This is a genomic window from uncultured Streptococcus sp., assembly GCF_963536705.1.
Lineage (GTDB): Bacteria > Bacillota > Bacilli > Lactobacillales > Streptococcaceae > Streptococcus.
The window spans coordinates 1-97,371 of sequence record NZ_CAUTAP010000010.1; the positions used below are offsets into that span (position 1 = coordinate 1).

Annotated in this window: 100 protein-coding genes and 1 tRNA gene; 75 read left to right on the forward strand and 26 right to left on the reverse strand. The window is 41.7% G+C overall.

Translation table 11 applies throughout. The annotated features are described in order from the left end of the window. Window positions 1–62 precede the first annotated feature (62 nt). Window positions 63–146: transfer RNA gene (locus RWX26_RS06735), tRNA-Leu, on the forward strand. A 61-nt stretch (window positions 147–207) separates the two neighbouring features. Here the strand turns inward: RWX26_RS06735 and RWX26_RS06740 are convergent. The 21 genes from RWX26_RS06740 to RWX26_RS06840 all read right to left on the reverse strand — a co-directional run bounded on the left by RWX26_RS06740 (window position 208) and on the right by RWX26_RS06840 (window position 17,334). Next, on the reverse strand, window positions 208–1,359 hold the full coding sequence (locus tag RWX26_RS06740; protein ID WP_002927227.1) for a site-specific integrase: 1,152 nt from the start codon (window positions 1,357–1,359) through the stop codon (window positions 208–210). Window positions 1,360–1,411: 52 nt separating this feature from the next. Continuing rightward, window positions 1,412–1,750, reverse strand: a complete 339-nt coding sequence (locus RWX26_RS06745; RefSeq protein WP_002927224.1) for a DUF771 domain-containing protein — start codon at window positions 1,748–1,750, stop codon at window positions 1,412–1,414. 55 nt (window positions 1,751–1,805) lie between these two features. Then, on the reverse strand, window positions 1,806–2,876 hold the full coding sequence (locus tag RWX26_RS06750) for a phage tail tip lysozyme (RefSeq protein WP_002927219.1): 1,071 nt from the start codon (window positions 2,874–2,876) through the stop codon (window positions 1,806–1,808). Then, window positions 2,873–5,224 carry a hypothetical protein gene (locus RWX26_RS06755; RefSeq protein WP_314580256.1) on the reverse strand — a complete coding sequence of 784 codons (2,352 nt, stop codon included), beginning with the start codon at window positions 5,222–5,224 and terminating at the stop codon, window positions 2,873–2,875. Before RWX26_RS06755 ends, RWX26_RS06750 begins: the two co-directional genes overlap by 4 nt. Then, a complete protein-coding gene (locus RWX26_RS06760) occupies window positions 5,224–7,737 on the reverse strand; it encodes an ATP-binding protein (protein ID WP_314580258.1) in 2,514 nt (837 codons plus the stop codon). Before RWX26_RS06760 ends, RWX26_RS06755 begins: the two co-directional genes overlap by 1 nt. Continuing rightward, window positions 7,721–8,149 carry a TcpE family conjugal transfer membrane protein gene (locus RWX26_RS06765; RefSeq protein ID WP_032908047.1) on the reverse strand — a complete coding sequence of 143 codons (429 nt, stop codon included), beginning with the start codon at window positions 8,147–8,149 and terminating at the stop codon, window positions 7,721–7,723. The genes RWX26_RS06760 and RWX26_RS06765 overlap by 17 nt, the downstream gene beginning before the upstream one ends. 4 nt (window positions 8,150–8,153) lie before the next feature. Continuing rightward, entirely contained in the window at window positions 8,154–8,387 is a 234-nt protein-coding gene (locus tag RWX26_RS06770; RefSeq protein WP_061595049.1) for a TcpD family membrane protein, read from the reverse strand. 17 nt (window positions 8,388–8,404) lie between these two features. Further along, complete coding sequence (locus RWX26_RS06775; protein ID WP_314580261.1) at window positions 8,405–9,361, reverse strand: conjugal transfer protein; 957 nt, start codon at window positions 9,359–9,361, stop codon at window positions 8,405–8,407. A 79-nt stretch (window positions 9,362–9,440) separates the two neighbouring features. After that, window positions 9,441–9,677, reverse strand: a complete 237-nt coding sequence (locus tag RWX26_RS06780) for a hypothetical protein (protein WP_061592362.1) — start codon at window positions 9,675–9,677, stop codon at window positions 9,441–9,443. Between the two features lie 15 nt (window positions 9,678–9,692). After that, window positions 9,693–10,163 (reverse strand): hypothetical protein, encoded by a 471-nt coding sequence (locus RWX26_RS06785; protein WP_314580265.1) that lies wholly within the window; start codon window positions 10,161–10,163, stop codon window positions 9,693–9,695. Further along, on the reverse strand, window positions 10,160–10,609 hold the full coding sequence (locus RWX26_RS06790) for an LPD11 domain-containing protein (RefSeq protein ID WP_223320658.1): 450 nt from the start codon (window positions 10,607–10,609) through the stop codon (window positions 10,160–10,162). The genes RWX26_RS06785 and RWX26_RS06790 overlap by 4 nt, the downstream gene beginning before the upstream one ends. 11 nt (window positions 10,610–10,620) lie before the next feature. Beyond that, window positions 10,621–10,887 carry a hypothetical protein gene (locus RWX26_RS06795; protein ID WP_061592359.1) on the reverse strand — a complete coding sequence of 89 codons (267 nt, stop codon included), beginning with the start codon at window positions 10,885–10,887 and terminating at the stop codon, window positions 10,621–10,623. 84 nt (window positions 10,888–10,971) lie between these two features. Then, the gene (locus tag RWX26_RS06800; protein ID WP_125445709.1) at window positions 10,972–11,760 is read right to left on the reverse strand and encodes a DNA methyltransferase; all 789 of its coding nucleotides are present in this window, start codon (window positions 11,758–11,760) and stop codon (window positions 10,972–10,974) included. Window positions 11,761–11,765: 5 nt separating this feature from the next. Beyond that, a complete protein-coding gene (locus RWX26_RS06805) occupies window positions 11,766–12,206 on the reverse strand; it encodes a hypothetical protein (protein WP_061592357.1) in 441 nt (146 codons plus the stop codon). Further along, on the reverse strand, window positions 12,203–13,456 hold the full coding sequence (locus RWX26_RS06810) for a replication initiation factor domain-containing protein (RefSeq protein ID WP_061592356.1): 1,254 nt from the start codon (window positions 13,454–13,456) through the stop codon (window positions 12,203–12,205). Before RWX26_RS06810 ends, RWX26_RS06805 begins: the two co-directional genes overlap by 4 nt. 204 nt (window positions 13,457–13,660) lie before the next feature. Then, window positions 13,661–15,184, reverse strand: a complete 1,524-nt coding sequence (locus tag RWX26_RS06815) for an FtsK/SpoIIIE domain-containing protein (protein WP_314580269.1) — start codon at window positions 15,182–15,184, stop codon at window positions 13,661–13,663. Window positions 15,185–15,365: 181 nt separating this feature from the next. Further along, complete coding sequence (locus RWX26_RS06820; protein ID WP_314580273.1) at window positions 15,366–15,764, reverse strand: hypothetical protein; 399 nt, start codon at window positions 15,762–15,764, stop codon at window positions 15,366–15,368. 18 nt (window positions 15,765–15,782) lie between these two features. Beyond that, the gene (locus tag RWX26_RS06825) at window positions 15,783–16,097 is read right to left on the reverse strand and encodes a hypothetical protein (RefSeq protein WP_061592353.1); all 315 of its coding nucleotides are present in this window, start codon (window positions 16,095–16,097) and stop codon (window positions 15,783–15,785) included. Between the two features lie 96 nt (window positions 16,098–16,193). Next, window positions 16,194–16,409: a hypothetical protein gene (locus RWX26_RS06830; RefSeq protein ID WP_061592352.1), complete on the reverse strand. Its 216-nt coding sequence runs from the start codon at window positions 16,407–16,409 to the stop codon at window positions 16,194–16,196. Window positions 16,410–16,411: 2 nt separating this feature from the next. Beyond that, on the reverse strand, window positions 16,412–16,639 hold the full coding sequence (locus RWX26_RS06835; protein ID WP_270619056.1) for a TetR family transcriptional regulator: 228 nt from the start codon (window positions 16,637–16,639) through the stop codon (window positions 16,412–16,414). 392 nt (window positions 16,640–17,031) lie between these two features. After that, window positions 17,032–17,334, reverse strand: a complete 303-nt coding sequence (locus tag RWX26_RS06840; RefSeq protein WP_270619057.1) for a hypothetical protein — start codon at window positions 17,332–17,334, stop codon at window positions 17,032–17,034. A gap of 520 nt (window positions 17,335–17,854) precedes the next feature. Between RWX26_RS06840 and RWX26_RS06845 the strand changes: the two genes are divergently transcribed. The 45 genes from RWX26_RS06845 to RWX26_RS07065 all read left to right on the forward strand — a co-directional run bounded on the left by RWX26_RS06845 (window position 17,855) and on the right by RWX26_RS07065 (window position 58,219). Then, window positions 17,855–18,004, forward strand: a complete 150-nt coding sequence (locus RWX26_RS06845; RefSeq protein ID WP_314580277.1) for a hypothetical protein — start codon at window positions 17,855–17,857, stop codon at window positions 18,002–18,004. A 37-nt stretch (window positions 18,005–18,041) separates the two neighbouring features. Then, window positions 18,042–18,542, forward strand: a complete 501-nt coding sequence (locus tag RWX26_RS06850; protein ID WP_042763686.1) for a hypothetical protein — start codon at window positions 18,042–18,044, stop codon at window positions 18,540–18,542. A gap of 11 nt (window positions 18,543–18,553) precedes the next feature. Next, entirely contained in the window at window positions 18,554–18,703 is a 150-nt protein-coding gene (locus tag RWX26_RS06855) for a hypothetical protein (protein ID WP_268715203.1), read from the forward strand. A gap of 3 nt (window positions 18,704–18,706) precedes the next feature. Next, window positions 18,707–19,021, forward strand: a complete 315-nt coding sequence (locus RWX26_RS06860) for a hypothetical protein (RefSeq protein ID WP_314580282.1) — start codon at window positions 18,707–18,709, stop codon at window positions 19,019–19,021. A gap of 1 nt (window position 19,022) precedes the next feature. Continuing rightward, on the forward strand, window positions 19,023–19,694 hold the full coding sequence (locus tag RWX26_RS06865) for a DUF2786 domain-containing protein (protein ID WP_314580284.1): 672 nt from the start codon (window positions 19,023–19,025) through the stop codon (window positions 19,692–19,694). A gap of 33 nt (window positions 19,695–19,727) precedes the next feature. Further along, entirely contained in the window at window positions 19,728–21,218 is a 1,491-nt protein-coding gene (locus RWX26_RS06870; RefSeq protein WP_105025994.1) for a primase C-terminal domain-containing protein, read from the forward strand. A 194-nt stretch (window positions 21,219–21,412) separates the two neighbouring features. Continuing rightward, window positions 21,413–21,613, forward strand: coding sequence for a hypothetical protein (locus RWX26_RS06875; protein WP_008809739.1), 201 nt, complete (start codon window positions 21,413–21,415; stop codon window positions 21,611–21,613). 13 nt (window positions 21,614–21,626) lie between these two features. Then, window positions 21,627–21,815: a hypothetical protein gene (locus tag RWX26_RS06880; protein WP_008809738.1), complete on the forward strand. Its 189-nt coding sequence runs from the start codon at window positions 21,627–21,629 to the stop codon at window positions 21,813–21,815. Continuing rightward, entirely contained in the window at window positions 21,799–22,215 is a 417-nt protein-coding gene (locus RWX26_RS06885; protein ID WP_020992730.1) for a hypothetical protein, read from the forward strand. The genes RWX26_RS06880 and RWX26_RS06885 overlap by 17 nt, the downstream gene beginning before the upstream one ends. Next, window positions 22,212–22,652 (forward strand): thioredoxin, encoded by a 441-nt coding sequence (locus RWX26_RS06890; RefSeq protein WP_314580290.1) that lies wholly within the window; start codon window positions 22,212–22,214, stop codon window positions 22,650–22,652. The genes RWX26_RS06885 and RWX26_RS06890 overlap by 4 nt, the downstream gene beginning before the upstream one ends. Further along, complete coding sequence (locus tag RWX26_RS06895; RefSeq protein ID WP_023916842.1) at window positions 22,649–22,876, forward strand: hypothetical protein; 228 nt, start codon at window positions 22,649–22,651, stop codon at window positions 22,874–22,876. The genes RWX26_RS06890 and RWX26_RS06895 overlap by 4 nt, the downstream gene beginning before the upstream one ends. A gap of 10 nt (window positions 22,877–22,886) precedes the next feature. Continuing rightward, entirely contained in the window at window positions 22,887–23,087 is a 201-nt protein-coding gene (locus tag RWX26_RS06900; protein ID WP_314580293.1) for a hypothetical protein, read from the forward strand. Between the two features lie 16 nt (window positions 23,088–23,103). Then, window positions 23,104–24,117, forward strand: coding sequence for a hypothetical protein (locus RWX26_RS06905; protein WP_314580295.1), 1,014 nt, complete (start codon window positions 23,104–23,106; stop codon window positions 24,115–24,117). A gap of 16 nt (window positions 24,118–24,133) precedes the next feature. Beyond that, window positions 24,134–24,967: a hypothetical protein gene (locus RWX26_RS06910; protein ID WP_314580297.1), complete on the forward strand. Its 834-nt coding sequence runs from the start codon at window positions 24,134–24,136 to the stop codon at window positions 24,965–24,967. 118 nt (window positions 24,968–25,085) lie between these two features. Beyond that, the gene (locus RWX26_RS06915; protein ID WP_168955504.1) at window positions 25,086–25,361 is read left to right on the forward strand and encodes a hypothetical protein; all 276 of its coding nucleotides are present in this window, start codon (window positions 25,086–25,088) and stop codon (window positions 25,359–25,361) included. Between the two features lie 407 nt (window positions 25,362–25,768). Then, window positions 25,769–26,107, forward strand: a complete 339-nt coding sequence (locus tag RWX26_RS06920; protein ID WP_053794432.1) for a hypothetical protein — start codon at window positions 25,769–25,771, stop codon at window positions 26,105–26,107. Continuing rightward, window positions 26,100–26,447 carry a hypothetical protein gene (locus tag RWX26_RS06925; RefSeq protein WP_053794433.1) on the forward strand — a complete coding sequence of 116 codons (348 nt, stop codon included), beginning with the start codon at window positions 26,100–26,102 and terminating at the stop codon, window positions 26,445–26,447. Before RWX26_RS06920 ends, RWX26_RS06925 begins: the two co-directional genes overlap by 8 nt. Continuing rightward, window positions 26,447–27,241: a DNA/RNA non-specific endonuclease gene (locus RWX26_RS06930; RefSeq protein WP_060971017.1), complete on the forward strand. Its 795-nt coding sequence runs from the start codon at window positions 26,447–26,449 to the stop codon at window positions 27,239–27,241. The genes RWX26_RS06925 and RWX26_RS06930 overlap by 1 nt, the downstream gene beginning before the upstream one ends. 21 nt (window positions 27,242–27,262) lie before the next feature. After that, entirely contained in the window at window positions 27,263–27,736 is a 474-nt protein-coding gene (locus tag RWX26_RS06935) for a hypothetical protein (RefSeq protein WP_060971018.1), read from the forward strand. Between the two features lie 16 nt (window positions 27,737–27,752). Continuing rightward, the gene (mobP2, locus tag RWX26_RS06940) at window positions 27,753–30,119 is read left to right on the forward strand and encodes a MobP2 family relaxase (RefSeq protein WP_399558391.1); all 2,367 of its coding nucleotides are present in this window, start codon (window positions 27,753–27,755) and stop codon (window positions 30,117–30,119) included. A gap of 109 nt (window positions 30,120–30,228) precedes the next feature. Continuing rightward, complete coding sequence (locus RWX26_RS06945; RefSeq protein ID WP_314580307.1) at window positions 30,229–30,489, forward strand: hypothetical protein; 261 nt, start codon at window positions 30,229–30,231, stop codon at window positions 30,487–30,489. Window positions 30,490–30,507: 18 nt separating this feature from the next. Next, the gene (locus tag RWX26_RS06950; protein WP_176799719.1) at window positions 30,508–34,488 is read left to right on the forward strand and encodes a PBECR4 domain-containing protein; all 3,981 of its coding nucleotides are present in this window, start codon (window positions 30,508–30,510) and stop codon (window positions 34,486–34,488) included. Between the two features lie 194 nt (window positions 34,489–34,682). After that, the gene (locus RWX26_RS06955; RefSeq protein ID WP_314580310.1) at window positions 34,683–36,440 is read left to right on the forward strand and encodes a DNA topoisomerase; all 1,758 of its coding nucleotides are present in this window, start codon (window positions 34,683–34,685) and stop codon (window positions 36,438–36,440) included. Then, window positions 36,434–38,257 carry an AAA family ATPase gene (locus tag RWX26_RS06960; protein WP_105025991.1) on the forward strand — a complete coding sequence of 608 codons (1,824 nt, stop codon included), beginning with the start codon at window positions 36,434–36,436 and terminating at the stop codon, window positions 38,255–38,257. Before RWX26_RS06955 ends, RWX26_RS06960 begins: the two co-directional genes overlap by 7 nt. 96 nt (window positions 38,258–38,353) lie before the next feature. Beyond that, window positions 38,354–38,701, forward strand: a complete 348-nt coding sequence (locus RWX26_RS06965) for a TrbC/VirB2 family protein (RefSeq protein WP_053794437.1) — start codon at window positions 38,354–38,356, stop codon at window positions 38,699–38,701. 17 nt (window positions 38,702–38,718) lie between these two features. Further along, window positions 38,719–39,801 carry a hypothetical protein gene (locus RWX26_RS06970; protein ID WP_314580313.1) on the forward strand — a complete coding sequence of 361 codons (1,083 nt, stop codon included), beginning with the start codon at window positions 38,719–38,721 and terminating at the stop codon, window positions 39,799–39,801. A 20-nt stretch (window positions 39,802–39,821) separates the two neighbouring features. Beyond that, on the forward strand, window positions 39,822–40,715 hold the full coding sequence (locus RWX26_RS06975) for an LPXTG cell wall anchor domain-containing protein (RefSeq protein ID WP_314580314.1): 894 nt from the start codon (window positions 39,822–39,824) through the stop codon (window positions 40,713–40,715). Window positions 40,716–40,730: 15 nt separating this feature from the next. Beyond that, on the forward strand, window positions 40,731–41,195 hold the full coding sequence (locus RWX26_RS06980) for a single-stranded DNA-binding protein (RefSeq protein WP_314580316.1): 465 nt from the start codon (window positions 40,731–40,733) through the stop codon (window positions 41,193–41,195). 314 nt (window positions 41,196–41,509) lie between these two features. Next, window positions 41,510–41,761 carry a hypothetical protein gene (locus RWX26_RS06985; protein ID WP_020992736.1) on the forward strand — a complete coding sequence of 84 codons (252 nt, stop codon included), beginning with the start codon at window positions 41,510–41,512 and terminating at the stop codon, window positions 41,759–41,761. Continuing rightward, on the forward strand, window positions 41,754–44,876 hold the full coding sequence (locus RWX26_RS06990) for a VirD4-like conjugal transfer protein, CD1115 family (protein ID WP_314580321.1): 3,123 nt from the start codon (window positions 41,754–41,756) through the stop codon (window positions 44,874–44,876). The genes RWX26_RS06985 and RWX26_RS06990 overlap by 8 nt, the downstream gene beginning before the upstream one ends. Before the next feature lie 97 nt (window positions 44,877–44,973). After that, the gene (locus RWX26_RS06995) at window positions 44,974–45,456 is read left to right on the forward strand and encodes a hypothetical protein (RefSeq protein ID WP_008809716.1); all 483 of its coding nucleotides are present in this window, start codon (window positions 44,974–44,976) and stop codon (window positions 45,454–45,456) included. A gap of 126 nt (window positions 45,457–45,582) precedes the next feature. Beyond that, window positions 45,583–47,652 carry a pLS20_p028 family conjugation system transmembrane protein gene (locus RWX26_RS07000; protein ID WP_371277672.1) on the forward strand — a complete coding sequence of 690 codons (2,070 nt, stop codon included), beginning with the start codon at window positions 45,583–45,585 and terminating at the stop codon, window positions 47,650–47,652. 6 nt (window positions 47,653–47,658) lie between these two features. Then, entirely contained in the window at window positions 47,659–47,943 is a 285-nt protein-coding gene (locus RWX26_RS07005; protein ID WP_023917005.1) for a BRCT domain-containing protein, read from the forward strand. Between the two features lie 192 nt (window positions 47,944–48,135). Then, window positions 48,136–48,450, forward strand: a complete 315-nt coding sequence (locus RWX26_RS07010) for a DUF5592 family protein (protein WP_053794444.1) — start codon at window positions 48,136–48,138, stop codon at window positions 48,448–48,450. Beyond that, a complete protein-coding gene (locus RWX26_RS07015) occupies window positions 48,450–49,100 on the forward strand; it encodes a hypothetical protein (RefSeq protein ID WP_008809712.1) in 651 nt (216 codons plus the stop codon). Before RWX26_RS07010 ends, RWX26_RS07015 begins: the two co-directional genes overlap by 1 nt. A gap of 9 nt (window positions 49,101–49,109) precedes the next feature. Continuing rightward, on the forward strand, window positions 49,110–51,059 hold the full coding sequence (locus RWX26_RS07020) for a virulence factor (RefSeq protein WP_314580325.1): 1,950 nt from the start codon (window positions 49,110–49,112) through the stop codon (window positions 51,057–51,059). A 17-nt stretch (window positions 51,060–51,076) separates the two neighbouring features. Beyond that, window positions 51,077–51,334 (forward strand): hypothetical protein, encoded by a 258-nt coding sequence (locus RWX26_RS07025; protein WP_195995710.1) that lies wholly within the window; start codon window positions 51,077–51,079, stop codon window positions 51,332–51,334. Window positions 51,335–51,409: 75 nt separating this feature from the next. Beyond that, window positions 51,410–52,711 carry a CHAP domain-containing protein gene (locus tag RWX26_RS07030; RefSeq protein WP_371278079.1) on the forward strand — a complete coding sequence of 434 codons (1,302 nt, stop codon included), beginning with the start codon at window positions 51,410–51,412 and terminating at the stop codon, window positions 52,709–52,711. Between the two features lie 12 nt (window positions 52,712–52,723). Next, window positions 52,724–53,314, forward strand: a complete 591-nt coding sequence (locus RWX26_RS07035; protein ID WP_314580331.1) for a hypothetical protein — start codon at window positions 52,724–52,726, stop codon at window positions 53,312–53,314. 167 nt (window positions 53,315–53,481) lie between these two features. Further along, window positions 53,482–54,300, forward strand: coding sequence for a ParA family protein (locus tag RWX26_RS07040; RefSeq protein WP_053794445.1), 819 nt, complete (start codon window positions 53,482–53,484; stop codon window positions 54,298–54,300). After that, window positions 54,297–54,569 carry a hypothetical protein gene (locus RWX26_RS07045; protein ID WP_023916998.1) on the forward strand — a complete coding sequence of 91 codons (273 nt, stop codon included), beginning with the start codon at window positions 54,297–54,299 and terminating at the stop codon, window positions 54,567–54,569. Before RWX26_RS07040 ends, RWX26_RS07045 begins: the two co-directional genes overlap by 4 nt. A 12-nt stretch (window positions 54,570–54,581) precedes the next feature. Next, window positions 54,582–54,890: a hypothetical protein gene (locus RWX26_RS07050; RefSeq protein ID WP_176799711.1), complete on the forward strand. Its 309-nt coding sequence runs from the start codon at window positions 54,582–54,584 to the stop codon at window positions 54,888–54,890. 114 nt (window positions 54,891–55,004) lie between these two features. Beyond that, the gene (locus RWX26_RS07055) at window positions 55,005–56,333 is read left to right on the forward strand and encodes an ISLre2 family transposase (protein WP_060971036.1); all 1,329 of its coding nucleotides are present in this window, start codon (window positions 55,005–55,007) and stop codon (window positions 56,331–56,333) included. Window positions 56,334–56,984: 651 nt separating this feature from the next. Beyond that, entirely contained in the window at window positions 56,985–57,347 is a 363-nt protein-coding gene (locus RWX26_RS07060; protein WP_002934542.1) for a helix-turn-helix domain-containing protein, read from the forward strand. Next, complete coding sequence (locus tag RWX26_RS07065) at window positions 57,347–58,219, forward strand: ImmA/IrrE family metallo-endopeptidase (RefSeq protein WP_270619058.1); 873 nt, start codon at window positions 57,347–57,349, stop codon at window positions 58,217–58,219. The genes RWX26_RS07060 and RWX26_RS07065 overlap by 1 nt, the downstream gene beginning before the upstream one ends. Before the next feature lie 6 nt (window positions 58,220–58,225). Here the strand turns inward: RWX26_RS07065 and RWX26_RS07070 are convergent, their stop codons facing one another. After that, on the reverse strand, window positions 58,226–58,759 hold the full coding sequence (locus RWX26_RS07070; protein WP_002927175.1) for a hypothetical protein: 534 nt from the start codon (window positions 58,757–58,759) through the stop codon (window positions 58,226–58,228). A gap of 488 nt (window positions 58,760–59,247) precedes the next feature. Between RWX26_RS07070 and RWX26_RS07075 the strand changes: the two genes are divergently transcribed. The 8 genes from RWX26_RS07075 to RWX26_RS07110 all read left to right on the forward strand — a co-directional run bounded on the left by RWX26_RS07075 (window position 59,248) and on the right by RWX26_RS07110 (window position 66,474). Continuing rightward, on the forward strand, window positions 59,248–59,691 hold the full coding sequence (locus RWX26_RS07075) for a zinc-dependent MarR family transcriptional regulator (RefSeq protein WP_314580345.1): 444 nt from the start codon (window positions 59,248–59,250) through the stop codon (window positions 59,689–59,691). Beyond that, the gene (locus tag RWX26_RS07080; protein ID WP_314580347.1) at window positions 59,688–60,398 is read left to right on the forward strand and encodes a metal ABC transporter ATP-binding protein; all 711 of its coding nucleotides are present in this window, start codon (window positions 59,688–59,690) and stop codon (window positions 60,396–60,398) included. Before RWX26_RS07075 ends, RWX26_RS07080 begins: the two co-directional genes overlap by 4 nt. Beyond that, window positions 60,391–61,197 carry a metal ABC transporter permease gene (locus tag RWX26_RS07085; RefSeq protein ID WP_002910879.1) on the forward strand — a complete coding sequence of 269 codons (807 nt, stop codon included), beginning with the start codon at window positions 60,391–60,393 and terminating at the stop codon, window positions 61,195–61,197. Before RWX26_RS07080 ends, RWX26_RS07085 begins: the two co-directional genes overlap by 8 nt. Window positions 61,198–61,206: 9 nt before the next feature. Next, window positions 61,207–62,709, forward strand: coding sequence for a zinc ABC transporter substrate-binding protein AdcA (locus RWX26_RS07090; protein ID WP_314580349.1), 1,503 nt, complete (start codon window positions 61,207–61,209; stop codon window positions 62,707–62,709). Between the two features lie 148 nt (window positions 62,710–62,857). Further along, window positions 62,858–63,301 (forward strand): CopY/TcrY family copper transport repressor, encoded by a 444-nt coding sequence (locus RWX26_RS07095; RefSeq protein ID WP_314580351.1) that lies wholly within the window; start codon window positions 62,858–62,860, stop codon window positions 63,299–63,301. Continuing rightward, the gene (locus RWX26_RS07100; protein WP_314580353.1) at window positions 63,301–65,547 is read left to right on the forward strand and encodes a heavy metal translocating P-type ATPase; all 2,247 of its coding nucleotides are present in this window, start codon (window positions 63,301–63,303) and stop codon (window positions 65,545–65,547) included. The genes RWX26_RS07095 and RWX26_RS07100 overlap by 1 nt, the downstream gene beginning before the upstream one ends. A 20-nt stretch (window positions 65,548–65,567) precedes the next feature. Next, window positions 65,568–65,786, forward strand: a complete 219-nt coding sequence (locus tag RWX26_RS07105) for a heavy-metal-associated domain-containing protein (RefSeq protein WP_124766017.1) — start codon at window positions 65,568–65,570, stop codon at window positions 65,784–65,786. Window positions 65,787–65,871: 85 nt separating this feature from the next. Further along, window positions 65,872–66,474: a DUF6287 domain-containing protein gene (locus RWX26_RS07110; RefSeq protein ID WP_314580354.1), complete on the forward strand. Its 603-nt coding sequence runs from the start codon at window positions 65,872–65,874 to the stop codon at window positions 66,472–66,474. Between the two features lie 142 nt (window positions 66,475–66,616). On the opposite strand, the gene RWX26_RS07115 is transcribed toward RWX26_RS07110, so the two are convergent. Beyond that, window positions 66,617–67,189 (reverse strand): TetR/AcrR family transcriptional regulator, encoded by a 573-nt coding sequence (locus RWX26_RS07115; protein ID WP_314580356.1) that lies wholly within the window; start codon window positions 67,187–67,189, stop codon window positions 66,617–66,619. 205 nt (window positions 67,190–67,394) lie between these two features. Continuing rightward, entirely contained in the window at window positions 67,395–67,997 is a 603-nt protein-coding gene (locus RWX26_RS07120) for a TetR/AcrR family transcriptional regulator (protein ID WP_314580358.1), read from the reverse strand. A 359-nt stretch (window positions 67,998–68,356) separates the two neighbouring features. On the opposite strand from RWX26_RS07120, the gene RWX26_RS07125 reads away from it, so the two are divergent. Both RWX26_RS07125 and RWX26_RS07130 read left to right on the forward strand, forming a co-directional pair. Then, window positions 68,357–70,579: an SIALI-17 repeat-containing surface protein gene (locus tag RWX26_RS07125; RefSeq protein ID WP_314580361.1), complete on the forward strand. Its 2,223-nt coding sequence runs from the start codon at window positions 68,357–68,359 to the stop codon at window positions 70,577–70,579. Window positions 70,580–70,756: 177 nt separating this feature from the next. After that, window positions 70,757–71,887 (forward strand): sn-glycerol-3-phosphate ABC transporter ATP-binding protein UgpC, encoded by a 1,131-nt coding sequence (locus RWX26_RS07130; RefSeq protein ID WP_314580363.1) that lies wholly within the window; start codon window positions 70,757–70,759, stop codon window positions 71,885–71,887. Window positions 71,888–71,970: 83 nt separating this feature from the next. On the opposite strand, the gene RWX26_RS07135 is transcribed toward RWX26_RS07130, so the two are convergent. Beyond that, window positions 71,971–72,819 (reverse strand): methyltransferase domain-containing protein, encoded by an 849-nt coding sequence (locus tag RWX26_RS07135; RefSeq protein ID WP_268685694.1) that lies wholly within the window; start codon window positions 72,817–72,819, stop codon window positions 71,971–71,973. Window positions 72,820–72,912: 93 nt separating this feature from the next. Then, complete coding sequence (gene tyrS, locus RWX26_RS07140; RefSeq protein ID WP_314580398.1) at window positions 72,913–74,169, reverse strand: tyrosine--tRNA ligase; 1,257 nt, start codon at window positions 74,167–74,169, stop codon at window positions 72,913–72,915. A gap of 154 nt (window positions 74,170–74,323) precedes the next feature. On the opposite strand from tyrS, the gene pbp1b reads away from it, so the two are divergent. From pbp1b to RWX26_RS07235, 19 genes are all read left to right on the forward strand, one after another. Then, window positions 74,324–76,738 (forward strand): penicillin-binding protein PBP1B, encoded by a 2,415-nt coding sequence (gene pbp1b, locus RWX26_RS07145; protein WP_314580368.1) that lies wholly within the window; start codon window positions 74,324–74,326, stop codon window positions 76,736–76,738. Window positions 76,739–77,131: 393 nt separating this feature from the next. Then, window positions 77,132–80,698 carry a DNA-directed RNA polymerase subunit beta gene (gene rpoB / locus RWX26_RS07150; protein WP_314580370.1) on the forward strand — a complete coding sequence of 1,189 codons (3,567 nt, stop codon included), beginning with the start codon at window positions 77,132–77,134 and terminating at the stop codon, window positions 80,696–80,698. A gap of 40 nt (window positions 80,699–80,738) precedes the next feature. Next, complete coding sequence (gene rpoC / locus RWX26_RS07155; RefSeq protein ID WP_268681576.1) at window positions 80,739–84,386, forward strand: DNA-directed RNA polymerase subunit beta'; 3,648 nt, start codon at window positions 80,739–80,741, stop codon at window positions 84,384–84,386. 762 nt (window positions 84,387–85,148) lie between these two features. Beyond that, window positions 85,149–86,306 (forward strand): non-hydrolyzing UDP-N-acetylglucosamine 2-epimerase, encoded by a 1,158-nt coding sequence (gene wecB / locus RWX26_RS07160; RefSeq protein WP_124765839.1) that lies wholly within the window; start codon window positions 85,149–85,151, stop codon window positions 86,304–86,306. Continuing rightward, the gene (locus RWX26_RS07165) at window positions 86,299–87,087 is read left to right on the forward strand and encodes a hypothetical protein (RefSeq protein WP_002903501.1); all 789 of its coding nucleotides are present in this window, start codon (window positions 86,299–86,301) and stop codon (window positions 87,085–87,087) included. The genes wecB and RWX26_RS07165 overlap by 8 nt, the downstream gene beginning before the upstream one ends. A gap of 11 nt (window positions 87,088–87,098) precedes the next feature. Beyond that, window positions 87,099–87,242 (forward strand): hypothetical protein, encoded by a 144-nt coding sequence (locus RWX26_RS07170; protein WP_002896778.1) that lies wholly within the window; start codon window positions 87,099–87,101, stop codon window positions 87,240–87,242. Beyond that, window positions 87,235–88,545, forward strand: a complete 1,311-nt coding sequence (locus tag RWX26_RS07175; RefSeq protein ID WP_002896777.1) for a glycosyltransferase — start codon at window positions 87,235–87,237, stop codon at window positions 88,543–88,545. The genes RWX26_RS07170 and RWX26_RS07175 overlap by 8 nt, the downstream gene beginning before the upstream one ends. Window positions 88,546–88,553: 8 nt before the next feature. Continuing rightward, entirely contained in the window at window positions 88,554–89,660 is a 1,107-nt protein-coding gene (locus RWX26_RS07180; protein ID WP_314580378.1) for a glycosyl hydrolase family 8, read from the forward strand. A gap of 376 nt (window positions 89,661–90,036) precedes the next feature. Further along, entirely contained in the window at window positions 90,037–90,417 is a 381-nt protein-coding gene (locus RWX26_RS07185; protein ID WP_002911060.1) for a DUF1033 family protein, read from the forward strand. 130 nt (window positions 90,418–90,547) lie between these two features. Beyond that, complete coding sequence (gene comGA / locus RWX26_RS07190; RefSeq protein ID WP_314580380.1) at window positions 90,548–91,489, forward strand: competence type IV pilus ATPase ComGA; 942 nt, start codon at window positions 90,548–90,550, stop codon at window positions 91,487–91,489. After that, window positions 91,419–92,453 (forward strand): competence type IV pilus assembly protein ComGB, encoded by a 1,035-nt coding sequence (gene comGB / locus RWX26_RS07195; protein ID WP_314580399.1) that lies wholly within the window; start codon window positions 91,419–91,421, stop codon window positions 92,451–92,453. Before comGA ends, comGB begins: the two co-directional genes overlap by 71 nt. Then, complete coding sequence (gene comGC, locus RWX26_RS07200; protein ID WP_002896769.1) at window positions 92,453–92,770, forward strand: competence type IV pilus major pilin ComGC; 318 nt, start codon at window positions 92,453–92,455, stop codon at window positions 92,768–92,770. Before comGB ends, comGC begins: the two co-directional genes overlap by 1 nt. Then, entirely contained in the window at window positions 92,730–93,164 is a 435-nt protein-coding gene (gene comGD, locus RWX26_RS07205; RefSeq protein WP_314580382.1) for a competence type IV pilus minor pilin ComGD, read from the forward strand. The genes comGC and comGD overlap by 41 nt, the downstream gene beginning before the upstream one ends. Next, window positions 93,130–93,423: a competence type IV pilus minor pilin ComGE gene (gene comGE / locus RWX26_RS07210; RefSeq protein ID WP_268687068.1), complete on the forward strand. Its 294-nt coding sequence runs from the start codon at window positions 93,130–93,132 to the stop codon at window positions 93,421–93,423. Before comGD ends, comGE begins: the two co-directional genes overlap by 35 nt. Beyond that, a complete protein-coding gene (gene comGF / locus RWX26_RS07215) occupies window positions 93,407–93,844 on the forward strand; it encodes a competence type IV pilus minor pilin ComGF (RefSeq protein WP_268687067.1) in 438 nt (145 codons plus the stop codon). Before comGE ends, comGF begins: the two co-directional genes overlap by 17 nt. Beyond that, window positions 93,825–94,217 carry a competence type IV pilus minor pilin ComGG gene (gene comGG, locus RWX26_RS07220; protein ID WP_314580387.1) on the forward strand — a complete coding sequence of 131 codons (393 nt, stop codon included), beginning with the start codon at window positions 93,825–93,827 and terminating at the stop codon, window positions 94,215–94,217. The genes comGF and comGG overlap by 20 nt, the downstream gene beginning before the upstream one ends. An 81-nt stretch (window positions 94,218–94,298) precedes the next feature. Continuing rightward, the gene (locus RWX26_RS07225) at window positions 94,299–95,264 is read left to right on the forward strand and encodes a class I SAM-dependent methyltransferase (protein ID WP_314580388.1); all 966 of its coding nucleotides are present in this window, start codon (window positions 94,299–94,301) and stop codon (window positions 95,262–95,264) included. Between the two features lie 36 nt (window positions 95,265–95,300). After that, on the forward strand, window positions 95,301–96,494 hold the full coding sequence (locus RWX26_RS07230) for an acetate kinase (RefSeq protein WP_314580390.1): 1,194 nt from the start codon (window positions 95,301–95,303) through the stop codon (window positions 96,492–96,494). A gap of 142 nt (window positions 96,495–96,636) precedes the next feature. Then, window positions 96,637–97,371: type II CAAX endopeptidase family protein (locus tag RWX26_RS07235; protein ID WP_314580392.1), on the forward strand; the 735-nt coding region annotated here is incomplete at its 3' end.

Below are 97,371 nucleotides of genomic sequence, written 5' to 3' on the forward strand. Positions count from 1 at the left end.
GCAAGGGACTTTGACTCCCTCATGCGTTGGTTCGAATCCAGCTACCCCAGTTAAAAACTTGAGCCGGCGTGGCGGAATTGGCAGACGCGCTGGACTCAAAATCCAGTGTCCTCACGGACGTGCCGGTTCGACCCCGGCCGCCGGTATAGCTTAAGTTTTAGAAACGTTGGTTTATCAGCGTTTCTTTTATTTTTGGTCAACTTTTGGTCAACTTTGCACTTTTTCATTTAGCCGAGACAATAGATTTCTTACTTTATTATTCTCTTCATCTGCTTTTTCTTTGATTAAATGTCCATAAGTTTCTGTTATTTCAGTTATATCCTTATGACCCATAAGCTTTGAAACAGCCCAAATATCAATCCCCATTGCTAGAAGAGAACTGCAATAACTATGCCTTAACCCTGTACTTGTCATATTTAATGGTTTAATATTCAACTCCTGGAGTATATTTTTAAGCCATTTATTCACCGTATTATTGCTACTTATACCATTGAATAAATCAAAAAAAACTACATTGTCTGGATTTTCTAGTCCATAGAATGGCAATAATTCTTCCTGAATATTTTTCAAATTTCTAAGGATCTCTATAACTTTAAAGTCAACTGGAATAAATCGGATAGAGTCCTCAGTTTTAGGCTTTGTCCATCGTCTTCTTACTGTATCATAACGACGATAGGTACGGATACCTTGACGCTCCCAGAGAACACAATCCCAACTCAATCCCGAAACTTCACCAGCCCGCAGCCCTGTTTTTAGTTGCACATATAGCTGGAAAGGAACTACAGATTTTCTATAATCCAATTGTTCTTCAAGATAAACTGCTAAGCGTGCATAATCTTTTAGACTATGAATATACCTATCTTTCTTCCCTTTAGGAGAAGGTCGCCCAGACAATATAACTCCTTCAGCAAAATCATGAATATTAATCTTATCCCTTTTTGCAAAAATAATGACTTTCTTAATTTCAGAGTTTAAACGGCTAACATTATCCCGACTATTTGTTCTAGCATAAACATTTATAATTTCCTGGTATTCACTTGATCGAATATCACATACCGGCTTATCCTGGAAATACTTCTGTATAATCTTCCCACGGAATCTATGTTTGTTTAAAGCAGATTCTGATTTTCCTAAAGGTAGAATCTGTAATTCAAACCAACGCTCCCATAACTGATACAGAGTAACTTCTCTATCAACGACTACTCCATTTTTTACTTTCATCTCAAAAGCAAGAGCTTCAATCTGAGCTTCTTTCTTTGTTCGAAAACCAGAATTAGATGCAATCACTTTCTTTTTACTGTCAAAGACCCTATAGTCCCATAATTTCTTCTTACCTCGCTGTCTATATGATATAGCCATATTTACCCCTTCCTAAAAAAGCGATAATCAAGACTTTGTCTCGACTATTATATCATGCTCCAATAAGAATTTCCCGAAAATTCTTTTCAAAGTATTCCTTTGTTTTTGAAGCTAAAAACAAATATTTCCCACCCTGAGCGCTTGGATACTTAACAAAACCTTTGGGATTTTGTTCAATATCAATTTCCTGTTTAATCGATGGCCGATAAAGGATATGTTCAATTAACCAAGGACGACTAACTGAAAGCAGCTCCAAAAGCTCACTCATGGTCATATATTTCCCTTTGTTAGCATTCTTTTTCAGCTCCTCATACTCTCCCTTTTCAATAATGACTTTATCTTCTGGAAGAGCAATAGTAATATTTTCTAAATTAACAATCAATTTATTCATAGTTTGTCTCACCTTTCACAAAATAATAAGCAAGCCTATTTCTTAGACTTGCTTATTAATGTCCCTCTACATACCAAAACTGCTTAGCCGTATTGGCATCGAAAACCCTGTAGCCCACTGTCATAGCTGGCACCCCAACAACATTCATTTCAGAAATCAAGACTGAACCGTCAGACCTAACCTCCTCACAAAATGCCACGTGGCCATAAGTAGGATCAGAGCCAGCCTGCCCCTGGACAAACGAGACAGCAGTATGCTTCTTGGGCGTATGACTAGATTTATAACCAGCTTTTTGCCACCACTGACCGCCATTTCCCATGTAAGAATCAAACTGGATATCGAGCTGTTTTGCCCTGTTAAACACGTACCATGTACACTGGCCTGCTGGATAAGAGCCACTACCATCATAAGCATGACCGTCATACTGGCTGATATTCCCCCAGCCCTCTGGTACAGCTACCGAGCTAGAACCTGTATTATTATCCTGATTAAAGGTTGCTTGGCCATCCTTTAAAATATCATAGATAACCTCCGCCCATTGTTCAATATCACTGACTTTGGTCTGAGAATCACTGATTGCTACTCCCTCATAATATTGCGACCAATCTCGGGCTGCTTGCTTAGGATCTGTGCTAGGTCCAACCTTTTCGACCACTTGGGCATAATGCCCCTCTAATTCAGCACTCATCAGGTCTATTTGGATTTGCTTATCTAGCTTTTTTTCTTTGGCTTGGGCCCAGCGATCACCATTAATGGTACTGGACCACCCAGACCACTGATAGAAACCGGCAACACCACCACTAGGATTAACGGCTGTATGATCAAAGCCGCATTCCCGATAAGCTACAGCCAGACTGCCACTTGTCCCCTGTAAGGTGAAGTGGTGCTGGTTCATTAGCCGGGCTCCAAAATCTAAAGCAGTCTGTGCATTTTCTTCACTCAACTGACGGCCCGTCTTCTCTGTAAATTTCTGGGCAAACTCTTGGGCAGAAACAGAAATCCCTCCAGAAGTAGCCGAATAAGTTTGAGAATCAACTGAACCACTGCCAATCACCAGAAAAACAAGAGTAAAGAAAAGGACTGAAACAGTCCCTAACCCGATTAGTCCTCGCTTAATTGCTTTCATTTTACCCCTTTCTCAAATAATTCATCCGCTGGATTATTTTGGTATTGCTGCTTTTGCCATTCTCGTTTCAACTTCGGTGCTGACAAACGCTCTTTCCAATCATTCTTAAATCCTGGTTCCATATTTCTACGCCTTTCATCTCGGAAACGGTCAAAGTTGATAGAATCTTGTCGCCGCTTCTCTGTACGCTCCAAGCGCTCTTGTCTACGGTATTGTCGCTCTTGATGAGCTAATTGAACTGGTGTATCAGAATCGCCAGCCAAGTCATGAACCTTAGCCCAGAAAGACTCACCTTTTGCACCAGCAAACAAGTCCTGTAAGCCTTCTGCTCGATCTTGCAACTGACGCTTGAAATCTGCCCTCCGTTGTTGAGACAGTTGCTTATCCAATGTGTCTTCCTTGCCATATCTTAAGCGGTCATAGACTTGCACTGTCCCATTTTTACCGGCCCTAAACAAGGTAGCTAGGGACTTTTTAAAACTTGCCTGAGGGGATGCCACAGGAATAGTATCAGAGGAAAAGTTAGACGGTCGAACAGTTTGACTAGGTCCATAGCTTTCTGTAGCTGTAGAAAGCTTTGGCATAGAAAAACGATCAAAATTAAACTGAGCTTTCTGAGCCAACTCCTGAGCAGAAATGGTTCCCTTGACAAAGAGACCGCCCAACAGGTGACGGCAACGATAGAGAGCAATCCAAATCAGCCCTTGAATAATAGCAGACCAAAAATAAATATCGTTCATACCGCCAGCGGCACCTTCGACCAAGCCATTGACATACAGAAAAGCTCGCACAAAGAAGAGACCAAGACCGCCTAATAAGGCAAACTGCATCAGTTTCTTACCTGCGTTGCCAAGAACTTGTTCAAAACCTGGAATCATAGCAATAAAGAGCAAAATAACCGAACAAACAATCATCAGTAAAGCAAGATATTTAAAGACAATTGAGATTAACCCAATGACAATTAAAGCAAAGCCAATAACCAGCGCTTTTATAAAGGCCGCAAAGGCTGTGAAAATCTTGACACCAACCGAACCAAAAGAAACTTGTTCAATTTTTTCATTTTTTTTAGCAAATGTTTCAACATCCTTTGGATCACCTTTTGTTACAAATAACTCTTTAATTTTATCTTCTGTTACAACATTTTTATCCGTTGTATTAAAATTAAGGGCTAAAAACGGCTCATAAACCAATTTGTCGAAAATTGCATTTTTAACAGAATCAATATTATTCTTGCCATTTTGACTAGACAAGGTTGCATTATCTGCATCAATAGTATCAAATCCTTTTATAGCAGTAGAAGTCATATCTTGTCCCAGTCCGTCTGCCATCTTAACTAGGACTGAAAGATTATAACTTGCAGGTACTTGGGAATCACCATAATTAGGCTGAAAGTATGCTGGCTGATAAAGTAAGGCCGCCACAAACCAGACCAAAAGAAAGCGGAAAGACCAAATAGGAAACCGACGAGTTTTGAAAAATTCTGTCAGGCCACCAAAAAGAGCCAATCCATAAACCAGATATTTGTAATCCGTCATGAAAGTATTGAAAAAGTTAGCCGAGAAACCAACAACCTTATCTAGCTCTTTATAAGTGTTCGCTGTAAAAACCTGTTCCAAAATGATGATAACTAAGCAATAGATTGCTTTGACCAAGAAAAAGATTCCTTGAGCAATTGCATTGACGGCTTTAGGAAAAAGATCATCAGAATTAAAGAAGCCACCTTCTACATAAATGTAAGAAGTCAGCTTAGACATATCTGCTGGATTGACTGTTTCTCTGGCATTGTCCAGGTATTCCTGAGCTTCCTCCCGTGCTTTGGCATCATCTAGCTTACTTCCCACTTGTTCATTGTAGTTATTTTGAGTTGTTTTCAGCCCCTGAATTTGAGAAGCATCTTCCTTGTCCTTGTTCTGTTCAATATACTTATTAATATCTTCTATATCTTCCCCAGCTTTTTTAATATCCTTGGTAGAAGCATTTTTGTTCTTAAGGGTTTTGTCAACATTTTCAGCTTTCTTTTGAATAGATTGATAATCGTCATCTTTTTCGATTTTTTTTTCGTCTTTTTTCTTTTTTTCCTCCTTTTTCTTTTTATTCTGAGCCTCTCTAGACTGCGCTTCCTGTATATTAGGAGGAGCATATCCAGTATTGGAATTATTCTGTGAAGTGTTCGTATTAAATCCGTTGGCTCCTGGTTGAGGAGCTCCAGTTCCAGTATTAGAAGCAGGAGTATTTGTATTAAAATTATTTGCACCTGGCATCGGAGCACCGTTGGCATATACAAGAACTACGGGAAAACATGTTAAGGTGAGGATGAAGAAAATCCATTTCATCCGTTTCTTGTTCATTAAGCCACCTCCTCTTTTTGATTTTCTTGATTGCGAACGGTTCTGAAAAGTTCACTAACTTCTGGGAAAAATAGACCATCAACGGTAATCCGTTCTACCCGACCATGCGTATCTTTCATGAGACATTGGGCCTTGGTCAAATTATCAAACCAGGCCTTACTATCTTCTGTCACCTCCACTTTGAGACGAGAGAGGACCTTTTCAGCAGATCCAGGAGTATCATTATGGAAACAAAGATAAGTTCCAAATGATGTTGCTTCTCCGTCTGCTCGGTTGGAATCCTCCGGCAGTTGAGAAGTAAAAACATAGAAATTATTTTGAGAGCGGCCAACCCGTTTGATCCGGTCCTGGAGGCCTCGGCCATAAGCTGTGATACTCAATACCCAGGCTTCATCTTGACCAATTACAGTTTTTTGTCCGTAATCTCGTTCACCAAATTTAATACAAAAATCACCCAAAGCATAGAGCACCGCCATAGCTTTTCTATTTTGTAAGGTCAATTCTGAGTGTTCATCTGCTGGTAAATCCAAATGCGCAATTTCCAGAATCGTATTACGAGCAGTCAGGTCAACGGCTGAATTGGTACCGTCTGAAAAGACCAAACTCAATACAGAAGCAGTCACTTTTTCCAATAGATTCTCAGCTGTCTCTCGGACTTTCTCAACATCAGATTTCATCAATTCTTGAATGACGGACAAGGTTCCTACTTTTTCACCATTGGCCCGTTTGGCCGCAAAGACCCGAATCATCTTAGAAAGTTCAGTCTCAAATTTATCCTTACCATCCAGAGGCATGAATTCGTTGACCATTGAAAGAATCAGGTCCTTTGCCTGCTCCCCGCTTAAAAAGACCAATGGATCCAGCACTCCATGATTTTCAGGTTTTGTATAATCCAAAGTCACAAAGTGGATGCTCCGGATATAATCCTGAATTTCTGGATAGATATCCTTTTCTTCCAGCTCCTTCAAAAGTTTGTTATACCAGTAGCGCTTTTCCATTTTCGGATCAATGTAGAGCGTTTGGCAGTTCAGCAAACTAGCATAATAGAAAATGTAAGAAATGGCAAAAGTTTTCCCCTGACCAGTATCACCTGTAACAGAGATATGCGGATTATCGGTACTTTTTCCCTCTACCTTTTCATTCGCCTCCAGAATATTGACAAAGACCGGTTTGTCAGAAACGGCTATAGCCTCTTCATAACGACCGTGCCAAGAGCTCAGCTGACTGTCAATCATCCCAAAGTAAAAGCCAGTATCTTGACCAACTTTTTGAGTGACAAAAAACAAGTCTTCTGCTAAAGCTCCGACTTCATCAATTTGGATAAAGTTTTTATCCTCGGATTGAAGCAGTTCTCCAAAGCGATTTTTGGCAAACAGATATAATTGGTAAGGAGTGGCCCGAGAGATTTTGATTTTACGACTTTTCATTTCTTCCATCAGCAAGTTAATTTTCTGCTTTAAAACCCTCAAATCACTATCAAAAATGACCAAAGTCTGCAGGTAATTGAGAATAGGAATACCATCTTCAATTTTGGATTCAATATCCTCTACTAGATATTTACTCTGACCAACAGAATTTTTCTGTACACTATCTGCTTCTGCAGACTCTGTCTGAGCCCCTTTCAATTTCAAGCGAACATTACGGGCCTTGGTCCGGATATTGTTAAAGGGCAGCCCCTTGACCTTGGCAAACTTAGCCTTGGTCCAAACTTCTAACGGAAACCCTAATGACTGCACTTTTTCGATAAAATGCAGGTAGGAGGCATTTTCTGGCTTATAAGCCACTGGAAGAAAGGCTACATATTGAGAGCCTTCTTCATTTTGGAACTCCAGAACATTAATACGCTTGTAATCAATATTCTTGTCTCCCAAGTTATCAATCCAGTTTTCAACCAAATTCACTTCATATTCTTTATCAACATTCAAAGAATGTAAATATGAATAGCGATTAACAAAAATCGTCTCTCGAGTTGACAGCCGGCGATAATCGAGCAGGGATAAATCTTTTTCCAGTTCTGCCCGTTGTTTTTCGTACTTTAATTCCCACCCTTCCATTATGCTTTTTTGAAGCCCCAAGCTCTCTACCAGAAAATCAGAAGCTATATTGATAGAATCCTGGATTACTTCTTTTAGGTCCACGGAAATAGTAAAAGATTTCAGAGGAATACTGATAAAGTAATGATAGTCGCATAATTCTTTAGATGCTAACAGATAATCATAGGACTTTTCAAGGACAGAATAAGCCATTTCTTCTGTATCAGTCGCAAAGTTTTGAGAAAGCTTCTGAAATTTTTTCAGTAGGTCTTTTTGAAAAGGAAGCATGACAATATCCACATCGCCATAGTTTTTAATATTAGTTAGCCAGGCTTCAACAGATGCCTTAAATTTTTCCTTTTTGGTAAAGTCTACGGGATTAATGTCTTGGGGATTGACCTCATACAAGGCAAAGACACTGCCATCTTTTTTTAACATCAGGTTATCAACAATATCTACAATTTCATTCGTTAGTTTCACTCAATTTCCCCTCTTTCTTTAAGATATAATCTGGTTTGTAATACAAAATACCATCATTCAGATATTTCAGCTTACGTTTTCGGCCATAAACCCGATAAAATTTTAGATAGTCACGGATAAAACGACTGATTTTCTGCTGCTCAATCGTAAAATCAGATAGGACAATCCCTGAACTCCAAATGATAGGTGTCCCAACCCCAATCCAAAACGGCATAGGAATTGGAATAACTTTCGTTACAAAATTTGAAAATAGCCAATAATAAGCCAAAAACAAAAAAGCCGTCCAGCCAAGTGTAGACAGCTTGATTGCGTTAGGCAGAGAAAAACGATCGGAAAATTTTTGAATCCAAGTTGGCTGCTCAAAAGCAGAGCGATAGTGATATAATCGCTTATCTTTTTTCTCAAATGCCATTGCCTCACCCACCAATCTTGAAAAGATTGACCAGTATAGACAAGATTTCAGAGACTTTGTTCAACACCAATTCTGGTTGGTAGCAGAAAAAAGCGACGGCCAAACCAATTCCAATAGACTTCAAAATCTTTCCGCCGGACCGATCTGTTAAAAATGTAACAATACCAGCTCCTGCACCAATTCCAAGGGCACCCCAAGCCCCTACGTCTTTCAACAATAAAAGGATAACTTCTTTCATTCGTTACCTACTCTCCTTTACTTCATTTGTTTTCGGTATTTTTCAGCAATCCCATGCTCAAAACTTTGAACACGGAACGTATCATTTTCTTTGTCTACTTTCAAAATGACCACAAAGTTTTCTTGATGGGACAGTCCCAGACCGTCCGTAAAGGTAACTTGCAGTACATCTACCAGCTTATCTTTATGATCCTTATCCGTAATAAAATAAGAATAATCAATAGAGGTCAGTTTGTACCCTTCCAAGGGCTGAATATCCTTTGAAAAAGGGGTTAGCTGTGTTTTATCACCGCTGGCATAAGCTGTAAACAAAGCTTGAACATACTCTTTGGCTTTACCAAACTCTTGTTTGCTATCCTGCTGGTCCTGCAAGTGGATACCAGCTTTTACATTTTTGGCCGCATAAGAATTTTCCTTAGTGAAATAAGGCAAGTCTGAAACATAGAATTTATTATCCTTAACGGCATAAGGGATATGAAGCAAGCCATAGTTTGGTTGCCATTCCTCCCCTGCCTTAACAGAATAAGTGACCCGATAAGTCGCTAAATTATCTGCTACCTCTACTAAGGTAGCGCCTGTTAGCTGACTATCCATTCGGTTGTTTTCTGTGTTTTTAATGTCAATGCCTGATCCGTAGTATTCCTTGAGTTTGGCTTGATTTTCAGCATTATTTTCTGAGAAGTAAACATTTAAAAATTCCATCATAAAAAGACTGACCTGATTAGAATAGGTCCGAGAATTTTTGTTTGTTACCTGGATCTCGTTTTTATCATTCCTCAAACTACGAAAGGTGTTGGAAACAATGGTTAGGGTTGATAAGAGTACGACCCCAGCCACAAAGCCCAGAAGCAAACGATTAGCCGCCTTCTGGCTGATTTTCCGGGGCTTCAGCTCTACCTTGCTTTTGTTTGGTTTGGGAAACTTTACTTTCCCAACCTCCTTTTTTAGTTGAGAAAACCATTTTTTTACATTCAAATTTATTCTCCTTTACATATATTTTCCACTAAAACGGACATTTTTAAAATTGTCTGCTAAAACGGAAAGTTAGTTAACGCTAGGCCGGAACCAGATTAAGAACAAGCTCATCGTAAGCCTCAATGTCGCCCATCACGGCATCCATCTGTTGCTTCGTAATCCTAGCTTGGTCTACATATTCCTGTAGTTCCCGGAAGCACCAATAAACCGCTTCGCCGTACGATAAGTCATCCTCAATCAATTCCCCGTCATCACGCCAAACTGAGTAAGGATTTTCTTCTTTCGAAAAATCCTTATGAATAGTGTAAACAGGCATGCTTACCTCCTTTCTTCATTCACATGATACATAGAACCCTTTGCTGGTATTAAGTACCACTCCCTGATCTATATAAGCCTGGATGGCCCTAACCCAGCTGGAAGCCTGGAAGAAAAATTCCACTACGCTATCCATATCAGCCCCCTCCAGGAGCTGCTTCATCAAAGCAGTCTCATCTCTAGAAACAAAGCGGTAGTAGTGGCTCATGATAAAGCTGGGAGATTGATGATGTTTTAACATGTGTTGTACCAAGAAATCATCCCCGTCGTACAACTCCAGGATCACTTTTTTTAAAAGATAGGCTTCCTGCAGGGACATGATTGAATCAACTTCCCAATCAGAAAAGCCACAAATGAAAAAGGAATCTTCCTTAATTCCTCTTTCTTCCATTCTGGCCAATACCGCCTCTTTACTGAATTTCATCAAATCCAACTGGCATAAAGACCGGCTATTGCCATCCGTCAGCACCCGAATATTTGCAATCATTTGTCCTCCTCAGTCATTCTCCTTTCATACTGTAAAATTTCTTCCCAAGTCAACCATTCAGGCTTTTCACCCTCTGGAAATTTCTTCCACAATTTTTTCATTTCCGCAATCTGATCCGGGACATTACCAGCCCAAAGATGCCCCTCATACCGACCGCCATAACCTAAAAAATAGTCACAGTCTGTCTGTAATCTACTTAACATCATATAATCAAAATGATAAGGATTTTGGCGGTTTTTGTAATCTTCCAAGTAGGCTTTTAGCTCAGATAATTCCAAAAAACCGTCCAGACCGTAACCAAAAGTATCATCTTCCTCTGGCAAGACATAGAGTTGGCCTTTGAAAGATTCTGTCACTCCGATTTTTTCCAAAGCGCTAATCTGAAAAGGCAAGGGGAAACGCCCCCTTTGTCCCGTCTCCGTATTTGTCACAATCGCAAATTCCATGTCACCGACTCCTAAACAAGGGCCGCTAGTCGCTTGCCAGTACCGTACATGCTTTGAGAAATGGTGTTTAATTTCTCATTTTGCCTGTAGTAGATCCGCAGTTGAGTCTGGATTTCCCGGATCTGATCAATCGGAAGGGCAATCACCATGTCCCCTTTTAACTTACTGTTAAGCGTTCCTGCAATCGTATAGGCTTCCCGGTAATTGTGAGCAATCAATAGTTCTGAAAGCTGGGCTGTCAATGATAAAATTTCTTTTTCCAAAGTTCCTTGTGCCATTCTTGTACCTCATTTCTAGTATTTTATCCATAAATAACTATCTTATGGATGGGCTTCTAATAATGAATTCTTTTCCCATTTCCTTTATGCTCCTTTTTTCTTTAATTCAAAAATATAAGCCTTATATATGACATTAAAAATATCCGCCACCAACTTTTGCGGAATATTTGAACGCTCATTATAAGACTTGGAGAAATTTTTCAAAGTCATTTCTGGCTTAATAATTTCTTTTTTTAGATTAAGATAGACATTACTTGCAAATGTCGTCCTCTTTTGCAAAGGATAGTCATAATTGTTGTACCTAGTTAAATTTTTATATGGAATTTTGAAACCAATAATATCTTCAATATACGGCCATAAACGATCACCTGCAGGGTTTTCAATGACCCAAAACAGAGGATTGTAACGCTTAATAATTTCAATCGTATTAAAAGCGGTCAATTCTCCATTGATTCGTTTCAAGAACTGGTGCTCATATCGGTAATTGATAGGAGCTTTTTCATAGTCATCATTGGAACGAATAGTAAAAGGAGACGGCTGCACCTGAGGAGCAAATAGACTGTCTGATACATCATTTCGTTTCCAACAGGCATTACCCTGATCCATAGCGGAAGCATTAGACCAGCTCTCACAGGGTGGACTGGCAATAATCAAATCAGGCCTAGGTAACTGATCCAGCGTTTCAAACATCTTATTATCTCCGAAAAGCCGTCCATAATCCGCAAGATCCAGACTAATAAAATGCTCATTCTTGCCTTCAATGTCTATCCCAACAGGATAAATATCAATGTTTGTCTCCTTGGAATCATTTAGAGCCTGAACACCTTTTGTATAACTGCCATTGCCACTGTCAAAAAGCGCCCAAACTGTCATTTGTTTCATACACTCCCCCCTCTGTCTAACTGCAATCGACCCAAACCAGAAACTTTTAGAAACTCTCTCAGTTCTGAGAGCAACCGACGAATCATTCTATGCCTATCAATCGTTATTCGCAAAAAATACTCTTGAACAGATTCCTCATAGGAGAAAAGAGAGAGAAGCAGCTCCTGCTTTTTTTCCAAAGCTAGATCATCCAGCGCCTGCAGGTAAGCCCGTGTTTGGTTCTTGAATTTGAGAGCAACCGCACGATCATTCAGATAGGCAGAAGAATAACGCTTCTGACGTAGAAGATTTAGCTCCTGGCGCATTTCCTGATACTGAAAACTAGAAACTTCCGGCTCATAGTATTCCCGATTAGGAATCGCCAGGACCACATTAACCAACAAGCCTGTATAATTGCCATAAGCTTCATAGTATGCTTTTAAATAAGCCTCAATCATAGGACCGCCTTTCTTACTAAGTTTTCATAGGAATCCGCATAACCTTCCTCCTCGATTAGAGAAAGAAACTGTTTCTCATCATCATCTGAAAGCACCGCCTCCCGGATAATCTGAGATAATTTTTTGACCCCTCGGATTTCCTCCAACATCAAGACCCTTTTTAAGGTACGGGCCACACTCCGCTCAATCCAACGATATTCCTTGACTCCTATTTCACAAAGCTCAGGACACATGACGAACTTAAAAGCCTCATAGGATCCCATCAAGGCATACCAATCCGAATCCAACTGCCGGCCGCCTCTGGTCTGCTTATAGACATGGATTTTATCATTGATTAGACCAACTGCTCTGCCGGCCACATCAAATTGATAACTTTCCGCCCACTCTTTCACAAACTGGTTAGCCGCTTCATCATTGAGACGGACCTCATACCGATTTTTAAATTGGTAATACTCACGGACAAACTCCACAGGCACATCCAACTTACCCGCTTGCTCCAGGTCTTTCTCATAAAAGTTGAAAAAGACAGGAGAATTTCTTGACCCAAAATAAAAAGACTTGCCTTGAGACTGGCTTCCAGATGACTTATCTACCAACTGGAATGATTTTGCTTTTGTCTCAATCAAGCCTTTATCGTAACGGTCTTTTAAATCAGGCAGAGGATAGTTGCCCTCTGGATTGTATAGCTCATCTAAAGCGATATCCAAGCGAGTAAACTTCAAAAAATCCGCTGCAGCTTCTGGAGAAGCCGTAGATTTTTGGGCAAAGCTGACGCAAGAACAAACAAAATCCTTCCAGTCTCGCTTTTGTTCTGTCTGCAGGTAGTATTCAAACTGACGGCAGCCAGCCCCCGAAAACTCTACCAAGGTTCCCATGTGATGATCATTCTCTGACCAGTAAATATTGATATTTTGGAACTCAATCTTATAATGATAAGAATAAAGGCCCTTTTTTTGTTCGGAAAATTGTTTTTCCCCCAGGCGCAATACCTTATCAATAATGGTCTTATAATCTAAGGTTTTAAATCGAACCCGCAGATAGTCAATCTTTCCTTCTAACCGGGTTCCCTTGAGTTTCTGCTGGTTGAAAAATAGCCGCTGAAACTTTTTCTGGGAAACCTTGGGAAGTTCCCGCTCCCCAATCTCGATTTTCTTATAAGTGTTATAGTTTACATCTAGGAGCGCTGAAAATTCTTTCAGCGAAAAGCCCAGGTGTCGGCGGATTCGCTTCAATTCTTTGTAATCAAACATAGTCCTCACTTTCTTACTAATTTTATCAGCTATTTAGGGCGAAATTCCTTGAGCTGACACTATTTTTCACACTTTCTTGTACCTACCCCTACCCCCGTATTACCAAACGGGGGTAGGAAGGTTTCAGCCTGCCCTGGGCAGGCCTCACCACTCCGGCTTGTGCAGCCGTGCGGCCGTGCTTTCCCGCCCAGGCGGGCACTGCACTCACTGCACAGCACCGGATGCTAATTCCTCCTGACGGTCCACTATCCGCTTGACAACGACCTTATAGGTGTCATTAGTCAACTCTTTATCCGCCATAATCTGGACTAACAAGTTCTGGACCTGGTCAGACAGGGCAGCACCTGCAGAAGATTCCACCTCATAGCCGTTTTCTACCAGTAGTTCCATGATTTTTCTGGCCGTAGACAAAGGCAAATCATTCTCTTTAGCAAAATCAGCTAGGCTTGTTTGTTGAGCCATAGCCTCAACTGGCAAACTTGGGAGTCCTTCTTTGTTTTTTTCTAAAGGATTGAAAGGATTGGCAATTCTAGGATAGGCTTCATAGACATCATAGAAATTAAAATCCTTAGTGACCAATGGGCTGTAGTACTCCTGGGCCAACTCACCGACAACGGCCGCATAACCACGGTAAACCCGCTTACCGGCTAGGCGAGTATAATTTTTAAACCGTTTGTTTTTATTCTCATCCCCGAACATCATCGGATACCCAGTATCACTGAGTTTTCCGATTGAGATATGGAACATCATATTGTCCCGAATGATAGTCGGGAGATCCTGGGCGCTAGGTTTTTGCATGAGCTTAATCAGAAAGACCCCGGCTTGCCGGCCCTGTAAAATCAACTGCTTGTCTGCAGCCATAAAGCGCTCCCTTAATACATAGTTTCCGCTCTCCATGGAAGCAACCAAGGAATTAAATTCATCACAGAGAATAAAATAAGGCTCTAACCCATACTTATCAAAAGAACCCAATTCTTTTTCTCCCCGTTCAGCGGCCAGCTTCCGCATGGTAGCCATCCGATTATGCATAATCTCTACACCATTTTCAAAACACGATACAATCTTTTCTGTATCGTAATGGATTCTGCCTTTCAAAACCTCCAGGTTTTCCAAGGGAACAAAATCAGCCCGCTTGGGATCGCAGGCATCCACTACACCAATTTTGAGCAGGGCAATGAGGACGGCACGGATAAAAGTTGTTTTCCCGCCACCAGTTCCTCCAGCAACAAGCAAATGGGGGGATTCAACAAAATTCCACCATAGATTTTTAGCCAGTTTGATTCCTTTTTTGGGATCATAAGTGACCTCGCTAGCATGGATCCGATTGAGAAAGGCAGCATAGGCTAATTGATAGACAACAAACTTTTCCCCGTCTACCTTATCCATAAAATCCATAAAGAAGGCTGTTTCAAACTCTGAACCCAAATTCAGAAACTGCTCTTGAAATTTATTTCCCTGGAGTTCCAGGGAAATAAACAACTCATAAGACTTCTGTTTTACATAGACTTTCGGAAAGGCAATTTTTCTTTTTGCCCCCTTTTCTGTCTTTTTTTCCTTCTCTATATAAAAACTATGATCCTTGAGAAAGCGGGCCATGATATACAAGCGGATACACTTCTTGTAAAAGAGAAAACGCTCCTCAAAATAACGGTGTAAGAATCTTGTTAAGAACGGAACCAGCAGTAGTAAACTACCAAGAAAGACCAGGAGCACCTTATCCATATCCATCAACCGCTCCAGGTTACAATAAGCCAAAAAAGCTATCCCTAACAAAAAGATAAGACTAATAAATCCTTGCAAAATCGCATTAATCTTCAACATCCAGGGACGAATCTTCACCCCTCGATAGGTCAACACTTCACGAATAACCGATATTTCAGACACCCCCTTTCAGCAAGAAAAGCCAGTTTTAACCAGCTTTTTCTTCCTTAGGTGGCTGCTTCATGCCACCCAGGCGCTCATATCCATCAACCCGCAAAGAGAAACCAAAATCAGTGATCTCTTGACGGTTGTCCCCAAAGCCAACCGCATTAGGAAAGTTATAAATGAAAGGAGAAGCAGTGCCAATAATCTGGATCTCTGTCATAAACGGCAGTTCTTCATAGGTTTTTCCTGGAGCTAATTTCAGCTGTAGATTATCCCCGATTTTGTCAGAATACACGATTGCATGGGTAACTTCCATTTCATCCGTCCGTTGACCGTCATTAAAGACCGGTCGCTTTTCCAGGGAAAGAAATTTCAAGTTTCCGAGATTGGCCCGGACATCATAAACAGTACCTTGGTTAAATTTATCCACATTAAAAGTCATTTAATATCACTCCTTTTCTTATTTTGCAGGTTTAATCCGATCAGCAGTAAAGATAATTTCCCGCTTGGTCTTGCCCCGAGATTGAACGCTGCCAACCGTCATTGTCAGATTTTCCAAAATAACCTTAGTCAGCTTGTTAGGGACGAAACTATTATCCAAACCGTTTACACGTACCTGCACATCCTGTTGTTTTTCGCCGCTTACAGTGAAAATCCGGTAGGGATCAAACATTGTTCTCCCACTTGGGACCCGTTCGGTTACAGTTGGAACAGCATAGACATCTGCTCCAATAACTTCCTTTGCCTGAATTGGCAATTTTTGTAAATCAGCCATTTAATTTTTCCTCATTTCTGTTTTTGTTTTTTTATTTGATTCTGAATAAAAAATAACTGCAGGAGCACGAGGCAATTTCATAGTCTTACTCCATTTCTAATCTAAAATACAAATTTCTTTTCTTTTTGAATTATAGTAAGCTCTCCCGCCAAATAAATTCAAAAAGTCATTTAGTTCTTCCAAAGACTGGAAATTCATCATAATATCAATTTCATCAATTTCGTAGTGATATTTTTTGAAAATTTCAGCATGTCTTGCAATACTTTTATGAGCATTAAACATACTTTTATTAAAAATTACCGCGTATTTCATTTTCAAACCCCTAAATATTCTTTCTTCAAGAGGCGCTGATAGTCATTCTTGCAGTCCATCAGACGCTTAGAAAAGCTATCATGGCTATCATGACGACTAAAAATAGTTTCCATTTCGCCCAAGCTTGCACGATAACATGCTTCACAGCGTGTCCAATCATCCCGATACATCCTCATAGAAAACTTGAAATTTTCTATGATTCCTTTAAATCGTTCTTCAAAATAGTCCATCTACTAACTCCTTTCGATTTTCCAATGTTCCTTTTCAATAATTCGCTGATAGGGTCGCATTAAATGAGTTGTGACAATCTTATCTTGTTTCAAAGATTTCTCATTCAATCGATTTAATTCGTTCAAGCTAGACTTGCACAACCTTAAGAGCATCAAACGATCCGCAGCATATATCTCGAAGGAAAATAAAAAGTTATCGAAAATTCTTCGATAACCCTTTCTATAATATTCAACTACTTCATCACTATAATTCATTTCACTTTCATCTATACCCCTTTCATAAAATTAAAAATTATCATAATCATCAGCATAAAGACAAAAACAGAAAGAGAAGTAGCTAGTAATAACGTTCCAAACATAAACCATAATCCTTTCTTTAGCATGTTATCACCTCAATCTTTCCACATTACAATATTGGTCCATTTAGATTTTGTTTTCAACAAAAATCGCATCATTCCTGTTTGTACTTGGCCACTATAGATAATAAATTGACCATCCTCAATATACATTTTCAAATATTCTTGGTCAAATTCGGGTAAGTCAGCAGCAAAACAAATATTTGATTTCTTTTCCATTTTCACAATGATAAAGCCACGATCAGAAAAATATAACCCCACATCATTGTTTTTACTACGATTTTTCAATACACTTAATAACAATTGCTTTCGATACCAATTTAAAAACCACTTACTCATGGATAAGCCTCCTTTCTATTAAGATAATCAGCAATCATCTGCTTAAGAAAACAGAAAAAGCAAATTACTACGAAAGCAATTTGCCTATAATTTTATTTTTAAATTTTCCATTTTCCTAAACAGATGACTAATCTATTTAGTATATGCTCATATCTTCGCATATTCATTCTTCACCAGAAGTCATACTCTGGCTACCGCCCACGCAGCATAAAGGTTGTTGTCTCACTCCAACAGAGCCTCTGCCTGCGTCTCCGACCCAACTAGGGCCAGCAGTTCCTGATGATTCATCCAAGCCAGCTCATCAGGCTAAAAGCTGGTGCGTGTGCTCTTAGATTTTCAGAATCTAGAACAACTCCAGCCTCCCTCGCTTTTAACCCCCAATAGTAAGTGGTAAGAGTTTTTAGAAAAGTATAAATTGAATATCTTGTATAGGAAGGAAAACGGAGAAATCTGTTCTCCTTTTTTGTTCGTTTTAAATTTAAAGAGAAAGGAGATCATCATGCGAGGATTGGAGATTGTCATGAATATTGACACATTGGAAGTTTATGAAGTGATTGATCACGATAAAGAAAATCAGTCAGAGAAATTACCGCTAGAAGATTCTGAAGCTTCTCCAGGTGCCTTTCAACTTGATTTATTTGAAAGCATGAGCTGTCAGAACACATCCTAGGGGAGATTGTAAAGAACTGTATCAGAGGAGACAAACGATGATGACAAACAGTTTAAATTTATATGAAAAGTTACTCAATAGTGAGCCGTTAGGATTTATTGATCCGCTGACAGATCTAGGAGAGTTTGACAAGGTTCAGATGAAATTCAGAAAACCTGTCCGCAGCTTAACGAACAAGTATTCAGGTCAGCCTTATAATCCTTACTGGCAAGAGAAAATTGAGGAAATGCGATTACTCTATATTCAATATCAGCTAAGCCTACGTGAAGAAGACAAGAAAGAGAATATCCAAACCAGGGTCAAGGTTCCAGAAACGCAAGAACATATTGAAGAAATCGTGACCACGTATTTGAAGCTAGGTTTTCGCTTTAGAGAAATTGAAAAAAGAGTATCACTGTCCTACAAAAAGCTACGGAGTGACTGGAGTCGGTGCGATTATGTAACGACCGCAGAGACTGAGTTTTACAGTAAAGAGGACTTAAAGGACGGCTACTTCTTTTCGGTTGCTGCTCCTCCTAAGAGTATGAAAGAGAACTAAGAGAGGTTGACATGAGTTCAAAAGAACAGGGAAAATGTTGTATCTGTGGCTGCACTTGGAACAATGCTTGCTACACTCCAGACAAGGGGGCTTGTTGGTGGATAGATGAAGAAGAAACAATTTGCAGCCATTGTTTCTGGAAATTGGATATGGAGGGGTAGAGGATGAAAGTTTATTATAGACCAGGTCATGACTGGTTAGAACGTGATGAAGAGTTCGCCAAAAAGGTGTTAAACAACCCTAAAAGTCATTGGGTTATGGATACAAAGCATGATGTTCTTTGTGTTGTTAAATTAGGAAACCATATCAGTGCAGTGAGATTTCTTGCTAAACATTTTTATGGATTAGATCGTATTTATCGAGAAGATATTCCAAAATGGCAAGAGATTATTTCTAAAAATATGATTTTCTACAATGCTATGGTAAATGAAGCTGACCATTATGCCCGTCATCTACCTAGAAAGTACAGAGGAATTTAAAATGAGTGATAAAATCATTCTAAAAGTTCAAAATTTGCTTGAATTAGCCTATGACGCTCCGAACGATGAAGAAGGGCAGTCAGCGCTTCTCATGGCCCAGAAGTTGATGGTAAAACACAATTTAGCCATGAGTGATATTCAAAAGATCCACAAGAATAATATTGGAGAGACTGTTGCAGCCTCAGAATATAGAATGGTTTGGTGGAAAGAGAAATTGGCTGGTATTCTTGGTGCAAACTTCAGGTGTAAAGTCATTAGACAAAGGAAAGTTGATGAAGGAATTACGAAAATGATTTTCTTTGGCTATGATAGTGATGCTGAATTTTGCACCAAAGTTTATGAAGGTGCTGTTTTATATCTGGAATATCGATTAAAACGTCTCTTCCCTACAATTACAAAAGCTCGCTGGAAAGACTACAAGAAGTCTTACTTGTTTGGATTTCTTACAGGGTTGAATGAGCGTTTTGAGAAACAAACTCAATCATCAGAAAAATTTGCTTTGATGGTTCAGGTTCCTGCTGAAGTATTGGAAGAACAGTATAGACGAATGGGAAAACTCAATGAGAGATCTGCCAAAATTCCAATTCAAAAAGTAGACCTGGAAGCTTATTCTGTAGGACTTGAACATGCAAAAGAAACAAAGCTAATGACTGATGAATTGTTAAACAGCTAGCTCAGTGATGAAAAAAATTAGGAATATTTCAATTTGAATTTGAATACAATCTATCCTTTAATTCTCAAAGATGGATTAAGGAATTATAAATTTAGAAACAGTCATTTGAAACCTGTTTCTTCAGTTGAGGAAGGTAAGCGAGGAGCTATATTCACTTACCGTTCCAAAGCTCACATGATCAAGGCCCGTGGACTTGTTCTAACCTCAATGGAAGCTATTAAAGAAAATCAAGATGGCTTCACTCACTGGACGCCGAACGTTTATCGCTTCGGATCATACAGTGACAGCCGACGACAAATTACACGTGGCCATGCTGAAGAGAACTTGCGTCAGATCAATACCTTTGTGATTGATTTTGACCTGTCCTCAGACGATGTAATGACATCAGGAGACATCCTGACGGCTGCTCTTGATTTAGGCTTCATGCCAACGTTAATTCTAAAGTCAGATAAAGGATACCAGGCTTACTTTGTTCTGTCTGAGCCAGCCTATGTGACCGCCCATTCACAGTTCAAGGTGGTAAAGGTGGCCAAGGCGATCTCTCAAAACTTGAGAAGTTACTTTGGTCAGACTTTACCTGTTGATATGACCTGTAATCACTTTGGTATTTGCAGAATACCCCGTACAGATAATATCGAATTCTTTGACGAAGAGTACACCTATTCTTTCCAGGAGTGGCTGAATTGGTCGATGAAACAATCAGACTTGCCTTTCCCAAGTAAGAAACCGAACCTAACGGTTATTTCAGGAACAGAAGGGGCAAAACAGACCGATGAGCCCTGGTATAAGATGTTGATGAATGAGTCAAACATCAAAGGTACTAAGGACTTAATGGGTCGAAATTCTGTATTGTTCACTTTAGCCTTGGCTAATTTCTCCAGCGGTGTCTCACAAGGCGATTGTGAGGTCGTGTTAAACGAATTTAGCCTACGACTGGACGAACCAGTCACTACAAGCGAACTCTTAAAGATTATTGCCAGTGCTTATTCAGGCAAATATGAGGCAGCCAGCAGAGATTATATCATGCTGCTGTGTCGGGCCTGGGTCAATAAGGATTTGAAGGCTGCGGATCTCTTTACCAAGCAGCGGTGGTACAAATTCAAGAAGAAGCGGGCTGATCGCAAGAACAGTCATCTGTATGAATGGAAAGCCGATGTGATGGCCTATTTAGAGGACTTTTACCAGTCAGAAGATCCATTTATTCAGACAACGAAAAAGGCGCTGAGAGAAGCTCTCAGTATTCCTGAACGCTCTTTAGACAGAGTACTGAAAGCACTAAAGGCAGATCAGAAGATCTTCTTCACGATTAAATCTGGCCGTGGCGGCGGGATCCGTATTGCTTCCGTCAAGGCTATCTTCCTGTCCCTTCTCCAGGTGAAAAAGGAACGCCAGGAAGCGTATGTTGGTTATATTGCTGCTTTCTTTGAAGAAAGCTTGAGTCTCACTCGGCGAGTGATAGAAGGAGTTAAAAATGACCTTAAACAAGTATCACAACTCTCTTTATTTGAGCTCGACATTGGATAAAAAATAAAACCCGTCAAGTGCCTTTACATTATATCTAGGATAATGTGAGGCAATTCGGAGGCGGGGAAAAACTAGCTAGTAACTATTCATTAGGTAGGAGAACAATTAACACGTAAAAAAGTATAAGAGTTGGGTGTACTCAATGTTCTGGAGCTAGTCAAGAACTTGGAAGATCAAGAAAGTGAGGAAGTCAAATGATTGCTATTTTTAGTTTTGAGATTGGAGATTATCTGCGTGATGAGAAGAAGAACCTTCTAGTTTTTGAGACTCAGGGGATGGCTTCTCAATATCTTCAAAAATGGTATCACAAACCCGTACCAGTAACGAGGACAAAGAGAATTATTCAGTATCCGAATTACTATCAGGCTCCATTTAGATTTCATAAGGTTTGTTAGAAGGGAGGTTTTAATGGTGAAAAATGAAGATGATGTTCTTTATACTGGAAGACTTTATCTGTTTGATATTATTCCATTATGGAAAACGACAAAGACCAAGCGAGAATGGAAACAAATTGAAATGGAGATGTCATCAAGAAATAAAATGGTGATGTTTAAGTTTGATGACGAGGAGGAGAGGGAAGATGACAAAAACGTTTAAGATTGTACGAGGGACTTATCTGACAGGACTAGGACAAGAGCCCTCAGCTTATTACTTCAAGGTGTCTGAAAGCGATGCAGACTTTGAAACGATTGCTCCTGGAGATGTAGCCCTGACCTTTTATCAAAATGGAGAAACCATCACAAGTTTACCAGCTTTGGTACGAGTTGATGGGGTCATTGTAGCTGAAAGACAGGTCAATGAATTTCTCCATAGTGAGAAGAAAGATCATCTGCCTATGTTGCCGATTGTGGCGATTTATGATGATTTTGATCCGCTTGTTTTTAATAAGATTATGACCAGTTTTCAAGAGCTAAAGCAAGACATGAAACGGCTGGCTAAACTTCAAGTGATTCAGGGCAATCTCTTTGATTTTCTGGATAAGGAGGACTCTCTATGAAAGATTTGAAAGCAATCAAATTGGGTTTTGGCATTGTTCTTTTTATCATGCTTTTGAGTTTTGCTGCTATTGGAGTAAAGACGGTTTGGCAAGAGGTTGTTTTCAAAGATTACGACAGCCATCTGACCCAAAACGAATATACAGCTGCGGTAGTTGATCAGAATGTGAACCTGGTCTTTTACAAGTCAGGCTGCCCCTATTGCCAGGCAGGAAAACAGGCGGTTATTTTTGCTGCTGAAAAGAGTGCTTATCCGACTTTTTATATCAATGTTGAGTCGGAAAAAGGCCAGGTCTTGGTAAAGAAATATCAGGTAAAAAAAGCGGCGACGATTGTTACACTGAGAGATGGAAAACAGCAGCTTTCTCTCTATGCGACTAAGGACAGTAAAGGCAAAATCAAGGCTGATGAGTCTGCTATTAAGGAGGCAATGAAATGACTAAAAAGGTAAGCAAAAAGACGGAAGCTTTGTTTCGTTTTGACAATGAATTGTGGCGTGCTAAGACGCCTGAAGGTATGGTTGCTTTAGGTAGACATATTGGAGAAAAGCCTTACTATCTTCACTGTTTCCATGACGATGGCGGGCGTCTTACTTATGTCTCAGAGAGTGAAGCCCTATGGCTGACTCTCGAACTTGCACCGGAAAAAATGTCTTGTATCTAGGAGGTTTTCCATGAATAGCTTATTGAACTTTATCAGTCATTTTATTATCTTGGCTGGCTTGCTATGCGCTTGGTTTCTTCCTATTTGTTCTGTGACAATCAGAGATAAATATGAAAATGAGAAAAAGCAAATGAAAGCGTCTATCGTCTTGATGATGATGTTGAAAATCTTCTGGCCTAATAGCCAGGTGAAGTGGGGAAAAGCAAAATAGAAAGGATTTGTTAGACATGATAGAAATACTAAAACGTTGGATGGAAAATGTAAAATCCAGCCCCGTTGTAAAACCATTTCTGGCCATTAAAAAATGGTTTCAGGAGAATGTGATCAAGCGAAAATTAGTTATTTTTTCCATTTTATTTGCGGCCTGGATCAGTCTTTTGGCTGGGGCACTTTATTCTCCAGAACGTCAAACCTACACAGATGATCAGCTAAAAACCAAGCAAACATTTGTCAATGGAACTGGAGAAATTAAGCTGACCAGTCAGACCTATTCTCCCAAAACAGGTATCATTGTTCTTCAGTTTGAGACTAGGGATGCGACTTCATCTGTTGACCGTGGAATTGATGCCAAGCGCTTAAAATGGAAGCTTTACTCACAAAATAAATCAGCTAAAACGAGCATGGAAGTTGTCCCAATCGTGGATAATAAAATTTCAGTTATTATCCGTGGAGTACCTGAAGATTTTGGTGCTTTTGCGATTGATGTTATCAACACAACTGTCTCAACTAGTTCAGTTGATATTGACATTACATCACCATCAAGTGACGATAGTTCCACTTCAAAATCCTTATCTCCTAAAGAGGAAGAAGCAGAAAGAACCGTTCAATTCTTTGTAACAACTCAAAATAAAAATCTCAAACAAAAGACAATCGATGCGGTGTCTCGTGAAGAGTTTACACTGACTGAAATCGAGGCTGAAATCAGCTATCAGGAAGGACAAATCAAAAAATTGAATGAGTCTATTTCTAAGCTGAAAACCTCTATTGAAGATGATGAGTCTCGCAAAGACGGATTGAATACTGAAGCAAAATATCTTACAGGTGATGACCTGGAAGCCAACCAAAAAGATATTTCTGTCATTGATAGTAACATCGAAACCAAGAACCGTTCGATTGAAACAGCGACAGAAAATATTGAAAAACTAAAAGGTAAGATTGAGGCCTTAAACAAGAAAAAAGCAGCCGTGAAAGATGGTACATTTGAATTTTCTAATCCGATTGAAACGGTGGAAATGAAATAGTGAAAGGAAAGATATCATGAAAAAACACACTCAAAAATGGAAAGAACTAAATAAAAATGGTCTCAAATTATCACTGTTTTGTGGTTTGAATTGGCTTGTAAAATTCTTGATTAAGGTTCAATTTTATATTTTCTCAGCTGTTTTATTCGGCTTGCTGACGTATTATATGCCACGGGATATACAACTATTTACTGTGATAGTTTTGATTTCCTTAGTCATGCTCAAGTGCTTAATAGATGTCATTTATACTCTCTCCTCAAGAGAGTTGAGACGTATGAAGACGACTTTCAATTTTGTTTTAATCTTTCTATTTTTCCTAGAAGGAAATGATTATATTAAGCAACATGTTTTAACAGAATCTATGGTTAATCGTCTTCTTACATTTTGGCTAATTAGTCTTTCTCTTGCAACTCTTGTAATTTTTATTCAGCCGATATTATTTAAGCGCTATCTCTTCAAAAATGTTATCAATAAAGAGTACTTAGGTATTCGAAAGCTAACAGATCATCTGCCGCCTGAATGTAATCTTTATACGGATGCTGATGAAAAAGAAGCTGACAAACGGATGAAAATGATTAACCAAAATGTGATTAAACAACCTTATCAAGAGTTTGTCGAATTAAGCTATTTAAACAGAGAAGTGCTTACAGCTATTCGCTATAGTGTAGTTCAATTTGAAAAAGAAAAAGAGCGTACTTTCGGTGATTATGATACCATTTATTATCCTGTTTTTAGAATTTATCCTTTTGGAATAAAAGAAGATTTTGGTCATACACTGATTAAATTTAAACTTAGTCGAAGAGCTGCTTTTACAATAGAAGTTGAAGGATTTCAGAAGCAATTGTCCTAAAATTGTTTCTCCCTAATTTTATATTAGGGAGTTTTCTTTTTGCGGTGACTTGTCCCTTTACAGCACAAAAAAAAATTATCCCTTATACTGATTTTAATTTTAAAAAGGAGGCTATAAGATGGCAAAAAAAGATCTTAAAAAAATTGATTTAGAATTGGAAGAAGCAAAGAAAAAAGTTGCTGCTTTGGAGTCGGTTCGTAAGGAAGCAGAAGAAAAGCTTCAAAAAAATATTGGTAAATTGTACGTCCAGGTGCAGCTCAAAAAAGATAAAAATTTGTCGTATGAACAAATTCATGATGACCTAAAAACAGAACTCGCTCTTCTCAAAGAAGAAGAAAAAGAACGTCGTCAAGCTGCTCAAAAAGCTACTGAAGAAAGTGAACAGGTTTCTTAAAAACAGACCGATTTTCTCCAGCTGAAGGAGCACGAAATAACCTGATTTTGCTCTTAAAACATCAGTGGCTGAAAGTATGCTGATTAGAAAAAAGAGTAAGTATAGGTGTGTTATAGTGGTGTGCTTAGGTAGGCGTAGCCGAGAAAATTGGGGACAAGGGAAACGTTGATACTATCAACTCCCCACGGGATGTGGGGACAGTTTCTCTTATGCTCTTTTCAAGCACTAAGACCCTAAAAGGCCTTAAGCCTTGCAGGTGGGCGCTGGTGTGCTGAAAAACCGCAAAAGTAGAACCGTTTCGGTTCGTGACGTTGCGAGGTTCAGGTTTTCTTTTTTGCTTCTTTTTGCTTTTTCCTCGTAAAAAGAAAAAAGAAGGGCGCTCATTTTTTGAAGAAAGGAGAGATGAAATGCCGACCAAAAATCAAACTGTTGAAATCAAAATCCGAGGACTTTCACACCAAGAGGTGAATTATCTAAAAGCTCTTGCGAAAGATACCAAGGCAAAATCATTTAATGAATTTTTGCTGGGAATGTGCCGTGAAAAAATTGAAAAAGGAAAATTCAATCGGGCAGAAGATTTGTACGTCTCCCATCTTGAAAATATCAAACTGACATCTGACCACGTTTTGTTTTTGACAGAAAAACAGTCCGACATTTTACAAGATTTTGAAACGAAAATGGCCCGATACGCTAATCACATTTCCCGCTGGTTGGAATACGAGGGAGAGGTGGAAAGAGATGACTAAGGAAATCAAAATCAGAAATATTCCAGATCATACGTTTGAGCAGCTGCACACCATAGCGAACAAATATCAGTATTCATCATTCAATGAATTTATGCTCTCACAATGTGAGTCTGTCGTGATGAACGATGGACTAGATTTATATGAAAATCGTTTTGCGGAGACTTTGGCTGAAATTAAAAAGCAACAGAGCCAGATTTTAGAGTTGCTGTTGAAGAATGAAATCAAATTATCAGGATATGGTGCAAAACAAGAACTGGTAGAACAGCTGACGATTGATTGGCTTGGATTTATGAATGACGAAAAAGCAGTGACTTCTGAACGACAGGCAGGTGATTACTGATGAAGAAAAATAAATTTGTTTTTGTCGCTATAATCTTTTTAGCCATCCTTCTGGTACAGCCTCAAAATTTTCAAGCGGTCGTCTCATTTTTTACACAAAATGATTTGAAAAGTCAGCTCAATATTACTGGTTCACCTGGAGAAAAAAATTCTGATATTTCATCCACCTATCATTCTAAAAATAGTGAACTGAAATCACAAATCTATGATGGAAAAAATCAAGTCATTGAAGTTCATTCTAAAGCTCAATTTACGAGTGAAGAATTGAATTTGGAAAAAGGCACCTGGAAAAAATTTTCCAGTCTTGATCTGCTCAATCGTGTAGGAGTGGCTGAAGCCATGTTAGGTCAAGACCTACTGCCTAAAAAAGAGCGAGAAGATATTTCAACCGTCACACCGACTGGTTGGAAAAACAAGAAGATTGATTTTAACGGTCAGTCGGATTACCTCTACAATCGTTCCCACTTAATTGCTTTTCAGTTGAGTGGTGAAAATGATAATCCGCAAAATCTATTCACAGGGACACGGGCCCTGAATGCAAATTTTGAAGATGAAAAATCTTCTATGCTTTACTATGAAAATTTTATCTCAAACTATATCAAAGAAACAAATCATCATGTCCGCTACAGGGTCACACCAATTTTCAAAAATGTGGAATTGGTGTGTCGGGGCATCCGTCTGGAGGCCCAAAGTGTAGAAGATGATACCATCTCTTTTGACGTGTATATTTTCAATATCCAGCCAGGATATGAACTCAATTATTTAACCGGGGACTCTCAAAAAGTTGCCCCTTGATGAACCAAAAAAGGAGAACTCATGCCAAGAAAAAAATCAAATATCCGTCGGTTTAGCCTATACCTAGGAGATGAAGGTGCTGAAAAATTTACAGCGATTATTGATTATTTACAAGATCAGGGATCCCCACACGGGCCAGAATTGAATAAGTCAGAAACAATTCAATTAGCCCTGGATGCTTTCTATAAATTGTTCCTTGATATTGATCGCCCTCGGCCTTATATCCAACGTTTAGCTGAGCTTCAAGGGGCCAAAAATAACCAGCTGGAAAATATAGAGCAGGATCTGAAAGTGATGAAAAATCAGCTCAATAGATTGCAGTATTTGGAGCTGACTAATTTTCATGCTATTACCAAAGGGCAAGAATTTGATGTGCAGGATTTAGAGTCTATTCACTCACGGATGGATCCTAACCAGCACGAACTAATGGCCAGAATTGATGATGTCATTCAAGAAGATGTGGCCAGGGGTCAAACCATCAAACATTCTCATTAAGGAGCTGTAAATGCCTATGGAAATGAACAGTCCAGCCGTGACATTTATGTTGCAGTACACGGAGGCAAATAGTGGATTTGTAGATTACACAAACCGTTCTGAAGCAGTCAAACAGGATCAAGAATTAGCTCTTGAAACTCATCGTCAAGAAATCGAAGGATTGACTGAAGAACAAGTTTTGGCCATGCAGGCAGCGGTTCCTGAACTCAATCTCAATTTTAGAGACTACCTGAGTTATATGAACCGTTCTTATGCGACAGAAAATCAATCAGAGGAGCTAACGGCTATCTTTACAGCAGATGCGAATTATCTTCAAAGAAGCAAGGTCAATGAGCTAAAGGAAAATCTTGAAACAGCTTGTCAAAACGGCTCCCTTCTTTGGCAGGGAGTAATCTCTTTTGATAATGCCTTTTTGGCCCAACAGGGGCTATATGATATTGCGACGGGTCAGGTTGACCAGCAGGCTATCAAATCGGTGATAAGAGACGCCTTGCCGAAAGTGATTGCTAAAGAAGGACTGTCAGACTCTTCTTTTTGGTGGGCCAACATTCACTTGAATACGGAGAATATTCACGTCCATTTTGGGCTGTCTGAGCTTCAAAGTGCCCGTGAAAAAATCTTTTATCAACCGAGAGGGCGGATGGAGTATAAAGGCAACTTTTCGCAGAAGACCATTTCAAAACTGAAAAGTGATGTGTTTCACGGGTTGCTTAATGATCAGACTCGCAAGCGCCTCATCAGAAAAGAGCAGATTTTGGCGAACCTAAAATCCAATCTTGTTGATCAAGTTTTTCATAATCAACAGGTGACCTCTTCAGCTGAGAAAAATTTTCTGGAGCAGGCATATAATCATTTGCCGCTCCAAACAAATTGGCGCTATGGCTCGAATGCTAAAGATTTTGCGGTTAGTAAATTTTTCCTGGATAAATATATTGACTCTTACTTACAGAATGAAGGGAAAGAGCTTTACCAGAAGTTTGTAGAAGAGACCAGAAACTTCTTGGGACTTTATGATAGGGCTTATTCAGCTGGAAAAAATCAAACGTATGAACGTGTCCGAAAAGTGAATGGCCAAACGGTACGATCAGAAAAACAGGCCAAAGGCTATGACTTAGAAGGTGTGATCCATCGGCGTGAACTGGAATTGAGAGAACGGCTAGGAAATCGTATTCTACGCTCTTTTAAAGAAGCGGCCCCGCAGATTGAAGACGTTCAGCTGGAAAAAAATTTGCCAGATTTTTCTAAAGGCAATCAAAAGCGTATTCTCCAGCAGTTTCCAGAAGCCAGCTACTTAAAGTCCTTAGCTGCCTGGGAGAAAAAAGGCTACAGTCCCAAGGAAGGGATGCAGCCGATTGAAATTATAAAGCCAGTCTATAAAGAGTATGATAAACATGAAAATGGGCTTGGAGAAATGAGCTTTGAGACCAGCTATGTTTACGACATCAAACAGATGGAAGAAAATATCCTGACTAAAAGGCTGTCTTTGAAAGAATTGTCTCTCTTTTCTTCAGCTGAACTACAGGAGCTTGTTGATGCGGCCAAAAAGAAAGAAAATCAGACGGAGAAAGAAAGGCAGGAGCTGGGGACCTTTCGCTATGCTCTAAAGTTAAGTAAGCTAGAAGAGCGTCAAAAGGCTTTACTAGTCAGTCAAAAGCTTCTTCACCAGGTGCAGCCTTTACGGTCTGATCAGCCTTTTCTCCAGTTAAAACAAGAAAGACTGGTCACAGAACTAAAACTAGTTGAACTACAGCTGACACCAAACTATCGCTTGTCTAAGTCTGAATTGGAACTAAAACAATCACTGAGCCGTCAGTTTGTAGAGAGCGTCAATCTCCCTATTTCTAAAGCAGATAGGGGCACTATCCAACTTCCTATCCGACACCTACAATCAGAGCTGGAAGCGTTGAAACCACTCCAGGATGAGGGGATCCTAATGTTGCTGAAAGGTTATCCTATTTCCAAGCAGGATTACAAGGAAGAGTTGGAGACACAAATCTCCATTTTCCAGGTGAAACATGGGATTTATAAAACCAATCAGAAGATAGCCCAAACCACGGATGAGGCCCAAATCAAAGCCTATAAACAATTCAATGCAAAGGAGTTTTCCAAACTGAAAGAATTGTATGGTAAATTACGACCTGAAGAAGAGGGACAAAAAGAAGCTCTTCTTCAGACGGTACAAAAACAGATCCAGTCTCAAAAACAAAACAGACGCAGCACCATCCAACAAACACAGGGCAGCCTGAAGGTTGATACTAGCTTTATGAGAAATCTGACAGCTTCTCTCAATCAAGCTCAAAGGAGCAGTCAAAAAGCCCTTATGGAAAGAGCTAGGAGTGATGAGCGAGAAGAACAGGAAGAACGCCGTGAAAATCGTCGTTAAAAGCCATTGGCAACCAATGGCTTTTTTTATGTTGACTTGTCCTGTTAGAGCAAGTTTTTTCATTATCCCTTAGACTAGAAGAATAGAACAAAAGAAAGGAGAAAACATCATGAAGCTATGTTTTCCAAGTGTGACAATAGATGACTTTGACTTTGAAGCTGATTGGCTTGTCAAAGCGCTGGATAGTGAGACTCACCGAGTCCTTTTTGAGGGTCAAGGCAAAAATGCAAACCTTGAAATGACGATTGACTATCAGGCCAATCCAAAGGATTTTGAAGAACTTTCAATTGGGGAGCTGGTTCAGCTGCCAAAAGAACTGTTTTTAGAGGCTGTAGAAGAACCTTTCCAGCCGATCTGTGAACCTTTTTAATATAAGAAAGGAGCTACTATGCCAGAAGAAACACAACGACCTCAAGGGAACCGTGGCCGCAGCCGTCGGGAAAGGGTAGAAATAGCCCGCTCCAGAGATATTCTGGACGTCGCTAATGAATTGAACATGGAATTGGTGCGAGATGGGAAAGACTATCGCTGGAAAGAGCACGACTCTCTGGTGATTTCACCTGATAAAAACATGTGGAATTGGTTTTCCCGTCACCAGGGTGGTGATGTGATTGCACTTGTCGAGACCATTAGAGAGATCAATTTTAACCAAGCGATTGACTATCTCAATGATGGTACCTTTAAAGAATTTACCGCTGTAGAGAGGGAAAAAGAGCCATTTCGTTATCATCTTCAACCGTATGAGCAGGACTTTGTAGAAGCCAGAAATTATTTAAAAGTAAATCGTGGTCTCTCTGATGAAACGATTGACTTCTTTTTAGAAAAAGGTGTTCTAGCTCAGGCTAATGCAATGCTGAATAATAGCGTTGAACCTGTTATAGTCTTCAAAATGTTAACTTCTTCAGGTGAAATTACTGGGGCAACCTTGCAAGGTATTGAAGAGAATTGGAATAAATGGCCGAGGCATGGCTACGCCAAGAATATTATCAGAAATTCAGATGAAATGGACGGCTTGCACGTGGATATTGGAAAGCCTAATCGGCTCATCTTCACTGAAAGCCCGATTGATCTCATGTCCTATTATGAGATCAATAAAGATACTTTACAAGACGTTCGGCTTGTATCCATGGATGGCTTGAAAAAAGTAACGATTGGCCGTCATCTGGCCCAGCTTCAATCAGAATTATCAGGCCGTCCGCTAAATTGGACGCCTGAACAGCTAGCTAAGGGTCTCCAAACGGCGATTGACAGTCAGTATTTTGCAGATGGGAAACATTCTGATATGATTACTCTTGCGGTGGATAATGACACCGCAGGAAGAACATTCATTGAGGAACTGAAAGCTAAAGGAGCAGCAGTTACGGTAGATTTGCCTGAACGGAGGTCAGGACAAGATAAAGCTGACTGGAACGATACCTTGCAATATCAGTATGGAGAAGAAGCAATTACTAGTATAGAAAAGTCTCCTGAACATCATCAAGAGACGGATAGACTTTCAGAGCATCAAAAAAATGAGAGGACCAATGGTAGTCAGGGGTCTTTACAGCCCAAGGCTGAAGGCAGTCCCATACCCGCACCAGAAGTTGGTACCTTTGAACGCTCTGTTACCAGTCGTCCTACATTATCCTCTCATTTACTATATTTTACCATAAATGAAGAGTTTCAGTCAAGTAATGACGGCCGTTATCATGCGGTTACTCCTAGTGATTTAGCGAAGTTAAATCGCACTATCCGCCGTCAAACTATTCAAAATGCAGCACAGTATTATTTGGATGAACTAGCTAATTCCAAGATTTATTATGTAACTCCTGATAAGACTGTTCAGGTGAATTTTGAAGAACAACACTTCATGCACCTGACGGGGATCAAACCGATTGCTGAAGGGCAGACTCCTGAAAAAACTTTGCATGACTTTGCAGAAGGAAACGGACACTTTGATAATATCTTTTTGGCCAATAATGATGCTGCTTTTGATAAACTCAATGTGCTGTCAGATCTTTCAGTCGCAACAGAAAGTACCTCCTTCTATTTTGACGATTTGACGGATATTCGGCGTTATAATGGCCGCTTTGACAGTCTCATAAAATCAGATGATAAAGACATTATTTTGCTGTTTAAAGAGCTAGAGGACGAAAACTTTATCCCAATCTCAGTTTTTCAGTCTAGGACGAAACTAACCAGGGAACTTGAGGAGGTTGATAAAACCCCTATCCTTGGTGTTTACCGTGAACGTGATGGCCAGCTTGAACAGTTATCAATCAATGAAAATTTTGTCTCTGATGGCGGAGAGGAAATGCTGGATAGTCTCAAGAATCAACTGACACCCCCAGATATTCTTGATCAAGAAAACAACCTGTCACCTTCTCCAGCTGAAAAAATGATTGAAGCAGTGGTTTTTACTCAAGTGTTAGATTCCGCTTATAATGTGGGAAACCCGATAGAACTAGGCGTGACTATCCCGGAAGAGTTTCAAGAACCTTGGGCTCGATATACAGAGTTATTAGAAGCTTCTTCAGGAGACTTTAATGCAGTTGTTGTCAAAGCTGAAGAGCTAGGTTTGCTTGATAAGACTTCTAGCTTCTATCAGGATTGGCACCAGGATCAGATTTATCACAACAATTACCATGTCCGCCTACAATGGTCAGAAGAGTGGCCAAATAGTCCACGGCTGCCATTTGAAGAACAGAGTATCGTTTCCTATGAAGACTTTGTAAAAGAGCTTTATAGGGTTAATCAAGGCCTTTATCAGACTCATCATGAAAGTATTGAACAGACAATCGCAGGTAATTCTGAAGCCTATCTACCGTTTACTAAGATTAAGTTTGATATTTATGCTCCAGGCGGACAGATTGTTAAAGAAGGTGTCCGATATGATATTGGAGAAGAAACAGAGCCTGTTTCTCGCCTTCTAGGGTTGGGGTATCGTCGATTAGAAGGACAAGCCGAACTGGCAGCGATTGATGAGAATGTTCTTTCTCAGCTGGAAAATCAGGCCCTTAATCAAGAAATTTCTCAAGAGGCTAACAATCCTCAAAATTCACTTGCTACTCCAGAAACAGATCTGACAGCTTCCCCTGCTGAAGAAAAAGAATTTCGCTCTCCTAAGCAGGAAACAAAGGGCCAGCTGGAACAACGGGTGAATGAAATTGTAGCAGATAATCAGAAAGCTGCTGAAGAAGTGGCCCCGGCTAAAGAGTCTCCAGGAGAAATTGATTACAGCCTGGTCTCGCCTCATGAACTGAGTGAAATTGCCTTTCAAAAAATTAGGGAGTTTACCCGTTCTCCTGAAGCCTTAGCTGAGTATATGGATTTCATGAGTAAATTTCCACAGCTCTCCCCAAGAAACGTGGCGCTTATCCAGGATCAATGGCAAGGGGCCAATGCAGTGGCGACGTATAACCAGTGGCAGGCACTAGGGAAAACATTAGGGATTAAGCCTGAAGATGTCATTGAGACCAGGAACACCTACACCAATAAGCGGACAGGTGAGACGAAAGAAGTTGTTCACCAGGGCTTGTCTGTGAAGTCAGGTGAGAAGGCACAGATTACTCTGTTCCGTCCTCTCATGGCTAAAATGATCCCCGTCTTGGATGATCAGGGAAACCAGGTTAAGAACAGTAAAGGCAATCCGAAGTTCAAGAAGATTTCAGAAGCGACCACTCAAGAGAAAGCTTTGCTGAAGGAAGGAAAGTTGAAGGTGGTTCAATTCCAGGAGAGAGACCAAGAGACAGGGCTGCCTAAGTTCACCACTTACAAGGTGTTTGAACTTTCTCAAACAACCTTGAAGCCAGAGAGTTATCCAAAGGCTATGCCAAACCGTCAATACCAGTTTGACACTGATCAAGTAAAAACGAAAGAGGTATTAGATGGTCTATGTGATTATGCAGGGACTTTAGGAGTTCGTCTGTTACGGGATGAGGTTCATGAGCTGGGAAATGCTAAAGGGGCCTTTTATCCAGGAGAACAAAAAATTCTCCTGAACCCTAATAATTTACCAGGAGAACAAATTGCGACAACTATTCATGAGTTGGCGCATGCCACTCTCCATAATCCCAAATTTACCGCTCATTACAAGGAAGATGTGTCAACTCCTTGTAAGGAACTAGAAGCTGAAATGACCAGTCACCTGGTGTCGAAGCATTTTGGCTTAGATACGAGTGAGGCTGCCATCGATTACATGGCTGGCTGGACAAAAAATCTAACACAGTTGGATGATAAGCAGCTGGCAGAGTCCATGAAACGGATCCATCAGACCGTCTCAAAAATGGTTAAGCATATTGAACACCACACAAAACCTTATGAACCTCCCAAAAATAGAGGGCAATCGCCAAATTTTCCCAAAAGCCCAACTAAAGGGCTGAAGCCTTAAAAGTCAAGGCGCTTCCTATGCGGAGCGCCTTTTCTTGTTCAAGAAGATACACACTAAGTTATATAACTTAGTGAACAATAAAAAAGGCGCCTTTCTCAGCTGGAAAAGATTGAGTGCAGCGACTTGTCCTCTTAGAGCACGTTTTTCCATTATCCCTTACATTAAAGAAGTAAAACAAATGGAAGGAGAAAAAGATGCTAACAGTTATTCTGGCTGAGAAAGAAAGTCAAGCCTTAGATTATGCAGAGGCACTAGGTACCTTCACGACAAGAAAGAAAGTGCATATTATCAAACGAACGCCCTTTCTTCTAGGTGAAGTGCATATTGTATCCGCTGAAGGCCACTTGTTTGAATATGGCCTTCCAAAAGATAATTGGGATTTAGCCAAGCTCCCCTTGGTCGATGTCTCTTTCAAGCAATATCTCAAAAAAGACCCTACCTCTAAAGAAATGTTTAAACGGATTTATGAAGAGGTGACGGCTGCGGATGAAGTGATTATAGGGACGGACGCTGACCGTGAAGGGGAGAGAATAGCTTATTCCATTTTATCTCATATTCCTGAAGGTAAAGCGAAAATTAAAAAGCGTCTCTGGGTCAATTCCATGACAACAAGAGCTCTACAGCGAGCCTTTCAGAATATGAGGGATCCTCAAGAAACCTACAGCTTCTATTTAGAAGCTGAAGCTAGAGCACAAAGTGATTGGCTGGTAGGGATGAATTTATCCCCAATGGCTACGCTAAACCTTCAGAAACAGGGAATGCTCCCTAAAGCAAAGGGAAACAGTTTATCAGTTGGCCGTGTTCAAACCCCTGCGGTTCGTCTGATTTGTGAGAATGATCTGGCCATCCGAAACTTTGTCTCTCAAACCTATTGGAAGCTTCAGCTGGAAGATAAAGAAAATGAGGTAATCTTTACTAACAAGGATAAATACACCAATAGCGACGAAGTTTTGGAGCTTTCCAGGAGCCTTGCTGATGTAGCTTTCGTTTCCTCAGTTGAAGCGGAAGAGAAGGCAAAGCCTGCTCCAGCACTCTTCAATCTTTCTGATTTACAAAGCTATGCGGCTAGACGTTGGAAGTTTGAAGCAACGAAAACGGAGAGGCTGGTTGAAGGCCTGTACTTAAAAAAATACTTGTCCTATCCTCGGACAGATTGTCGGTTTATTACTGAAGATGAATTTAATTATTTAAGGCAGTATCTATCCAGCTATCAGAACACTATTCATTGCCATTTTGAGCCTGTTTTCTTAGAGCCTAGGGATTTTTATGTAGACCCTGCCAAAGTGGCTAAAAAAAGCCACTATGCCCTTATCCCAACGGAAAATATCCCTAATCTCCTGAGCCTTTCTCCAGATGAACGATTGATTTATGAAGCGGTCGTTAAACGAGCTATTTTGATGTTTGCGGCTGACTGTCGTTATCAAACGACAACGGTTCAGCTGGAAAACAAGGGGCAAGTCTTTCAAACGAAAGGCAAACGAACCTTGGATCCAGGCTGGATAGAATGGAGTGATTTGCCTGTCAAGAAAGATGTAGAGTTGCCCAACTATCGGGTGGATGATCCAGTAGCTTGTCAGATAACGATTGTAGACGGTGTCACAAAGCCGCCTAAACGATTGACGGAGAGTCAGCTGATTGGTCAAGTCTTTCCTAAATACGGCCTAGGAACTCAGGCTACACGTGGGGCAATTATTCAAACTATTCAATCCCGTGGTTACGTGAAGAAGGATAAGAAAACGGATCAGCTCTTTCCGACAGATAAGGGGTACTTGCTGATTAACTATCTATGGGATAATGAATTTTCCAATCCTGAAACGACAGGAGGCTGGGAACTTTTTCTCTCCCAGATTGGCGAGGGAGCGATTAATCCCCGTGATTTTGTAAATGCAATTAAAGATAAATTAACAATTCAAATTGAGCAGGCCAAAGAAGGGAGGGCTGATACATGGTGAAAACTCCATTTTTGGAAAAATACACGGATAACTTATCGGCTAAAATTGCTAAAAAAGAAGCAGATTATGAGGTTTACGGACGAGATGAGGAAATCCAGAATGTCATTACTTCTCTTCGCAGGCGCACTAAAAATAACCCAATTCTGGTTGGAGAAGCGGGCGTTGGGAAGACTGCTATTGTAGAAGGGCTTGCTTTAGCCATTTTAAGAGATCAGGTGCCAAATGATCTAAAAGGCTTAACTGTCCGCTCTTTGGAGCTCTCCAGTCTAATGAGTGGTGACGACGGTGGTTTTATTCCTAAATTTAAAAACATCATTCAAGAAATGATTGCTACCAAAGGCCAAAATATCCTTTTTGTCGATGAATTCCATACTATTGTTGGGGCGGGAAGCCAAAACGGGGAGTCTCTTGACGCTGGAAATATTATCAAGCCAGCCCTAGCACGTGGGGAGCTCCAGCTAATTGGGGCTACCACATTAGACGAATTTCACGACTACGTGGAAACAGACCGAGCCTTGGAACGGCGGGTTCAAAAAGTTATGGTTGAAGAACCGACAATTCCTGAAGCGATCACAATTATTGATCAAGCTAAGGTAATCTATGAAGACTTTCATCGCATCAAAATTAGTCGAGCTGCCGTAGAAACGGCAGTCAGGCTCTCAGTTCGTTATATTACAGACCGCTTCCTGCCTGACAAGGCCTTTGATCTGATTGACGAGGCTGCCACTATTTCCTCAGCCGAAAACAAAGAGCTGGTCACCGAAAAAGAAATTGCCCAAGTCTTGAAGAATAAGACGGGGATCCCGATTACCACCATTCTAAAAGGTGATAATGAACGCCTAGCTGGCTTTAAAGAAAAGCTATTGAAACGGGTCAAAGGCCAAGATGAAGCTATTGACGCTGTGGTAGATGCTGTTACGATTGCTCAAGCAGGGCTTCAGGATGAAAATAAACCAATTTCATCTTTCCTTTTTCTTGGCCCAACAGGAGTCGGAAAAACTGAATTATCAAAAGCAGTGGCGGAGGCACTTTTTGATGATGAAGATGCCATGCTGCGCTTTGATATGTCTGAATATAAACAGAAGGAAGACGTTGCCAAACTGATTGGTAATAGAGGAACCAGGACAAAGGGCCAGCTGACTGAAGGAGTCAAACAGAAACCTTACTGTGTGCTATTGCTGGATGAAATTGAAAAGGCGGATGGTGAGGTGCTTGATCTCTTCTTGCAGGTCTTAGATGATGGTCGTCTGACAGATGCCACAGGCCGCCTTGTGAGTTTTAAAAATACGATTGTGATTATGACGACAAACGTTGGAGCGAAGAAAATCATTGATAAGGCGGAGCTGAAAGGCAACTTTAAAAATCTGACAGATCGGGAACGCCAACAGTTTGAACGCAGTATGGAAAATGTACTCCAGAGAGAGTTCCGACCTGAATATCTAAATCGTATTGAAAATAAACTGATTTTCAATCTGCTGGAAAGTGATGTTATTGAAGAAATTGCGGAGAAAAATCTATCAGAGATTGCGTTGCGGATGAAACGCCAAAATCTCACTCTATCCTATGACTCTAGCTTGATTGCTTATTTATCCGACGTGGGAACAGATGTTAGAAATGGGGCCCGTCCACTGGAACGTTTGATTAAGCGGAAAGTCTTGGCTCCTATTTCTGCTAAAAGCCTAGACCTCAATAAAACGACTCAATCTTACAATATCCATGTTTGGGTAGAGGGCGAGGCTCCAGATGGCAGTCACCGTGTCGATCAGCGCCAACTTCATTTTGATGTGACAGAGCCCCTGGAAGTTCTCTTCAGTTGAAAAAAATACTTCTTTTACAGTGACTTGTCCCTTTACAGCGAAAACTTTCATTATCTCTTACACTAAAGATGTCAATAATTTTAAGGAGGATTTCACATGAAACAAAAATTGACAAACACTCTTCAAACCGTTAAGCAAAAAACGAAACCTTTTTTTCTGACCTTATCTCTCTTCTTGACTGGGCTGTTGGCTTCTCCTGTCTATGCAGATGATCCATTCGCAAAAACTCAAAATCTCGCTCAACAGGGAATTTCAAAGATCCAGGGAATTGGGATTATCACCTTTGGTCTGGCTATTGTAGCGACTGGGCTTGCCTATGGTCTGGGCGGTCGCGAAATGAAGGCTGCTATCAAAAAACATTGGGTGGCTATTGCCATTGGTATTATCGCAGTAGCTGCTGGCCCAAGTATCGTGGAGTGGGGCTTTAACTTTGTGAAAAACTAAGAAAGGAGTCAGAACCTATGGCATTTAGCCCGTTTCAAAAAAACAAAAAATGCTTGATGACGGATGACTTGTTTTTAGAGCTTACCTGGGAGGAAGGTAAATCTCCTGAGGATGACAAAGAGCTGCTTGGCATTATTGAAGGGTTAGATAATAGCTATCTGCCAGAAGGACAGATTTCGGTTGAAGACTCTCTTCCTTATGTGAGTTTTTTGACGGCAGAGCTACTCTTTCAGGAACTGAAAAAAGCCTATGGAGAATTTGCTTTTCAGAAGGTAGCCGTTTGTCACCTGGAAGGGAAAGAAGCTGTTTCCGAAGGAGAAGTATTTGCCAGTCCCTTTGTGATTGGCAAAACCTATCAAAATTTGCTTATCCCATTAATCCAGGCGATTATGACAGATGAAGCTTTTAGAAATTATACTCATTCAGATAAAAAGGAATACTTTGAAAATCAAGTGTACCCTATTTATAGGCAAAGCTTAGGTATTCCTGAGTCGGCCCTCCCTCTCTTTCCAGCTGAAGGTGAAGCGATGGAACCTGTAAAAAGTTCCTATTTTACAACTCCACGGGAGCCTCAAGCTATGGCTTCTTCAAAACAGGTGACACCTCAGCCCGTAAATCTGAAAAAAGTTTATCTCCTGCTGGGAGTGATAGGGGTGTTGACGGCAGGAGCTTTGAGCTTGTCAATGCTATCAATCAGCCGCCTAACCAAACAAAACGAGCAGCTTCAGTATCTTTACCAGGAGTTGAAGCAAGAACAACACTTAGTAGCTACTGAACACCAGGTAGATGTATTCAATCGCTATTTCCTGCCAAACTATTATTCAGGAAATAAGGAAGCTCTGGCCCCGTTCCTAGATGCTGGAGATGCTAAGTACACCACTCCTAAAGAGGGTACTTTGCAGTCTGTCATCTTAGAAAAAATCACGTATGATGCTGAAAAGAAAAGCTATCAAGCAACCTATGTTTTATCTGTTAAACAAGGTGAAGAAGCTTCAAATCACCGCTTGAGTTTTTCTGTCAAAGAAGATAAATCTAGTACTTACGGCTTTGTGGTCATAACAGAACCGAAAGAAACAGATTATCTCAAGCCCAAAAAATAAATGAAAGAGGAACATATCTTATGAAAAAGAAACAACTTTTAGCTAGTCTAGCCATCTCTACAATCATTTTGAGTCAGGCAGGTGCTGTATTTGCTGCTGAGAATGTCGCTCCAGTAGATAACACTTCCAGTCCTTCAGTAACAGTTCCAGCCCCTTCAGCTGAACCAGGTACGAGTGTGACGCAGCCAACAGAAACCCCATCTTCAACAGTTCAAACGAATCCCGTCGATGGAACGACTACCCCAGGAGTTCAGCTACCATCTGAACCGTCACAGCCAAGTACCCCTCCAAGTACGGTAACACCAAGTGACTCGAATACCCCTCCAACATCAACGGAGGAACCAACTAAGCCAGGAGGCAACACAACATCTTCTTCTTCAGAAACGCTTCCAGCTGATGGAAAAGGTCAGACTGCTGAAGATCCTAAATCAAAAGATCCTGTGACCCCTCCTAGTCAGGATGAGCCAACAACTGTTCCAACGATTAACGGCGGTACAGCTACGATTACACCAAATACCAATACCCCAACTAATGACCCTACTATTTCTGCTCAAACAGCTGCCAGCGTGGGAGCTAGTCAGGTAGGAACAACTTCCCAGGTGACTGGTCAAGTTGTTTCTAACGTATCTCCGACTGAACCAATTTTTACGAACACGGGCTATCAAATTGTCTCTACACAAAATAGCCAAGTCGTGATTGCGACTGCGGATGGTTCCACTCAAACGGTGGCTCCTGAAGTAGTTGGCGCTACAGTTAATTCAGATAAAACAATTTCAGTTACAGATCAAGTAGGAAAGATGACCACTCTTCCATCTACAGGAGATAAAGGAAGTCTATTGACTGTCCTTGGAAGCTTGTTGCTGGGTGTAGGTACTTTCTTCCTGAAGAAATGCCGTGAGGCTAAAGAAGTCTAGAAAGGACAATTGCTTATGCAAACATTTATAGCTGATGGCCGTGTCTCTGATATTCCTCAAGATGCAGTAGGTAAAACTTCTAATGGGAATGTCAGCTTCAAATTTGATTTTGTGTGTGACTCCAGTCTCCTGGATGAGAACCGCAAGCCGACGCCTAGCTTCTTCCACGTTAAAATGTACGGGAAACAAGCAGAAGTGATGGCAAAAAGCCTCTCTAAAGGGTCTCCTATTTTGCTGAAGGGAGAGATTGTCCAGCGGAGCTATACCAATAAAGATGGTCAACGTCGCTCTTATCAGTATATTGCTCCTGCACAGTTTGACGGGATCACCTTCTTGGAAAGTAAAGATGCGGCGGTCAAGCGTCGTCAAGCTCAAGTTCCAGGAACTAATATTTTCCAGTCTGAACCAGCTCCAACTCATCAAGAACCTGAAGGAAGTTCAGCTTACCCTATCCCAATGGATGCTGATGAACCTTTCTAAAGTTCAGTGCAGCACTTGGCTTTAAAAGCCAGGTGCTATTTTTATTGTATGATGAGAAAGCTATTCTAACACTTTGTTTGAAAGAAGGCTGACAAGTTATCCATGAAAAATCCCTAGAATAGACGCTGTCTCATCAGACAATGGAATAAGTAATTAAATAACAAGTTACACAAAAAGTTATACAACAAATTGTACGCTAATGAGCGTCCCTTTTCACTTGGGGAAGGGGTTTCCTCTGACTTGTCCCTTTAGAGCAGGTTTTTTCATTATCCCTTACACTAAAGGAGTAAATCAAAAGGAAAGGAGTTTTGCCTATGGCAAAACAACAGACAGAACTAATAGCAGATGATTTGATAGCTGACTCTCTTCAGGCTGAAAATTATCTGAAGCAGGGGAGAACTTGCTCTCTGGCAACTATACAGCTGGGATTGGAAGATTGGCTTCATCATTATTTGTATCGTTACCAAAAAGCCAGTCCAGAGCTGCGCTTCAAAATCTTTCTTTATTCCAATTTCTATGACAGAAAGATTGTTCATGATATAGAAAGGGGTGAAGTGAATGAATAATAATTGGTTGGAGGTGATCTATTACACCATAATCCAGCTGGCCAAAGTCAATTATTTCAACTTGCTGATCATCTTAGCTTTCTTAGGCTATCTTCTTTTCCAGGTGTTTAAATGGCAGCGACCATCCATCAGGAGAAGTTTTAAGCGGTTCAAAGAAGTGTATCAGGATAGAGCAATACTCAAGATAAGAATTGTCCAAAAATGGAGCCGCTTTAAAGCGATTGTCACAGGGGAAGAGAAGTTTGACCGGAAAACATTCTTAAACAGTATCTTAGCTTTTATGAAACGCTTGGTAGAGATCATCCCAGCTTTTACTTTTTTACTTTTTGGAAATCTGCTTTTTCGGATAGTCTACCGCTTGCCCTTTGTCAAACAGGAACGAAAGCGATTTGACAAAGAGATGAAGCCAATCTTGTACTTCAATAGTTACCGTAGCTTGGTTCTCATGGGGTTTGGGTTTAGCTTGATTGCTTTTATGATAACTAATTATGGAGTGACAGTCTTGCGTGCTGCCATTCGCTATCTTTATTTTGCCGTGATGACTTTAAAAGATAATAGTCAAATGGTTGAATTTGATACGGACAGCCTCCTGATCCAAAATCTCCTGAATGTCCGAGTCTTTGTCCTGGCGCCTATTCTTGCCTTCCCACTTTTGATTGTCGGCTTGATTATTGCCTGGAAATCGGCCTGGGTTAATTTTGAGCAATATCGCAGTTACAATAATAATGAAGAAGGAGATGACCGTTTTGCGACGGTCAAAGAAATTCACCAACAGTATAAAAAGGTTCCTAATAAAACAACAACCTTTCCAGGTGAAGGTGGTGTGCCTGTTCTTCATGAGACCAGAAACAACTTGACAGGCCTCACGCTAGGTTCCCAAATGCTTTGGCAAAACCGTAAGTTTAGCCGTCTTCTAACTAAATCTGAGCGAGTGTTAGGCATGCTTGCAACTCCATCTGGAGATTATTATATTGAAGATGCTACCACGAACATGTTAGGAATTGGGATCACTCGTTCAGGTAAAGGAGAAGGTCATATCGCAGTTACGATGGATATTAACAGTAGAGCCGTTATTCAGCCATCAATGATTATTGCTGATCCGAAAGGAGAGCATTATCAGTCCTCTTATAAGACGATGCGTCGCCGTGGCTATAATGTCAATGTCTTGTCCTTCCAGAATATGGATTGGTCGATGTCATATAACCCCTTAGCTTTAGCGATTGCAGCTGCTAGAAAGGGCTATTATGAGAAAACCCAAACCCGTGTCAATGCAGTAGCAGAAGCGATTTATCGCAAGACCAAACCAGGTACGGGAAATGGAAACGCTAAATATTGGGAAGATACCTCTATCTCTCTTTTCAATGCCATTGCAATGGCATTGATTGATCGGGCCAGTGAAACTTTTAAAAATGGTGAGTCAGATGCCTGGGACACTGTAACCGTCAGAAATGTGGCTAAATTCCTGACGGATTTAGGATCTGAGGAAGTCTTTGTGGATGATTTGGGAGAAGTCATTGAAAATCCCGGTAAAGATCAGGCTGTAAAGAAAAAATCTAAAATTACGGTTTATTTTGATAATTTAAGAAGTATCAATCATTGTCAATTCTCTAAGTTTCGGGAAATGGTCGACCTCAACTTCAGGTCGTCCGATTTTGCGGCCGAAGAAACCAAGGGCAATGTTTACTCAAGCATGATGTCAGGGATTAACCTATTCTTGCAAGACAACATTGCCAAATTGACTTCTAAAAATTCTATTGATCTGGAGTCTGTCGGTTTTCCAAGGCGCTTATCCGTCAAGTTCCGATCTAGCACAGCCAGCACCATGTCTAATAAGTTTGCACATCAAACGGCCAAGGTCTCCATCTCTTCAGCGGATGGGAAGGTCATGTACGTGAAGGAAGCAGCGGCTATGGTTGATGGGGAAGGGTATTTAACTTATGCTATTGAACCTAAACTGCCTGATCAATTCTTAGTTACGATTGACTTCAATCATCTTGATCATGATATTTACCGTTTCTCAGCTGAAAAAGTCTACCGTAAAAAAGATAAAATTATTTATCTGGATGAGTACACCAAGAAACCAGTCTTGGACTCTATTAAAGTAACAGTGCTTGATAAACAAGCAGGTCACTTGCTTCAGGAAGAAGATATTGAGCTAGTTTATTCTGACAGTCCAACCATTATCTACCTGGTGACGCCACCTAATCGGGCTGAATATAACGGCATCGTATCCCTCTTTCTTGACCAGCTATTTAATGCGAATTATGAGCTGGCTTTGTCAGCTGGGAGAAAGTGTGTGAACCGTATCCTTCACATTCTGGACGAGTTCACAAACAACCCCGCTATTCCTCACATGGATAAGAAAATTTCCATCTGTTTGGGACAGAATATTTTGTATTATTTATGGATCCAAAACTTGGAACAGCTGGATAATGAATACGGAGAGAAAACAGCTACAACGATTAAAGAGAACTGTTCTTTAACGATTTATATCAAATCTACCAAACCTGCTACCAATGAATATTTCAGTAAAGAAATTGGCTATCGCACGATTACTAAGCGTCGCCGCTCCAGTAATATCTTGGATGAAGCCAATCCAAACGTAGCTATTGAAAATCCCCGTCAGGAATTGCTGACGCCAACTCAGCTAGCCAAGCTCCAAGAGGGAGAAGCGGTCATTCTGCGTGGAGTCAAAGGACGGGATAATGCAGGCCGTAAAGTGACAACAGATCCAATCTTCTTGCACGAAAAGACCAGTCTTCCGTATCGATACATGTTCCTTCAGGAAGAGTTTGACCAGTCTATGACTTTTGCGGATATTCCAGTGGAAAGTCCGCACCGCAATCTTGACCTACAAGAAATAGCTGTAGGAGCTCAGAGGAGCTTTGATAATATCATTGACTGGCGGAGAGCACTAAGCAATCGGATTGGCTCAAACAGCGGGGAAACAGCCAAATTAGCGACTCGCTATCAAAAAGGGAAGCCGTCTCCTAACCAGCAATTCTCCTCTCCAGCTGAAATGATTGCGGCTGCAGCTGAAGAAATTCTCTATGACGGCTATCAGTATGAGGATATGGATGAATATGAGGATCTGTTTGCAGATGATGTGATGTAAGATGAGGTACAAAGAATTGTATAATAAGTTATATACCTTTTGCATTAATAAGATATATCTGCTATAATAAACTCAATAAAAGATAGGAGAAGTACTCATGAAAATGAAAAAGATATTTGGTGTTATGTTGCTAGGTTTCATGGCTGTGCTCCTTGTGGCCTGCGGCCAAAAATCCGCTGAAGATATTATGAAAACAGAATTGAAGGATAGTTACACTGGATACTCAAAAGAAGCTGGTTATGAATATCCTTTCTCAGCTGGCGGAGATACGTTGAAATTTGATAAGAAAAATCATGTTATTACTAACGGAGCTAATAATGAGAATAAGTTTCAAGTTCTTTCGGAAAAACAAGTAAAAGAATTGCCTTCCTCGTTTAAAGGTGCTTTAGATGAATTGGAAAACGAGCTAAAAGGTACAGATAATTTCACGATTGCAGTTGGGGAATTTGATAAGTTTGAAGATAAAGCTTTTTATCAAATTGTTCTCACGGATAGTGGAAAAACAATTCGCATAATTGAATTACGTCGAGGATATAAAGACGGAAATGCATTTTATGATTTCACTGGGAAAGCTGACTAGTTGTGTTATAAAAAGGAAGTCTCGATTTTGAGGCTTCCTTTTTTTGCGGTGACTTGTCCTCTTAGAGCGGGTATCTTGATTATCTTTTATGATAAAGGTATCTAAAAAAGAAAGTAGGTGCCTTTATTGAATTACCAAACTTTTTCTGATCTCATGAAGGAGATTGGAAGTACTGACGGTGATCTTAGCGGTGATAAAGCAGAAAAATTGGCTCAGTTTTATTCTTACTGGAGTAATTACCTGGAGCCTACCCCTGCTTTTATGGCTTTTATAGCTTATATTCCAGGTGGGATTGGTAAAGCCTTATATCAAATTACAGCTAGCTTAGAACATGTCTTTAATAACATGTTCAAACTCTTTGGCCTCTTTGGTTATTTGGGAGATTCTAACACGATTATTGGCCAGTTTTTCCGAGGCTTCCAGGTGCTGGGGACTGTGGTGTTTAGCTTAATTTTGGTTGTATCAGCTATAACTGGAGTCTTTACAAAGCCTGTTAAATACAAAGGAGTTATCACCAATTTTCTTTTGGTGACCTTTGTTACAGCTGTAATGCCGCTAGCCTTGACCTCGATAGCTACTGTTGTTGCGCAAGATGCGATGTCTGTTCAGACTGTTTCTAGTGAAGCACCAAAAGGAAGTGAACAATATTCTTCTCTAGCAATACAACCCATGAAAAATAACGTAGTGGATTTGAAAGTCTTGATTGATAATGACTTTTCAACGGAGCTCTTCCCTATGGACTCTTATGGTTATATCAAACCTGTTAAGAAAGGATCAACTCCTGTCAATAATATTACAGACAGCACAGACAAACGAGACACATCTGATTTTGCGACTCGGATTGATTTTGGAGCTACATACGGAGCTACTAATAGCGAGTTGCTAAAACAAGTACAAGAACGATACAAGAAAAAATTTGGCTATGAAGGAATTAAAGGATTATTCCTTCATAAGTTAGATTCTGAGCAAGTAGGAGTCGAAACAATCACAGAACATAGATTTGCTAAAGGTTTAAATGCCTTTGAGTCAGTCTACCTGCGCTATAAGGTCAACTGGATTGGAATGTATATGCAATATATCATTTTAATCATCCTCTTGGTGAGTATGTCGATAAAGTTTGTAAAGTCAGTCTTTGACATCGTCATTGAAGCAATGATCTCGCCAATTCAGGGGTATTCATCCCTTTCAAATTCTAAGAAGTATAAAGAGCTGCTTCGGACAATCGGTGGAGCCTTCGCTGGTATCTTCTTTGAAGTTGTCATCATGCGTGTGACGCTGGAGATCTGTCGTGACCTTCCTACCCTATCTGTTTCTGCTATTACCAAACTATCAGGTGGTTTCTTCGATGGCTTAAATATGTGGGAACAATGTTTGGCTGCTGGGCTTGTCTATATCGGAGTCTTCTTTGCAGCTATGCAAGGAGTGAGCATGATTGAACGCTGGCTGGGAGTCTCAACAGGTCACAGCGACACCGCACAACAACTTCTTGGAGCCATGATGATGGGGAATGCCTTTGCGACTGGTGCAGGTGCCCTAGCTCATGGAGCGGTTGGCGCTGGTCAATTCGGTGTAGATATGGCTAAGAAAGTCCCAGGTGCCGTGGTGACAGGTAGTAAAGTTCTTGGCAATAGCCTGGCGGCGACAGGCGGTGGCTTGAGTGGTGTTGCTAATGCTGTGAGAGATCAAGGCATTTGGAATACAGCCAAAGGCGGTGTAAGTAATGCCGTAGATTTGGCGGATGCTATGGCCAAACAGGGAGCTGGCAAGATTAAAGATTATATGGGCGGAGTGACGGATAATCTTGATCAGAAAGCCTCAAATGCTCAAAATGCAGTCTATAAGGGGCTGAAAAATGATGCCGTTGTCCCTGAGCCAGGATTTAGTCGAGATGGTGACTATACTTTGAACCCTTCAGGTCAATATGGTGGAGAACCGATCTTCTCAGATGATGCAAGCTCCCTTTCACCAAGTGGCGGAGTGACGGATCCGACGTTACCTCCAACTCCATCAGAAGAAGCATCATTTCAGGGAGTGAGTGATCCAACAACTCCTCCAAACCCCTCACCTGCGAAAAGCAACTTCCAGCAGTCTATGTCCCAGATGAACTATATGAGCCAACAGATGCAGCAGGCAGGCCAACGAATGCAAGGCCAAAGTCATATCAGAGGGGCAGAGATTGACGAAACAGAGGAGTAAGTGCCTATGATTGATCTCAAAGATAAAGTGGTGGTCATCACAGGAAGCTTGAGGCCACTGACTCGAAATGAAGCAGTAGCCTTTCTTACCGAGAGAGGAGCTATCGTTCAAGGGTATGTGTCCGCTCAAACACAAATTTTAGTAGCGGGCCATAAGCAACTGGATCTCTTTAAACCTGATCGCCGCTCTAAGAAATATGAAGCCGTTTTAAAGAGGTTAGAGGAAGGGCAGGAGATTACCATTCTATCTGAAGAATCCTTCTTCACTATCGTGAAAGAGTCTCAGGAGTGAGGCTCTTTTTTTTGCCTTCCTATTTGTCAGACAGTGTGTAATAAAATGTATAAAAAGATATATAACTTTATGGCTAATAAAAATCTATTCTCTTTCAGCTGGAAAAGAGTTTTTGCGGTGACTTGTCCCCTTAGAGCACGCTTTTGAATTATCCTTTACACTAGGATTATCAATGATAAAGGAGAAGAAAATATGAACGAAAAGTACGGTGTCCCTAGGGACATCTATGCGAAAGTCAAAATCATCGGACTGTTCATGGCAGATATTGTTTTTGTTGGCGGTTCAGCGGTTGTGGCTCTCTCTATTGGCACGAAGATATTTCCGACGAGCCAGTGGCCCCAGCTGTTAGCCTTTATTATCCTAACGCCTCTCATGTGTCTATATTTAGTTTTGCCAACCAACGGCGGAAAGAAGAATTGGCAGAGTATGTATCTTTTCTTCAGACGCCGTCGTAAACACTATACCAGTATCAATTACCAACGATCTAAAGAGGAGGAAAAACACTAATGGCAATAAAACATTACTCACCAGTTTCTCAAGAGAAACGGCCTTTGGGGCGTCAAATCCGCCAAGATAAGAAATTCAAACAGGAATACTTCGATCTTCACTCCTGCGTCGAGCTCCTGGATACCAAAAAGATTATTAATAATCATAAAGCTTACATTGAACTAGTGGACTTTGGCTATTTGCAGTTTTTGGAAATCCCAGGCAAAGACCTAGGCTCCCTGTCTTATGATGAAATCCGCCGTACCTTGGATAATTTTGAAAAGTGGCTGACAGATTTTAATACGGATATTCAGGTGGAAACCACAACACTTCCCACCAATACGGATACGCAGATTATGGATCTTAGGCATCATCTGAGTCAGGTTCGTCAGGAGAAAGCGAGGTTGCTTCCTGAAGAAAGACGTTACTTGCAATTGAAAGACCGTGAAGAATGGTTAATCTCCCAAATCCAAACCGAGGAAAACATCCAACAGGAAATCTACAATACAGAGTTTATACTCTGGCTCTTTGCTCCAACGACATCAGAACTTGATGAGTTAGTGCGTAAGGCTAAGACTTACGGGAATAATGACTTTGTTCCACAGGAAGTGACGAAGACAAAGAAAATCCAGATTATAAAGCAATTTAACAACATGAACGAAAAAGTATAGGAGGTTCTTATGCCAGAATTATCAAAACGTCGCCAACGTCAACTGAAAGCAGATGGCTATGACTTAGCTTTTCTCAGCCAAATCCAACCTCAAGGGAATATTGATTTTGCTAGAAATGACCGCTATTGGACGAGTGGAGACGGCTACCATACCGTGCTTCATTTCTATGAATATCCGTCAGAAGACTTGGATCGGTTCTGGTTATCTGATCTGATGCTCATTCCTGGAACACAGGCTTTCCTTTCTATCTACCGAGAAAACAGTAAGGTCATTCGTCAAGAGATTACGGACTCCATCGAGGAGAAATCAACCCGTATTACTGGCAATAGTAAGCTTACGGATAACCAGAAAGAGTTAGATGAAATCAAGGACTTGCAGGAACTGAACCGTGAAATTACGAAGAAGAATATTTCTATACTGGGGATGTATGTGAGAATTTTTGTGCCCGCCTCAACGAAAGAAGGGCTCTTCCGCAGAGTTGAGGACATCAAGGATAAGACCTCTAACTTCAAATCAACCATCCTCTCAGGTGAATTAGACTTTGAATACCATGCTCCGTTTATTCCAGCTCAATATCAGATTGACCTTCCTAATCGTCGTCGAGGCATTCCTGTTAAGCCTCATGACCTGGCAGGTGGCTATTTCTTCAATCATACCAAATTGGAAGATAAACGAGGCGTCTATATGGGTTGGACGCCAACCCGAGGAGCCGTCAACTTTAATTTCTTAGAACGGGATGAACGTCGAACCCGTTCCTTTATGATTATCTCTGGCAACCCTAAAATGGGCCAGCGCTCCTTTCTTCTCAAACATACAGATGGCTTGTATGCCAAAGGCAATTTCATCCGAAATTTTGATGCCAATGGCACGTTTCTGGATCAGACCCGTAAACAACACGGCCTGATTTTAGACCTCTCAGGTGAAGCTAATCGGATCAATATCTTTCAGGTCTTTCCGACTGTAACGAATGAAGAAGGAACGGAGGTAGACAAGAAGAAATCGTACAACCTGCATATTGAGAAGCTCAAGAATATCTTCAAATTGCTGAATGATGAAGCTACCGGCGATGACTTGACTAGCCTTGGCCAGATTTTAAACGAATTTTATATCGAGGAAGGTCTCTGGGCTCGTAATCCTACGTTGAACCCTGAAAAGCTAAAGGCAACCGAATTGGTTGCGGAGGAATACCCTATTTTATCTGACTTTGTGATGTACGTAGAGGACTATCAAGATAAGCTTCAGAGTAAAAAGCATACTAATAAGATTGAATTGAGCTCTGTTAATCGTATCTACAATACATTTAATGAGCTGCTGACGACCAATGCCGATATGTTTGAAGGGACAACCGAATTTCAGGATATTTCAACAGAGCAGGTCGTGACCTTCGACCTGTCGGGGCTCAAAGCCATACCAAACTTGCTGAATGCGCAGATTTTCTCAGTCTTGTCTCTTGTCTCGGCGGATATTGTCAACCACGGGAAGCGATGCAAACAGTTCCTAAAGGCTTCACCTGAGAAAAGCGAGATGGATATGCCTCACTATATTGTTAATATTTCTGAAGCACAAACGCTCATAAATCCTAAGTATGAAAGCAGCGTAAAACTGCTGGCAGATATTATTGACTCCATGGGTGAGAACTTTGCTGGCGTGGTCTTGTCGGTAAATTCCCTTCGAGGCATCCTCTTTGAGTCAGGAAGTGCTACTTTTAAGGATCCGTATGTGACAGCAGTTCAACGTATCTTTGGATTGATGCAGTATCGGGTATTTGCTCAAACGGATGATACCAGTGTGCCGCTTTTGGCCAATGCGCTATCGGGATCTATGAACCAATCAGAATTGGAAACTTTACCACGACTGACGAAAGGTCAGCTGTTCATGAATATCTCCAGTGTAGGAAATATTGTCTTTAACCAGCAGTTGTTAGCCCCTGAAATAGAACGCTATGGCGGGCTCCAGTAATCAGAAAGGAAGAAAGGATGTCACGCAAAAACGATGGATTAGGATTTTTTGGACGTAAGAAGCAAGCATTTGATGAGTATGTGCTGATCAGAAAAACCAGAATGAAAGCGGAACGAGACTATTTCGCTTCTGAAGGAGAATCAGACCCTGAACGGTTAGAGGCTCAGAAAGCTCGTGATCAGGAGTTTGTCAATAGTCTCAAGAAGGTTGCGCTTGGCTTTATTATCTTTTTAATTTTCTATGTTCTTTTAAAAACAGTTCTGGGTCTCTGGTAGAAAGAGAGGGAGTCTGTGAAGAAACTTTTTGTATGGAAAATCGGCCTCACGCTAGGAGCTTTTATCATCTTGGTGATGATGCTGACAAGTATATTGGCTGGAGTATTTGGTGCCGTGTCTCACAGTAGTTCAAAAGATTGTAGCTCTAGCTCTGATACCCAGGTTACTTCTTCAGGTGAAATCCCTTCAGGGGATGGCTCAATTGATGATTTTGTCAAGAAACATGAAGAAGCCTATATCAGCTCCTGGAAAGCAGGTGGTTTCCTACCGTCTGCTTCTATCACTCAGACAATGATAGAGAATGGTTTTAACTTCTCCAATCCAAATGGTACCTCCTTTTGGATGGCTCACAATATGGGCGGAGTTAAAACCTCTAGTAAAAGTAATTTCCCAGTCACGCTTGCGACTTATGGGGAAGATAGTGTTGACTTAAGCGGTACCAAGCCAGGTGCCAACGTCGGAGATGGAACTGGCGGAGCTTATACTTGGTTTTCCAGCTATGATGCGGGGATTGTAGGGAAGGCAGAGTTCATGGCTCACCAGACCCTCTACACAGCCGCTATCAATAATACAGATGGAAAGAGTACCTTGACTGCGATTGCGGACGGTGGCTGGGCAACAGATGGCACTTATAAGACTAAGCTGCTTGCTATGTATGATACTCTGGGTACGAAGTACAAGTGGCTGGATGACAAAGCTATTGCTGCTCACGGAACTAAACCCTATAAGGGCAGTACAACGACAGCTGCTTCAGAAGCTCCCAACACTTCTTCAGCTGAGGATAGCTCCAGCGATAGCGACACTGATTGCAGCGATGATGACAGTTCAGGTGGAGTATCTGATGGGACAGGAACTGTTCCAGGGGATGCAACAGCCTGGGGCTATAGTCCTGATAATCTTCCAGCTAGTCTGAAACAATACATCATCGATCCAAAAAGTTTGGGGATGGAATATGCTTCTTCTCAAGGCTGGTATGTGACAGGGTATGGGCCTAGCTTAGATGGCCAGTGTGTAAACTTAACTATTAGTTTAGGAAATCATCTTTGGGGCCACTCTGGATCTGTCTCAGGGAACGGGAAAGACCAGGCGTCATCTTGGGCCTCTATATTCGGAAATAGCGTCAAAACGACCCCTAAGAAGGGCGCTATCTTCTCTACTCAAAACGGAGGAGGCGGATATGGGCATACAGGTATCGTCTGCCATGTCTTTGAAGATGGTTCTATCCTGATTGTTGAACAAAACACGCCAATCAGTGGATGGGACTATTTCAAAAAGCCCTACACATGGGATTATCGGATTTGGAGTCCCGCCCAACAAAAGGCGGAGATTACGACCTTTGCTTATCCAGATAATAAGTCACCAAAATTAGTAAAATAGAAGGAAACAAGAATGAAGAAAAGGATTAAAGATAACATGGTATTCATCATTGCAACAGCTCTCTTAATCACTTCAGCTGGTGTCGGTATTTACCAATACCTGACCAAAGAAAAATCAAAAGAGGAGCCTAAAACAGAGCAGACAGAACCTTCAAAGAAGAAGGAAACAGTTTCTCCAGTCGAAGAGGAGACAGTGGATGAAAAGAACCATCGAACAGCTAAATTAAAGCTGGAACATCCCTATAGCCAAGCAGATGAGGTTCAAACGCAAGCAGTTGTTGTGGCTTTTGATGAGGCAGTGGCGGATATCCAAAAGGCTAAAACTCTTGCTGATGTAAAAGGGACGATTGAAAATCACCTCTCCATGACCGATAACGCTATGATACAAACCTTTGGGATGGCAATTTTAGTCAATCAATACACCTATCAAAAGGCAAAACTAGAAGTCAGCCCTTCAGAGAGTGACGATGTGGTTCAATTCTTGGTGGTGTTGACTAAAGAGAATGAAGAGAATTGTTATTTTATTGGAAACTTCAATACCACAGTCAATCAAATCCAATTGAAAGCCTACATTGGCGGGAATATCGGAGCGACATTTGGCTAAGTTCGGACGTAAGATAATAGATAACAAAACAAACAATTAAGTATATAATAAAATACACAATAAGTTATATAACTTATTGTGTATTTTTTGTTGACAAATCTTTTGTGTAGTCGTATAATAGAAGCATGGAACAATATCAAAAAAGATGAAAAGCAAAGGAGTCTTAGATGAAGATACAAACAATAAATCTGGGAAAAGGCGGCGGTGGGAAAACCACGGATACTTTTAATGAGGGAGATTGGATGGCACGTCTAAAGGGATTGAGAGTTTGTCTAATTGACGGCGCCTGGGAATGCAATCTAACCCGCACTTTTGACGTAACCAGCGAAAAGACTATTTATGATATTTTTACGACTGGAGAGTATGAGATTGTTCAAATTTCTGAAAATCTCAGTTTAATCTGCGGAGATGAACGTCTAACAGATGAGCAGCTGGATCTTGGCAGTCGAAATAATAAATACTTGCAACTCTTTATGTGGTTTAGTGAGCACTATGAGGAGCTGGCCGCTCAGTTTGATGTGATCCTGATTGATACCCATAATGACGAAAGTTTGGTGACGGCCAATTTTATTGCCGTTTCGGATATGGTCTTAGCGGTATCCGATGCTTCTCTCAACGGTTTTCGGGCTTGGCTGTCTCTGAAGAAATTTGTTGAGTTTATCAAGAATGAAGCGATTGAGGTCATTTCTAAAAAGAGCTATGTCACAGCGGAACCTTATCTGATTGGCAATAAAATTAAGTACGTTGGCCAAAATGTGACAGATACCTGTAAGCAGTTTTTAGAAGTTGTGGAAGAAGATCCTGCTTACCTGGGTTCTATCCAGGAGAAAGAACTGATGGCTAAAAGTTTGGTCATTGGTCAAAGCGTCTTTGAACAACGTGAAAAGATGACAGACAGTCAAAAAGAAGCTCATCGGAAGTTTTATGATAATATGGATTATGTCTATGAAAATATATTAAGAGTATTAGAAGGAGAAACCGTATGACAGAAAATCGTTTTGCCCAGGTAAAAGAAACCTTTAAGCCCTCACCTGAGAAAGTGAGAGCAACACACCAAAAGAGCACCCGCAACTCTAAAAAGGCTGCGTCTAACTATAACAAGAAAGGCCGCTATCCTTTTTCCTTACACCAAGATGTCCGCTATGACAAGCTGGAGGAGTTGGTGGAATACCATCAAGCTAAATCAGCTTCAGATTATTTAGAAAATCTGATCATTCGGGAGTGGGAAAGGATGCAGCGAAAACTTAAAAAGTAAGGAGATAAGCTTATGATTATCCTGAATATGAAAAACTTAATTCGACTGTTCTTCATCTTTCTGGCAGCGGTGGCTGTCTTTGTCTTTTATAAGTCCTATGGCTTAAGCATGCTGTTCTTGCTGATTGTAGGGCTACTGGCTCTGAAGTTTGTACCAGTCTTGGTTCTTCCTATTGCCATTATTGCTATAATGGTTCATTTTACAGGGGACTTCTCCTTTATAGCAGACTCCATTGTAGCTATTTTCCTAGTCATCCCCTGCTCAATGATTGCTTATCCAGTCTTTGAACGTCTGGTGAACTCTATCCAGAAGAAAAAATAAGAAAATGAGCTTCATTCCAAAGTGAGGCTCTTTTTTATTTAAGGTCTATTAGTTGAAAAAAGAGGTAAAAATTGATTAAAATAGATTTTAATTTAACTTTCAAGGAGAGTGTTAATGACTGTTTTTGATGAAAGAGAATTAAAGGATCAATTATTTGCGCAAAATGCGAAAGATGTTTATGAGAGCATCGTTCAGTACGATGAAGAGATGGTTCCCATCATGAAAGCCAGAGGTTATACCTGTATTCACTCAATGGAGCGGACGGTTGCCTTTACTTTTGGAGAAATAACCTTCAGACGCCGCCGTTGGAAGAAAGGGGGTGAGTGGGTTGTGCCTGTCGATGAGAAGCTAGGCTTGTCTAAGAACACTCGCTTCTCCTGGGAGTTTATGTACCAGGTGGCCTGCCTCTCTACCATGATGCCTTATGATAAGGTCATCCAGGTTATTCAGTTGACTTATCATATCCGTATCACCAAGCCGATTGTTGTGAAGGCTGTCAAACTTTGCGATGAACTTCTGAAGGAGAAAGCAACTTATCGCTTTTATGGAGATGAAGAGGCTCAAGAAAAGCAGCCTGTCGATGTGATTTATATTGAAGGAGATGGGGTGATGGTGAAAGCGAGTGATCAGGAAGATCCTAGTCGAAACTATGATCTCTCTCATTTTGTCATTCACACGGGAAGCAAAAAGGTAGGAAGTAACCGCTTTGAACTTCAAGGGAAAAAAGAGTTTATCTCCTTAGATAATCGATTGACGAGAGATCAAGTGCTAGACTACCTCTATAACCACTTTGACATCAAGGAAGAAACTATCCTGATTACCAATTCGGACGGCGGTCATGGTTATACACCCTATATCTTTAAAGAGATAGCCAAAGCCCTAAAGGTAAAACGTCATGAGCACTTCTGGGACGCTTACCATGTCAACCAGAAGCTGAAGCTTGCTTTTAGGCCTTATGCAGAAGAACTCCTGGATTTAGCTTTCCAGGCGATCAAGCAGCACGACAAAGAAAAGCTGCGGACTGTCCTTGATACGACAGAGGGCTTACTGTCTACAGAAGAGGAGGAAGAAGAGTTTGAACACTTTAAAAATAAACTCCTACAAAATTTTCAATACACCAAACCAGCTAATTTAAGAGGACTTAGTTCTTCAGGAATTGGGGTTATGGAAAGCCAGCACAGAAAAGTCACCTATCGCATGAAAAAGCGTGGTATGTACTGGACGGTACTTGGCGCCCAGACCATGAGCCAAATGATTATTCTGAATTATGAGGATGGCTTGCGTGAGCTTTTCTTTGGTTGTTGGCGAGAGGAATATGAGGAAATGATGGAACTTGATGATATAACTGGAGGGACAATCAAGGTTAAACAAAATAAGGTAAAACGTTGCTATCGCTTGCCTAATTTTCGCTATCCTTCTAAACGTCGTCTTGGGAAAAAGTAAGTTATACAATAAAGTATATAATAAGTTATATATTAGTCGCTTTTTCAAAAAAGTGTTTTTTCTGCTGTTTTTTTACAGAAAATACTTGCATAGTGGGTACTTGTGTGCTATAATACTTATTAAATAAATCGAATAAAAAAAGACGAAAGGTGCGTCAACACCTTCCGCCTTACCGAGTAAGAACTCGTCCTTCTTACTCAGTCTTCATCTAATGATACAGGATAAAGTCCATTCTGTCAAGACTGAGCAAGAAAAATGTTCAGTCTTTTTTTGCACTCCTCGGTCAAAGTTCTCCTTTCATATTACAAGAAATGGGCTTTCTAAAAAATTCTACCACATACCCCCCAATACTTAAGTTTGACATATCGTCAATTTTAAGATATAATTAACTTGCTACAGTTAAGTGTGTTAGTTGGTTTCAGTGGGAACTGTCTGACGCACTTTTATTTAATTTTCAAAGTACAAACTTTAAATCCATTACGTTAAACCTTACTACTCAATTTTTTACTTACATAACCATAACTTTGAATAAGGTTTCACTGGATTTTTGCTTTATAAGCTATTGCTTATATTTGTATTATATAACTCATTGCTTATATTGTCAATAGTTTTTTTGAAAAAATTTAAAAATTTTTAAAAAAGGACAAAAACATGTTTCCAGAACGCTTAAAATCTTTACGATTAGAAGCCAACCTTACTCAAAAACAGGTTGCTGAAAAATTAAATATGAGCCAACCAGCATATCAAAGCTGGGAAAGTGGAAAGAGAAAGCCTGGGGAAGAGACGCTAAACAAATTTGCGAATTTTTTCAGTGTCTCTATTGATTATCTATTAGGTAAGACCGACAATAGAAAATCGGATGAAATAAATCTCTCAGAGTTTGAAATTTTATATAGAAAGACTTCAAAAAATCTAACTGAACAACAAAAAAAGGATCTTGAAGAAGTCTTAAAAGAAGTGCTGATTGAAAGACAAAAGCTCATTGAGGAAAAGAAAAAAACAGGCTGGAATTAATGAAACATCCTTATTTCAAAGTCACCCAAAAAGCAAAAGAATTACTATACCCTTTTATGAAACTGAATGATATGAAGGCGAGCAGCTATACATATCATTCTTTTTTTGAATCTCAAATTAGTAGCAATAATATTTTAGTCATAGGACATGATTTAAGAAATACTATATCTGGTTTCTCTATTATTGATAATCAAGGTATTTACTTAATCACCTATGACAGCAGTCACCATCAACATAGGCAAAATTTCACCAAATGCCATGAACTCGGGCACTACCTTTTAAACCATGACGGAAAAGTATTTACTGATAACAACGAAAATAACTTGCAAGAAATAGAAGCAGATTATTTTTCAAGTTTTATCCTAATGCCGGATATCATTCTTTTAGGTAATATTTTACATGAAAATAAGAGTTTTCAGGATATTTTTCATAGTCTTGACGTATCACCTAGCGCTCTCTTTAGAAGACTGAACGACATTCTATCATTTAACACTAATCTAAATGCAACCGAAATTAATTCCATTATATGGGACTACCAATCAAATCGAGATCGAAATGACATTCAATCTATCTTCAATTCTCTAAAAGACGGAATTATCAAAGATTACCGACAAGCCAAATTATCACCTTTCGATAAACTTCAGCAGCTTCTAACAAACAAAAACTTCATCACTCACCAATCATTGCCAGAACTAAAAGATCAATCCTTTTGCCAAAAAGTAAGAAGAATATTCCCCAATATTAAGACCTGGTCCAAATATGAACGAGGTAAAACTCTCTGGTATGCCTGGAATAGCAAAAAAATGACTGAAAAAGAAGTTCAACGAGCTGTCAATTTTGCCTTATATGATCTACAAAATAAAAACGACTAATCTTTACTAGTCGTTTTCATAATCCCATTCAGACATTTTTTTAGCCTTCTTATAAATCTCTGAACCCTCTTTCACGTATGAATCATTATTAAATGTTAAAACACCACCTTTTAAAACATAAGGATATTCATGTAAATTTGTTTCTTGAACTTCAATCACCTGTTTTTCAGTATCTACACGCCACATGTCCCCCTCACTTTCGTCACCATATTTCGTAGAATAAGCATCTTTAAACAAAGCTATCTTCCCATCAATTTTCAACGTATTATCTTCAATGACTGTATTGCTTTGACGGTGATAAACGTAGTAAGTGCCATCTAAGCTATTGCCCAAATTGGTTACCCCGCCAGCACTATTAATGATAATCAAATACACAACAAGAGCTACAGCTGCAATACCTCCAAGAATACTCCAAACAAATTTTTTATTAAATAATTTTTCTTCCATCTCTCCACCTCCATGTTTTCTATAGATATTATACCACAAAATAGATAAAATAAAATGTATAATCCCAAAACTATTGCATCTTATTTTATCCATTTTGAAAAATTTGGTCACCTATTTGGTCAACCTTTATTATTTCAATACTATCAAGAAAAAGACAAAGCCTTGATATATCGCTGGTTTATTTGCTTATTTACTTGATTCTCTCCATTTATTTACCGGCCGCCGGTATAGCTTAAGTTTAGCGGAGTATTTTTACTTCGTTTTTTTGTTTTCTCTTTAGTAATTATTTGCAAGGTAATGCGGAAGATTGAATCATGATTTTACTTGTAAATTCACACTCAACTAATGTAATTGATTCACCATCAAATTGTTTATAAGATCTAGAATGCTAATAAGAGGCAGCTTAGTTTGTTACTTTTCATTCTCTGATTGAGTTTTATTTAGGGATTAAGAATCTAATTGTATGATTAAATATTTTTTGTGAAAAGCATTTTACTTTTACTGAAAATTCTTGACTCTTTTCTTTTTTGTGGTATAATTAACCAGTAAAGCTTTAACTGGTTAAGAGAAGGAGGGAAGAAATGACTCATTTAGCAGAGAAGATCGATCAATTTTTAAATGAAGTTATTTTGAAGGCAGAAAATCAGCATGAGATTCTGATTGGTTCTTGCACGAGTGATGCACCTTTAACCAATACGCAGGAGCATATTTTGATGCTTTTGTCTGAGGAATCCTTGACAAATTCTGATTTGGCAAAAAAACTGAATGTGAGTCAAGCTGCTGTCACCAAGGCTGTGAAATCTTTGGTAAGGCAAGAGATGCTACAAGCTTTTAAAGATAAGAGAGATGCACGGGTTACCTTTTACCGTTTGACCGACTTAGCGCAGCCGATTGCAGAGGAACATCAGCATCATCACTCGCATACTTTGGAGACGTATCAAAAATTGGCAAAGCAGTTTGCTGCTAGTGAACAGGCGGTGATTGCGAAGTTCTTGGAAGCCTTAGTGGGAGAGATTGGTAAATGAGATATATCACAGTGGATAATCTTTCCTTTTACTATGACAAGGAGCCTGTGCTGGAGCATATTCATTATTTTCTAGACAGTGGTGAGTTTGTAACTTTGACGGGGGAAAATGGAGCTGCTAAAACGACGCTTATCAAGGCTAGTTTGGGTATTTTGCAGCCTAAGCATGGGGAAGTGAAGATTTCCAAGACCAATGTGCGAGGCAAGAAACTGCGGATTGCTTATTTACCTCAGCAGATTGCTAGTTTTAATGCAGGTTTTCCTAGTACGGTGTATGAGTTTGTCAAGTCGGGACGTTATCCGCGCAAGGGTTGGTTTCGTCGTTTGAATGAGCATGATGATGAGCATATCAAGGCAAGTCTGGAGTCGGTTGGAATGTGGGAACATCGGGATAAGCGAATTGGTTCTCTTTCTGGGGGGCAAAAGCAGAGGGCTGTGATTGCTCGGATGTTTGCTTCGGATCCGGATATTTTTGTCCTAGATGAGCCGACAACAGGTATGGATGCAGGCAGCAAGGATGAATTTTACAAGCTCATGCACCATAGTGCTCATCAGCATGGGAAAGCTGTCTTGATGATTACACACGATCCGGAAGAAGTTCGTAAATATGCCGACCGCAACATTCATCTGGTCCGTAACCAGGACTCACCTTGGCGCTGTTTCAATGTGCATGAAAGCGACAATGGACAGGAGGTGAGCCATGCTTAATCTATTTTCCTATGATTTTATGCAACGAGCCTTTTTGGCCGTTATTGCCATGAGCCTCTTCTCGCCGATTCTGGGGACTTTCCTGATTTTACGGCGGCAGAGCCTTATGAGTGACACGCTCAGTCACGTTTCACTGGCAGGTGTAGCTTTTGGTTTGGTTCTTGGACTATCGCCCACTCTCACAACGGTGCTTGTCGTCATTGTTGCAGCAGTCTTTTTGGAGTACCTACGAACTATCTATAAGAATTTCATGGAAATCGGGACGGCTATTCTCATGTCAACTGGCTTAGCTATTTCCTTGATTGTTATGAGTAAAGGCAAGAGTTCTAGCTCGATGAGTCTGGACCAGTATCTATTTGGATCCATTGTGACTATCAGTAGGGAGCAGGTGATTTCTCTCTTTGTCATTGCTGCTGTGGTGCTTGTCTTGACCTTCCTCTTCATTCGCCCCATGTATATCTTGACCTTTGATGAGGATACGGCCTTTGTGGATGGGTTGCCGGTGCGGACCATGTCTATTCTCTTCAATATCGTGACGGGTGTTGCGATTGCTCTCATGATTCCAGCTGCGGGAGCCTTGCTGGTTTCGACCATTATGGTCTTGCCGGCCAGTATTGCCCTGCGGATTGGGAAAAATTTCAAGTCGGTCATTTTGCTGGCAAATGCCATCGGCTTCTTTGGTATGATTGCCGGACTTTATATTTCTTACTATGCAGAGACGCCAGCTAGTGCTAGCATTACGATTATCTTCGTCAGCTTGTTCTTGCTGGTCAATCTGGTCAAAAAATTTATGAAATAGGAGCAGAAAATGAAAAAAATTAGCTTACTATTAGCAGGTTTACTGAGTATTTTCTTAGTAGCTTGTTCCAATCAAAAAAATGCAGATGGCAAGCTCAATATTGTCACGACTTTTTATCCTGTTTATGAGTTTACCAAGCAGGTGGCTGGAGATGAGGCCAATGTTGAACTTCTAATCGGGGCAGGTACAGAGCCGCATGATTATGAGCCTTCAGCTAAGGCAGTTGCGACGATTCAGGATGCAGATGCCTTTGTCTATGAAAATGAAAACATGGAGACTTGGGTTCCAGATTTGCTAAAAAACTTGAAAAATAAGGAAGAAAAGGTTATCAAGGCGACTGGAAATATGCTCTTGCTGCCTGGTGGTGAAGAGGAAGAAGACCATGACCATGGTGAAGAGGGACATCATCATGCCTATGATCCCCATGTCTGGCTGTCACCGAAGCGGGCTATTAAAATGGTGGAGAACATCCGTGATAGCTTGAGCAAGTCTTATCCTGACAAGAAAGCGGCTTTTGAGAAAAATGCAGCGGCTTATATCAAGAAGCTGGAAGCCTTGGACAAGGAATATGAAGATGGTTTGGCCAATGCCAAGCAAAAGAGCTTTGTTACTCAGCACGCAGCCTTTAACTATCTGGCATTGGACTATGGTTTGAAGCAGGTGCCAATTTCTGGCCTTTCACCAGACAGTGAGCCATCCGCTTCACGCTTGGCTGAATTGACCGAGTATATCAAGAAAAATAAAATCAAGTATATTTACTTTGAAGAGAATGCCTCTCAGGCTCTGGCTTCTACTCTGGCTAAGGAAACAGGGGTAGAACTTGATGTCCTGAATCCGCTGGAAAGCTTGACCGAGGAGCAGACCAAGGATGGGGCAGACTATGTTTCTATCATGCAGGCCAATCTAAAGGCTCTCAAGAAGACAACTGACCAAGAGGGAGCGGAGATTGCAGCCGAGAAAGAAGAAGACGATAAGACAGTGCAAAACGGCTACTTTGAAGACAGTGCCGTCAAGGATCGGACCTTGTCTGATTATGCTGGCGAGTGGCAGTCTGTTTACCCTTATCTGAAAGACGGGACCTTGGACCAAGTCTTTGACTACAAGGCTAAGCTGACTGGAAAAATGACAGCAGCTGAATACAAGGACTACTATGACAAAGGCTACAAGACAGATGTTTCCAATATCAATATCACAGACAAGACTATGGAATTTGTGGTAGATGGAAAATCCAAGAAATATACGTATAAATACGTTGGTAAGCACACTTTGACTTACTCTAAGGGAAATCGTGGAGTTCGCTTCATGTTTGAAGCGACAGACGAGGATGCTGGGGAGTACAAGTATGTTCAGTTTAGCGACCACAACATTGCACCGACCAAGGCGGCTCACTTCCATATCTTCTATGGTGGCGAAAGCCAGGAAGCACTCTTTGACGAGCTGGAAAACTGGCCAACCTACTATCCAAGTAAGTTGACCGGTCAAGAAATTGCTCAAGAGATGTTGGCGCATTAATATAAATAAAGTAAGAAGACGGGACTATCCCGCCTTCTTTTTTTGCATATAAGGAAATGACGATAAAAACACTTGACAAATTACGATTACAAATGTAAACTAATAAAGAGTTAGATTACAAATGTAAATGATAAGGGAGTGTTAAACAATGGAACAGCAAAATATTAGCCAAGCAGAATGGCAAGTGATGCGCGTGCTATGGGCCTATCCACACAGTCGCAGTACAGAGATCATAAAGCGGTTAGAAGCCGATTTTTCCTGGAAGCCGGCAACCATCAAGACTCTTTTGAATCGTCTGAAGACCAAAGAATTTATCGCCATGGAAAAGATCGAGGGCAAGTTTTACTACGATGCTCGGATTTTAGAAGCGGACCATCTGGAAAGTACTTGGCAGGCTCTTTTTGACAATATCTGTAATACTAAACATGGAGATCTTTTGATTTCAATGATTGAGGGCAATCAGTTTAGTCAGGGGGATTTGGAGCGGCTCAGTCAGGTTATAGACAAAAAAAGAGCTTCGGCTCCGCTGGAAATCAAATGCCACTGTCCGCAAGGTCAGTGTCGTTGCGGGCACGGAAAGGAGGCGCATTGATGAGCGAGAAGAAAGAATACAAACTCTCTGGTATGACCTGCGCTGCCTGTGCTATGACGGTAGAGATGGCGGTCAAGGACTTGGAAACGGTCGAGGACGTCAGTGTCAATCTGGCGACAGAACGTCTCAGTTTGCTTCCTAAGGCGGGATTTGACAGCCAGCAAGTGCTGGATGCTGTAGCCGAGGCTGGTTATCAGGCTGAAGAAAAAGGAAAAAACAAGCCGTCTGACGTAAGCGAAGAAGCTGTGATTAAAGCTCAGAAATTGCAAAAAAAGAAACAAGAGTTACTGATTCTTTTGATTACGGCTCTGCCTTTACTTTATATCTCTATGGGAAGTATGGTCGGTCTTCCGCTGCCCAGTTTCTTGGACCATATGGAGCATCCCTTGGTCTTTATTCTTTCACAACTGCTTTTGACTCTGCCTGCTGTGTGGATCGGTCGTGGTTTTTATCAGAGAGGATTTCGCAATCTTATCAAGAAACATCCCAATATGGATAGTTTAATTGCAGTGGGGACCAGCGCAGCATTTTTCTACAGCCTCTACTCGGTCAGTCAGGTTTTTCTTGGTCATCATCCCTTTGTTCATCAGCTTTACTTTGAGTCTGTTGCAGTGATTATTACCTTGGTTCTTCTGGGTAAATATCTGGAAAGTTCTGCCAAGGGTCGAACGTCTCAGGCGATTCAGTCTCTACTTGAGCTAGTACCTAGTCAGGCGACAGTGATTCGCTATGGAGAGGCTGTGACCATTGATACGGAGGATATCCGAGTTGGAGATATTATCCGTATCAAGCCAGGGGAGCGTATGCCAGTAGATGGCCTTGTGACGGAGGGACAGACCTTTGTGGATGAGTCCATGATGACTGGTGAAAGTGTCCCAATTGAAAAAAAGGTTGGCGATACCATTACCAGTGCAACAATCAATCAAAATGGTAGTATTGACTATCAAGCAACTAGGGTGGGTTCGGATACGACCTTAGCTCAGATTGTTAGATTAGTGGAGGAAGCGCAGGGGTCTAAGGCTCCGATAGCGGCTTTGGCCGATAAGATTTCGCTCTATTTTGTCCCAATCGTGCTGAGCTTGGCTACTTTGTCCGCGCTTGGCTGGTATTTTCTGGCTGGTGAGAGTCTTAGCTTTTCTCTGTCAATCTTTATCGCAGTTCTGGTCATTGCCTGCCCTTGTGCGCTGGGATTAGCCACTCCGACAGCCATCATGGTTGGGACTGGTAAAGGGGCTGAAAATGGCATTCTGATTAAGTCTGGTCAAGCTTTGGAAGCTGCTTATCAGCTGGATACTATTGTTCTTGATAAGACGGGGACGATTACGGTTGGCAAGCCCAGCCTGACGGATTTAGTGCTTTTAGGTGATTTTAATCGCTCTGACTTGTTGAGGTTAATAGCTAGCGCTGAGCAGCATTCTGAGCATCCTTTGGCTCAGGCTATCTTAGAAGCTGCTCAGCAGGAGGAGCTTGATTTGCTGCCTGTCAGTCATTTTGAGGCCATTGTTGGACGAGGCTTGTCAGCTCAGGTTGAGGGGAGACAGCTTCTGGTGGGAAATGAGTCTCTGATGGCAGAAAATCACATTGACAGCAGTGTCTTTCAAGAACAGTTATTGGAGCTTTCCCAAGAAGGGAAGACAGCTATGTTTGTCGCAATAGATGGACAGCTAGCAGGTATTTTAGCGGTAGCAGATGAGATGAAATCCAGCAGCCTGAAGGCGGTGCAGGAGCTCCAGTCTATGGGACTAGAAGTCATCATGCTGACAGGAGATCGTGAAGAAACAGCGACAGCTATTGCCCAGAAAGCTGGAATCCAAAAAGTCATTGCAGGTGTATTGCCAGATGGGAAGGCCGCTGCTATCAAGAACTTACAGGAAGCTGGGAAAAAACTGGCTATGGTAGGAGACGGTATCAATGATGCGCCGGCTCTGGTCCAGGCCGATGTTGGAATTGCCATCGGCTCTGGCGCCGATGTGGCTATTGAGTCAGCAGATGTAGTGCTCATGCATAGTGATTTGCAGGATGTAGTCAAGGCTATCAAGCTCAGCCAAGCGACCATCCGTAATATCAAGGAAAATCTCTTCTGGGCTTTTGCCTACAATACACTAGGTATTCCGATTGCTATGGGGCTATTGCATCTTTTCGGCGGTCCCTTGCTCAATCCTATGCTGGCTGGTCTAGCCATGAGCTTGAGCTCAGTGTCGGTTGTCGTCAATGCTCTGCGTCTAGGACGCTTTAAAATGAACTAAATATACGGAGGAATGAATCTATGAAACAAACAATTCAGTTAGAAAATTTATCTTGTCAAAATTGTGTCAAACACGTCACCCAGCACTTCCTATCTATGGAGGGAGTGTCAGATGTGGTTGTGGACTTAGAAAAGCAGACAGCCCAAGTCACGACTGATAAGCCTTATGGTGCATCTGATTATGAAGCGGCTCTGGCAAAAACAATCTACAGGGTTCTGGATGTGGCAGAAGCTGAGTAAATAAGGTCAGTAGCTGTGCGCCTGCCCAGCTGCTAGGATTCTTCTTGTAAAAAGCGATAAAATAATCTATAATGTTACTAATCACATGATTTATCTTACCGTGAGAAAGAGGAGAAAAATGAAGAAAAAAGCTTTACCTTTTTTACTAGCAGGAGCTGCTTTATTAGCTATGACAGCTTGCTCAAGGGGCAGTGCTACGAATCAATCAGAGACGCCTACTAGCAGTACGGGCTCAGAAACAAGTTCTGTGGAGCAGGCATCCAGTCAATCAACTGCAGCAGCATCTTCAGCAGCTAGCAGCGCTAGCTCAGAGAGTGCGAGCACAGAAAAAACCAAGGAGAAGAAGGAAGCGATGGACATTTCAGCACTTGCAAATGGCAATTATGCCAGCGTTAAAGGAACCTGGCAGGATGCTTCTGGCAACCAGCTTGTTTTTGATGACAAGGGCTTGGTTTCAAGTGTTTATGAATTGTACGGAGCTTCTCTGACAGACTATGGCACTGCTGCTGGTGGTGTCTACGGCGGAGAAAGCGGAGGTTTTCTGATTGAGTTTCTTCCAAAGGGAGTTAAGGTCGCAGACAAGGAAAACTTTACAGACAACTCCGATGCTGGCCAAGATAGAATCTGGACAGGTGTTGGCCTGAATAGCTTTGACGAACAAGGCAGCTTCTATTATCGCGTGGATTAAATGAAGCTTGGCTTTTGATGTTAAAATCTATATAGTTGATGAGAGCAGAAAAACATCTGCTCTTTTTTCTTTGGGAGAGTAAGAAATTTTACCGACAAAAAAGCCTGCCTAAATTAGGCGGGCTTCATAATTTTGAGTTGAATTAGGATTCACTGTGAGGTGTTATAAACTGATCCATAGGGGTTGAAATCACATTCAGGAAGAGCTTGGCGAAATCCTCTGCTGGCATAGGATCTTCTTTGATAATCCAAATTTCAATGAGGGAGTTAATCCATCTAACAACAATTTCCGTAGCCATTTCTTTTGGAATTCCCAATTTTTTAGAGTCAATTTCTAAATTTTGCACGACCCACTGAGTGAAGAAGGTGGATAGATAGTCACTCCAGAAAGGATCGATAGCTGTAGTATAGAGCACCTTCATCCATTTCCTATGTTTATAGAGGGTAGGAATCATATGCTTGGCAAAGAAGCAGAATGGATTTTCTCCATTTCCTTCTTCGTAGCTTTCATACAGGGGCAAAAACGGAGTCATAATTGTCTGGCGGATGTATTGGATAATGTCTTCAACATTACTAAAATGCTTTTTATAGATAGCCTGGCGCGATAGACCGGCTTGTTTAGCAATCTCTGAAAAAGTAAAATAAGACTTTTCAGGATTTTGCTCTGCCAGCTCAATTAAGGCATTGACGACTTTGTCTCGAGTATCTTGGGGCATAAGTACCTTCCTTCTTTTATATTAAGTTCTTGCTGGTATGTCTAAAAAAATAGAGCAGACTCCAACAAAGCAGTTTACCATTTGTCAACTAAAATAATAACACTTTATAGAGAAAATGTCCAATTATTTTTAAAATTTAATATAAAAAACCAGTCTTCCCTTACAAGGACTGGTTCTGCCATTTCTCTGCTTTTCTTCTAGTTGGTTATGCGATAACAATTTTGTTTGAAGAACCAGCTGGACTATCATAGGCAGCAAAGCTGGTTAGGGGTGAAGATACAAGGTTGAGAAATGTCTTAGAAAACTGCTTGCAAGGAACGGGGTCATCCTGAGTGATCCAATTCTCGATAAGAGAACTAATCCAGCCGGCCAGCAGTTGATTGGCCAGGTCTTCAGGAATACCTAATTTTTGGTGGTCCAGATTTAGATTCTGCTCGATCCAGTCCTTGTAACTGGCAGTAATAAAATCGCTCCACAAGGGATCGACAGAACTAGTATATAATATTTTAATGCGTTGGCGTTGCTCATAAATAGCGGGAAGAATCGTTTGAGCCAAAAAAGTGAAAGGATCTAAGTCCGCTTCAGAATGGTTGCTATTCCAGTTGGGGGCAAAGGCTTGCTTTACCATATCTTGGCGAATGTATTCGATAATTTCAGTAGTGTTATTAAAGTGTCGTTTGTAAATAGCCTGTCTTGACAAACCGGCTTCTTTAGCGATTTCTGTAAAGGTAAAACGCGACCTGTCTGGCTGTTTATCTGCTAATTCAAAAAATGCATCTAAAATCCTATCTCGTGTATTAAGAGCCATAATTTTATCCCTCCTATACCATTTTACTTTTTCTGTCTGAAATAAGCTAGAAAATAGCCCGGAATTTTTACTAAAAAAGTTTACACATTGTTAAATGGAAAAATTTTTAGTTTAATTTCTGGACATCATGTCTGTTTAAAAACTGGACGATTTCACAAAAATGTACATAAATCAAGCCGATAATTCTTTTATTTTAACAAGTTAATATGATAAAATAATAAAAAGAAAATCTTATCAGAAGTCAAATAGAAAGTGTAGTTTAAAGATTACCTAATCTGAAAGATTTATGGGAGGTTTGACTGGACTTTTTATTAAGGATTACTGATCAGGATAATAAACTATGTTCAGGGGAGAATAAAATGAAAAGAACAGAAAAAGTTTTGCGATATTCTATTCGGAAGTCAGTTTTAGGTGTTGGTTCAGTCCTTATTTGTGCTCTGTTTTTAGGTCACGGTATAGTGGCGGCAGATGAGGAGCAGCCTGTTGCAAATGCAGTAGAGACTCCGGTCGCTGCATCACCAGTAAATCAGGATTTGATAACGGTCAAGGAGGCTGCTAATACGGAAGTAGGCACGTTTCTGGCTGAAAAAGTGACAGATCTTGGGAATAATCCAAATTTGTCAGCTGAGGAGCTTGCAGCAGCTAAGGAGGAAGTCAATCAAACAGCTGCAAAGGCTCAGAATGAAATTGCTGCAGCTGAGGATAAAGAAAGGATTGATCAAGCTAAGGAAGATGGATTGGCAGACATCAACTCTATCAATCCAGTCGGCAAAGATTTACTTCTAGATGAAATCCAAAATGGAAAAGCAGAGTTTGATAAACTTGTAGATAGTAGCGATTTACTGCTTGAGGAGCAAAAGAAAAGCTTCCAAGAGTCTGTAAGGAAGAAGGCAGCAGAAGCAGAAGATGCAATTCAGAAATTAGATGTTAATGCAGCAACAGCAGAGCAAGCGGAAGTGATTCAAGAGCAGGCAGTAACCGAGGAAGATAAGTTTTTCAAATTTATAGCAAGTTCAACCGTAGATTTCACTCTGGCTGCCAAATTAGCTGACTTGGAAGCAAATCCTAATCTTTCAGAAGCAGAAAAGAAAGCAGTTAGAGGCGAGATAGAGCAGGTGGTGGAAGCAGCCAAGAAGGCTATTGAAGGAGCAGATTCTCAGGAAGTCTATGACCGGGAAAAAGAAACAGCTATAGCCCGCTTAGCCAAGATTCACCCTATTGGCAAAGAGCAGTTCTTAAAAGAAATTCAGGAAGAAAAAACAGCTACTATCGAGGCTGTTGAGAAGAGTCAAAGTCTTTCTGTTGAGGAAAAAACTGCAGCTAAAAAGAAAATTGAAGATGCAGCAGCCATAGCTCAAAAAGCAATTGCAGCTTATAATGCTTGGGTTGAAAGTCCTGATGATGCCGAAAAAATTCAAGAACAGGTAGCGGCAGAGAAGCAAGGTTTGCTGAAAGCTACGACTGGACTGAAACTAGATCTTGCTCTGTCTGATAAGCTAGCAGACTTACGGAGCAACCCGAATCTGTCAGATGCAGAACGGGCTACGGCTAAAGCTGAAGCGGAAGCAACTCTAGCAGATGCGAAAACAGCGCTTGAAAAGGCTGATGCCGAAGAAGAACTAGAGAGAATTGAGGAAGCTGGAATTGCTAGCTTGGACACGATTCATCCAGTTGGCAAAGATTTGGTTTTAGATGAGCTTGAAGAAGAAGTCGACAAACAGATTGAAGCAATTGAACATCATCAAACACTTTCAGAACTCGATAAAAAGCAAGCTAAAGAAAAGATTCTAGCAGTATTAAAGACGGTGACAGATGCGATTGCGCAGCTAGATGATAGTGTAGACAGTGCTGAAAAAGCAGAGAAACTGCAGGAACAGATCGCTGCTGAGCAGACAAAAGCTCTTGAAAATCTAGAAGCGATTGCCAAGAATGCTGCTAAAGCTGAGACAGCTTCTTCTATTCCAAGTGATTCACCACAGGAAGATAGGCAAGAATTTAGTGGAGGGGTCAGTGATTCTGAACCGACAACAGCGATAGAGTCAGAGTATGATTTATCTAGCCATGAGGTTGGAACCCATCCTGATACAGCTCCGCAGGCGTCTGCACAGCCAGAATTCAGTGGCAATGTTAGTGATTCAGAAGCGGCAACAGTAACACGGCCTGAATTTACAGGAGGCGTCAATGATTCTGAGCCAACCATGGCAGAAAATAACGCCTATGATGCTGGCGTTCAGCCATCAGTCAGGAGTGCACATCCAGACAGCGCTCCTCAAATGGCGGCTCTTCCGGAATTTACCGGCGGTGTCAATGCTACTGACGCGGCAGTAGCTGATGCTTTACCTGCTTACCAAGTAACTAGCGGTATTTTGCCAGCAGTTGATGAGGCCAAATCAGTACAAGAGCAGTCTTCATTAGCTAAGGTCACCCAGCCAGCTCAGCTTAAAAACAAGGAAGGTAAGAGTGGTGCGTCAGTCTTGCCGCATACGGGTCAAGCTTCTAATGCTCTTCTCACAGTTGCAGGAGTTATCAGTGCTTTAGGCGCAGCTGGATTGTCACTCCGTGGTAGAAAAAAAGAAGGATAAGTTTTAAAGAGGCCACTTGGTCTCTTTTCTGATGGAGAAAATTTTTAAAAATTATGCAAACGTTTTACTAAAAGTGCTTGAAAAAGTCAAAAAAAAACGATATAATGGACAATGTGAAAGCGCTTTGCAAACGAGAGCTTAAAAGAAAATATTTTTATTCAAAAGAAGGGGCTTATTATGGTCGAATTAAATCTGAAAAACATCTATAAAAAATATCCCAACAGCGATCACTACTCAGTGGAAGACTTCAATCTAGATATCAAGGACAAAGAATTTATCGTCTTTGTCGGTCCTTCTGGTTGCGGAAAATCAACTACGCTGCGTATGATTGCGGGTCTTGAAGACATCACCGAAGGAACAGCCTCTATTGACGGTACAGTGGTCAATGATGTGGCGCCAAAAGACCGTGACATCGCCATGGTCTTCCAGAACTATGCCCTTTATCCACACATGACTGTCTACGACAACATGGCTTTTGGTCTTAAGCTGCGCAAGTACAGCAAGGAAGATATTGAAAAACGGGTCAATGAAGCAGCAGAAATTCTGGGCTTGAAGGAATTCTTGCAGCGTAAGCCAGCTGATTTATCTGGTGGTCAGCGTCAGCGGGTAGCAATGGGACGCGCTATTGTTCGGGATGCAAAGGTTTTCCTTATGGATGAGCCTTTGTCTAACTTGGATGCTAAGCTGCGTGTTTCTATGCGGGCGGAGATTGCCAAGATTCACCGTCGTATCGGGGCAACAACTATTTATGTTACTCACGACCAGACTGAAGCTATGACCTTGGCGGATCGTATCGTTATCATGTCAGCGACCAAGAATCCTGCTGGAACTGGAACGATTGGTCGAGTGGAGCAGATTGGTACACCGCAGGAAGTCTATAACAACCCAGTTAATAAGTTCGTTGCCGGTTTCATCGGCAGCCCAGCTATGAACTTTATCCCAGTTAAGCTTGAAGGGAATGAGATTGTCGCAGAAGGGTTGAGCTTGACTGTGCCAGAAGGAGCTCTCAAGGTTCTGCGGGAGAAAGGTTACGAGGGCAAGGAGCTGATCTTCGGTATTCGTCCGGAAGATATCAATGCGGAAGCTGCTTTCTTGGAAACTTTCCCGAATTCAGTTGTGCATGCTAAAATTTCTGTTTCAGAATTGCTGGGAGCAGAGTCTCATCTCTATTGCCAAGTGGGTTCTAGTGAGTTTGTGGCGCGTGTGGATTCACGCGATTACCTAGAAACTGGTGCAGGTATTGACCTAGGCTTTGACCTCAATAAAGCGCACTTCTTTGATCCAGAGACAGAGAAGACAGTCTATTAATCAGTTGATAAACAAATAACGCAGACAGGCTTGTCTGCGTTTTTAAAATGGCTGTTATAACATCATTTTTTACTGAAAGGTGATCAGATTTTTTCTTGTTTTAGTTTTCCGATAAGAATCTCAGCTGAAATGGTGGTATGTGTAAGCTGCTCCCAATTGATTAGATTTTTTTCAACATGAAAGAGTAAAGGAGTCATCTGCAGCAGGGCAGTTTTCTCCTCAGAATGCAGAGCATGGGTTGATTCTACGGTTTTTCTAGATAGGATCGTAAAGTGCTTCTGGAAGTGCTGGATGATATCTTGATTAGAATAATCTTTCTTGTCCAGATATTGAGCAACTTTTTGACGAATTTCTTTCAGATGATTTTCTGTTGGGATGACTTTAATGATAAGTCCCTCTTTTTTCAATACTCGCTGAAATTCATGGTAATTAGCTGGTGAGAAGATGTCCAGCAAGACATCCATGCTTTGATCCTGAACGGGCAAGTGTGCCAAATCCCCGACGAACCATTTTACAGCCAGGCTCTGATCGCTTTTGGCAGCTAGTTGGATAGAATCTTTGGATAAATCAAAAGCGTAAATTTCTTTGTTGGGGAATTTTTCCTGAATTTTTCGAGCATAGTAGCCCTCTCCGCAAGCGACGTCTAGAATGGTCTGTTCTTCAGGCAGGGTCTGCAGCAGATCCTGCAACTCATCTAGGATATGCTGATAAAAGCCGGCTTCCAAGATGACTTTTCTATTTTGAAAGCTCGTTTTGTCATAGTCTCTAGCTTGTTTGACCTGGGGAGCTAGATTGACATAACCGAATTTGGCGATGTCGTAGGAATGGCGATTAAGACACTTGAGGCTGCTTTCTTCCATAGCCAAGCTTTGCTGGCAAAGTGGGCAGGCCAGAGCCGAAGCTTGGGCAAAGCGGGCGAGTTTTGGTTTCATGAGAACTCTCTTTCTATCTGTTTTTATAAAGTTGAATGTCCTTTCCTTCGTAAGACATAGAAAAATCCGATTCAGGTAATCGGATTTTTATCTTTAGTAGGTAAGGACAAAGTATTTCTTTTTACCACGGCGGATAACTGTCAGCTCGTCTTCCAGTTTATCTGAGTCGCTGAGAACATAGTCTAAATCTTGGATGCGCTCGCCATTGAGGTAGATAGCACCGTTTTGGACGTCCTCGCGAGCTTGACGTTTGGAGTTTACCACACCGGCTGTCACAAGCAGTTCTACAATATTGAGGTTGTCTTCTGCTTGGACCTGATAGTTAGGCACACCGCGCAAACCTTGTTTGAGTTCCTTGACAGATAGGTTCTTGATATTTCCGGCAAAGAGCTGCTCAGTGATATTGAGAGCTTCCTGGTATGCTTCTTGACCGTGAACCAGACTGACCACTTCGCGTGCTAGGACTTTCTGCGCCAAGCGTTCGTGTGGTGCTGCTTCAAACTGTTGGCGAATCTCTTCGATCTCATCCAAGGATAGGAAGGTGAAGATTTTCAAGAAGCGGATAGCGTCTGCGTCCATGACATTCATCCAGAATTGATACATTTCATAAGGAGAAGTCTTGTCAGGATTGAGCCAGACAGCATTGCCTTCTGATTTACCAAATTTTTTGCCAGTAGCGTCGGTAATGAGCGGAACGGTTATTACATGGCCAGTCTTGTCAGCCTTGCGGCGCAGGAGCTCTGTACCTGCTGTCATATTCCCCCATTGGTCAGAACCACCGATTTGCAGGGTTACGCCATGGTTTTGATTGAGGATATAGAAGTCATATCCTTGCATGATCTGGTAGGCGAATTCTGTATAGGAAATCCCTGTCTCAATCCGGCTCTTGACAGAATCTTTACTCATCATGTAGTTGACTGTGAAGTATTTGCCGACATCGCGCAGGAAATCGATAAAGCTGATGCTGCTGAACCAGTCATAATTGTTGACCATTTCGGCCTTATTATCGCCCTTTTCAAAGTCCAGAAAACGAGAAAGCTGATCTTGGATAGATTTCACCCAGCCTTCCACGGTTTCCTTGGTTTGGAGACTGCGCTCTGCATCCTTAAAAGATGGATCACCAATCAATCCAGTTGCTCCACCGACCAGAGCGTAGGGTTTATGGCCAGCTAGTTGCAGGCGGCGGCTGGTCAGAATGGCTACCAAGTGGCCTAGGTGTAAGCTGTCAGCGGTTGGATCGTATCCGGTATAATAAGAGACTTGTCCTTCTTCTAAGGCCTTGCGTAAAGCTGCTTCATCAGTGGTTTGGAATACCAAGCCACGTTCTTTTAGCTCATCAAAAATGTGCATCATGTCTCTCCTATTCTAAAAGCCAAGAAATTGGCTTATCTATATTTTAAATTTATGTTACTCTATTGTATCATAAAGCTTTTAAATAGCAATGATTCCTTGAAATAAATCATAGATATTTGGTATAATGGGAAGATAACAAGGAGAATCGAACTTGGAACAATTAATAGAAAAATTAAAAGAGTTCTGGGGAAAAGCCCAGCAGTTTATCAAAAAAATACATCTTCCAGAATGGAGCAAGAAGATCGGCAGTGGCAACAATGGCTGGTCTATCGGTGATGTTTTTGCTGTTTTCTTGCGGACTTTTAAACTTCTGATGAATATGGCTTTTGTGTTTATATTCTTCGGTGGCGTAATCGGTGCTGGGATTGGGATAGGCTATGCAGCTAGTCTTTTCAGTAAGGTGGAAGTGCCCAAGCAGGAAGAGCTGGTCAAGCAGGTGAATAATATCTCTGGTATTTCTAAGCTTACCTATGCCGATGGCAGCTTGATTGCAGAAGTGGACAATGATTTGCTCCGCATTCCGGTTAAGAGTGACGCCATTTCTGAAAATGTAAAAAAAGCCGTTATCGCTACAGAGGATGAGAACTTTGAAACGCATAACGGAGTGGTGCCCAAGGCTGTGCTTCGGGCTACGCTCGGTTCTGTTGTCGGAGTTGGATCTTCTAGCGGTGGGTCAACCATTACCCAGCAGTTGATCAAGCAGCAGGTAGTGGGCGATGCGCCGACCTTCAAGCGGAAAGCAGCGGAGATTGTCGATGCGCTGGCTTTGGAGCGCTATATGTCCAAGGATGATATTTTGACGACCTACTTGAACGTTTCGCCTTTTGGGCGCAACAATAAGGGGCAGAATATCGCTGGTGTGGAAGAAGCTGCTCAAGGAATTTTTGGTGTCTCTGCTAAGGACTTGACAGTGCCCCAGTCTGCTTTTATTGCCGGCTTGCCACAGAGTCCGATTGTTTATTCGCCTTATGCAGCGGATGGCAGTCTCAAGAGTGAAGGGGATATGGCTCTGGGCTTGGAACGTGCCAAGGATGTGCTCTATAATATGTACCGGACGGGCCATCTAAGCGAGAAAGAGTACAAGGAGTACAAGGACTACGACTTGACCAAGGATTTCAAGCCTTCTGAAAGCTCGGAAAAATCTTCGCATGGCTACCTTTATTACACAGCGATTGAAGAAGCCCAGCAGACCATGTACGAGTACTTGATCCAGCGGGACAATGTTTCCCAGCAAGAGCTGAAAAACAACGACACTGTCAAAGCCTACAAGGAATTGGCTGCTAAAGAACTGAGCGATGGCGGCTATACTGTCACCACCACAATCAACAAGAACATTCATACTGCTATGCAAAATGCAGTAGCCAACTATGGCGGCGTCTTGGATGACGGAACTGGTGCAATTGAAGTGGGAAATGTCCTCTTGGACAACAAAACCGGTGCTGTGATTGGCTTTGTCGGAGGCAGAGATTATGCTTCTAATCAGAACAATCACGCCTTTGATACGGAACGCTCACCGGGTTCGACTATTAAGCCGATTCTGGCTTATGGGATTGCTATTGACCAAGGTCTGATGGGCAGCGCCAGCGTTCTTTCTAACTATCCGACTAACTTTTCAAGTGGTGACCCAATCATGCACGTGGACAGCCGTGGTACAGCCATGATGGACTTGCAAGAAGCTCTCAATACTTCTTGGAATATCCCTGCTTATTGGACTTACCGCGGATTACGCGAAAAAGGTGTCAATGTCCGTGGCTATATGGAAAAAATGGGCTATTACATCGATGACTACAGCATTGAGAGTCTCCCAATGGGCGGGGGAATCGAAGTATCTGTAGCTCAGCACACCAATGGTTTCCAAACCTTGGCTAATAATGGAACCTACCAGAAAAAATACATGGTTGAAAAAATCACAGACCGAGATGGCAAGGTGATTTACCAGCATAAGGCCAATCCTGTTCAGATTTACAGTCCAGCAGCTGCTACGATTATGCAGGAGCTCATGCGGGGCGTTATCAATTCTGGAGCGACTACGACCTATAAATCCAGAATCAGTCAGGTCAACGGAACCTTAGCTGGAGCCGACTGGATTGGTAAGACTGGAACGACCAACACCAACGGTGATATGTGGCTGATGCTTTCTACTCCAAAGATGACTTTGGGAGGCTGGATTGGTCATGATGATAATAGCTCTATGGCGGCGTTGACTGGTTATAATAATAATGCCTCCTACATGGCCTATATGGCAGATGCTATCTATCAGGCAGATCCAAATGCCTGGGGTGTTGGTGATAAGTTCACTCTTGATCCAAGTGTGATTAAGTCTGATGTGCTCAAGTCCACAGGGGAAAAGCCAGGTACAGTAACGGTAAACGGCCGCTCTGTTAATCTCAGTGGCCCGACTGTGCCTAGCTATTGGGCTAAAAATGGTGCTCCGACCACGACCTACCGGTTTGGTATTGGGGCATCAGATGCGGATTATCAGAAGGCTTGGTCAGCTATACTGGGCGGTTCTACCTCTAATTCTAATTCCAGCTCCAATTCCAACAATAACCGGCAGGGGAACTAGCGCATCAAGAACAGTTTTAACTTTTCAGAAAGCGGATGAAATCCTTGCAATTTCTAGCTAAATAAGATATAATGATAACAATAATTTGTCGTGTGCTTTATTTGAAATATTGTCCAAATAGAAGCTTACAGCAGTTAAATCAAACTTGAATAAGTCAGATTTAGCTGCTCTTTTTGTGCCTATTTTTAGGAAAAACGGATTATGTAATCATAATTTAATTTTTCTGAAAATTATACAAAAGGGACTGATTGTAGCTGTTTTGCAGCATTGTAAATGAAAGAGGATTTTCCTCTGAAAACATTTCACAGAACTCGCCCTCAAAGCGTTGAGAAAAAGATACGTCTTTTCTCGCTTTATCAAGGGCTTAGTATCTTATCATAAAGGAGTAAAAACTTGGCAGGACATGAAGTTCGATACGGTAAACACCGTACCCGTCGTAGTTTTTCAAGAATTAAGGAAGTTCTTGATTTACCAAATTTGATTGAAATCCAAACGGATTCGTTCCAAGATTTCTTGGATCATGGTCTGAAGGAAGTCTTTGAAGATGTACTTCCTATTTCAAACTTTACCGACACCATGGAATTGGAATTTGTCGGCTATGAAATCCGTGAGCCTAAATATACGCTGGAAGAAGCACGCATCCACGATGCCAGCTACTCAGCGCCAATCTTTGTGACTTTCCGTCTGATTAACAAGGAAACTGGTGAAATCAAGACTCAGGAAGTCTTCTTTGGTGATTTCCCAATCATGACTGAAATGGGAACCTTCATCATCAATGGTGGTGAGCGGATTATCGTATCCCAGTTGGTGCGGTCTCCAGGGGTTTACTTTAACGATAAAGTTGATAAAAATGGAAAAGTTGGCTACGGTTCAACGGTTATTCCTAACCGCGGTGCTTGGTTAGAGTTGGAAACAGACTCAAAAGACATTGCCTACACTCGTATTGACCGGACACGGAAGATTCCTTTTACCACTTTGGTGCGTGCGCTTGGTTTCTCAGGAGATGATGAGATCTTGGACATCTTTGGTGACAGCGACTTGGTTCGCAATACCATTGAAAAAGATATCCACAAGAACCCAATGGACTCTCGTACGGATGAAGCCCTGAAAGAAATCTATGAGCGTCTTCGTCCAGGCGAGCCTAAGACGGCTGAAAGTTCTCGTTCCCTTCTTGAAGCGCGTTTCTTTGATCCGTATCGTTATGACTTGGCAGCAGTTGGTCGTTACAAGATTAATAAAAAACTCAGCGTCAAGACACGCTTGCTGAACCAAACCATTGCAGAGCCATTGGTAGATGCTGAAACAGGAGAAATCTTGGTTGAAGCTGGTACAGTTATGACCCGCAGTGTCATTGACAGCATTGCAGAGCAGTTGGACAATGGTTTGAACAAAATCACTTATATTCCAAACGACTCAGCTGTTTTGACAGATCCTGTAGAATTGCAGAAGTTCAAGGTAGTGGCTCCGACTGACCCAGACCGCGTTGTGACCATCATTGGTAACGCAAATCCGTCTGACAAGGTTCGGATTGTAACGCCAGCTGATATCTTGGCTGAGATGAGCTACTTCCTCAACTTGGCTGAAGGTATCGGTCGTGTGGACGATATTGACCACTTGGGGAACCGTCGTATTCGTGCAGTTGGCGAGCTTTTGGCCAACCAAGTCCGTCTTGGACTTTCTCGGATGGAGCGTAATGTTCGCGAACGGATGAGTGTTCAAGACAATGAAGTACTAACTCCACAGCAAATCATTAATATCCGTCCAGTAACTGCAGCTATTAAAGAATTCTTTGGTTCTTCTCAGTTGTCTCAGTTCATGGATCAACACAATCCGCTGTCTGAGCTTTCTCACAAGCGTCGTCTGTCTGCCTTAGGACCTGGTGGTTTGACACGTGACCGTGCTGGTTATGAAGTGCGGGACGTGCACTATACTCACTACGGTCGTATGTGTCCGATTGAAACGCCTGAAGGACCAAACATCGGTTTGATTAATAACTTGTCTTCTTATGGACACCTTAACAAATACGGATTTATTCAAACGCCTTACCGTAAGGTAGACCGTGAAGCTGGTGTAGTAACCAACGAAATCGTTTGGCTGACAGCTGACGAGGAAGATGAATTTATCGTAGCGCAGGCCAACTCTAAGCTGAATGAAAAAGGCGGCTTTGCTGAGCCTATCGTTATGGGACGCCACCAAGGTAATAACCAAGAATTCCCATCAGACCAAGTAGACTACATGGATGTATCGCCTAAGCAGGTAGTTGCCGTAGCGACAGCATGTATTCCTTTCTTGGAAAATGACGACTCTAACCGTGCCCTCATGGGTGCCAACATGCAGCGTCAGGCTGTGCCTTTGATTGATCCAAAAGCACCTTATGTTGGTACTGGTATGGAATACCAGGCTGCCCACGACTCTGGTGCAGCGGTCATTGCCCAGCATGATGGTAAGGTTACCTATGCGGATGCAGACAAGGTTGAAGTCCGCCGTGAAGATGGTTCTCTTGATGTTTACCAAATTCAAAAATTCCGCCGTTCCAACTCAGGAACTGCTTACAACCAACGTACCTTGGTAAAAGTTGGCGATGTCGTTGAAAAAGGCGACTTTATCGCTGACGGACCTTCTATGGAAAATGGAGAAATGGCCCTGGGACAAAACCCAATCGTTGCCTACATGACATGGGAAGGTTACAACTTCGAGGATGCGGTTATCATGAGTGAGCGTCTGGTGAAAGACGATGTCTACACCTCAGTTCACTTGGAAGAATACGAATCAGAAACTCGCGACACCAAGCTTGGCCCTGAAGAAATTACCCGCGAAATTCCAAACGTAGGGGAAGATGCCCTACGCAATCTGGACGAAATGGGGATTATCCGCATTGGGGCGGAAGTCAAGGAAGGCGACATCTTAGTAGGTAAAGTTACCCCTAAGGGTGAAAAAGACCTTTCTGCTGAGGAACGTCTCTTGCACGCTATCTTCGGAGACAAGTCTCGTGAAGTCCGCGATACCTCTCTGCGTGTGCCACACGGTGCCGACGGAGTGGTTCGTGACGTGAAGATCTTTACCCGTGCTAATGGTGATGAGCTGCAATCTGGTGTTAATATGCTGGTTCGCGTCTACATCGCTCAAAAACGTAAGATCAAGGTCGGAGATAAGATGGCCGGTCGTCACGGAAACAAGGGGGTTGTATCCCGTATCGTTCCTGTGGAAGACATGCCTTACTTGCCAGACGGAACACCAGTTGATATCATGTTGAACCCACTCGGGGTACCATCTCGTATGAACATTGGTCAGGTTATGGAGCTCCACCTTGGTATGGCAGCGCGTAACTTGGGCATCCATATTGCGACACCAGTCTTTGATGGAGCAAGCTCAGAAGATCTCTGGGATACAGTGCGCGAAGCTGGTATGGATAGTGATGCTAAAACCATTCTCTACGATGGACGTACCGGTGAGCCATTTGACAACCGTGTATCTGTCGGTGTCATGTACATGATCAAGCTCCACCACATGGTAGATGACAAACTCCATGCCCGCTCAGTGGGTCCTTACTCAATGGTTACCCAACAGCCGCTCGGAGGTAAAGCTCAGTTTGGTGGACAACGTTTTGGTGAGATGGAAGTTTGGGCCTTGGAAGCTTACGGTGCTTCTAACGTTCTGCAAGAAATCCTGACTTACAAGTCAGATGATGTCAACGGACGTTTGAAGGCTTATGAAGCTATTACCAAAGGGAAACCAATTCCAAAACCAGGTGTGCCAGAATCCTTCCGCGTTCTTGTCAAAGAATTACAATCTCTTGGTCTGGACATGCGCGTTCTCGATGAAGATGACAATGAAGTAGAACTGCGTGATCTAGACGAAGGTGAGGATGATGACGTGATTCACGTTGATGATCTTGAAAAAGCGCGTGAAAAAGCAGCTCAAGAAGCGAAAGCAGCTTTTGAGGCTGAAGGAAAAGAATAAGAATACACACTGATTAGAAAATGAAGAAAGGTAAGAAATAGTGGTTGATGTAAATCGTTTTAAAAGTATGCAAATCACCCTAGCTTCTCCTAACAAGGTCCGTTCATGGTCTTATGGGGAAGTGAAGAAACCTGAAACAATCAATTACCGAACCCTGAAACCAGAACGCGAAGGCCTTTTTGACGAAGTGATCTTCGGTCCAACAAAGGACTGGGAATGTGCCTGTGGTAAGTACAAACGGATTCGTTACAAAGGAATTGTCTGTGACCGTTGTGGCGTTGAAGTAACCCGCGCCAAGGTTCGCCGTGAGCGCATGGGTCACATCGAACTGAAGGCTCCTGTTTCACATATTTGGTACTTTAAAGGAATTCCAAGCCGCATGGGGCTCACTTTGGATATGAGCCCACGTGCCTTGGAAGAAGTCATTTATTTTGCGGCTTATGTGGTGATTGATCCTAAGGATACACCGCTAGAGCATAAGTCCATCATGACGGAGCGTGAGTATCGTGAGCGTTTACGCGAGTACGGCGCAGGCTCATTTGTAGCCAAAATGGGAGCAGAAGCTATTCAAGACCTCTTGAAACAAGTGGACTTGGAAGCTGAGATTGCTGTCCTCAAAGAAGAATTGAAGACTGCTTCAGGTCAAAAACGGATCAAGGCTGTCCGTCGCTTGGATGTCTTGGATGCCTTCTACAAGTCTGGCAATAAGCCAGAATGGATGGTCCTCAACATCCTGCCGGTTATTCCGCCAGATTTGCGTCCAATGGTTCAGCTAGACGGTGGTCGTTTTGCGGCTTCTGACCTCAATGATCTCTATCGCCGAGTTATCAACCGGAACAACCGTTTGGCTCGTTTGCTTGAGCTGAATGCCCCTGGTATCATCGTTCAAAATGAGAAGCGGATGCTTCAAGAAGCGGTTGATGCTTTGATTGATAACGGTCGCCGCGGCCGTCCGATTACAGGACCAGGTAGCCGACCACTTAAATCATTGAGCCACATGCTTAAAGGAAAACAAGGGCGTTTCCGTCAAAACTTGCTGGGTAAACGGGTTGACTTCTCAGGTCGTTCCGTTATCGCCGTTGGTCCCACATTGAAAATGTATCAATGTGGGGTGCCGCGTGAAATGGCGATTGAGCTCTTCAAGCCATTTGTGATGCGGGAAATCGTTGCCCGTGATATTGTGCAGAACGTGAAAGCTGCCAAACGCTTGGTAGAACGTGGAGATGAGCGTATCTGGGATATTCTGGAAGAAGTGATCAAGGAGCACCCAGTGCTTCTTAACCGCGCACCGACCCTTCACCGTTTGGGAATTCAGGCTTTCGAGCCAGTTCTGATTGATGGTAAAGCTCTTCGTTTGCATCCGCTGGTTTGTGAAGCCTACAATGCCGACTTTGATGGTGACCAGATGGCTATCCACGTACCATTGTCAGAGGAAGCGCAAGCTGAAGCTCGTATCCTCATGCTGGCTGCTGAGCACATCTTGAATCCGAAAGATGGTAAGCCAGTTGTAACACCATCTCAGGATATGGTCTTGGGGAACTACTACCTGACCATGGAAGAGGCTGGTCGCGAAGGCGAAGGCATGATTTTCAAAGATATGGATGAGGCGGTCATGGCCTTCCGCAACGGCTATGTTCACTTGCATACTCGTGTTGGTATCGCAACCGACAGTCTTAATAAGCCTTGGACAGAAGACCAGAAGCATAAGATTTTAATTACTACTGTCGGTAAAATTCTCTTTAATGCGATTATGCCAGAGGAATTGCCTTATCTGCAAGAGCCAACCAATGCTAACTTGACAGAAGGTGTGCCAGCTAAGTACTTCTTGGAATCAGGGCAAGATATCAAGGAAGTCATTGAACAGCTTGAGATCAATGTTCCGTTTAAGAAGAAAAATCTTGGTAATATCATCGCAGAAATCTTTAAACGCTTCCGTACAACAGAAACATCTGCTCTTCTTGACCGCTTGAAGAACTTGGGTTATCACCATTCTACTTTGGCTGGTCTGACAGTTGGTATCGCTGATATCCCAGTTGTTGAAGACAAGGCTGAAATTATCGAAGAATCTCACAAACGTGTAGAGCAAATCACTAAACAATTCCGTCGTGGTATGATTACCGACGATGAGCGCTACAACGCAGTTACTGCTGAATGGCGTGCTGCTCGTGAGAAATTGGAAAAACGTCTGGTTGCCAACCAGGATCCGAAGAACCCTATCGTTATGATGATGGACTCTGGAGCCCGGGGTAACATCTCTAACTTCTCCCAGCTTGCCGGTATGCGTGGTCTGATGGCTGCGCCAAATGGACGTATCATGGAATTGCCAATCTTGTCTAACTTCCGTGAAGGCCTGTCTGTACTCGAAATGTTCTTCTCAACCCACGGTGCTCGTAAAGGTATGACCGATACGGCCCTTAAGACTGCCGACTCAGGTTACCTGACTCGTCGTCTGGTTGACGTTGCCCAAGATGTGATTATCCGTGAAGATGACTGTGGTACAGATCGTGGACTTCTTATCACTTCTATCACAGAAGGCAAGGAAATGATCGAGTCTCTGGAAGAGCGTCTCAATGGTCGTTACACTAAGAAAACAGTTAAACATCCAGAAACTGGTGCTGTCATTATTGGTCCAAATGAATTGATCACAGAAGATAAGGCACGTGAAATCGTTAATGCTGGTGTTGAAGAAGTGACAATCCGCTCCGTCTTCACATGTAACACCCGCCACGGTGTCTGCCGTCATTGTTACGGTATCAACTTGGCAACTGGTGATGCGGTTGAAGTCGGTGAAGCAGTCGGAACCATCGCTGCTCAATCTATCGGGGAACCTGGTACACAGCTGACCATGCGTACCTTCCACACGGGTGGTGTTGCCTCTAATACCGATATCACGCAAGGTCTCCCTCGTGTCCAAGAAATCTTTGAAGCCCGCAATCCGAAAGGGGAAGCGGTCATCACTGAAGTCAAGGGTGAAGTTACTGCTATCGAAGAAGATGCATCTACTCGTACCAAGAAGGTCTTTGTTAAAGGCCAAACTGGCGAAGGTGAATATGTGGTACCATTTACAGCCCGCATGAAGGTAGAAGTGGGCGACCAAGTTTCTCGTGGTGCAGCCTTGACTGAAGGTTCTATCCAGCCTAAGCACTTGCTGGCTGTCCGTGATGTCTTGTCTGTTGAAACTTACCTGCTTGCTGAAGTACAAAAAGTTTACCGCAGCCAAGGGGTAGAAATCGGCGACAAACACATTGAGGTAATGGTTCGTCAAATGATTCGCAAGGTGCGCGTCATGGATCCAGGAGATACAGATCTTCTTATGGGAACTCTCATGGATATTACAGACTTTACAGATGCTAACCGTGATGTGGTTATCTCAGGTGGTGTGCCTGCGACAGCTCGTCCAGTCCTCATGGGAATTACCAAAGCTTCCCTTGAAACTAACAGCTTCCTGTCTGCAGCTTCTTTCCAAGAAACAACTCGTGTCCTGACAGATGCTGCTATCCGTGGTAAGAAAGACCATCTGCTCGGACTCAAGGAAAATGTTATCATCGGTAAGATTATCCCAGCTGGTACTGGTATGGCCCGCTACCGCAATCTGGAGCCTCAGGCTGTCAATGAAGTTGAAATTATCGACGAAGTGACAGAACTGCCAGGTGGATTTGAAACTGAAGAAAATATTGTTCTTAAATAAAGAACTTTCCCTCCCGAAAATCGGGAGGGATTTTTTGTTGTAGCCGATAATTTCTTGCTAGCTACTAAATACCATCCTATAATATACTTAGAAAGTTGTTTTTAAGTTCTCCGTTATGGATAAACAACTATAGAAGAAACACTCGATATTTTCTATTTCAGTTTTTCTATGATGCAAGATGCCATATTTATTTTTAATCAGGGAGGTAGCTGGTTTTTTGTAGTATGATAGCGCTAGGTTATACTATTTTAAAAATCCTAAAATAGTAGGAGAGGCAGGTTTGAAATTTAAAAAAAGAGGAGGTTGGTTTTAATGGTAGTGGTCGAAGATTGTAGAGAACAGTAGCTGGCATTTATCTAGCCAGCTCATTCATGAAGGGAGGATTTTGAAATATAAAGAATAGAAAACAATTAGATTACAAATAGAATAATATTTTATTACAATGAATAAATATTAAAAAATATAGGCAAAAACCAAGAAATTCTGCATAAAACAGGACTTTAAGCCTATAAGTTCTTTCCTTTTTATTTATTTTTTTGAGAAAACCGAAAAATTTCAGTAATTTTAAGTTACAGTTAAGTTAAGAAAATTAAAATAATCTTAAATAAGTTACCAACATGTAAATTACTATTAAGAAAGTATAAAATAATAGTTCATGCTTTGATTATTGAAACGCTTGATGGTAAAATAACTAAGGTTACTTAAAACAAACATTTTTTAGTAAAAAGTTAATATAACAATGTTGATTTTTGGTGAGGAAAAATGAAGAAAATTAAGGTAATGGTTGTTTTTGGAACTCGTCCAGAAGCGATTAAGATGGCTCCGCTGGTTATTGAACTGAAGAAGCAGTCAGACTTGTTTGAAACAACAACAGTTGTGACTGCTCAGCATCGTCAGATGTTGGATCAGGTACTTGAGACTTTTAAGATTGAGCCTGATTATGATTTGGATATTATGGGGAAGAATCAAACCCTGACAGATATTACTGTCAAGATCTTGCATAAGCTAGATGATATCTTAAAGGAAAACAAGCCAGATATTATGCTGGTGCACGGTGATACGACAACGACTTTTGCGGCTAGTCTTGCAGCGTTTTATAATCAAGTTCGTATCGGCCACGTGGAAGCTGGCTTGCGGACTTGGAATAAATATTCTCCTTTCCCAGAAGAGATGAATCGTCAGATGACCGACTCTTTGACGGACTTGTATTTTGCGCCAACGGATCAGAGTAAGGCTAACTTGCTCAAGGAAAACCATCCAGCAGAAACAGTTTTTGTGACAGGAAATACAGCTATTGACGCTCTCAAGCTGACAGTCCAGGCTGATTATCAGCACGAGGTTCTTGACCGTATTAATCCAGCTCGCAAGATGATTTTGGTGACCATGCATCGCCGGGAAAATCAAGGTGAGCCGATGAGAAGGGTCTTTCGAACTCTACGGCAGATTGTAGATGCCCATGATGATGTGGAAATTGTCTATCCCGTTCACCTGAGTCCAGCGGTTCAGGAAGCGGCTAGAGAAATTCTGAGTGACAATGAGAAAATTCATCTGATTGAGCCTTTAGATGTGTTGGATTTCCATAATATCGCAGCTAAAAGCTACTTCATCATGTCAGACTCAGGCGGAGTACAAGAGGAAGCACCTTCCTTAGGTAAGCCTGTACTGGTACTTCGTGATACAACAGAGAGACCAGAAGGAGTTGAAGCCGGCACCTTGAAGCTGGTCGGTACAGAAACTCAAGCAGTAGCAGAGGCAATGGAAGCCCTGCTGACAGATGAGTCACTCTATCAGGAAATGGCCCAAGCCAGCAATCCGTATGGTGACGGTAAGGCTTCTGAGCGGATTGCTCAAGCAATAGCTCACTATTTTAAGCAGACAGCTAGGCCGGAAGAATTTAAGACAGGAGTAAAAAATGTTTAGGAAAAAAGGACTAGAAAAATCATTAGCAGTCTTTGTACTGACAATTGGACTAATTCTTTTCTACAGTTGGAATTTTGCAGCTAACATATTTTATATCGGAATCGCGCTGATTTTATTAGGTATTTTTAGTGTCTTTGTCCTATCCGATCTCTTGGTGACATGGGCTATGATTCTGGGTGTGGTTATCGCAACTCTGATCTTGCTCTTTGATGTAACCTACCTACCGGACAATCAAGTTCTCTTCTTGCTTTATGTCTTCCCTGTCAGCGCTTGGCTGACCAGTCGAGTGAATTTCTATCTTCATCAGCGCTTAGGATTAGTGCAGGATGATAGCGAAGATGCTGCTGAGGCCTATGAAGAAATGGTTCAGAAAGTAAATCAGAAACAAGCTCCAGCCTTTCAGGCCTTGTTGGTCCATTGGGCGCACAATCATCATTTTTATCAAATTCACTCTCGGGAGTACAAGCGGATGCTCAAGAGAATTTTACGACTGCTTAACTGGGACTTCCAGAATGTAGAAACAGTTTACTATGTATCCAATGGTAACTTTCTCGTTCTGGTAGAAGATCTGGATCAGGAAGTCAAGGAATATTTCCAGGAGAAAGTGCGTGAAGATTTAACGATGATGCACTTTGAGAATAAGAAAACTGACCAAAAAATTCAGTTTCAGTCCGGCAGTTTAAAACTGAACGCTCAAAATATTGACAAATTCCATAATTTCGATGACGCTTTGAGCAATCTGGAGCGTCAGCTTGAAACCGACATTATCGTAGAATACTAGGAGGTAAACACATGTCTTTAACAGAAGTATTTTTTATCATCTCTATGGTGCTAAGTATCTTTTTTGCTATTAGCTTTTTGGTCCTCTTCATTTATTATCTGGTTATTTACAATCGGGTCAATAAAAATTTTAGGGCGGTGACTCGTCATGATTAGTCAACTTATTATGATTGTCACTCTGTTCTCCATCTGGATGTCTCTGGCTTGGGCTTTGGTTATTCTATGCTCTTCCGTGCATTTCTGGATGAAACGCAGTGACTTCAACGTGGATACCAGCCCATTGGAACATTATCCTATGGTTACTGTCGTTGTCCCAGCTCACAATGAAGATGTGGTTATCGCTCAGACAACTAAGGCCATTCTGGACTTGGACTATCCTCATGACCGAGTGGAAGTTCTGCTCTTTGCGGACAACTGCTCGGATGACACTTATCAGGAAATGCTGAAAGTTCAGGCTATGCCTGAGTACGCTGGACGCAATATTACAATTACAGACCGTACTGGTACGGGAGGTAAGGCAGGGGTGCTGAATGACGCCCTGAAGATGGCCAAGGGTGAATATATCTGTGTCTATGATGCGGATGCTATGCCAGAAAAGAATGCTCTTTACTTCCTAGTCAAGAAAGTTTTGGAAGATCCAGAACGCCACGTTGCTTCTTTCGGACGCAACAAGACTCGGAATGCCAATCAGAACTTCCTGACACGTTGTATCAACCAAGAAATCGTTGTAACTCAGCGTGTTTACCACGTAGGTATGTGGCACCTCTTTAAGATTGGGCGGATTCCAGGTACGAACTTCTTGATTAACACTGAGTTTGTTAAGAGTATCGGTGGTTGGAAAAATGGTGCCTTGACAGAGGATACGGAAATTTCCTTTAAGATTATGCAGAGCGGCAAGCTGATTGCTTTGGCTTATAACTCAGAGGCCTTCCAACAAGAGCCAGAAACCCTCAAGTCCTACTACATGCAGCGTAAGCGCTGGGCTAAGGGGAATTACGAGGTAGTTCTTGCCAACTTCAAACATCTTTTTAGTGGCGGTAACTGGCGCGTGAAACTGGAAGTGTTCAATTATTCTTGTATCTTCTTCTGGTTTAATTTGGCAATTGTCTTATCTGACTTGGTTTTCTTTGCTAACGTAGCCGCAATGATTACCCAGCTCTTTGTACCGGATGTGCGGATTCCTTTCGCTTTTGATGCTCAGAATATCTATATCGTCCAGCTGATGCTTTTTAACTGGCTTCTGATGATTTTGCTTTATCTTTTGCAGATCAATATCGCCCTGGCTTCTCAGTTTGGACAGGCGACCACCAAACAGATTTGGCTGGCCCTTGTGTCCTATTTGACTTACTCTCAGCTCTTTATCGTTGTTTCTTTAGATGCAGTAGGATCTGTTATCTTGGACAAGATTTTGAAGCGGAAAGAAACCAAGTGGGTTAAAACAAAACGATTTGCAGGTTAGGAGAAAGTGTGAAAAGAACAAGATTAAGATTTATTTGGTTTGTGACAATTCTGGCTGTTTTGGCTGCTATCCTGTTGTACACCCGCATGGGCAGTACTCCTAATATCAAAAAGAAGATATACAGCCAATGGTCTAAAGAATATGTCGTAACCAAGGACAAATTGTCTTATATCAGGACGACAAACAGTAAGACTGAAGATGTTGTGCTGTCTGAGGCACAGGGTTATGGCATGGTGATTGCTGTGGATGCAGCTAAGCAAGGCGATGCCAGTTCGGCTGATTTTGAAAAGCTCTACCAATATTATCTAGCTCATCGTCTGAAAGATACCCAGCTCATGTCTTGGAAACAGACGATTAAGGATGGTAAGAGCAATCATGAAGACGAAAACAATGCTACAGACGGCGATCTCTACATTGCTTATGCTTTGATTCAGGCGGCTAAACAGTGGCCGGACAAGGCTAAAGAATACCAAGATCAGGCTCAGGCTATTCTGAAAGATGTCTTGGCATATAACTATAATGAAAGCAACGGCGTTTTGACGGTTGGGAACTGGGCAAATGCAGAATCGAAATTTTATAATCTCATGCGGACTTCTGATACATTGCCGCAGCAGTTCCAAGCTTTCTATGAGCTGACAAAGGATAAGCAGTGGCTGACAATCCGAGATAACATGCTCAGCAAACTTGAAGCAATCAGCGCTGATAATAAGACTGGTTTGATACCAGACTTTATCTGGGTTGAAGGCGACAAAATTCGGGCAGCTGATGCTGATACGGTTGAGTCTGCAAATGATGGCTATTATTCTTATAATGCCTGCCGACTTCCTTACAACCTGGCTCAAAGCAAAGATGAAAAAAGTCAAAAAATGCTGAAGAAGATGTTAAACTTCTTCCTCAGTCAAGAAAAGATCTATGCGGGCTACACTCTGAAAGGGAAGGCTCTCAATAGTAATCAGGCTGGCAGCTTTACCGCTCCAGTATTCTATGCGGCGAATAAAAATATGGAATTCCGCAAATTGGTGCAGCAGAATAAATATCTCTTCATGCAAGGTTTGCCGTCAGATAATTACTATGACGCAGCTGTGACAACGATGATTGCTTTAGAAACTTTATAATGCAGAAACAAACAAGATGAAAATTTTGCTTAAGATCATGCAGACAATAGGGTGGGACAAAATGACATTTGTCTCACCTTTTTTGAAGAAAAAGATTGAGATTTATTTCAGAAATTGTCAAAATAGAAAGCTTGTATTTATGCTAAATCAGGACTTATCCAGTTTCTAGATGTTGAGAAACCTGTCGTATGTGTAAATGGACCAACACTATTTGTTCGCATGGTTAAGAATACTATCCGTGATGTTAATCTTCATATTATGAAGAGTGATGTGCTTGTCTCCGTTCCAATAAAGTTCTTGTTTTCTGATTTTGAGCAAAATAGTTTTGTTCGTCAAAGAATTCATATATAATATACGGTACAAAGAGAGGACGAGTATGTATTGTGTAATTGAGATGTACGGGGACTATGAACCGTGGTGGTTCCTAGATGGCTGGGAAGATGATATCGTTGCAAAGAAGCAGTTTGATGATTATTATGAAGCCCTTAAGTATTATAAAAGCCGCTGGCTGCAAATGGAAGAGCAGTCACCTTTGTATAAGAGCCGCAGTGATTTAATGACAATTTTTTGGGATCCGGAGGATCAGCGCTGGTGCGAGGAGTGTGATGAGAATGTTCAGCAGTACCACTCGCTGTTTTTGCTGGAGAATGACTGCCAGATTCCTAAGAGTAAGTACCGGCCAGGCTATACTAAGCAGAACGGCCTTGAAAAGCATCGAGCTTGCTCAGTCAAACTAAAAACCACTAAGCCTCTTTAAATCGACAGAATATATTTTGCAAATCTGATATTAGAGCAGCAGAAGAGACCTAACTTGTTAGAAGTTAAGTTTTTTCCGCTGTTTTTTTCTTTTTCTGGATTTTTTGCGAATAGTAAGGTGAGGAGGATGTATGGTTCAAGAAATTGCAAAAGAAATGATCAGGCAGGCTCGGCAAGAAGGGGCGCAGGATATTTACCTCATTCCTAAGACTACTTGCTATGAGCTTTATATGAGAATCGGTGATGACCGCCGCTTTATAAAGACTTATGATTTTGAGCTTCTGTCAGCGGTTATTAGCCACTTTAAGTTTGTCGCAGGTATGAATGTTGGAGAGAAGCGCCGCAGTCAGCTGGGGTCTTGCGATTATGACTGTGGGGAAGCCAAGGTTTCAATTCGACTGTCGACAGTTGGGGATTACCGTGGTTTTGAAAGTCTGGTCATCCGACTCCTTCATGACGAAGACAGGGAGCTGCGCTTTTGGTTTGAGCAATTGCCGGAGCTGCGAAAGAAAATTCAGGCTCGCGGTCTCTATCTTTTCTCGGGTCCGGTCGGCAGCGGCAAGACGACCTTGATGTATCATTTGGCTCAGCTCAAATTTTTTGGCCAGCAGGTTATGTCGATTGAAGATCCGGTTGAGATTAAGCAAGAGGCTATGCTGCAGCTGCAGCTAAACGAAACCATTGGCATGACTTATGACAGTCTGATTAAGCTGTCTCTGCGACATCGTCCTGATCTCTTGATTATCGGGGAAATCCGTGATCGAGAGACAGCTAGAGCAGTGGTTCGGGCAAGTCTAACTGGGGCCACGGTCTTTTCAACAATTCATGCCAAGAGTGTTCGCGGTGTCTATGAGCGGCTTTTGGAATTAGGCGTTAGTGAGGACGAGCTAAGAATGGTGCTTCAAGGTGTTTGTTACCAGCGTTTAATTGGGGGAGGAGGTGTCGTTGATTTTGTCAGTCAAAACTATCAAGAGCACGAAGCCGCAGTCTGGAATCAGCAGATTGATCAGCTTTTTGCAGAAGGACATATCAGTGCTGAGCAAAAGCAGACCGAAAAAATTATCTACGCCTAAGCAGAAAAAGATTATTGAGCTCTTTCATAATCTCTTCAGCAGCGGTTTTCACCTAGCAGAGATTGTAGACTTTCTGAGGCGAAGTGCCTTGCTGGAGGAGGTATATGTCACTGAAATGCGGGCAGGCTTGTCAGCTGGTCAGTCCTTTTCAGAGATTGTCAGTCGACTGGGATTTTCCGACAGTGTTGTAACCCAGCTGTCCTTATCTGAGCTGCATGGCAATTTGACTCTAAGTCTGGGAAAAATTGAGGTCTATCTGGAAAATCTATCCAAGGTTAAGAAAAAATTGATAGAGGTAGGAACCTATCCTCTCATGCTGCTGGGCTTTTTGGTCCTTATCATGCTGGGATTGCGCAACTATCTTCTGCCTCAATTGGACAGCCAGAATCTAGCTACTCAGCTGATTAATCACCTGCCTCAGATCTTTTTGTGGAGCAGCCTTGCTTTAGTTGTCTTGGTTTCAGTGGCTCTCTTTTACTATCGAAAGTCATCCAAGATTCGTTTTTTCAGCAAACTAGCAGCTCTGCCCTTTTTTGGACATTTGGTACAGGCTTACTTGACCGCTTATTATGCTCGTGAATGGGGAAATATGATTGGCCAGGGCTTGGAACTGAGTCAGATTTTTGCGATTATGCAGGAGCAACCTTCCCAGCTCTTTAAAGAAATCGGAGCAGACATGGCTGCTGCATTACAAGGTGGTCAGGGATATGCGGACAAGGTGGCGAGCTATCCTTTCTTTAAAAAGGAATTGTCCTTGATGATTGAGTACGGCGAGGTTAAGTCCAAGCTGGGGAGTGAACTGGAAGTCTATGCTGAAAAGACTTGGGAGGAATTTTTCCTACGTATCAACCGAGCCATGAATTTCATTCAGCCCCTAGTATTTATTTTTGTTGCCTTAGTGATTGTTTTACTTTATGCGGCAATGCTCTTGCCCATTTATCAGAATATGGAGGTTCATTTGTAATGAAAAAACTTAATACCTTAAAAGTTCAAGCGTTCACCCTTGTGGAAATGCTGATTGTCTTGCTGGTTATCAGCGTGCTCTTGCTGCTCTTTGTACCTAATCTGACAAAGCAAAAAGATGCTGTTTCAGATACAGGAACTGCAGCGGTGGTCAAGGTGGTAGAAAGCCAGGCGGAGCTGTATGAGCTCAAGAATACCAATGAAAAGGCTAGCTTAAGCAAGCTAGTCAGCGCAGGAAATATCAGTCAGAAGCAGGCAGATTCTTATAAGGCTTACTATGGAAAACACAGTGGCGAAACTCAAGCTGTTGCCAATTAAGGCTTTTACACTGCTGGAAAGTCTCCTGGTTCTTTTTGTTGTTAGTTTTCTCTTACTGGGCTTGTCAGGCTCGGTAAGGGCTGGCTTCAATCAGGTTCAAGAGCAACTCTTCTTTTTAGAGTTTGAGAGGCTCTATCAGGAGACGCAGAGGCTAAGTCTAGCCGGCCATGAGAAACTGTCTCTGAAGATTTCAGGCCGGCAGATTTCCAATGGCTATCAAGAGCTGGATTTTCCGCAAACTCTGCAGAATCATGAGCAGCAGGTCATTCAGTTTGACCGGGCCGGCGGGAACTCATCGCTCAGCAAGATTATTTTTCAGACGGAGGACAGGACAGTTGTTTACCAGCTTTATATGGGCAATGGCAAGTTTAAAAAGACGACAGCTTCAAGCTAGCATTCTGCTGGAAGCTCTAGTGGCCATGGCAGTTTTTGCGGCTATTGCCAGTTTGCTTTTGGGACAGATTAGTCAGTCTCGTAAGGAGCAGCGGGTTCTTCTGCAGCAGGAAGAGGTGCTTCGGGTGGCTCGCATGGCTCTGCAGACAGGGCAAGAAGAGCTTCGTATCAACGGAATTACCGTACGTCAGCTTAAGACAGATAAGCAGCTTCTAGTCTATCACGAAGGGGAGGTAGTCATCCGTGTCCAAAAACCTTAAAGTCAAGGCCTTTACTCTCTTAGAGACCTTAGTAGCCTTACTGGTCCTTAGTGGTGGAATACTGGTCTTTCAGGCCATGACCCAGCTCTTATCTTCAGAATTGCATCAGCAGGAGAATAATCAGCAGCAAGAGTGGCTTTTGTTTGCCGACCAACTGGAGACAGAGCTTTCGCGAAGTCAATTTGATAAGGTTGAAGATAACAAAATCTACATCAGACAAGATGGCAGGGACTTGGCCTTGGGGAAATCCAAGGGAGATGATTTCCGTAAAACAGATAAGAGTGGTCGCGGCTACCAGCCCATGATTTATGGTTTAGAAGCAGCTGACGTTCGTCAGGAAGGTAAGCTTGTCCATCTTCATTTTCGCTTTGAAAAAGGCTTAGAGAGGGAGTTCGTCTATCGTGTGGAAGAAGAAAGTTGAGGCTGGTATTTTACTGTATGTGCTGCTGATGGCTGCAGTCTTTAGCCTGCTCCTGCAGTTTTATCTCAACCGTCAAGTCAGCAGTCAGCGTTTGCAGCTTTTCAACAGGGAAAGGACGGAAGCCTATGCAATGGCGGTTCTGACAAAAGCTACAGCCAAGGATGATAGCGGTGAGATGGAGTTTGAGCAGGGCAAGGCAGTCTACCGTAAGAAAGGGAAGGAACTGGAAATCAGCAGTCAGTTCAGCAGCGGGCATTCCTATTCTTTTACTTTTAGTACTTCTAAGAAAGATGAGGATAAAGCAAAGGAAGACAAGAAAGCAACTGACAAAAAAGAGAAAGCGATTTCGGACGAAGCTGGTAAGTCGGACTAATATAACTGTAAAATCTTTGTAATTTTATATATCTTGGAATGGGGCCTTATTTTTGGTATGATAGGATAAACGGAGGATTCCATGAATTTTGAAAAGATAGAACAAGCTTATACTCTGATTCTCGAAAACGTCCAGAATATCCAAAACGCTCTGGCGACCAATTTTTACGATGCTCTGATTGAGCAGAACGGCATTTACCTAGATGGGGATACTGATTTACAAGAAGTTCTGACCAACGATGAAAAAATCCGTGCTCTGCATTTGACCAAAGAAGAATGGCGGAGAGCCTATCAGTTTATTCTGATGAAGGCTGCCCAGACGGAGCCCATGCAGGTCAATCATCAGTTCACTCCTGATACAATTGGTTTTCTGATTACTTTCTTATTGGATCAGCTAGCTCACGGAGAGGAAGCTGATGTATTAGAAATCGGCAGTGGAACTGGAAATTTGGCTGAGACTATTCTCAATCATACCCAAAAGAAGATTGACTATCTGGGTCTGGAACTAGATGATTTATTAATTGACCTTTCTGCCAGTATTGCGGAGGTTACGAACTCTAAGGCTCACTTTGCTCAGGGGGATGCAGTTCGGCCTCAGGTTCTGAAAGAGAGTGATATCATTATCAGTGATTTACCGGTCGGTTATTATCCAGACGACAGTATCGCCTCCCGCTATGAAGTGGCTAGTCCGGATGAGCACACTTATGCCCATCATCTTCTAATGGAACAGTCGCTTAAATATCTGAAACCGGGAGGCTATGCTATATTTCTGGCGCCGAATGACCTCTTGACCAGTGCTCAAGCTCCCCTACTGAAAAAATGGCTCCTAGCCAAAGCTCAGTTCATCGCGATGATAACCTTGCCAGAGTCTATTTTCTCAAGCAGCAAGCATGCCAAAACTCTTTTTGTCTTGAGGAAACAGGAAGCGAATAATATTCAGCCTTTTATCTATCCTCTGCGGGATTTGCAGGACCATGAAGAAATGTTTAAATTCCGTCAAAGTTTTCAAAACTGGTACAAAGATAGTGAAATTCAAACAAAATTTTGATATAATAATTTTGAAAACGCTTAAAGAGGTGAAGAAATGTCGAAAACAATTTCTATTAATGCAGGAAGCTCAAGCTTAAAATGGCAACTCTACTTGATGCCGGAAGAAAAGGTCTTGGCTAAGGGCTTGCTGGAACGGATTGGTCTCAAGGATTCTATTTCAACAGTGAAATTTGATGGTCGTTCAGAAAAGCAGGTTCTTGATATTGCAGATCACACGCAGGCCGTAAAAATTTTGCTGGATGATTTGAAACGCTTTAATATCATTGAATCTTATGATGAAATTACCGGTGTGGGCCATCGTGTTGTGGCTGGCGGTGAACACTTTAAGGATTCAGCCCTCGTTGATGAAGAAGTGATTCAAAAGGTAGAGGAGCTGTCTCTTCTAGCTCCATTGCATAATCCAGCCAATGCTGCAGGCATCCGTGCTTTTAGAGAAATTCTGCCAGACATCACTAGCGTGGTAGTCTTTGACACCTCTTTCCATACAACTATGCCGGAAAAAGCTTATCGCTATCCGATTCCGACTAAATATTACACTGAAAGCAAGGTCCGCAAGTACGGAGCTCACGGTACCAGCCATGAGTATGTAGCCAAGGAAGCTGCTAAAATTTTGGGACGTCCGATTGAAGAACTCAAACTTATTACTTGCCATATCGGTAACGGAGCTTCTATCACAGCAGTTGACAAGGGCGTTTCTGTAGATACCTCTATGGGGTTCACACCACTTGGCGGTGTCATGATGGGAACGCGTACAGGGGATATCGACCCAGCCATCATTCCTTACCTGATGCAATACACAGACGACTTTAATACTCCAGAAGATATTAGTCGCGTCCTGAACCGTGAGTCTGGCCTGCTGGGAGTTTCTGAGAAGTCTAGTGATATGCGCGATATTCATGAGGCGATGCGGGCAGGTGATGCCAAGGCTCAATTAGCCAACGATATTTTTGTCGATCGGATTCAAAAATATATTGGTCAGTATCTTGCTGTTTTGAATGGAGCTGATGCTATCATCTTTACCGCAGGAATTGGTGAAAATTCTGTGACCATTCGTGAACTGGTTATTAATGGTATTTCTTGGTTTGGCTGTAACGTAGACCCAGAAAAGAATGTGCGTGGTGCAGAAGGCGTGATTTCCAGTCCTGATGCCAAGGTCAAAGTCTTGGTTATCCCGACTGACGAAGAATTGGTCATCGCCCGTGATGTTGAACGTTTCAAAAATCAATAAAACAAAAAATCCAAAAGCTCAGTTTGACTGGGCTTTTTGTATGTTTTAAGAAAGGATTTTCTTGGTTGCTGACCTTGGAAAAACTGAGCGATTCGTTCTCATAGTCACTATCAGTATTGGCTCTCAATACGTGATATATAAAATGCTTGCAGTTAAGAATTGTCTATACAAAATAAGAAAATTGAGCTATACTAGGAAGGAAAAGGAGGAAGATATGAAAGCAATTCTAAAAAAATTAGAGTACATCCTACTGACTTTGTTTGTCTTATTTCTCAGCCAGATACCATTTATATTTATCCGACAGATGACTGCTTCTGAAAAGAGTTTTTCAGCTGGACAGACTATCTTTGTGCTGGTTGTATATCTTTTGATTATCTTTTTTGTTCTGAGAATGGCTAAGCAAGAAGAACTGCTGAGCCTTGACTTTAGCTTCTTCAAATGGTCTTCGTTTGGCTGGTTAGCTGTTTCTAATGTTGTCATGATTGGCGTCAACATGCTGGGAGCAATTATCATGCTGCTGGAAGGCCAGGCTATTTCCACTGCCAATCAGGATGCCTTGAATGCTTTATTTCAGCATGTACCCAAGATTTTATTAGTGGTAGGTGCCGTGATTCAGGCTCCTATTTTGGAAGAGGTGGTCTTTCGTGGCTTGATTCCTCAGAAGATTTTTACCAAGCATTATGTTTGGGGATTGGTTGTAGGAGTCATTCTTTTCGGTCTTTTTCATGGCCCGACCAATATCGGCAGTTTTGTTATATATGCAGGTATGGGTGCTGTTTTAGCTGCGGTTGCTTATATATTTAAGCGTTTGGAAATGTCTATTTTGGCACACATGTTGAGAAATGGAGTTGCAGTACTCATCATGATACTGACAGGT

What these genes read in the sequence shown, in the direction of transcription:
- RWX26_RS06740 (WP_002927227.1), bottom strand. Translation starts at nt 1,359, where the DNA reads ATGGCTATATCATATAGACAGCGAGGTAAGAAGAAATTATGGGACTAT.
- RWX26_RS06745 (WP_002927224.1), bottom strand. Translation starts at nt 1,750, where the DNA reads ATGAATAAATTGATTGTTAATTTAGAAAATATTACTATTGCTCTTCCA.
- RWX26_RS06750 (WP_002927219.1), bottom strand. Translation starts at nt 2,876, where the DNA reads ATGAAAGCAATTAAGCGAGGACTAATCGGGTTAGGGACTGTTTCAGTC.
- RWX26_RS06755 (WP_314580256.1), bottom strand. Translation starts at nt 5,224, where the DNA reads ATGAACAAGAAACGGATGAAATGGATTTTCTTCATCCTCACCTTAACA.
- RWX26_RS06765 (WP_032908047.1), bottom strand. Translation starts at nt 8,149, where the DNA reads ATGGCATTTGAGAAAAAAGATAAGCGATTATATCACTATCGCTCTGCT.
- RWX26_RS06770 (WP_061595049.1), bottom strand. Translation starts at nt 8,387, where the DNA reads ATGAAAGAAGTTATCCTTTTATTGTTGAAAGACGTAGGGGCTTGGGGT.
- RWX26_RS06780 (WP_061592362.1), bottom strand. Translation starts at nt 9,677, where the DNA reads ATGCCTGTTTACACTATTCATAAGGATTTTTCGAAAGAAGAAAATCCT.
- RWX26_RS06785 (WP_314580265.1), bottom strand. Translation starts at nt 10,163, where the DNA reads ATGATTGCAAATATTCGGGTGCTGACGGATGGCAATAGCCGGTCTTTA.
- RWX26_RS06790 (WP_223320658.1), bottom strand. Translation starts at nt 10,609, where the DNA reads ATGGAATTTGCGATTGTGACAAATACGGAGACGGGACAAAGGGGGCGT.
- RWX26_RS06795 (WP_061592359.1), bottom strand. Translation starts at nt 10,887, where the DNA reads ATGGCACAAGGAACTTTGGAAAAAGAAATTTTATCATTGACAGCCCAG.
- RWX26_RS06800 (WP_125445709.1), bottom strand. Translation starts at nt 11,760, where the DNA reads ATGACAGTTTGGGCGCTTTTTGACAGTGGCAATGGCAGTTATACAAAA.
- RWX26_RS06805 (WP_061592357.1), bottom strand. Translation starts at nt 12,206, where the DNA reads ATGATTGAGGCTTATTTAAAAGCATACTATGAAGCTTATGGCAATTAT.
- RWX26_RS06810 (WP_061592356.1), bottom strand. Translation starts at nt 13,456, where the DNA reads ATGTTTGATTACAAAGAATTGAAGCGAATCCGCCGACACCTGGGCTTT.
- RWX26_RS06815 (WP_314580269.1), bottom strand. Translation starts at nt 15,184, where the DNA reads ATGGATATGGATAAGGTGCTCCTGGTCTTTCTTGGTAGTTTACTACTG.
- RWX26_RS06820 (WP_314580273.1), bottom strand. Translation starts at nt 15,764, where the DNA reads ATGACTTTTAATGTGGATAAATTTAACCAAGGTACTGTTTATGATGTC.
- RWX26_RS06825 (WP_061592353.1), bottom strand. Translation starts at nt 16,097, where the DNA reads ATGGCTGATTTACAAAAATTGCCAATTCAGGCAAAGGAAGTTATTGGA.
- RWX26_RS06830 (WP_061592352.1), bottom strand. Translation starts at nt 16,409, where the DNA reads ATGAAATACGCGGTAATTTTTAATAAAAGTATGTTTAATGCTCATAAA.
- RWX26_RS06835 (WP_270619056.1), bottom strand. Translation starts at nt 16,639, where the DNA reads ATGGACTATTTTGAAGAACGATTTAAAGGAATCATAGAAAATTTCAAG.
- RWX26_RS06840 (WP_270619057.1), bottom strand. Translation starts at nt 17,334, where the DNA reads ATGAGTAAGTGGTTTTTAAATTGGTATCGAAAGCAATTGTTATTAAGT.
- RWX26_RS06845 (WP_314580277.1), top strand. Translation starts at nt 17,855, where the DNA reads ATGAATATTGACACATTGGAAGTTTATGAAGTGATTGATCACGATAAA.
- RWX26_RS06850 (WP_042763686.1), top strand. Translation starts at nt 18,042, where the DNA reads ATGATGACAAACAGTTTAAATTTATATGAAAAGTTACTCAATAGTGAG.
- RWX26_RS06855 (WP_268715203.1), top strand. Translation starts at nt 18,554, where the DNA reads ATGAGTTCAAAAGAACAGGGAAAATGTTGTATCTGTGGCTGCACTTGG.
- RWX26_RS06860 (WP_314580282.1), top strand. Translation starts at nt 18,707, where the DNA reads ATGAAAGTTTATTATAGACCAGGTCATGACTGGTTAGAACGTGATGAA.
- RWX26_RS06865 (WP_314580284.1), top strand. Translation starts at nt 19,023, where the DNA reads ATGAGTGATAAAATCATTCTAAAAGTTCAAAATTTGCTTGAATTAGCC.
- RWX26_RS06875 (WP_008809739.1), top strand. Translation starts at nt 21,413, where the DNA reads ATGATTGCTATTTTTAGTTTTGAGATTGGAGATTATCTGCGTGATGAG.
- RWX26_RS06880 (WP_008809738.1), top strand. Translation starts at nt 21,627, where the DNA reads ATGGTGAAAAATGAAGATGATGTTCTTTATACTGGAAGACTTTATCTG.
- RWX26_RS06885 (WP_020992730.1), top strand. Translation starts at nt 21,799, where the DNA reads ATGACAAAAACGTTTAAGATTGTACGAGGGACTTATCTGACAGGACTA.
- RWX26_RS06890 (WP_314580290.1), top strand. Translation starts at nt 22,212, where the DNA reads ATGAAAGATTTGAAAGCAATCAAATTGGGTTTTGGCATTGTTCTTTTT.
- RWX26_RS06895 (WP_023916842.1), top strand. Translation starts at nt 22,649, where the DNA reads ATGACTAAAAAGGTAAGCAAAAAGACGGAAGCTTTGTTTCGTTTTGAC.
- RWX26_RS06900 (WP_314580293.1), top strand. Translation starts at nt 22,887, where the DNA reads ATGAATAGCTTATTGAACTTTATCAGTCATTTTATTATCTTGGCTGGC.
- RWX26_RS06905 (WP_314580295.1), top strand. Translation starts at nt 23,104, where the DNA reads ATGATAGAAATACTAAAACGTTGGATGGAAAATGTAAAATCCAGCCCC.
- RWX26_RS06910 (WP_314580297.1), top strand. Translation starts at nt 24,134, where the DNA reads ATGAAAAAACACACTCAAAAATGGAAAGAACTAAATAAAAATGGTCTC.
- RWX26_RS06915 (WP_168955504.1), top strand. Translation starts at nt 25,086, where the DNA reads ATGGCAAAAAAAGATCTTAAAAAAATTGATTTAGAATTGGAAGAAGCA.
- RWX26_RS06920 (WP_053794432.1), top strand. Translation starts at nt 25,769, where the DNA reads ATGCCGACCAAAAATCAAACTGTTGAAATCAAAATCCGAGGACTTTCA.
- RWX26_RS06925 (WP_053794433.1), top strand. Translation starts at nt 26,100, where the DNA reads ATGACTAAGGAAATCAAAATCAGAAATATTCCAGATCATACGTTTGAG.
- RWX26_RS06930 (WP_060971017.1), top strand. Translation starts at nt 26,447, where the DNA reads ATGAAGAAAAATAAATTTGTTTTTGTCGCTATAATCTTTTTAGCCATC.
- RWX26_RS06935 (WP_060971018.1), top strand. Translation starts at nt 27,263, where the DNA reads ATGCCAAGAAAAAAATCAAATATCCGTCGGTTTAGCCTATACCTAGGA.
- mobP2 (WP_399558391.1), top strand. Translation starts at nt 27,753, where the DNA reads ATGGAAATGAACAGTCCAGCCGTGACATTTATGTTGCAGTACACGGAG.
- RWX26_RS06945 (WP_314580307.1), top strand. Translation starts at nt 30,229, where the DNA reads ATGAAGCTATGTTTTCCAAGTGTGACAATAGATGACTTTGACTTTGAA.
- RWX26_RS06950 (WP_176799719.1), top strand. Translation starts at nt 30,508, where the DNA reads ATGCCAGAAGAAACACAACGACCTCAAGGGAACCGTGGCCGCAGCCGT.
- RWX26_RS06955 (WP_314580310.1), top strand. Translation starts at nt 34,683, where the DNA reads ATGCTAACAGTTATTCTGGCTGAGAAAGAAAGTCAAGCCTTAGATTAT.
- RWX26_RS06960 (WP_105025991.1), top strand. Translation starts at nt 36,434, where the DNA reads ATGGTGAAAACTCCATTTTTGGAAAAATACACGGATAACTTATCGGCT.
- RWX26_RS06965 (WP_053794437.1), top strand. Translation starts at nt 38,354, where the DNA reads ATGAAACAAAAATTGACAAACACTCTTCAAACCGTTAAGCAAAAAACG.
- RWX26_RS06970 (WP_314580313.1), top strand. Translation starts at nt 38,719, where the DNA reads ATGGCATTTAGCCCGTTTCAAAAAAACAAAAAATGCTTGATGACGGAT.
- RWX26_RS06975 (WP_314580314.1), top strand. Translation starts at nt 39,822, where the DNA reads ATGAAAAAGAAACAACTTTTAGCTAGTCTAGCCATCTCTACAATCATT.
- RWX26_RS06980 (WP_314580316.1), top strand. Translation starts at nt 40,731, where the DNA reads ATGCAAACATTTATAGCTGATGGCCGTGTCTCTGATATTCCTCAAGAT.
- RWX26_RS06985 (WP_020992736.1), top strand. Translation starts at nt 41,510, where the DNA reads ATGGCAAAACAACAGACAGAACTAATAGCAGATGATTTGATAGCTGAC.
- RWX26_RS06990 (WP_314580321.1), top strand. Translation starts at nt 41,754, where the DNA reads ATGAATAATAATTGGTTGGAGGTGATCTATTACACCATAATCCAGCTG.
- RWX26_RS06995 (WP_008809716.1), top strand. Translation starts at nt 44,974, where the DNA reads ATGAAAATGAAAAAGATATTTGGTGTTATGTTGCTAGGTTTCATGGCT.
- RWX26_RS07005 (WP_023917005.1), top strand. Translation starts at nt 47,659, where the DNA reads ATGATTGATCTCAAAGATAAAGTGGTGGTCATCACAGGAAGCTTGAGG.
- RWX26_RS07010 (WP_053794444.1), top strand. Translation starts at nt 48,136, where the DNA reads ATGAACGAAAAGTACGGTGTCCCTAGGGACATCTATGCGAAAGTCAAA.
- RWX26_RS07015 (WP_008809712.1), top strand. Translation starts at nt 48,450, where the DNA reads ATGGCAATAAAACATTACTCACCAGTTTCTCAAGAGAAACGGCCTTTG.
- RWX26_RS07020 (WP_314580325.1), top strand. Translation starts at nt 49,110, where the DNA reads ATGCCAGAATTATCAAAACGTCGCCAACGTCAACTGAAAGCAGATGGC.
- RWX26_RS07025 (WP_195995710.1), top strand. Translation starts at nt 51,077, where the DNA reads ATGTCACGCAAAAACGATGGATTAGGATTTTTTGGACGTAAGAAGCAA.
- RWX26_RS07030 (WP_371278079.1), top strand. Translation starts at nt 51,410, where the DNA reads ATGATGCTGACAAGTATATTGGCTGGAGTATTTGGTGCCGTGTCTCAC.
- RWX26_RS07035 (WP_314580331.1), top strand. Translation starts at nt 52,724, where the DNA reads ATGAAGAAAAGGATTAAAGATAACATGGTATTCATCATTGCAACAGCT.
- RWX26_RS07040 (WP_053794445.1), top strand. Translation starts at nt 53,482, where the DNA reads ATGAAGATACAAACAATAAATCTGGGAAAAGGCGGCGGTGGGAAAACC.
- RWX26_RS07045 (WP_023916998.1), top strand. Translation starts at nt 54,297, where the DNA reads ATGACAGAAAATCGTTTTGCCCAGGTAAAAGAAACCTTTAAGCCCTCA.
- RWX26_RS07050 (WP_176799711.1), top strand. Translation starts at nt 54,582, where the DNA reads ATGATTATCCTGAATATGAAAAACTTAATTCGACTGTTCTTCATCTTT.
- RWX26_RS07055 (WP_060971036.1), top strand. Translation starts at nt 55,005, where the DNA reads ATGACTGTTTTTGATGAAAGAGAATTAAAGGATCAATTATTTGCGCAA.
- RWX26_RS07060 (WP_002934542.1), top strand. Translation starts at nt 56,985, where the DNA reads ATGTTTCCAGAACGCTTAAAATCTTTACGATTAGAAGCCAACCTTACT.
- RWX26_RS07065 (WP_270619058.1), top strand. Translation starts at nt 57,347, where the DNA reads ATGAAACATCCTTATTTCAAAGTCACCCAAAAAGCAAAAGAATTACTA.
- RWX26_RS07070 (WP_002927175.1), bottom strand. Translation starts at nt 58,759, where the DNA reads ATGGATAAAATAAGATGCAATAGTTTTGGGATTATACATTTTATTTTA.
- RWX26_RS07075 (WP_314580345.1), top strand. Translation starts at nt 59,248, where the DNA reads ATGACTCATTTAGCAGAGAAGATCGATCAATTTTTAAATGAAGTTATT.
- RWX26_RS07080 (WP_314580347.1), top strand. Translation starts at nt 59,688, where the DNA reads ATGAGATATATCACAGTGGATAATCTTTCCTTTTACTATGACAAGGAG.
- RWX26_RS07085 (WP_002910879.1), top strand. Translation starts at nt 60,391, where the DNA reads ATGCTTAATCTATTTTCCTATGATTTTATGCAACGAGCCTTTTTGGCC.
- RWX26_RS07090 (WP_314580349.1), top strand. Translation starts at nt 61,207, where the DNA reads ATGAAAAAAATTAGCTTACTATTAGCAGGTTTACTGAGTATTTTCTTA.
- RWX26_RS07095 (WP_314580351.1), top strand. Translation starts at nt 62,858, where the DNA reads ATGGAACAGCAAAATATTAGCCAAGCAGAATGGCAAGTGATGCGCGTG.
- RWX26_RS07100 (WP_314580353.1), top strand. Translation starts at nt 63,301, where the DNA reads ATGAGCGAGAAGAAAGAATACAAACTCTCTGGTATGACCTGCGCTGCC.
- RWX26_RS07105 (WP_124766017.1), top strand. Translation starts at nt 65,568, where the DNA reads ATGAAACAAACAATTCAGTTAGAAAATTTATCTTGTCAAAATTGTGTC.
- RWX26_RS07110 (WP_314580354.1), top strand. Translation starts at nt 65,872, where the DNA reads ATGATTTATCTTACCGTGAGAAAGAGGAGAAAAATGAAGAAAAAAGCT.
- RWX26_RS07115 (WP_314580356.1), bottom strand. Translation starts at nt 67,189, where the DNA reads ATGCCCCAAGATACTCGAGACAAAGTCGTCAATGCCTTAATTGAGCTG.
- RWX26_RS07120 (WP_314580358.1), bottom strand. Translation starts at nt 67,997, where the DNA reads ATGGCTCTTAATACACGAGATAGGATTTTAGATGCATTTTTTGAATTA.
- RWX26_RS07125 (WP_314580361.1), top strand. Translation starts at nt 68,357, where the DNA reads ATGAAAAGAACAGAAAAAGTTTTGCGATATTCTATTCGGAAGTCAGTT.
- RWX26_RS07130 (WP_314580363.1), top strand. Translation starts at nt 70,757, where the DNA reads ATGGTCGAATTAAATCTGAAAAACATCTATAAAAAATATCCCAACAGC.
- RWX26_RS07135 (WP_268685694.1), bottom strand. Translation starts at nt 72,819, where the DNA reads ATGAAACCAAAACTCGCCCGCTTTGCCCAAGCTTCGGCTCTGGCCTGC.
- tyrS (WP_314580398.1), bottom strand. Translation starts at nt 74,169, where the DNA reads ATGCACATTTTTGATGAGCTAAAAGAACGTGGCTTGGTATTCCAAACC.
- wecB (WP_124765839.1), top strand. Translation starts at nt 85,149, where the DNA reads ATGAAGAAAATTAAGGTAATGGTTGTTTTTGGAACTCGTCCAGAAGCG.
- RWX26_RS07165 (WP_002903501.1), top strand. Translation starts at nt 86,299, where the DNA reads ATGTTTAGGAAAAAAGGACTAGAAAAATCATTAGCAGTCTTTGTACTG.
- RWX26_RS07170 (WP_002896778.1), top strand. Translation starts at nt 87,099, where the DNA reads ATGTCTTTAACAGAAGTATTTTTTATCATCTCTATGGTGCTAAGTATC.
- RWX26_RS07175 (WP_002896777.1), top strand. Translation starts at nt 87,235, where the DNA reads ATGATTAGTCAACTTATTATGATTGTCACTCTGTTCTCCATCTGGATG.
- RWX26_RS07185 (WP_002911060.1), top strand. Translation starts at nt 90,037, where the DNA reads ATGTATTGTGTAATTGAGATGTACGGGGACTATGAACCGTGGTGGTTC.
- comGA (WP_314580380.1), top strand. Translation starts at nt 90,548, where the DNA reads ATGGTTCAAGAAATTGCAAAAGAAATGATCAGGCAGGCTCGGCAAGAA.
- comGC (WP_002896769.1), top strand. Translation starts at nt 92,453, where the DNA reads ATGAAAAAACTTAATACCTTAAAAGTTCAAGCGTTCACCCTTGTGGAA.
- comGD (WP_314580382.1), top strand. Translation starts at nt 92,730, where the DNA reads ATGGAAAACACAGTGGCGAAACTCAAGCTGTTGCCAATTAAGGCTTTT.
- comGE (WP_268687068.1), top strand. Translation starts at nt 93,130, where the DNA reads ATGGCAAGTTTAAAAAGACGACAGCTTCAAGCTAGCATTCTGCTGGAA.
- RWX26_RS07225 (WP_314580388.1), top strand. Translation starts at nt 94,299, where the DNA reads ATGAATTTTGAAAAGATAGAACAAGCTTATACTCTGATTCTCGAAAAC.
- RWX26_RS07230 (WP_314580390.1), top strand. Translation starts at nt 95,301, where the DNA reads ATGTCGAAAACAATTTCTATTAATGCAGGAAGCTCAAGCTTAAAATGG.